Here is a 115,343-nt window from a genome sequence, read left to right as displayed (position 1 = left end):
CCTATGTTCCATACGCTAGGGAAAAAGGCTAACTTTTCTAATATAAATCCAGCTGCTGACATCAATGTTAAGAATGATAAAATGACACTTGGATTAAAAATCGGTAGACCATCCCCAATGCCCTCGACTACTTCGCCGAAAAACATAAACAAAATCGTTGCAAGTCCCGCGAAAATTAATACCACCAAATAAATTTGTTCGAGTGAATAGCCAAATAGCGTCAAGTTGTTCACCCCTTTTCATCATATTACCTACTATACGGATGCCCTAAGAAAAAAGTTTCATAATTTTTAAGATTATCAAAATTTTTAAAATTAAGAAGCAAGCATTTATCCCTTGTCATTCTTTTGCGTATTTTTATTTCTTCAACTTAAACCATGTTACAATAGAAAAGAATAAAGGCATCGAAGGAGATATTGCATGAAGCGATCAACAATTATTAATGTTTGTATTTTCATTTTTTTCACTTTACTATTCGTCAATGATTTTTTCCCTGCCACTCCGTTAGCAGAAATATTGTCGAAAAAAATTATTCTTGTTATATTAATTGTCCTAGTAGGTATAAATCTAGTGTCATCAAAAGGTACATATAAAAAGCTATCCAAAAAAGCATATGCTGGTTTAACACTTTATACAGTTGGTCTTTGGATTGTGCTCACATTATTAGGTGGCGAGTCCGAAATTGGCTTATCTTATAATAGCCCTATTTTCTATCTTATCGTGATTGTACTAGGGTTTGACTTATTACGAGTTTATCGCCAATGGAAGCGTGAAGAAGCAGAAAAAAATAATGCAAAATAAAAGCATGTTGCCAATTAGTGTTCATTGCTAATTGGCGACATGCCCTTTTTTGTATATAGCTAGTTTAAGATTCTAGTACATTTAAAATCGTATCGAGCTCATTGACGGCATGGTCTAACCGTTCCTTCGCCTCAATGTTTTGTTGCTTTAACTGACTGAACTCTAATAAATTTTTTTCATGCTTTAATTTAATAGAAGATAAGCGCTCAATGCGTGCTTCTACTTTGTCAATTGCTTGCTCACAAACGCTCATCCATAATTTTTCCGATTGCTGAATTTCTGTCGTGGATGGATTGTGCTGACGCATAATGCGTGCATATATTGCTTCTATTTGCTCAATCATTTCACTATAAAAATGACGTTCAACTCGCGTAGTTTGGAACGTTGGATGCTCTATATCTTTTGCATATGGCGTAATTTGACGTAATAGCTTTCCAGCATTTTCACCAAAACTATGCGATAAATTCAATACATTCATCAATTGCAATAATAAGCGAACTTCTTCAAGATTAATAAGCTGTGAATCGATATTTTCTTTGACTTTTAGCGACTCCATATAGCGGCGATCGAAATGTTCAATTTCCCCTTTATGTTGCTCTACTAAATGGGCACTCGCATTTTCTTTTAAACTTTTAATATATCGGATTGCATGACTTCTTAGCTCCTCCATTGAAAGCATGTTGTCATTATCTTGTTGTGGTTTTCCTCGTTGAACATACGCAAATGCATCCACTTTTCGGGGCCATTTTGCTTCTTGGTTTTTTTCTGAGACATTGTAGCGTATATAAATTCCGTGCATTCCATATCCTCCAAGTCCATTTAACAAGTATCTCTAAAGACAATAAATCGAATACCACTTTTTTTCAAGTAATTTACCTTCAAAATTTACGGATACATGTTTATTTTGCAGACCTTATTTCTTGAATCGTCTTCCCTTCTATAAAGGCATGTATTGATTTTATTTTACCAAAAGAATAAAAATTTGCCTTTTCATATACTTTAGCGACTTGCTCATTAATAGGCAATATCCAAAGATGTTCTAAGTTTCTTTTAACAGCTTCTTTTTGAATATGCTGCAATACATAACCAATTAATCCTCTTCCGCGATAGCTTTCTAATGTTGCAACACTTTCAACTCGACCTTGACGACCAGATATAAACAAATTGGCCGTACAGCAAGGAACACCATCCATTTTTAATAAATAGTACGTAAAATGCGGTGAACGGTACATGTTATCGAACGCCTTTTTTATTAAAGCAGGCTCACCAAATGTAGAAATACTCATTTCAACTTCTAGTGCTTCTTGTACATTTGTATCTGCCACACGTTCAATGCGAATCGCTGGATTATTCGGTAATATAACATTTTCGCCATTCCAACATTGGATATCATTCGTAAAAGACTCATATTGAAAACCATGTGATGATAATGCCTCCACACAGTGATGATTTTCCTCAACATTATATAAATACATTCTCGGAATCAAGCCTTTTGAGTGATAGAATTGTTTTATACTAGTTAAACATGTCTCTGCTTGCTCTACTCTCTTCCATATATGTGCATGGTTGGCGTCATAGTACATAGGCATTTCCTTATTGTAAAAAAATACTCCTTCAGGACATCGTTCCATTTCACTAAATTCATTGATATAGTCAATGTCTAACTGCATAATGTCTTCGAGCTTATGCATGTGCTGTTCCTCCTTCCAACCATTTTACATATAGAGCTTCTAGCTGTTGTTCCAATTTTTGACGTTGCTCTTTAGCAAGTGTTGGTTCTTTTAATTTAACCTCTACCTTTTCAATTTGTTCTTCAATCGGAATTTCCTTAACACTGTGTTCATTTGTCTTTGTGCTACTGTCCACTTTTACTTCTGGCACTTGCTCAACAAGAACATGCTTTGTTCTTGCCCATTCATAATCCCCTTCATATACATAAATCGTTTGTTGCTCAATCCATGCAATTTTTGTAAAGATTTTTTGTAAGAAGTAGCGGTCATGAGATACACCAACAATAGTACCTGTAAAGGATTCAAGGGTGTCTTCTAATACCTCTCTTGCTTCTATATCTAAATGGTTAGTCGGTTCATCTAAAATAAGTAAATTAATATCTTCATGCATTAATTGCGCGAGACGCAGACGCATCTTTTCCCCACCACTTAAGTCCTTCACTTTCTTAAAGACATCGTATCCATAAAACAGAAACTGTGCTAACAAATGACGCGCCTCTGCTTCTGATACGGATACACATTCTCGAAAGGCATCAATTAAACGAATGGCAGGATTTTCATGGTCAAATTGCTGCGATAAATATCCTATTTTTACACTACTACCTACTTTACACTCTCCTTGATTCGGTACAATCTCCCCTAACATCATTTTTAGCAAGGTTGATTTTCCACTACCATTATTGCCTATAATCGCGAGACGTTCGCCAAAATAGACCGATAGATGACTATTCTTAAATAATGGCTTATCAAATGCATGACTTATCGCCTTCATTTGTATCACTCGAGCCACTCAATTGCTTGCATATCTAAATGATTGGTTGGTTCATCTAAAAGTAAAATAGATGGGTTACTTAAAAGCATTTGACCTAGCATTACCTTTGTTTTTTCCCCACCGCTTATGCTTGCAAAGGGCACAGAAAGTAAAGACGTAATGTTAAGTCCATTTGCAATAGCAACTAATTGCGCATCGACTTCATAGCCCCCCTGTAGCATAAATTGTTCCTGAACTTGACCATATTGTTGTAACACTTTGTCCGTACCTTCCACTTGCATAGCCTGTTCCAGTGTGTTCATTTTTGCCTTCAACTTGTAGATGTCAGCAAATGCTTCCTCCAGTACTTCTTTGACAGTAAGCAAAGGATAGCTTGGAATTTGGTGTAAATAGCCGATAGTTGCTCCTTTACTTTTAATAATACGTCCAGCATCAGGTGTATCGAGCCCCGCTAACAATTGCAGTAAAGTTGTTTTTCCACTACCATTGACACCCACAATCGCTAAATGTTCCCCTTTTTTGATTTCCAGTTGTAGTCCTTCAAATAATACATTGCCACCGATGATTTTTTGTATTTGTTCAGCCTTTATTTGCATTGTTTTTTCCTCCATAAAACGTGCGAAAAAACATTTCTAGACAACAAAAAAGACTGCTCAATTAACAAGCAGTCTTTTTCTTCAATATATGTGTGAAAAAGAATGGTTAATTCGCTACGTTTAGTATTTGATTTTGCTTAAAAATAGACAGACCTATCCCGTTGTTAGCAAAATCGAAAGTTTGAACACGTGTAAAATAAATAGCTATATCAATTTCTATGTTTACACCTGTTCTCGTAGCGTTTATATTCATTCCTTTTCACCTCCGTTAGAATTAGTTAGGTATAGCATACCATATTCCATATAATTTGGGAATGTCTAAATTCCACAACTGGAACAACCATCATTACAAAATCCCACTATTTAACAATGGAATAATCTAAATGTCACTAATTATATTTAATTTTGAAATATACAAATAGCGTAAGTAATTATATACTAGTAAAAATACAATGTTTTCCTGAAATACATACAATTACAGCAAGTTACTTTGCAACACTTGCTGTCTATTTATGTGGACAAAAACGTGGAGGGAATCTATGAAAAATTTAACGATGCAAATGAAAATGAGCTTGTTGATTATAACAGTTATTTTATTTGTTTTAATTGCTGTTGGAATTGTCAATACAAGCGAAATGAAAACGACCATTGAAGCAGAAAATAAAGTACGCCTTAGTCAAATCTATGATTTAAGTGTTTATAATTTGGATCAAACATTACCTGGTGAATGGCATTTAAAAAATGGAGAGCTTTACAAAGGTGACGCTAAAATAGCAGAGGAAACTGCATTAATTGATAAATTAGGAGAGTTATCCCACGCAGCTATTACTATTTTTGCTCAAGATACACGAGTTAACACAAATATACTGGTTGATGGACAACGTGCGATTGGCACAACAGCCGATCCTAAAGTAACAGAAGCAGTGCTTACACAAGGAAACCTTTACAAAGGAGCAGCTGATGTAGTTGGCAAACCTTATTTTACACAGTATGGCCCAATTCAAAATGCGAACGGGGAAACGATAGGTATGATTTTCGCAGGTGTTCCCTCCTCTGAAATCAATGCTATCGAACAAAAAATGCTTCTCAAAATGGGGGTTGTTGCCATCATTGCGGCAATTATCGCTGTCATTGCCGGAACATTGCTCGTGCGTAATATTGTCAAGCCTTTAAAGCGTTTGAATACGCAGTTGGAAACCATTTCTGCTGGCGAAGGCGATTTAACTCAACAGTTAGTTGTTACAACGAAAGATGAAATCGGAGATCTTGCTAAATCCTTTAATGCAATGCTTGCAACACTCCGAAAAATGATGCAACAAGTTGATGAAACAGCCAATGAAGTCTCGGCATCATCTGCTGAGCTTTCTGCAACAGCAGGCTCTACAACAAGAACAACGGAACAACTAACAGCTAATATGCAAGAATTAGCGAGCGGTGCAAGCACCCAAAAACAAAGCGCCAATGAAAATGCAGAAGCCATGCAGGATATTGCAGGCGGTATTCAGCTTGTAACGGAAACAAATATGGAAGTTTCATCTCATGCTTCAGAAGCGTTTGATACGGCGAAATATGGCGAAAAAACAGCACATGCCATGCAAACTCAAATGCATGCTATGACAGAAGCCGTCTTACAAAGCGTCAATTCAATCGTAGCATTAGATAAACATGCCAATACAATTGGAGACATTGTAGAGGTTATTCATGCCATAGCCGATCAAACAAACTTACTTGCTTTAAATGCATCTATAGAAGCTGCACGTGCTGGAGAACATGGCAAAGGCTTTGCTGTTGTAGCAGAGGAAGTTCGTAAATTAGCCGAGCAATCTAAAACATCTGCCGCTCAAATTACCGAGACTATTCATACAATGCAACAATTAGCAAAAGAAGCAAGCGACTATATGCAACAAAGTGAAAAAGAAGCCGCTTCAAGTGTAGAAATAGTTCGTACAACAAATAGCGCATTTGAGAACATTACAACAAAAGTAGCGGTAGTCACACATAAAATTCAGGAAGTTTCTGGTATTGCAGAGGAGCTATATGCGCGTATAGAACAAGCCAATGCCTCTACCCAAATCATGGCTGAAATTGCGGTTGATGCACGCGAACAATCAAAGGTCGTGACCCAAATCGCCGAGACAAATCTTTACTCTATGGAAGACATTAATAACGCAGCTACAACACTTACAAAAAATGCCGAAACACTCCAAAACTTAATTCATCAGTTTAAATATTGAGGCCAAAAGATTGTTCATCGCTAACGCATGAGCAATCTTTTTTATTCTCTAATCATGAACTTTCACCTTTTTGACAAACACCTTTACTAATGGGACAAGAAAGACAGATACTATCAATACCCTAAATAGCTGAAAAGCGGTCACAATAGTTACATTTGCATGTACAGAAGCCGCTATAATGCCCATTTGATCGAGTCCTCCTGGTACAATACTTAAAAATCCTGTACGGAAATCAAGGCTATACAAATGTTTCATCACAAAAGATAAAACATAAGCAGAACCGATAAAAAGACTTGCTGACGCAAAAGCATAAAATACATGCTTCTTTGATAAATGTAAGTCTTCCTTTTTCAATAAAAGACCAATATAAATACCGATTACTAGCTGAGCTATATGCAGAAATGATAATGGCATCTTTGGCACAGCAACTTCCGCTATATTCAACCCCATTAATAAAAATACCGGTCCTAACATATAGCCTGTTGGAATTTTCACCTTTTGAGCAAGCCACCCTGCTAAGCCGCAAATAAGTAGTAAAGTTAGCAACTGCCAAGAAAAGACGCCATCGACCGTGACAAGATTTTCACCAGTGCCTGTCACCATTAATGGCACAAAGCCAACGATTAAAAGGACTCGCAATACCTGATAAAACGTAATGACAGCCATATTCATATTGCCTTGCTCCTCGGCAAATGCAATAATTTGTGTCATGCCTCCTGGTACACAGCATGTAAGCGCAGTGGAAAAATCTAAATCTGTACGCCTTGCAACTAAAAAGCTGATGGCAAAAAATAAAAGAGTAAAGATTATATTTAGTACAATTATACTGCCTAAAAACTGTTGTATATCCTGTATGGCTTCTTTAGTAAATGCAAATCCAATGGAATAGCCCGCCACAATTAAACCAATATTGCGGAAATAACGATGCCATCGCAACTGTATGTTTGTAAATAACTGCACGCAAAGTACAGCGGCAATAGCCCCTAACAACCACGGCATTGGTATATGTAAAAGTTGAAATAAAAGTGCTCCTAACAACCCTATACAGAGTGTTATGAACATCTGCTTATAAAATGTAAACATTGCTAGCAACCCCTCAAGAATGAATAGTTCTATTATGACGTGAACATCCCCAATTTACTACTCACGCCTTTTATCCGTGCCAGACACCAAAACAATTTTGAATATTCAGAAATCAATAAATGCAATGGAAATAATTGATGGTAGTTGCCGTTATTGTATAAATCTTACCTGTTAGTCATTAATTTTTACCACTTATTAAACAATTTACCTTCGCTAAAAATTTCTATGCTACATTAATATTAAGCTGATTCAGTACATAAATGCCCTTTTCTTTTACGGGAGATGAGGTAATACGATTACCAAAGGAGGCCTCCAATGAAAATTCATTTAACCATTAATAGTGCACTAGAAGAAACAGAGATTCATATACATGCAAAAGAATACAACGAACATATTGAAAAATTGATGAAGCAATTACAAGCAGTCCAAACAACCATGCTTGATGGCTATTTACAACAGGAAATTCATCTAATCAAAATCACAGATATTTATTCGATTTATGCTGAAGGGGCAAAAGTTTTTTTGCAGACCGAGGAGCAAGAATTTGAGTCCAAACGCAAGTTATATGAGCTAGAAGCCCAATTAGCAAAAGACTTTGCAAGAGTCAGCAAATCGACGCTCGTCAATATCAATAAAATTTCATCTATTCAAATGGGTAAAATTGGCGCAACAGAGTTACTACTTGAAAATGATGTATCCATTCATGTCAGCCGAAAATATTTAAAAGAATTAAAACGCCAATTAGGGATCGGGAGGGAATTATAATATGAAAATATTACGCATGATGATAATTGGACTACTGATTTCACTAAGCTCATCCTACATTTTAGTAACATTAAGTGTTATGTCGAATCATTCAACAATAGTAGGAGCAGAACTTTTCGAACAAATAATCATTGCCGCCATACTTGGTGTTGTAATAGGTTCACTATCCCTCATCTTTGAAATAGAACGGTTAGCATTTGCTATTCAGCTCATTGTGCATTTTATTGCCGTGACATGTTGCGTAATGATTGCTGGTTATTTTGGGCGTTGGTTCGAACATTCAAGCATACTGTATGTGATCGTAGCGGAAATTATCATTTACTTCATCGTATGGTGCATTTTATATGTCTTGCAAAAAAATGATATTGAAGAAATCAATCATGAAATCCAAAAAAGAAAGGAATAGACGAATATGACATTTGCCATTCAAGTTGACCACTTACAAAAGCACTATGGCGAGCATTTAGCCGTAAGAGGGATTTCTTTCAAGGTGGAGCAAGGCTCCCTCTTTGCATTTTTAGGTGCTAATGGTGCTGGTAAATCGACAACCATCGAAATTTTATGTACATTACTACAAAAATCTAGTGGTACCGTTACGATTAACGGCTATACACTGGATGATAAATCTCATAATGCCAAAATACGCAAATCTATCGGCGTTGTCTTTCAGCAAAGCCTCCTAGATGAACGATTAACCGTTCAAGAAAATATTCTGCACCGCGGCAAAACATATGGCTTATCGAAAGCACAGCTGACAAAAAATTATCAATTCGTCTCGACCTATTTACATTTAGATGATATAGAACTGCAAAAATACGGGACATTATCAGGCGGACAAAAAAGACGCGCAGATATCGCTCGGGCACTTATTCATCGGCCACAAATTTTATTTTTAGATGAGCCCACAACTGGTCTAGACCCCCAAACACGCCAATTTGTTTGGCAAGCAATCAAACAACTTCAGGCAGAAACAAATATGACCGTATTTTTAACAACACACTATATGGAAGAAGCTGCCGTGGCGCATCAGGTGATAGTGTTAAAACAAGGTCGTATTGTCGCTGAAGGAACACCTGATGCCTTAAAAACAAAATATGCCTACGACCAGATGGCACTTGTATTTCATGATCGTTCATTAGGGCTGAAGTGGCTGAAGGAAAATACCTTACCGTACACAGAAAAGCTAGGCATTTTCTATGTTCGCGTTAGCTCTACACTGACAGCACTTACACTTTTAAAAAGTGCCGAGCCCCTATTAGCCTCTTTTGAAGTCATGAAGGGCACAATGGATGATGTCTTTATTCATATCATGGCACAAGGAGATGGTACAAATGGAAGCAATGATTAGCTTAATACAGCGCAATAGTAAAGTTTTTAGAAGAGATAAAACACAAGTCTTTTTCTCCCTGCTTTCCGTCATTATTGTGATTGTTCTTTACGCAATTTTTCTCCAAAAAATGCAGGTGGATGCGATTGAGCAAGTAACAGAGGCTACTCCTAAGTTGATTACAATGGTCAATGAATGGCTTGTTGCTGGTCTATTATCAATGATGGCGGTTACAACAACCTTAGGTGCATTTGCCATTGCGGTGCGCGATATGGAGTCAAAAGCAACTGCAGATTTTCTCACAGCCCCTATTTCTCGCGCAACGATTCAAATGAGCTATGTATTGAACGCTTTTATCATCGGCTGTCTGTTCTCCTTCGTAGCTCTAATAGGCTGTGAGATTTTCATTGTGTCAACTGGCGGGGAGCTCCTTAGTTTTAGCGCCTTCATCAAAGTGCTTGGCATACTTTTATTATCCGTACTCCTTGCGAGCGTATTTAATATGTTTCTTGTACTATTTGTTAGCACGCAAAATGCCTTTTCTACTTTAAGTACAATCGTTGGTACAGTACTCGGGTTTTTATGTGGCGTTTATGTCCCTGTGGGCGTCCTCCCTAGCTTTGCCCAACAATTAATCATGTATTTTCCAATTAGTCATACTACATTACTATTGCGAAATGCCTTTATGGAAAGCTCGATTGCGAACGTATTTGATGGCGTTCCGACGGAGCATGTGGAAAGCTATAAGCTGAATTACGGTATTATTTATGAGCTTAATGGCCATGCTGTTAGCCTAACTACAAGTTATATAATTATTTTAATAACTATTGTTCTACTTGCTCTATTATCAATTATTATTTTCAAAAAGAAAAATCACTAGTTTCATTGAAAATACACATCGACGACAATGCGATGTGTATTTTTATTGCTTTTTAACAAACGTTTTGTTATTTTAAATATAAATAAGCAAACAAAAATTAAAATCGTTTGTTTTTAAGGGGGTTTCACAATGGATCTAAACCAATTGTTTTGGCAGGCTTCTATCGAAGATATTAAACAAGGCTACACGGATGAAGATACACACTACACTTGCCTTCTTTGTGGAGAGAAAATTGAAAAAGGGATAATATATCCACATGAAAATGTCCTGTATGAAGCAAAAAAATTTATGCAACATCATATTTTGGCAACACACCAATCCGTTTTTCACTACTTAAATGGATTAAATAAAAAAATGACAGGCTTAACGGACCATCAAAGTCACATTTTGCGGTTATTTTACGAGGGTAAAACCGATCAGGACATTAAAGAAGAGCTTGCCATTGGCAGTACCACAACGATTCGTCACCACCGTTTTGCCTTAAAAGAAAAAGAACGTCAGGCTAAAACATTCCTTGCCATGATGGAACTATTAAAAGAACAAGGTCAAAAGGAAGAACCATTTGTCCCTATTCACAAAACTGCCACGATGGTGGATGATCGCTATAATATCACCTTGGCCGAAGAACAACAGCTACTGGCTAAATACTTTCCTCATGGCATTGGGCAGGAGCTTGTCCGCTTTCCAAAACGAGAAAAGCATAAAATTGTTGTGCTCCGCGCCATTACAAAGCTTCTCGATGAGTCAACACACTATACAGAAAAGGAACTTAATGCAATTATCCAGCCGATGTATGAGGATTATGTACAAATTCGTCGCTATTTAATTCAATATGGATTTATGGATCGTCAGGATGATGGTAGTGCATATTGGGTAAAAAAATAAGAAAGTAGGGTTATGAATGGACCACAAAAAAGAATTAAAGGAACTTTATAAAGAAATGAAAATTGAAGCAGGCGTTTTTACCATGACGAACAAACACAATGGCAAAGTGTTTGTTGGTAGCTTCAATAACTTAAAGCGCCTAAATGGCTTTCAGTTTATGCTAAAGACAAATACGTATACAAATAAAGCGTTACAAGCAGATTACAATACATTTGGTACGGATGCCTTTCAGCTCGAAGTAGTGGAGTATTTGAAGCAGAAAGAAGAGGGATTTTTTGATGCCAAAAAAGAACTCGAAAAGCTTGAACAAAAATGGCTTGAAAAGCTACAACCTTATGGTGAACAAGGTTATAACTCTTGAGAATTATTTGCGTGACTGGCACTTAAATGCCTATTTCCTTTTGTGCTTTTTTTGTTAGCTTTTCGAATACGAGCTCATAGGAATGCTGAATTAAATTTTCAAGTAACTCGTTCGGAATATTGGCATCTAAATAAATAGAATTCCAGTGTGTTTTGTTCATATAGTAACCTGGAATAATGCCTTCATAGGTTTCTCTTAATTCTTCTGCACGACTAGGTGCACATTTTAACGTAATAATCGGTTTTCTCGTTGCATCTCCGCCCATCATGGCAAACATTTTGCCACCGATATGATAGCGATCAGCCTGCCATTCGTCCTTGTAATCATGCGTTGTGCCACGAAGTTTTAAACAATACGTATGAATAATATCTTTTTGCATATTTACTCCTTTCTTCAAGCTCAAAAATTTAAAAACACACGTTCGATTATAGTATAATCAATTACGTGTGTTTTTAAAATACATTTTTCCAAATGATTGAACTTTTCTATCATTTGGAACCGCGGTCAAACATACCAATCACTTCTGTTGTTTGCAAAATATTCACAAACGCTTTTGCATCTACTTCTTTTATTAGGCTTTTCACTTCAGCTAGCTGATAACGTGTAATGACGGTAATCAGCACTTTTCGCCCTTCTCCTGAATAGCCACCTTTCGCATCCATCATCGTAATCCCCCGATGCAGCCTAGCTAACAGTTGTTGTTTCACATCCTCACCGTTGCTAGTAATAATCATTAGCGTCAGTTTAATATTACTCGTATGGATGGTATCAACAACTTTTCCAGTGGCATATATCGAAACGAGCGTCAGCAAAGCGGCATCCCAACTAAAAACAAAACCTGAAATCGCTACTACGACCCCGTTCATAGCTGAAATAAGTACCCCCAATGGAAAATCCCTTTTGCGACTCAACAGCATCGCAATAATATCAAAGCCACCTGAGGAACCAGACGCACGAAAAATCAGACCTACACAAAGACCAACAATAACACCACCAAATAAGGAAGCTAAAATCGGTTCCTGTGTTGCCTTATAAATTGGAATAATTAACAAGGCGATAGACATCACTGCAACTGAAAGAATGGTATAAGCAATAAAACGTTTCCCTAACTTCATCACACCTAATATAAGTAAGGGCAAGTTTAATAAAAGATTTAACACACCTGTATTCAACGGCGTTACGATGCCAAGCATAATGGCAATCCCACTTAATCCACCACTTAAAATCTCATGCGGTATTAATAAAAAATTATAAGCAAATGCCATTAAAATGGATGCAAGCGTTATAATAACAATATTGCGCATAAACTCCCCTACCATTCTAAAACGAACAAATTTTAATCATCTTATCGTTAGAATACCCAATTTATTCGCCTGAAAAACCTCGGCTATTGTGGATTATTTTACTTCCATCATTACCTCGTTTTTTTCTGTTCTTCCTTGATCGGCTTTTCTTTGATTGGTTCTTCCGTTTCCGCTACTTTCATAATGCGGTCAAGCATGGTTGGATGCGTATAGCGGAACCATTTCACAAGAAGCGGTGGGTTCACTTCACTTAATCCTGATATGGTAAGCTTTTGGAATGCGGTTACAGCTGCCTGACGATCGTCCATCATTGATATGGCATATTGATCGGCTCGTGTTTCCTGATATCTTGATATAAAATTCGATAAAGGGCTCGAAGCAAATAATAAAAAGGATGTAATAAGTAAAAATAGTGGCAAAGAATTAATGTCACTTATTTTTGTAATTTTTAATGCATGTCCGTAACGGGCTATTACCCACCGCATAATTTTCGCTGTTATCCAAAGCCCGACTAAGGTCATTAATAAATAACCCGCAATGCCAAAATAAATATGTTTCTCAACATAATGCCCCATCTCATGCGCCATGATAAATAAAATTTCATTATCTGTTAAACGATTTAACGTCGTATCCCACAGCACAATCCTTGAATTACTACCAATACCCGTCACATAAGCATTTAATGCATTGGTCTTTTGTGCCATATTCACTTCATACACATGCTCTGCCGGAATATCAGCTTGTTCTGCTATTGCTAAAATCTTCGTTTCTAGTTCCTTGTTTTTTAGCGGATAAAAATCATTGTATAACGGATCAATCACAACGGGCTGAATAAACATTACAAAAATCGTAAAGGGAATCGTTAATATCCACGCATATAGCCACCATCTCTTGGCACTCTTTTTCATAAGCCAATAAAGAACAGATACGATAATAAAAGTCATGCCAAAGTTAACCCAAAAATCAATGACACCATCACGCATCCAAGACGGAAAAGCTTGAGTGCTAATGCCATAGCTTTTACTTAAATAGTAACGATAGTATTCAATTGGAAAAAGGACTACATACAGCAAAAACGATAATAAAAATAAATAGGCAGCATTTTGTAACAGCTTCCTTTTCGTTTGGGACGTCGAAACTTTTTCAAAATAGCGAGAAACACCCATTAACAAAATTACAATATAAGCAAGCCATTCAAATGGTGTTACTACAAAAAATAAAAAATTTCGTATTTTCGAATATTCCAGACTTAAGTTTAGTTCTTTTTCAGACATAAACATAACTGGGTCCGCAACGGAGCCTTGAAACGCTCGCGGTATTGTGCCACCACCACTATGAAATATATACCAATACATGCCCAGAACGTAGGCACCAAATATTAGTAGTGCCACAACTCCCATTTTTTTCGCTATGTTATTTCCCCCTTACTCCACACAAAGTTCGTCCTATAGTAAGTGTAAGCTAAATTAAAAAAGTTAGAACAAAGTTTATAGGTTTTATTTTCACGCTTTGACCAATTCACTCCATAGTCAACACGATATTTATTACCTACTAGGCTGTTCATTATCCATACTTACTTTAAAGCAGCTAATTAACCTAAAAAAATTCCGTGACGTCTCACGAAATTTTTTTATAATCCGTATTAACAATATTATTGCAGGTCCTCGTTCTTCGCGGGTATTCACTTTGTTCCGCGGGTAAAACCTCTTACTTCGCGGGTATTTCACTTTATTCCGCGGGTAAAACCTCTCATTTCGCGGGTATTTCACTTTGTTTCGCGGGTAAAACCTCTTACTTCGCGGGTATTTCACTTTGTTCCGCGGGTATTCTTATTGCTCCATTACAAAGGCTGTTTTTCCACGCTGATCCGCACTAAGATATCCTACTGCTACTAGCTGATCATGCCATACTTGTTCAATAACTGCAGCTTTTGTGGCGTCGTCTTCTTTAGTAGATAGTTCTATCATAACATCCCCTTGATAATGCCAAACCTCAATATCAGCCTCGTAGCCTGCAAAGCTTCCTTTATAGGTTGTTGCATTGGCAGGTCCATACACGATGGCTTGCGCTAACGTGTTGTTATACCATGTTGCCGAATCCCAATTTAAAATTTTCTTTGGAACATTATCTAAAATCATTTTTTTCGCAGCATTCACATCCACTGCATCGAAAGATACTTTAGTCGTTGCTTTTAATGATTCTTTGCGACTAATTGTAAATGTACGATTTCCACCCTTAATATCCATTTCAAACTTATAGTTAGATTCATCACCTGTAAAGCCATGGCTTTTTGTGATTGCTAGTGCTTCGTCAAGCGGTGTATTAAGAAATCTCTTTTTATACGTAATATCGATTTTCGTGCTATCTTTATAGACACGTAAACGGTTGTTATAGTCTGCATTTAAAAAATCTTTATTATTTGTATCGAAATAGTAAATCTTTACCTCATCTTTTTTCGTAGCTGCAAAAAGGCTTAAAATGGCTGATTCATTAAATAGATCCGTTCGCAAATTGTATTTAATCTCATGACTTGGTTCAATTGCCGCTTTCGCTTGTACTGTATTCAATAGGCCAAGTGTGCCCAGTACCATGGTCATTACGACCAATTTCAGTGCAATTCTTTTAAAATGATTCATCCTATATCCGCCTCTTTACCGATTAAAGTTAATAGTGTTGTTTCTTCATTTGTAAAATGGCTGTGAAAGTAAATGGTTTTCTCAGCATTTATGTGCTTGGACAGTGCAATAATATCCTTATAATCCGGATGTGTTTTGTAAAAAAACTGTTTTACTTGATGGGGTGCTAATGGTTGAATATAACAAGCTTTATTAAAGTATCCTGTAAAGATCACAATTGCTGATGGACTATTTTTGAGTAGTTGCGATATGGTTGCTTCATCTCGTTCTGGAACAAAATAAATAGCATTTTCCTCCACAGTCGTCTCTTGTAAGCATTCACTTCTGAATAACGGCAATATCGGAGTAGGTACGACATTTTCAGGTGCGTCATAGTAATCTTCAAACAAGGGGAAAAACGCATGATCCATATACACTTTTCTTGTACTATGCGCAAAAAGATAAATCGCAATATCAGCCGTTTTACCTGAAAAGGAAGAAGGGAAAATAATCGGTCTACTATCGTTCGTACAAATAAACTCCACTATTTGTTGCAATACTTCTTCATTCTTAATGGTCTTTTCAACATGCCCACTATCGATAAACGCGACGTTATACTTCCCACAATCCTCATATGGAAGATTCGCCTTTAATAGATAGGAATCCAAAACATAATCTCCCGAAAAAAATATCACCTCCCCCAAAAATCGAATGCTGTACCAAACACTTCCTATTAGATGCCCACTAAAGCCCCATTGAAAAGAAAGATGCTGACTAATATGTAACCAATGACCAATTGATCTTGGTGAAAAGGTTTTAATGTTTGGATAAGTGCGTTTTAATTGTTTTGCTGTCATCTCACTCATAATTAGTTGACCCTTGTAACCCCACTGTTCCAGTAAAGGAAGCGCGCCGACATGATCAATATGCGAATGAGAAATAAACACAGCATCAAGTTTTGCCATATGAGCGGGAGTTAAAGTGGGCATCGTTTTTTCTCGATTATTCATGACACCACAATCAAGTAATATCGCTCGTCCCTTCTTTTCGAGATAAAAGCAATTTCGTCCGTACTCTCCAACCCCTCCTAAAATCTCTACATTAAGCACGTACATGTCCTCCCCATCTTTGAAGCCAATTTAATAGGAACATAAAAACAACGGTCATCGCGACTGTAATAACTGCAACAGCCATTCCTATCCCAACATTGCCTTGTTCAAATTGGCTATAAATAAACGTTGCGCCTGTCTCAACTGAAGGAGGCAAAATAAGGAGACCCGCGACTAGTTCGCGCATTGAAATAATAAATGTCATCATCATACCAGCAAGTATTCCTTGCATTAGCAGTGGGATAATGATAGCTCGATACACGTCCCAACTATTGCGTCCAAAAATCGCAGCTGATTGGAAAATAGATTGATCTAACTGTGATAGTGAGGATTTTGTATATTGCACAGCGTATGGTAAGAACAGCACACAATAAGTCACAACGACCATCGCCTTTGTATTGTAAATAGTTGCTGGTAACCAAGGAGCATTCCAAAACATAATTAAGCCGACAACAAAGACGATACCAGGAATAATATTCGGCATTAGACTAAAGAAATCTAATAGTTGTTGCTTTTTCGTTTCTCCCTTTTTAATATAAAGGGCAATAAATAAACCAATTATCGCTGTAATAATAGCTGTAAATATAGAGAAAACTACGCTATTTAAAAATGCCGTTAAACCAGCGCTACCGCTAGTAAATACTGCCTGATAAGACGCTAAAGTGAAATTGCCTGCAGTTAAACCGTCTCCCCTTACTTTTTGTAGCGAGGTTACAATTATTGAAAAGTAAGGAATACCGATTGCAAACAATAAAACAAAACCTACATAAAACCATGATCCCAATTGGATAAACCATTTATCTTTTCTTTCACGAGCAGCGGGCGTTTTTCCTGAAAGTACGCTATATGTAAACTTTCGTCCGATAAGATTTTGGAAATACCAGATAATAAGACATACGGAAAGCAAAAATACAGAAAGCGATGTAGCCATTCGAATATCTACAGGCCACCTAGAAAGATAAGCGTGAATTTCTGTCGTAAAAACTTGAAAACCGATACGGCTTCCAAACGTAGCAGGCGTCCCAAATTCCGCTAGCGTTTTAATGAAAATTAACAATATCCCAAGAACATAGCTAGAAATCAGTAACGGCAGTATTACTTGTAGCCAGTTGCGCAAAGAGCTACGTCCGAAAATAAGTGCAGCATCCAAAAAGGAACCATTTATTCTAAGCAACGTATTTTTCAACATTAAATATAAAAAAGGAAATAGATGTAGACTCATAACCATGACCATGCCAAATAAGGAAAAAAAGGCATCAGACAACCAAGCTGTGCCTGGCACTAGTTGCTGTAAAAATCCATTATTTTGCATAAATAATATCCATCCCATGGAACCGATATAAGGGGGTGTCATAAAAGGAATCGTTAGGACAATATCTAGCCAATCATATTTTTGTAAAGTTGTTTTCGTGCGAATGAATGCCATAGGCAATGCTAATATCGTCGTTCCTAAAATAACCAATACACCTAATAATAAAGAGTTGCCCAAAGTCTGCCATAATCTTCCATTAGCAAACATGCTACTAAATTGTGAAACATCAACTATACCATCACGAACAAATGTATAATACATAATGGCTATTAATGGTGCGATTGCAAACGTTGCGACAATCGTCAATAACAAGCCAAAACTTCGTCTACTTTCCATTATCATGTTGCGTTATTCCTTTCACAGATCTTTATTTCCGAAAAATTCGCAATAGTCAGTATTACAAAGTTATGACTGACCAATAGCGAATTTTTCACACGCAGGATGAATGCATCATCTAGAAGGAAGCTTGCAACTTAACGAAAAATATCATTGAACTTCGTTAAAATATCAAGTTGCTTTGCTTCTGAACCTTCCCAGCTCACATTTAACTGCGGGATTTCATCCAATGCTGCGCGATCTTTTACAGCTATATCATGATTGCCAGGTAGTAGATAAGCATCTGCCACTAGTTTTTGTCCTTCATCTGAAAGCAAAAAATTCACATAGGCCTGCGCACCTTCCACATTTTTAGCATCTTTCATAATGCCTACTGCCCTCGGACTAACAACCGTTCCACTCTTCGGATAAACAATTTCTACTGGCTCCCCACTCGCTTTCGCTTTATACGCCATATAGTCAACACCTGAAATGGTTGCATTTTTATCACCTGTAATAACAGCATCCAATGCTTCCTTATTGGCTCCATTCACTTGTAGTCCATTGTTTTTCCATGCTTGGATTGTATCCCAAGCCGATTTTTCCGCTTCTGTATAACCGTAAATAAAATCAACAGCAGATCCAGACAAACTTGGATCAGGAATATTTATTTTACCTTGCCACTGTGCTTTAGCTAAATCTGTCCAATCGCTCGGAATGTCTTTTGTATTTTTCGTATTGTAGGCAATGCCTAATGCCGATGCGCTATAGCCATAGTAATAGCCTTCTGCATCTGACCAATCGGGGTTCATTTTACTAGCATTTTCAGCTTCTTTGTAACTTTGTAATTGGTTGGCTTCCTTTAATCCGTCCATTGATGCAATAGAAGCTAGCACAACGACATCTGCGACCGGATTATTTTTCTCTGCTTCTAAACGCGATAAAATTTTGCCCGTTGTCCCTTGGAACATCTCTACTTTTATGCCCGTTTTTTCTTCAAAAGCTTGTTGAATATTTGCTGCCAAGCCATCAGGACCAGCAGAATAGACGGTTAGTGTTTGCACTTCATTTGGCTTTGCACTGGCTGCATCATTCTTCACACTGTCAGTCGACTTAGTAGCGTTGCACCCTGCTAATGTTAATGCCACAAGAAAGCTCGCTGTTGCTAATAATTTGAAACGTTTTTTCACTGTAAACCCTCCAATTGATAGATTTGTTTAGTATCCACAAAAACTTCCAGTTGCTGTCCGTGTTCAAGCGGTACAGCTTCATAAAAGCTCCATTGCTTCCCTTCAACTTGCGCATGAACTAAATAGCGATCACCAACAAAAGTACTTTTCACAATCATTGCCTGTTTCACAATAGCACCAGGATAGTGTTGTCTCGATACTCCCTCTGGACGTACAATTCGATTCCCTTTACCGAACCAATTGACCTTCCCTATAAAATCCGCTACATAAGGTGTTGCCGGCGTATGGTAAATTTCCTCAGGTGACCCAACCTGGGCAATTTTGCCTGATTCCATCACAATTATTTGATCTGACATCGTCATGGCTTCTGTTTGATCATGTGTTACAAAAATAGCTTGGCAATCTAGTTCATGAATAATATGCATAATTTCATCCTGCATTTTTTCTCTAAGTACGGCATCCAACGCTGATAATGGTTCATCAAATAAAATTAACTTTGGATTCGTTGCCAGTGCCCTCGCCAGTGCAACCCGTTGTTGTTGACCTCCCGATAATTGTCCCGGCTTACGATTTTCATATCCTTCCATCTTCACTAACCGCATTACATACGCTACTTGCCCTGCTATTTCTTCTTTTGGCATCATTCCTTTTAAGCCGAATGCGATGTTTTGGAAAATGGTCATATGAGGCCATAATGCGAAATCTTGAAAGACCATGGCAATATTGCGTTTATTTGGTTTAACATTTTTGTGAAGCTTAGACGAATAAATGATTGTGTCATCGAATGCAATTTCACCATTTGTTGGCTTTTCAAGACCAGCTAGTATTTTCAATAAAGTCGTTTTCCCACAGCCCGATTGGCCTAAAATTGTAATGAACTTACTATCTAATTCCACATTAATGGGCCATAACACTTGTGCCTGTCCATATTTTTTCTCTAAGTTCGTTATTGAGATTTTCATGGTATCCTCCTCGTCTATCTCTACTATAGTTTCCAGATATTTAGAAAATATTAACCTACTATTAATATGTCGTTAAAAAAAATCTAATAAACTTAAGGAAATGCAATACTTTTTCGAATTTCCTTTAGGAGGCTAAAATGAATCATCTGAAATTACAGGCATTTTGTTTACTCGTCGATTTTAAAAAATTAGCTCCTGTCGCTAAAGCGCTAGGTATTACGCCGCCTACGGTATCCTTTCATATTCGCTCGATTGAAGAAGAGTACGGGGTACGTTTGTTTCGCACAAATGCGGGTGGCTATCGTTTAACAGAAGCTGGAGAGGGGCTCTATCACTACGCAAGACAAATCGTTCAACTACAAAACGATATGAATCGTTTCATTGAAAATTTATTAGCAGGCAATATTGGCTCCATTCGATTAGGTGCAAGTGCCGTACCTGCGCATATTTATATGCCTGAAATTATTAATCAAATTTCCACCGCATATCCTGACATCCGCATATCCTTAGAGGTAAAAACAGCACCTGAAATTGAAAAAATGGTAGCCCTGCAAGAACTAGATTTTGGTTTACTCATGGAAACGAAGCAAGAAAACCCAGCACTAATCTATGAGACAATTGGTGAAGATTCGCTTGTTTTAGCTCTAAGCCCTCGTCACGAACTGGCAGCAAAAAAGGACATCTCGCAATCCGATGTCCTTAAAAACAAAGTATTATTACATACTTCCTCCAGTTCAACTAATCATTTTATCGAAAAATGGTTGGACCCTTTCCAACCAGCATTTAATACAATTGAACTCGATTCTGTTAGTACGATTAAAAAAATGCTGACGTTTGGTAAAACCATTGCATTTCTTTCCGTTTCCCTTATTGCGGATGAACTACAATCTGGCTTATTAATCAAAAAAGATTTAAATAATATTACGCTCAAACGGAAAATCCAACTGGTTTACCCGCAATCTAGACTAGACAATCAGATTGATGTATTTGTCAAAAAAGCGATTTACGATTTAGCACAAAAAATCAAAACATAAACCCGCTACAAGCGATGAGTCTCACAGCTTCAGCCAACTGTGAGCTCTCCCTCATCTATCTGCACAAAACGACTTCCAATACATCCCAATAATCACTTACTCCCCTTTTCAACATATTTATTAAAAAAATTCAGTAATCTGACATCATTACATAGTAAGCATTCATAACATGGATAGAAGACATGTTGTACTCTAACGAAAGGAGGGATGACAAGTTGCTTACCGAGTTGCTTCATAGAGAAACTATCCAAATTACAAACGAAGTAGCCAACTGGCAGGATGCTATACGCTTTGCTGCTTCACCACTGTTACAGCAAAACAAAATAGAAAAGCGCTATATCCAAGCCATGATTGATTCCATCGAACAACACGGTCCCTATGTTGTACTTACACCTAAAGTAGCAATTCCACATGCGCGACCGTCTGATGGCGTAAACGAATTATCGATGAGCTTATTAGTTTTACAAAAGCCGGTATACTTTGGACCCGATAAAGCTGTGTATGTAATCATTATTTTAGCAGCTACGGAGCATTCAACACATTTACAGGCGTTAGTCGATTTAACACAAGTCTTACAAGAACCTAGCCAAATCGACAACATTATCGGATGCAAGCGTGCAGAATGCGTCATGGATAAAATAAAACAATATACAACAAAGGAGCGATTATAATGAAAATTTTAGTCGTTTGTGGAAATGGCTTAGGCAGCAGCTTCATGATGGAACTGAATGTAAAAAAGGCATTGCTAGAACTCGGCAAGGAAGCAGAGGTAACACATACGGATTTAACATCTGCAACTTCTGAAAAGGCTGATATTTATATTGGTGCAGGGGATATCATCGACCAACTAGATAATGGTGTGCGAAAAATTGTGCGTATCGTCAATATGATGAGTATCCCAGAAATCAAAGGAAAGCTTGCCCCACTATTGTAACGGACAATATGTTGCGCAGTTGTTGCTCTTACGTTTAGGTTTAATTTTCTCTTTACGCTTTTAAAATTGGATAGGATGAGGTGTTGGTATGTTAGATGTTATGATGAATGACATTTTAGGTACACCAGCAATACTAGTCGGCCTATTTGCTCTTGTCGGCTTACTAATCCAAAAGAAATCTGCTTCCACTGTTCTTTCAGGAACGTTAAAAACCATTATGGGCTTTGTCATTTTAGGTGCCGGTGCAGCCGTTTTAATTGGTTCTTTAACTCACTTTAGCAAAATGTTCGATCATGCCTTTCAGGTGCAAGGAGTTATCCCCAATAATGAAGCCATTGTAGCTGCTGCACAAACGACCTTTGGCACATCCACAGCCTTGATTATGGTATTCGGGATGGTAATGAATCTTTTGTTAGCGCGATTTACGCCTTTAAAATATATTTTTTTAACTGGTCATCATACATTATTTATGGCGTGTTTAATCGCAGCTTCCCTCTCTGTTGGGGGGATGAGTGGTGCTCCTCTTATTATTATCGGTTCTATAGTGTTAGGTTTATGTATGGTGATTTTCCCCGCCATTTTACAACCTACCGTGCGTCAAATAACAGGGAATAATGACTTTGCAGTTGGACATTTTGGCAGCATTGGCTACTATGTATCTGCTAAAATTGGTCAACTATTTGGCAACAAAGCCAAATCAACTGAAGCGATTGCAGTACCTAAATCACTTGGATTTTTAAGAGATACATCTGTTGCCATTTCCTTAACAATGAGCTTATTTTTCATTGTTGTCGCTTTATTCGCAGGCCGTTCTTATATTGAAGCGCAATTATCCGGGGGATCGAACTTCATTGTTTTCGCGATTATCCAAGCGATTACCTTTGCAGCGGGGGTCTATATTATCCTTGCAGGTGTTCGTATGCTGATTGCAGAAATTATTCCTGCATTTAAAGGGATTGCTGATAAACTCGTACCAAACGCTAAGCCTGCTTTAGATTGCCCGACAATTTTCCCATTTGCACCGAATGCTGTTATTATCGGCTTCCTCTTTAGCTTTTTAGCTGGCTTATTGTCCATGTTTGCCCTCCCACTGATTGGGCTTAAAGTTATTGTACCTGGCCTAGTGCCACATTTCTTTACAGGTGCTGCGGCAGGTATTTTCGGTAATGCAACGGGTGGTCGTATTGGCTCCATGGCAGGTGCATTTGCTAACGGGATAATCATTAGCTTTATCCCAGCTATCTTGCTTATCTTTATGGGGGATATCGGCTACGAAGGAACAACATTTGGTGATTCTGACTTTGGCATCGTAGGCATTATTATTATTAATATTTTAAAATTATTTGGTGCAGTGTAAGCATATCACTTCAAAAAACTCGTTCTGACATGCAGAACGAGTTTTTGAATTATCAGAATTGTTTGGGTGACTGGCACGACTATCTTTTTTACTTGGCACTGATTATAATTAGTTATGTCTTGTTATAACGAGTTATAAAAGGAGTAAAATAGTGAAAAACTTTTATCGTTTATTTGCGGCACTGGCTCTACTAGTGGGTTTATTAGTAGCTTGTGGTAACCAAGAAAATGAAGGGACTGCAAACGAACCTGTTGAATTAACGATTTCTGCGGCAGCTAGTTTACAGGATGCCCTAGAAGAACTTAAAACAACTTATGAAAAAGAACACGATTCGGTCAAAATCCTCTATAACTTTGGCGGCTCTGGTGCATTGCAACAACAAATTTTACAAGGTGCACCGGTGGATTTATTCTTTTCAGCGGCGGAAGATAAATTCGACGCCCTGGTAAAAAAAGAAATGATTGAACAACAGGGAACAGATCTTTTAGCTAATGAGTTAGTCTTAATCGTTCCTAAAAACAACGAAAAGCAAATCCATTCCTTTGACGGTTTACTTCAAGCAGGAAAAATTGCGCTTGGCACACCGGAAACAGTCCCTGCTGGGCAGTATGGCGTCGACACGTTAAAAAGCATGCAGCTTTGGGAATCACTTGCATCTAAAGTGGTATATACAAAAGATGTGCGTCAAGTACTTACTTATACTGAAAGCGAAAATGTAGATGCTGGAATCGTTTATAAAACAGATGCCCTCGTCTCCGATAAAGTCGATGTCGTTGCAACTGCCGATGATGCGACCCATGCACCGATTATTTATCCTGTAGGCGTCCTAAAAGCGAGTAAACATGGACAAGAGGCAAACGATTTTTATCAATTTTTACAAAGTGATGAGGCAATGAATATTTTTAAAAAGTATGGCTTTAAAGGAGCTCAATAAATGGGTACCGATTTTTGGTCTCCTCTTAGGCTTTCCATTGAAATTGCCTTTGTTGCTGGAATTACTGCTATTATAGTTGGTATTTTAATGGGTAAATTGATGGCAACCCGCCATTTTAAAGGTAAACTCTTGTTAGAAACAATCTTGCTTTTACCTTTAGTATTACCTCCTACTGTAGTTGGTTTTTTGCTCATCGTTATTTTTGGAAAAAATAGTGTATTAGGAAATCTTATTGTGTGGCTTTTTGATCAACCAATTATGTTCACATGGTGGGCTGCCGTTATCGCTTCTACGATTGTTGCCTTTCCATTAATGTATCAATCCGCTAAAACGGGCTTTGCCTCTATAGATAAAGATATTGAAGATGCAGCACGTGTTGATGGGGCGAATGAATGGCAAATCTTTGTTTGTGTATCTATTCCGCTCGCATTAAAGGCACTTGTATCTGGTGGAATTTTAAGCTTTACACGTGCTTTAGGCGAGTTTGGGGCGACCCTGATGTTTGCGGGGAACATTCCCGGAAAAACGCAAACAACACCGCTAGCGATTTATATGGCACTTGATTCGGGTAACATGACGCTTGCTTGGACATGGGTTTTGTGCATGATTGCTATTTCCTTTCTAATGCTTCTTAGTATCCATTTACTAAAAGTATAAAAGAGGAAAGGTGTTAATAAATTTTCGCTATATGGAGAACTTAGCTATTCTTGCTTTTGCAAAAATAAAAAATAGAAGTGTTCACTAGTACTTGGCAGCGGAGCGGGAAATCCTGCTCAGAACAGCACACAACGTAAGACGCAAACAACAATTGCATAGCAAAAAAGTGTTAGATTTCAGGTTCAATCTAACACTTTTTCTCTTTTGCCCCAGCTTCTTTTTCATTGTACGTTGGGAAAGCTACAGCCGATGCTCTCGTAGCGCTACACTCATAACTTAGTCTTTTATCATCCCCCGCTAATAGGTGGGATAAAGGCGATCGTATCACCCGATTTAACGATTGTCGTATCGGTTGCAAATTCTTCATTGACTGCGGTCATTATTTGTTGTAATGATAGCTGCGGATACTGCTTTTCTAACCACTCTTTTAACTGAGCAACTGTGACATCTGACAGCTCTACCTTGAGTTGTGATTCACCAACTTGTTCCTGTAAGTGCGCAAATAATAAGATGTTAATCACGCTTTCCTTTCCTCCTCCTGAATAACTGGTTTTCCTTGTGGATAGGGGATATTTTCTAATTGGTCACCAATCCATTCCGTCCCGTCCTCCCAATGCTCTTTTTTCCATATTGGAACAATTTGTTTAATGCGATCAATCGCATATTCATTTGCCATATACGCCACTTTACGATGTGGCGATGACACAGCAATAACAACAGCTATGTCTGAAATATCCAAGCGACCTACTCGATGGGTAATAGCCACTATCGCTTCTGGCCACTGCTCTTGTATTTCCTTTGCAATCTGTTCAAACATTTTTATCGCCATCGCGGGATAGGCTTGATATTCCAAATGCAATGTTTTTTTGCCATTTGTAATTTCACGCACTGTGCCGATAAATAGTGTAATGGCACCAGCATTTCGATTCATTACTTTTTGTCTAACTTGCTCAACATCAATCGGTTGATTGATAATTTCAAACAACGCTACCGTCATGGTCTTCCCTCATTTCTTTCAACAAAAATTCCATATATTTTCTTTCTTCATAAATTGAATACGCTGGGATTGTTAACGGTGGATCCAGTGGATAGCTCGGCCAGTAAATAACACAAATAATATTGGTTAGTTGCTGCAATAGCACTTGGTCCTGTGCTGTTCGGAGTAGTACAACTTTTGGATAATGTTCCTGTTTATATCCTTCAATCAGCACGATATCCATCGAAAAGGAAGCATAGATTGCTAGAATTTCAGCTAATCGCCAGCTATTTTGGTGAATACTCATACGTAAAGTACCCTCCCCTTCCACAGCAGTAACAATCGCACCTGCCTGCTCATGCCGACTACTATCTTTGGACGTTTCGATCATTGGCACACCACCATGTCCGTGATGCTTGATTGTTCCTACTCGTAGCCCTTCCAGTGAAGCTTGTTTAATTAATTGCTCTATCAATGTTGTCTTTCCACTATTTTGATAGCCAACTATCTGTAAGATTTTTCGATGTTGTCCCAAGGCCATTCACTTCCTTGTAAATCTTCTAACAATAAGACTGCTACGGACATGCCTTTTTCATAACCTCTAGAACCACCTGGTAAAACGATAAAAGCATTAGCTGTCGCCAACGAAGAAACGGCACTCGATTTATCAAAACCAGATGGCACAGCGACTAGCTGCCCTGTTTCATAATAAGCTGTCGCACGCACAAATCGTGTAAAGGGATTCGGTTTTGTAAAATCTGCCCCTAATATAGCCTGCTCTCTGCGTAAGTGAGGGTAAAGATGACGATAGGCAGTGCGAATAATTGGACGTACAAATAGTTCAAAACCAACATAGCAGGCTGAAGGATTACCTGAAAGGCCGAACAACAATTTATCATTGCGAGCTGCGACTGTTGTTACACTGCCTGGTCGCATTGCTACTTTATTAAATAATACCTTTGCCTCCAGCGCCTGATAAATGGCTGGTAAATAATCATAATCACCTACGGAAACGCCCCCCGTTGTAATTAAAATATCAACTTCCTGTAATGCTTTTTCCACGATTTTAATACATAACGCCAAATCATCGCTAAACTTACCAAAATATTTGACTTCTGCACCAGCACGTTCAATTTGTGCCATCATCATATAGGCATTACTATTCCGAATTTTGCCTGGTTGTAAACATTCACCGGGCTCTAGTAATTCGCTACCCGTGGCTATCACGCCAATGACCAATTTACGATAAACCGGTACTTGCTCGTAGCCAAACGTAGCGAGCAAAGCCATTACACCAGGATTAATATATTGACCTTTGTCAATAAGGATTGTACCCTTGTGTACCTCTTCCCCCTTATAGGAAATATTAGTCCCCGCTTCAAAAGAACGTTTAATCGACATATACTTTTGATGATTTTCTTCAAAAGTATTGGTTAACTCAAGCATTACCACCGCATCACAGCCTTGTGGTATAGGGGCTCCTGTCATAATGCGAACAGCTTGTCTTTCCTCCACTACACCATCATAGACATAGCCTGCACCAATCTCGCCAACGACCTGAAATCGAACTGGCTTTTGTGAACAAGCTCCTTGACTATCAATAGAACGAATAGCATAACCATCATACGGTGAACGATCAAAAGCGGGTACATCTTGGTCGGCTCGAATCGCTTCCGCTATAAAGCGACCATGAGCTTGTGTTAATGGCACGAGCTCATTTTTTGCTTGAAAGGCATAGTCCATTACACGATGAACAGCTTCTGCCACAGGAATTGGTTGTCTTTTTTCTAGCATTTAGTACACTCCTTTAACCTAATAACCGATAGTAAATCGTTTTAGCTTTTTGTATATCTTGTATACCATGAATCACAACTCGCCCATCTTGGAAAATAACGATTCGGTAATCGTCCGCTTGGCAAGAAAGCAAATATGGATTCATCTGAATTTCACCATAGGAACGAAGCTGATGTGCCAACTGCTCGAACTGATAGTAAATGGGCTTTGGTGGGCGAATTTGCACAGCGTCCCGTCCACAAAGTATTTGTAATTTCGTTTGATTTTCATAGGATAAATAAGGATATGTTGGCGCATTGCCGCAAGATGGACAATCAGCCTGTCTCATTTTATCGACATTGATTTCATAGTGTTGATTTTGCCAAACATCAAATGTTAAATAGCTTTTTCGTAGCGCTTTGTCATCTCCAACAAGCACTTTTAATACTTCAGCCACTTGATATGCGGCAACGATTTGAACCGTTGGGCTAATAATACCTACCGTATCACAAGTCATCCCTGTTTGGGGTATTGCTTTTAATAAGCAGTGCAAACAAGGTGTTTTGCCTGGCACAATCGTATAGGTTGCGCCATAACTACCGACACAAGAGCCGTACACCCAAGGAATTCGATACTTTTGTGCAAGGTCATTCATTAGAAAACGCACATCAAAATTATCAGTCGCATCAACCATTACATCTACATCTTTTAGCAATGGTAGCAAAGTCTCTATACATGCATCCATAATGGCAACATTGATTTTAACCTCTGTGTTAATTTCTTGCAGACGTTTTTTAGCTGCGATAACTTTTGGCATTTTTTCTTGGGCATCTTGCTCTGTATATAATTGTTGTCTTTGTAAATTACTCCACTCTACATAATCACGATCAATCAGTGTTAACTTGCCGATACCAGCACGTACAAGCGCTTCGGCACTAGCACTCCCCAATGCACCGACACCTATTAAAAGGGCATGTTTTTGTTGGATCGATACTTGCCCAGATTGTCCGATAGGGGTAAATAATTGTTGTCTCGAATATCTATTTTGCATACGTATGAGCCTTTCTTTCTATGAATATCGTTTGACCTTTTTATTTATAGCATTATAATAAAAGCAATGTTTTTCAGTAATTTTGAAGGAGGTCTTTACTGTGCATCCCACACATCATCAGCAACCCATTCAAGTTGCTCTTTTAACTGTCAGTGACACACGCACAAAGGCAAATGATCACGCTGGACAGCGTATTCAAACTTTACTTCAAGAAGCAACTTTCGAAGTAGTGGACTACCAACTCACAAAGGATGAACCACGGGATATCGCTCGTTATGTGAAACAATGGTCCAGTGACCCATGCATCAATACCATTATCGTTACAGGCGGAACAGGCTTTACACCAAGAGACCAAACTTACGATACCATTTTGCCTCTTTTCGAAAAGGAAATGATGGGATTTGGTGAGTTATTTCGAACACTTAGCTATGACGAAATTGGCCCAAGGGCAATGTTTAGTCGTGCCACTGCTGGGAGTATTCAACAAACAGCCATCTATGTTTTACCTGGTTCCACAAATGCGGTATCACTAGCTATGACGAAACTTATAGTACCCACTGTTCAACATTTTGTTGGTGAGTTGAATCGTCTATGAAAATTGCTGGTATTATATTAGCAGGTGGTCAATCCTCTCGATATGGTAAACCTAAAATGTTCGAGCTGTTTGCTGGGCAGCCTTTATACAAGCATAGTCTCATCGCTTTACAAAAAAATCAGCTATCCCCTATTATTATTGCTACAAACGCACAGTTACAACATCAGTTTGAGCAGGAAAACGTCCAATGGATTATCGACAAACAGCTACATCAAGGGCCACTTTTTGCTTTACATCATATCATGACAGCCTACCCTGATGTGGCATGGTTTTTTGTCGTGGCTAGCGATATGCCTTATATGAATGCTGATTTTATCAAAAAAATGGTCGATCAAATAAGTGACGATTATGATGCAATCGTTCCTATGCAGGCGCAAAAACATCAGTCATTAGCTGCATTATTTCGACGTACAGCTTTACCTAAAGCACAACAATTAACGAAACAAAACAAACGAAGTATGAAAGTACTGTTAGAGCAACTGCGAGTTTGTTACGTCCCCTTTGATGACGATGACACAACATTTATCAATATTAATGCACAGCAAGACTGGTCACAAACAAGGAAAAAGGAGTCGTATAATGAATAATTTTACACACTGGAACGCAGAAGGTCGTCCTAAAATGGTTGATATTTCAGAAAAAGAAATCACAACACGGACGGCCATTGCGCGTAGCACAATCATTTTATCCGATACTGTCTATGAAGCCATCCAACAAGGTGGCATCAAAAAAGGCGATCCAACACAAGTTGCCCAAATTGCAGGGATTATGGGGGCTAAAAAGACCGCTGATCTTATTCCCATGTGCCATCCCATCATGCTACAAGGCACGGATTTCCAATTTAACTATGAAAAAGTGGAGAAGGGCTATGAGCTGCATATTCAAGCTACTGTCAAATGCAGTGGGAAAACGGGTGTTGAAATGGAAGCCCTCACAGCCGTGACGATCGCTGCCTTAACTTTTTATGATATGTGTAAAGCAGTTGATAAAACGATGGTTATTAAAGATACCTATCTTGTTGAAAAAACGGGTGGAAAAAGCGGCACTTTTGTGCATAAATAAACAGAAAAATTCGGCATCACTTTGCCGATTTTTTCTGTTTTTTTTGCACTACCCTCCAATATGAGACATTTCAATTTTTGCATTTTTCCTTGTTGTTATCGTTTGTTCATTGCGTTCATCTGAGTAACGATCGTCTCTTGTTTCCCATACCTTCGATATGCACTCGCGGATAGCGGCATCATCTTGTCCTGATCGTAACAGCTCTCTTAAATCTGTTCCCTCTGTTGCAAATAAACAAGTATATAAGGTACCTTCTGCCGAAAGACGAGCACGTGAACAATTGGAACAGAAGGAATCTGTAACAGATGAAATCACCCCTATTTCCCCTTGTGCATCTTGATATTGATAACGTGATGCCACTTCCCCTTTGTAATTAGGTGCTACTTGCTGTAACGGAGAAAATTGATGGACTCGCGCAATAATATCCTGCTTCGACACAACATCCTGTAAGTTCCAACCATTCGAATTGCCTACATCCATATATTCAATAAAACGTAAAATATGCTGTTTTTCTTTAAAATATTGTGCCATTGTAACAATATCTTGGTCATTCTTTCCTTTTTGCACAACCATATTAATTTTCACTTGTAAACCTGCTTCCGCAGCCTTTTCAATGCCTTCTAACACCGTTAATACCTTACCTCGACGTCCGTTCATCTCCAAAAACCGTTCATCATTCAGTGAATCTAGACTAACTGAAATGCGAGTTAAGCCTGCTTGAGCCAATGCTGGTGCATATTTTTTTAATAAAGTGCCATTTGTTGTTAAAGCAATATCTTCTACACCTTCAATGCGGTGAATGCGTGCAATTAATGCTGGTAAATCACGACGAAGCAAGGGCTCTCCACCTGTAATTCGTATTTTTTTCACATTGAATGACGCAAATATTTTTACTAATCGTTCAATCTCATCAAAAGTTAATATTTTATTAGACGGTAAAAATGCATAATCTGGACCAAATACTTCAGCTGGCATACAATAGCGACAACGGAAATTACAGCGATCTGTTACAGATATTCTTAAGTCTCTTAAAGGTCTATTGAATTGGTCTTGTAGAACCGGCATTTAATCTCCTTCTTTCCGTGCATTCTGGGCTGGTAATAGGATGCGTTGAGGCTGTGTATAAATATTCAGAGCTTGTTGTCGGATAAAACCTACCGTTGTAATGCCAAGCTGCTCGGCTAATTGCAATGCCAACTCAGTTGGTGCTGATTTAGATAGCACGATTTCACAGCCTATTTTTGAGACCTTTAGTAAAATTTCTGACGATAGTCGTCCACTAAAGACGATAATTTTATCTTGCATACTGATATTGTTGCGCAGACAATAGCCGTAAATTTTATCTAATGCATTATGACGCCCAATATCCATGCGACTTAAGATAATGCCATTGACATTACATAGTGCAGCATTGTGCACACCACCCGTTTGCTTAAAAATGTCTGCACCTTCCTGCATATCATGCATTAAACGGAAGCAATCCTCGGTTGTGATTTGCACATGCACATCGTCCATTTTTTTCGCCACTAATGCATCATTCGTAAAAACAAATCCTTGTCGACTCATACCACAACAAGAGGTAATATAGCGTTTGTTTTGCGTCTGCTGGTAATAGGGATTAACATGTTTTGTTTTAATATGCACAAAGCCTTCTTTTTCTTGGTGCCAAATTTCCTCAATATCATCAAAGCTACGAATAACTCGTTCGGAAGCTAAGTAGCCAATAACCATATCTTCCACATACTCTGATGAACATACCATCGTGACAAATTCTTGCTGATTGATTTTGACAGTTACAGCGTATTCTGTGACGATTACATCATCTATTTCTTTTACTTGCTGTCCTTCAACGCGCATAATTTTCCTTGTGATTGCTCGTTCCATAAGGCATCCCCTTTAAACACTGATATTCTTTTCAAAAACGAAGACGGAAATTGCAAAATCCTCTTCAATTTTAATATCTGAAAATAAGTGGAGCAATTTGCTGCCCATCAATTCTTCCATACCCTCTGGTGGTGATTGGGCATATAAATCTTGAATCATAGTTGTCCTTGCAGCATGCACCATTTTTAGCCCTTCTGGTGTACTGGCAATAAATTTTTCCGTTGGTGTTATATTTCCATACAAAGTAGATACAGCCATATTCTCGACAAAAACTGTATGAATACGCTCTGGCCCTTTACCAAATACTTCTTTTCTTAATTTACGTATCATATCATTAAATTCATGTATTTTTTTAGACATAGCAACGATTCTCCCATCGTAATAAAACTTTTTTAGTCAATTTGATATGACGGTCACCCTTACAGTTTGTTAATGATATAGCAACTTGAAAAAAATTAAAAGAGAAAATACTTTTTTGATAATCATTATCATCTAATAATTTTTTATGATAAATATTGTTCATTTTGTAGAAAAAGGCTATAATTATTGTTATTCCAAATGGAATTTATCTATTTTGATCCTTATCTCACTATACTGGATAGTGGTTTTAATAGTTAAATTCTATTGTTATTAAACATAAAAGTAGATTGAGTTTTTAGCAAGACCTGCTAAGAATTTTATCCACCATGAATGATTAGCATGTCTTGGACATGTAATTTCATGGTGGATTTTTTTATTTTCATGAACCAAGACATGGATAACTTGTTATGAACTAGACATTTAACTATTTCTAGGTAGATTAAAGACCAAGTGGGAATTACAATGATAACAAGACAATCAATTCAATCACCGACTCAATTCGTCATTCCCTTTTTGTCTTAAGCCGTAATAAGTTGTCTAAAGAGTCTCAAAGTGCAAAAGGAGGAAGTTATCTTGACTCAAATTCATATTAATGGGGTACCGTATGATGTCAAAGAAGGAGCTACGATTCTTGATACGATTAACCAACATGACATTCCTCATCCACAGATTTGTCATGTGCCCGCTGTAGACCCAATCGAAACATGTGATACATGTATCGTGGAGGTGAATGGCCAATTAGTTCGTTCTTGCTCCACTAAGGCAATTGATGGCATGAATGTGTTATTAGCTTCTGACAAAGCAAAAGCGGCACAAACAGAAGCGATGGACCGTCTTCTCGAAAACCATTTACTGTACTGTACAGTGTGTGATAATAACAATGGAAATTGTACATTACACAATACAGCCGAATTAATGGAAATCGAGCATCAAAAATATCCGTACAAACCGAAAGTTGAACCACATGAAGTAGACATGTCACACCCTTTTTACCGCTATGATCCGAACCAATGTATTGCATGTGGGCAATGTGTAGAAGTTTGTCAAAATTTACAGGTAAACGAAACATTATCCCTCGATTGGGAAGCAGAAAGACCACGTGTAATTTGGGATAAAGGTGTTGCCATTAATGATTCTTCCTGTGTAAGCTGCGGTCAATGTGTTACCGTTTGTCCTTGTAATGCCTTAATGGAAAAGTCCATGCTTGGAGAGGCTGGATTTATGACGGGTTTGAAACAAGATATGTTAGATCCAATGATTCGTTTGATTAAAGAAGTTGAACCAGGATATAGCGGTATTTTTGCCGTTTCTGAAGTGGAAGCAGCCATGCGTAGTAAGCGCACAAAAAAAACAAAAACAGTTTGTACTTTCTGCGGTGTAGGTTGTTCATTCGAAGTTTGGACAAAAGACCGCAAAATTTTAAAAGTACAACCTTCAGATGGTCCGGTCAATGCAATCTCTACATGTGTAAAAGGAAAATTCGGTTGGGATTTCATCAATTCGGAAGAACGTATTACAAAACCACTTATTCGTAAAAATAATGAGTTTGTTGAATCTTCTTGGGATGAAGCGTTGGATTTAATTGCCACAAAACTCGGTGGTATTCAACAACAATATGGTCCTGGTTCTGTCGGTTTTATCTCTTCTTCTAAAATTACAAATGAAGAAAATTACTTAATACAAAAAATGGCGCGTCAATTATTTGCCACAAATGACGTCGATAATTGCTCCCGTTATTGTCAGTCTCCCGCTACGGACGGTTTATTACGTACAGTAGGTTTAGGCGGTGACGCTGGTACGATTCAAGATATTGCCAAAGCAGGCCTTGTCATTATTGTTGGTGCTAACCCAGCTGAAGGCCATCCTGTTTTAGCAACACGTGTGAAACGTGCACACAAATTACATGGTCAAAAATTAATCGTTGCCGATATTCGTAAACATGAAATGGCTGAGCGTTCAGACATCTTTATGCGTCCAAAACAAGGTACTGACCAAGTGTGGATTATGGCGGTTACCAAATATATCATCGATCAAGGATGGCATGACGAAGCCTTTATTCAAGACAATGTCCTGCATTTTGAAGATTTTAAACAAGTGCTTGCAACCTATACACTTGATTACGCTCAAAATATGACCGGAATTAGCAAGGAAACATTGATTGAAGTGGCTGAAATGATTCGTGATGCAGACGGCACTTGTGTTCTTTGGGGTATGGGTGTCACGCAAAATACGGGAGGCTCTTATACATCAGCCGCTATTTCGAATTTACTATTAGCAACGGGTAACTATCGTCGTCCTGGGGCTGGGGCTTACCCACTACGCGGTCACAATAATGTTCAAGGTGCCTGTGATATGGGGACATTACCAAATCTATTGCCAGGCTACCAAAAAGTGACCGATGATGAAGCAAGAGCAAAATTCGAAAAAGCTTATGGTGTCCCTATTCAATCTCAACCAGGTCGAAATAATATGCAAATGTTAGATGCTATTATGGAAGGTAAAATGAAAGCGATGTATTTAGTGGGCGAGGATATGGCACTTGTTGACTGTAATGCCAACCATGTAGATGAGGTACTTTCACAAATAGAATTTTTTGTTGTCCAAGATTGCTTCCTATCACGTACTGCCCAATATGCAGATGTGATTTTACCAGCAGCCCCTTCGCTTGAAAAAGAAGGCACATTCACGAATACAGAACGTCGCGTTCAGCGTCTCTATCAAGTTTTGCCAACACTCGGTGAGTCGAAAGCTGATTGGGAAATCCTCCAAGCAGTTGCACGTCGATTAGGAGCAGATTGGCAGTATAATCATCCAAGCGACATTTTCGATGAAATGACGAGTTTGTCTCCACTATTCTCACAAGCCAACTATGATGTCTTAGAAGGCTGGGGTAGCTTCTGTTGGGGTAGTCATGATGGAAAAGATACACCATTATTATATGAAGATGGTTTTAACTTCCCAGATAAAAAAGCTCGTTTTGCTTTACATGATTGGGTGCAACCAGTTGAATTTGAGGCACAATACGATTGTCATATTAATAACGGTCGTATGCTTGAGCACTTCCACGAAGGAAATCTAACAAATAAATCGAAAGGTATCCAATCAAAGGTACCAGAAATTTTCGTTGAAGTATCACCACAATTGGCGAAAGAACGAGGCATTGAAGATGGCGCCCTACTCCGTTTAGTATCTCCATATGGCGCATTAAAGCTCAATGCATTAGTAACAGATCGCGTGCAAGGGAATGAATTATTTTTACCTATGAACTCTGTTAGCAAAGATTCAGCTATTAACTTCTTAACTGGTCCTGCAGCAGATATTAATACATCAACACCCGCGTACAAACAAACAAAAGTTCGAGTAGAGGTGCTAAAAGCAAAAGGCAAGACGCCGCTGCCGCGCACTAACCCGCGCTATAAAAAGCGTCATCCTCAAAATGGTGTAGAGGTACAACGAAAATGGAATCGTCCTGGCTACGTTCACTTAACAACCCTAAACGAAAGAGAGTGAGAACATGGCTGAACCCATTACAAGTATAAAAAAACAACAAGTAACAGACGAACAGCTCAAGGAGCAAAAATTAGATAATCTTAAACAACTGCTTTCTGAGCAAGAAGAAGCTGTCCAACAAGTATTGCATATTATAGCTGAATTAAATGATATCGGTGCACTAGAAGCTGCAATGAAACTACTAGAAGCTAAAGAAGAAGTGGCTCATGTTGCACTTGGACAATTAACACGAAAGCCTGTAACCAATATCATTAATAATTTAATGGGTGTTGCGGGAGCATTGACAGAGCTAAATCCTGAAACAACGACTAAGCTGATTGAAGGCTTAAATTCAGGGGTAGAGGAAGCTAACAAAGCACTTGAATCCGATGACAAAGTTAGTGCCTTTAAACTAGTCAAAATGTTAAATGATCCAGATGTCAATCGCGCACTTAATTTTGGTGTGCATTTCTTAAAGGGACTTGGCAAAGGGTTAAAAGAATAAGGTGGTTCTAATATGTTAGTACAAGAAGATGTTATCAACGCATTACAACAAGTTCAAGATCCTGAGCTTCATCAGAGTATTGTCACATTAAATATGGTACGCAATATTCACATAAGCGGCACCCATCTATCACTGGATATTATGTTAACTACACCAGGCTGTCCGTTAAAAGCAAAAATTCAGCAAGATGTGGAGGAGGCACTACAAGCGATTGGTGCCTCCAGTGTTGCCGTTACCTTTGGTGTTATGACTGAACAGGAACGTCGTGCACTATCGACCCTTCTACAAGCGAAAAATAGTAACGAACAAGGGATGCCAAACATGTTGCAGCTTCATTCAGGTGTGCAGTTTATTGCTATCACAAGTGGTAAAGGTGGCGTTGGGAAGTCGACAGTGACCATTAATTTAGCGGTCGCTCTTGCTCGTCTTGGCAAACGTGTAGGTATACTAGATGCTGATATTTATGGCTTTAGTATCCCTGCTATGATGAACATTGAGCAAAAACCTACCATGCTTGACCAAATTGCGATTCCAGTTGAAAGTCAAGGGGTTAAATTGATGTCAATGGGCTTTTTCACCAATGGGAACCAACCTGTTATGTGGCGTGGACCAATGCTCAACAAATGGATTCGCAATTTCCTTGTCAACACTTTATGGGGAGAGTTGGATTTTCTGCTAATTGATTTACCACCAGGAACTGGGGATGTGGCGATTGATATGGCGGCGATGATTCCACAAGCACAAGAAATTATCGTAACAACACCGCATTTGGCTGCTTCTCACGTCGCATCCCGTGCAGGCTTAATGGCTCAACATACGAAACATTCTATTCTTGGTGTAGTTGAAAACATGGCTTATTTTGAAGGGGCAGATGGTCAAAAAAACTATCTATTTGGACAAGGTGGAGCCGAACAATTGGCAAAATTACTCCAAACTGAAGTGATTGCCCATATTCCTTTCGCCCAGCCTGAAGAAAATACAGGCTCCTCCATATACGATGAAGAAACAGTGATTGGCGAAATCTTTACACATCTAGCAGAAGATTTACTATTTCAATAAAACAACAATCCCTTGATTTGCTTAGTGACAAATCAAGGGATTTTCCTTGCTACAAATAACCCGCTTTTTTTAACACTTGTATGAAATAAAAACGATACGTATTTTGGACAAATGTATCTAAAGGTAACCCTACATGCACCTGATACTTTGTAAAAATAAAAGAAAAGCGTTTATCCCATTTTAAGCGTAATAACGCTCCTGCCTCTTCACCGTATTTCGCTGTAAATTCTCCAATCAAAGTCTCAATTATATTGTAACAATAGCTTTTTAAATGTGCCAATGCTTCAATATCTTGATCCCTTTGAAAGCGTATAATCCAATCCACTAATTGCTTATGCATGTTGTTTAACTGCCATCCTTCAATATAGAGTTTCTTCCTATTTAAATAACTACTACTTTTCGATACGAATAATTATCAGAATTGTTTGGGTGCCTGTCACTAAAACTAAATCGGGGTAGCAAATATTTGTTTTTCTTTTGGATCCCATAGAACAATGCCGACATCTTCTTTTTGATCGATAATACGAATCGTCACAGGCACATAGTCAAATAAAATAGTGTTTAGTTTTGTCCCTATAAACTGTAAAAGCCCAATCAGTTCTGTATCGTTTATTAGAGGGGCATGTACCTCTATTTTTATATCAGCTAACTTACCATTTTCATATCGCAACTTTCCAATTATTTTAGGATTTAAATGTTTGAAATTCTGTTGTATATCTTCCTTAAACTTCAATAATTGATTATATGTATCTTGATCCAAACTATATAACGCATCAGAAGGAAACGTATAGTCTTTTTTATCAATGTCATTCCATTTATCTATTTTCTCCTTTCCTTCTGCAATATAAGTATCAGCCAAAAACACACCTGGAATAATATCGTTTTTATTGGACTCTTGATACAACGTTAAATAGATTGGAACATTAGGTATTGTTGCATTTTTCCTTATATCTTTTATAATTCTTTCAGCCACTTCTTTACCATACTTAGCAACATCATTCACATCATCATCATTATTATCTACTTTCACTTGCCCTGTATAAATCAAGCCTTTATCATCAGACACGCGAATATCATAAAATTCATTTAACGATATAGCTAAAGACATTCCTTCGATTTTCCCACTTTTTTTGTTAATAAAATTTTGCTCTAACACATGTGATAAGATGAGCGGATTCTCTTTTTCATCTTCTAAAACATTACCCGTACTATTTTTGATAGCTGGATTTAACCCTAAACCTTCTTCCGTTTTTCTAGCTAACCATTGATTTATAATAGTTTTATCTAAATATTGTCCTTCTTGCATATAAAAACTATTTGGCGAAAAATGGTCAACTGATAAATTCATGAGTCCTTTTTCGATTTCATTGATATTTATTGAATTGTTCATGTGACTAACAATTAGCCCTCTTGATACGTTCTGTTTGGCAGGCTGTTGAATTTCATAGATTTCCTTTTTTTGAATTGAAGAAATATACATTTTTTCTTCTTTCGTATTTACATCGTCATTATCACTACAAGCAGCTAAAAAAAACAAAGGGGATAGCCAAATGAGCGCACTCTTTTTTATAACCATTTCATTTTGCTCCTTAATCATTGTCATTTCAGGCATTTCTCTACAAATAGGTCTATACCTAATATTACCATAAATTGTACGTAGATAGGTTAACGCCAGAAATAACCTTTACCTGATTAACTACCCTCTTATTCTATTTTTTACACCATACAAAAAACCCTGCTAATCTGTAAGATTAAGTACAAGTAATTGTACATTAATCCTTATTCAATAGTGTTTCTTTTAAAATGTTACACATTAAATGAAAATGCACATTACTAAATGCAAATTTTAGTGATGTGCTTTTTATTTTGCTTTAGATTCTTCGTAAGGATTACTTAAAAGGTTAAACACTTTACAAGGCTTATAGGAAAGATTAAAGTAGAAACATACGTTCGTACTGGAGGTTATTATTTGTATTGGTTTGAGTATTGCCCACAGCACATTGAAAGTAAGTATCAATTACTTGTATTTAAAGATAACCAACCTTTTTTTCCTTTGACTGATTATTACCATGATTGTTTAGGGAGAATTGATAAAAGCTCTGCAATATCATATTTGAATTGCTTACTTCCATTTTTTAAATGGTTAGATAAAGAGAGTAACTATCAAGGAAACAAAGTGCAATGGAATGATTCAGAAGAGAAAATACGTGTAGTGGTTGAATATTATTTAATGCATGAAATGAAATGTAAGATTCGTGATAAAGATACCTTTCGCTTTGTAAATTTGACTAACAAGAGTCCTAATACAATTAGTAGGTTTTTATCAGCCTTAAAATCATTCTATAAGTCAATGATTCGGTTAAAACAGTATCACTTTAGGAATCCGTTGATAGATGGTCAGGCTATCTTACACAGCTATAAAGAAGAAATAAAAGGTATTCGAGAAGATAAGCCAAGAATGCCTTCAATTGCAGGCACAGAAGAAGCCATTTCCCATCGGAGATTAACAGATTCCTATTTTAAAATTATTAATGAGGAGTGGCAACCACAAATTATTGATGATATAGATTTACCATATCAAGTATATCAAGCGGGGAAGAAAGTAAGTTGGTCGCTTCGTGAAATGGTGATAGCTCGTATGTTATTTGAAACGGGTGCAAGGGCATCAGAAATTATTGAATTAACAATTGGAGATTACCGCAAACGTAAAAGTCATCAAGAATTTATTACCTTCAATAAAGGGAGTCATGGTAAAAAAATTAAGTTTATTCGTGTTAGTAAAGATACGGTGAAAAGATTGTTCCACTATATAGATACTGAAAGAAAATCCTTAGACGAAAATCATTTAACTTTTGAACAGTTACCAGATGATGCCCCCATCTTTTTATCAGCAAACGGCACACCTCTGACTTATCACGCTTGGTACTATCATTGGAATCGAGCAGTGAAGATAAATGAGCTAAGTTTAAATCCGCATAAAGCAAGGCACTGGTTCGTTACTTCTCGATTACGAGAAATTTATAATGTCTCAAAAAGTGAATCAGAAATACAACAACGAAAAAATGAGTTGATTAAATATATGAAGTGGAAAAATCCAGATACGATGGCTGTCTATGAGCATCATTTTGATGAAAAGAAGCATCGAGAAGCACACGACAAAATGTTAGAGCAAATGCAGCAAAACGAACAGGACTATGTTAAGCAACAGCAATCTTCAAGGAAATCAAAACTAAATTTGAGAGTTATTGAATCATCAACTGTCGAAAACTTTGATGAAGATTTAAAAGAATTATTGGAAGGGTTGGAGTAATATTGACTGAAACAGCACAGTTAAGGCCAGAAACAGAATGGTACGATAAAATGCTTGGGCAAATGGATACTCGATTAATGTGCCTACAAAATAACAGAGGTGAATTTTTATTTGATAAATTAGACGAGCGGGTGCTTAAATATTTGCATAATAACTGCTTAACTTTTGAGTGGAAAAATCAATTATTGCTTATAGCATTAATTGATTTAGCTAATAATATAGACCATGTAAGTGTAATGAATAAATTAACTACCTTACACCCAAGATTCAAAGATATTTTTAAAGATTTTAACATGACTTCATTTTCAGATTTCGAGCCAAATGTTCATTTATATAAATATTTACAAGGTAATATTTGTGCCAATTCTTCTAACAATATGAAATTGGCATTACTAAAAGATTATAAATCATCTGAATACAATACTAAAAAGTGGATTTATAATAACCTTCCAACAGATGAACGAGAATATTTGCAAAAATTTTTATTACCACCCTTGTCATTTGATAGTAGAGATTTTTCCTTTAATAAATTAGCATTGGAACAAGCACAGAATACTCGCAAAGATGAAACAGATGCTATTGTTCCACATCTTTCAACAATACGTGCAGAAGCAAATTTACGATGGAATCAAATGAAAAGACTAAGAGATACTTTTCAGCAACAAATTAGGAATATAGAAGCAAATTCAATATCATTACCAATTGAATTTTCCTATGCAGAACCCAAAAGGATTGGGGAAGTATTTTATTTTCGCTTATGGGATAAACCCTCCTTTGTACTGAATCATCAAAAGGAATTTTCAGATGTTGTTATAAAGCAAGCAAAACAAAAAAAATCAACTTATTCTGATGAAAATAATTCTTATTTCCTTGAATTTATTCGTGCTGAATCAATAAAGAGTGAGTCGGAACCAGAAGGTCTTTGGTTTAATGAATTAATCGAGCATAATGTTTTAGGTCATTGGTCACAATACAGACCAGTTGAAGAACATGAGGAGATTTTAAAATTTTTGTCTTTGTGGGGATATGGATCTGAAAATGAGAAAAAACCTCTTCCGTTTTTCTCACAACATAAAGGTATAATTACACCTTCAACATTCGTTACTCTTCATCAGGATAAAGCAGAAGGTTTACTAATTGATGTAGAGCCATTTTATGCAGCTTGTACATTTGGTCTATTAGCCATCGATATTTTAACAACAACAGGTGCAAGAAAGAACGAATTACTTCAAATTAATAATACAAAAGAATGTATTAAGGTAAAGAAAATTAATAATAAGCTACACTATTCCTATAGTGCTATTCCTAAAGGAAGAGATTCATTAGAAGAATTTTATATAAGTAAACAAACGATGGAACATATTCAAATGGTATCAAGGATGTTAAAAGTACATTATGGTAGTGACAAAATTCCAAGCGTCCTGTACAGAGATGAAAGAAAGCATTTATTCTCCACACCTTTGCCTTATTATTTTCAATACGAAGGCAAAGCATTTAAAAAATTTGCTTTATACAGTTCCATTCGATTTTTACTTCATGGATTATTGTTTGAGATGCAGAACGGACAAGCTGTAACTCTAAAAACACACCTATTGCGTCATGCATTCGCTACAGAAGCTGTTCAACGGCAAAAAATACCGATTGATATCGTCGCAAAAATGTTGCATCAAAAGGATTTTAACGTAACAGAGTATTATTCAGCTCCTACACCTAGTCAAATCGCAGAATCCGTAAGTGAGTTACATGATGTTATTTCAAGCTATGTAGATGTTGATGATGTGTATTTAAGAAGTCCACAAGAGTTACAAAAAGAATTTGATACCTATGCTGAAAAAGTTGGTATATTCAATAAAGTATTGGGTGGTACGTGCGTTACAGACTACGTTTGCCCTACCAAAATGCAATGTTTAGGTTGCAAAGCAAAAATACCGGAACCAGACCAAGAGGATGAATTATTAGAGGTTATCCAATTATCAAAAGATATGGAAAAACGATTTAAACAAATGGGATTAGAGGTCGAAGTTCGAAAAGCAAAAGAGATGACAAAGCAAGCTAAAATTGAACTAAAAGAAATTGATTTAATTAAGCAGTATAGAAAGGAGCGTAGCTTTGAACCAATCACCAGAAGAAATCCATTCAGATAAATTCCAATGGCTTGATAAAGTACATCAGCAACGTAAGGAACGTTCTGTTTCTATTGGCATACAAACTATTGATTTTCTTGTTAAACAGGGGATTTCTGTAACCTATCATAATATTTCGGAGCATTCAAAAGCATTTGATGATAAAAAGAAAGGTATTCACATAAATACTATCAAACGAAATGAAGAACTATATGAGTATTACAAAAAGCATAGTAGAACTTATAAAGTTAAGAACACTCGTAAAAAGCCTGAGAAGCCTTCTACGTTTGATGAATCCACTTTAAGAAGGATTTCCCCTAATCGGGACTCAAATAACGCTAGAAAGAAATATATGCAACTTTCTAAGGCTGAATTGGTTAACCGTTTAATTGAAGTTGAACAATATGTTGCAGATAATCAACAACGTTGGGTTAGTAATCAATTCGAACAATTTAAATAAAAGGAATCTCTACCAAACTTTAAATCTGGTAGAGATTTTTTTACTTATGCTCTAAGTTATTTTCACTTTTAGTAATTCTTCTATCGTTTCTAGTAAATAACGTTTGGTTTTTTTGAAATTATTTTTACCATTAAACTTTAAGGTTTTATTTAACTCTTCATAAATATCATTAGGGTTATAAGAATGTGCTGCTTTATTTCTAATTCTATTTATGTTTCGAGTACGTTCGAACCATTTTTTATCGATTGTTTTATACGTTTCATACCATAATTCGTTAGCCCTATATGTTACCGTTTCAGAAAACAAATCTGACTTATGTATATATCCCTTCCACATTTCTTTTTCTTTTTCTTTTTTACTAATTTCTGGGTAATGCTTTTGGTAATATGTCTCCAATAACTCTAGGAACTTACGATATAAAGCCTCATCTTCTTTTTTTATAAACCTCCAAAATTTACCTGGTAGTTTTATTGCATTCTCATTTGGGTCAATAGGTAGAGCTTTTTGATTTTCTAACAGCTTTTCAAGTATTGACACTCTAGCAGAAAAACTTTTTGGTAGGACTTCTAACTTACAGTCATACTCGGTAGTGTTGAACTTATTTAGATTAAAAGCTTTACCAATTGCATCCAAAACAAAGAAATCTATCACTAGCCAAGTCTCTAAAATCATATATCTAATGTTATTTGATTTTTTTATTTCCGTAATACAATTACTAATTATTTCGGTAATCTCTAAATATTCTGCTTCATTACCTCTAAACAACATATTGTCAAAGACTTCTAATTCTTTATCATCCATTATTTATAGCTCCTTTTCTACTAAAGTTATTAATAGCTTAAAGAATAGTTCAAAAAACTATCTCTTTATGTAATTTGCCGAATTATAGTAAAAACCCTCTTATCTAGCCATGATTTATTTACATTTTAAAAAGGAGTCGACTAAAATTAGTCGACTCCTTTTGGTTAGATATTAAAATGTTAAACATCTTATATAACCATAAATATCATATGTTTTTTTATTATTTAGTTGACTTTTAATAAAAAATAAAACAGGGTTTTTAATGAATTCATACTCAAACATGTCTTGTTTTTTGGATTAACGACAACAATACTACCCCTACTACACAAATACAACCAATAAATAACAACAAAAATCCTATTGGAATTAAAAAGAACGGTTCCTCTAATGTACCATCAGGTGCAACACTACTCCCCTTTATCATAAAGATTAAAAAGCTGATGACTCCTAAAACAATTGGTGTTGAAGCTAACAAATATTTCTTCATTTCTTTGTCCCTCCATATAAATATTTTTGATTCAGTGTTTTAATTTAGCCACCAAATCTCTTGCTACCCTGTTGCTATCATAAACGAATTATTTAACCTAAGTCAATTATTTTTTATCGTAAAACGATAAATTTTTATTCTTTAGAATGTGCTTTTATTTTTGACTTTCAAAATTTAATATTATAAAATAACCAAAAATCTTATATAAATATGGAAGGGTGTATTTATGAACTATGAGGATTTAATGCAGCGAGAAGGTTATTTATTTTTAGATAAGATAACAGAGCCTGGAACAAACTCTTTAAGGATTTCGATTAATAGAGCTTCCATCAGTTCAAAAAGCGAGGATGTCAACATTCATGAATATCAATTACATGATGCCTATCCCATTGAAATGGATAAGACATTACCACAAATCCATATCGAATTCGATTCGTATGTAGCGTACACTGTTTTTGATGAGTCATTCCACTTTGTCAATAACGAAGATGAATTTCGAGGACATACCATACGCATCTTTACAAAATCCGCCTATTTAGATTTTGTATGTCAAACAACGATTGCACAGGAAATATATTCTTATAAAGAATTAATCCACTATCAAATTGTTTGTCTAGACCATATAGTAGATATTGTCTCCTTCGAACAACCTAGCATTTGGACAAGCGAAAAATAGATTTCAAAACAGACAATCCTCATATGTCTGTTTTTTTATTTCTATTCATTTCATTTATTTTAGATAATTTATGAAACAGCAATTCTATTATTTGGTATAAACACGCTATCATTTGCATATTCTATTAAATAGAAAACTAAAGGAGGACACTGTAGTGAGTAATGCCGAAAATGATAATCTCTTAGAAAATAAAACGATTACATCTCTTTCTACATCTCTCCTAGAAAATATTAAGACCATTCAAAACTCACTAGGTAATAGCAATGATATTATTATCCGTGAATTTTTGGTTGGCAAACCGTTGGAGATACCAATCGCTATTATGTATACGGATGGTCTAGCAGATAATACTTCGATTAACGACTTTGTTTTAGAATCTATTATTTCTAATTTTGAAGTGACATCTGAAACTACTTTGGAAGAAATTGCGATGCGATTAAAAGCTTATTGCATAACTGTTGGCAGTATAAAAGATATTGCGGACTTTTCATCATTGTTAAATGCTATTTTAAGTGGCGAAACTATTTTATTAATAGATGGGCTTGCTATCGGTATTTCAACAAGTACTAAACGAGTCAAAGATAGGGCGATAACAGAACCCGTTACAGAAGCAGTTATTAGAGGGCCTAGAGAATCATTCACCGAAACTTTACGAACGAATACAGCTTTAATTCGACGAAAAATAAAAAGCCCTAATCTATGGATAAAATCAAGAGTGATAGGTGAGGTTACACAAACCGAAATCGCCGTTATGTATATAAATGGCATAGCTAATGAAAAAATAGTGGATGAAGTACTGCATCGATTAGATCAAATTACGATTGATGGTATTTTAGAGAGTGGTTACATTGAACAATTAATTCAGGATACAAAGTTTACTTTATTTCCTACCATCTACAATTCCGAAAGACCAGATGTTATAGCTGGAGAATTATTAGAAGGAAAGATTGCTATTCTAGTGGATGGTACACCTTTTGTTTTAATTGTACCTGCCCTATTCACTTCCTTTTTACAATCAGCAGAAGATTATTATCAGAGCGCATTTGTTAGTTCATTCATTCGTCTTATCCGATTTTTAGGTATTAGTTTGGCATTGGTTGCTCCATCACTTTATATTTCTTTAACGACCTTTCATCAAGAAATGCTGCCAACATCGCTCCTAATTAGTATATATGCGCAGCGAGAAGGCGTTCCATTCCCTGCTTTTGTTGAAGCTTTAATTATGGAAATCGCCTTTGAAGTTTTAAGAGAAGCTGGTTTGAGGATGCCGAGAATGATTGGATCAGCCATTTCGATAGTTGGCACACTTATTATTGGACAAGCAGCCGTTGAGGCAGGCATTGTATCCGCAGCAATGGTCATTATTGTTGCTTTAACAGCCATTTGTAGTTTTCTGTTCCCAGCATATGGCCTTTCCAATTCAATTCGTATTTTACGCTTCCCATTAATGGGCTTGGCAGCGATGTTCGGACTGTTTGGCTTATTTGTTGGAATTATGCTATTAATCATTCATTTATGTAGCTTACGTTCTTTTGGCGTTCCATATATGAGCCCATATGCCCCTTTAATACCGAAGGATCAAAAAGATGCTTTAATTGTTTTACCGCGTGGTTCTTTACTAACACGTCCGCGACTAATTAGTCAAATGAATAATGTAAGAGGACGCAAAAATCGCTAATCACTATTTGGTTAAATGAGGGTACCTAATGAAGAAGACTATACTAATGATTTCATTAATCTTTCTAATTTCAATTCTTAGTGGTTGTTGGAGTAAACGTGAATTAAATGACTTGGCACTTGTGGCTGCTCTAGGTATAGACTTTATTGATGATGAATATGCCATTTCTGTACAAGTAATAGATCCTAGTCAAATCTCTTCAAAACAGTCGTCATCTAGACAAGCACCCGTAGTTACTTATCATGCAAAAGGAAAAACTGTCTTTGAAGCCATTCGAAAAATATTAGCCTTGTCTCCAAGAAAATTATATTTTGCACATGTACAATTAGTTGTACTTGGAGAGGATTTAGCTGTAGACGGTATACGAGATTCTATTGATTTTCTAGCAAGAGATCAGGAGATAAGAAACGATTTTACGATTATCGTTTCACAGCAAACAACGGCTAAAAATATTTTAAATGTCTTAACCCCAATAGAAAAAATACCAGCAAAAAAGATGTTAAATTCGCTTACAATTACGCAAGATGCATGGGGCTCTACTTCAGAAGTCGATGTTGAAGACTTAGTAACAAAATTAGGAGTAGGAAATCAATATTTTGTTCTATCAGCTATTGAAATTCAAGGGGATAAAAGTTTAGGCATTGACCAAACAAACGTAGAAAGAATTGAAACACCTGTAAAACTTAAGTTTACTGGCCTTGCCATATTTAAAGAAGATAAATTAATCGGTTATATGGATGAATACGACAGTAAAAGTTTTAATTACTTAAACGATAATATAAAATCAACTATTGAAATTATTGCATGCCCTTCTGAAGGTGTGTTAACAACTGAAATTACGCAATCCAAAACAACAACAAAGGGATTAATAAAGAACGGTTCACCTACCATCAACGTTAACATCGACATTGTCCAAAATGTTGCAGAAGTGAAATGTGACATTAATTTAACAGATTTGACCACGATTGATTGGATTAATCGTCAAACCGAGTTATCTATCAAAAAGAATATTGATGAAGCGCTGCATGTTCTCCAAGAAAAATATAACGCAGATGTTCTCGGTTTTGGTGAAGCGATTCATCGCGCAGACCCAAAAAAATGGAAAAAGATAAAAGAAGATTGGCATACCATTTATCCAAATGTTGAAGTAAATGTCAAGGTAAACGTCAATACACACGGTTCAGGAACGATGCAAAATTCAAAATTAAAGGAGTAAAAAACACTATGTTCATTGCCTTAGGCATATTAGTGATTACACTTGTAATTGTTTTAATCGAACGTCCTAAATTAAAAAAGGAAGGAAAAAAACTAGTTTGGACGTTCTCCATTCTTTTAGTCATAGGGACATCCTTAAATATTGCTATAAGTTATAATGCTATAAAGTCTAGCCCACTGGACCCAATTATGTATATTTTTCATCCAATTAGTGACTTCCTAAAAGAAGCATTACTAAATAAAAAATAACAAATAAGAGGCATTATTATGAAAAAACAATTGATAAGCTCCCGTCAATTCACAATCATTGTTATCCTTTATACAGTTGGAACAGGAGTACTAATAATACCAGCAAGTATTGCCTTAGAAGTACAGCAAGATGCTTGGATTGTAGCAATAATCGGTACTCTATTAAGTTTACTATTAATAAAGCTATTTATTATGTTATCACATAAAATGGCGAAACTTTCTCTTGTAGAAGTAACTGAAAAATTTCTAGGAAAATTTATCGGCAAAGTAGTTTCTATCGGATTTGTACTGTTAACACTTTTGTCATCCGGTGAGTTACTATATTTCATTGGTAATTTCCTACAAACAGAGGTGATGCCTGAAACACCTCCAGTCGTTTTTTCCATACTTTTTTGCTGTATAATTTTATTTGCAGCATATCAAGGGATTGAAGTATTTGCTCGTACTTTAGAAATTCTATTTCCTGCCTTTTTATTGATATTTATTATTTTTTTGTTCTTTGTTTCACCCCAAATAGAAATAAAACATGTGCAACCAGTTTTTGAAGTTTCCATTCAACCATTTATCTATAGCATTATACATTTCATGGGGCTATTTTCTTTTCCATTAATCGTGCTATTAATGATTTTTCCTTCGGTTATCAATAACCTACAATCAGGTAAAAAAGGATTTTATATAGGCACATTAGTTGGAGGATTTATTATTACTATCTTTATAGCTTTATCAATACTTGTATTAGGCGTTACCAATACCACTATCCGAACATTCCCTAGTTATACATTGGCACAAAAAATTTCTGTAGGAAAATTTTTGCAACGTATTGAAATTATTATGGCTTTTATGTGGATGGTCACAATATTTGTACGAGCGTTTATGTATTATTATGCTTCTTTAATTGGGATTAGCCAAATACTGAAACTAAAGGATCATCGACCATTAATTTTGCCACTTGGCATGATCTCAATAGCACTCTCTCAAATTGTTCATGCAAATATTATTCATTCCGATAAATACAACCAACAAACATGGCCACTTGCTATCGCTGTTTTTTCTATTTTTCTACCCATTATCTTGCTATTGATAGCGATGTTCAAAAGATCAAAAAATAAGAAAAAAATCGACCCAGCTATGAACGATGGTGAGACGCCTCCTAATGCATCATCATAAGGCTCAATTTAACACTAAAAGAAACGCAAAAAAATCGGTAGCCACGGATTTTTCCACTGGCAACCGTTTTTTTATATTCAGTATCTATTAATATCTTGCAGCTTCAGAAGAAGGATTTAAAATATCGTGTACTTGTTCTTCAGTTACATCATAATTGTAGAATTTAGTGTAGTAATGTTGAATTTCTTCAGTCATATTATAATTGAAAATTTCTGGATGATTGTGCTGTGCCATCCATTTTAACATAAGAGGTGCATCTCCATTTGGTGGATACCAGCGATAAATACCTAGTGGCACTTTGTACACTTGTTTGTTTTGTACTGCTTTTAACTGACTCCAATCTTGGCCTTGAATTGAATTATTGAACAAGTCTTTTGGCTGTGTTTCAGTAAAATTAGTAATGTAAATAATATCCGGATTCCACGTATATATTTGTTCCATATTAACGGCTTTAATGCCTTGAACATCTGCTTCTGCCACATCTATTCCACCTGTCGCTTTAATCCATCGATTGCCGTGCATATTCGAGCCAGCAACTGATATTTCTTTATCATTATGGTATTGAAGAATCATTACTGTAGGCTTATCTTCTTCTTTCACATTCGCTAACTTCTCGTTAATTTCTTGTTGATTATTTTTACCTTCTTGAATAATTTGGTCGGGTCGATCTGTCGTCCCTGTGATATCGCCCGTTAATGTTAACCAGCGATTTAAAATTTCTAATGGATCATCCGATTGTGCAGTAGCTTGTAACGCAACTGTCGGAATCCCTGCTTCTTCTAATTTATGAATGGATTTCTCATCCGATGCAATTTCAAAATAGACTTCTGGATTTATCTTCATCAATTCTTCAATATTCACATCGCCATTTTGAATAAAGGAAGTATCAGCTTTTAATACATGCGGTGAAATGTCTTTTAAGATGGAATGCGATGCTGCATTATATGAATTTGGATGCATACCAACAATTTCTTGTGTCGAATTCGTGGCAATATACCAAGTTGAGAAATAGGGTAAAATGCCTCCTACTACAACACGCGCAGGGTTCATTGGTACTGTTATTTGACGATTGAGCTCGTCCTTTATAATCGCTTCTTCTTTTGTTTCTACAATGTCATTAGATGCCGATTTATTTGCGTTATCCGACTGATTACAGCCGACTAATAACGCCGAAATCGCTAATGCTGATAATGGGTATTTCCAATTCATGTGTTTACACTCCTAAAACAATGTTAGTTTCGACTTAAATGATAATGATTATCACTATCATTTAATACTCTACCACACTAGTCGTAAGAGTCAACACCCTCAACACTATTTAATTCTTTAACATAAATATTTATTCAGCAAATAATTATAATAATTGTCGCTGTAATATCGGTAATACATGGCTTTAAAAAGAAAAGCCCTTCTGTATGATACAGAAGGGCTCCATGTAAACTTAGGGCATTAAACGCTATCCAATGCATATCTCAAAAAAAGTATTATCCACAAAAAGCTCTTTGCCTTACTTCTACAACTATTATTTAAAATTATATTGTGTAACAATTGGCTCACGGTTTAGTTGTTGATCTTTAAAATACTCATACAAGCTAATTCCTAAAAATGAGCCCGAGATATTGTAAACTTGATCATAATCATTATGCTCTAGCACCATTACCGCATTGTAACTACGTTGTGCAGAACGACAATGGACATAGACAGGTACGTCCTTTGGAATTTCATGCATACGCTCACGTAATTGACTTAAAGGAATGTTTTTTGCACCCTTGATTGCGCCATCTGCAAATTCATTAGGTTCACGTACATCAATGATGACAGCATCCGACTCAACTAATTGGCGTACTTCACTGACACGCACTTGCTTGAAACGGCCTGCCATAATATTTGTTGCGACAAGAGCCGCTAAATTAACAACATCTTTTGCAGTTGAAAACATTGGTGAATATGAAAGCTCTAGCTCTTTTAAATCCTCAATTGTTCCATTCATTGTCATTAACGTCGCAATGACATCGATTCGTTTATCTGCATTCCCCTTCCCAATCGCCTGTGCACCAACAATTCGTCCGGTTGGTACTTCATAAATTAATTTAAAATGAAGTGGATTACTTGTAGGCATCAGCCCAACTTTATCTGGCGCAATGATATACACGGCATCAACCGGTAACCCTATTTGCTTTGCTGTACGCTCGTTTAATCCTGTTGCTGCTGCCGCATAATCAAAAACTTGAATACTCGATGAGCCTATAACACCTTTATTAGCCGAAGTAATTCCATATATATGATCCGCAACTGCACGAGCTTGCTTTTGTGCAGGACCAGCTAATGCTAAACGAGTCTGTTTATTCATCAAGCGATGGTACACTTCAATGGCATCTCCAATAGCATAAATGCTCGGGTCATTCGTTTGATAATTTTGATTTACTTTAATGGCACCAGTTGCACCAATCTCTAGTCCTGCCTCTACTGCTAATGTTGTTTCTGGACGAACGCCAATCGCTAAAACAACAATGTCAGCATCCATTGTTTTTCCTGAATTTAATGTAATAGAATCTGTCGTAATTTCTGCTAAGCCATCCCCTACAATTAAGTTCACACCATGATCTAATAACTCTTTGTGTAAAATTTGAACCATATCTTCATCAAATGGTGTTAAAATTTGTGGGGCAAATTCCACTAAAGTAACACCGCGTCCAGCTAAGCGGAGGTTTTCAGCTACCTCTACACCAATAAATCCGCCACCAATAACTGCGATATTTTGAGCATCTTTTTTAACAATTGCTTGTTGTAATTGTTCAATATCTACTACATTTCGCACAGTGAACACATGTGGTAAATCCGTACCTTGAAGATTTGGAACAATCGGGCTAGCTCCTGGAGATAAAATTAATTCATCATATACTTCTGTTGATAGCTCTCCTGTTTGTGTACTTCTAATCGTTACTGACTTTTCATGACGATTAATCGCAATCACTTCACTATTTACACGTGCATCAATTTTATATTTTGATTCAAAGGACTCTGGTGTCATCATTAATAAACGCTTACTATCTTCCACAACACCGCTTAAATAAAATGGTAAAGAACAATTTGAAAACGATACATGAGGCCCTTTTTCAAACATGATAATTTCAGCTTGCTCGTCTAACCGTCTAATTCTCGCCGCAGCAGAAGCGCCTCCAGCAACTCCACCAATAATAATAATCTTCTTCATCAAAATCCCCTCCAAAAAATATGTAGAATACAATACATGTAATTGATTAGCACTTTCACAATACACTATATACCCATAGGGGTATATAGTCAACTAAAAATTTACCAAATTAAAGAAGCATTAGAAAAACTTTCGATTTTGCTTCACAAAAGCAACATCACAAATTTCGTCATGCACGTCATATAAAGTAACAACATATTGCTTCTTTCCATACTTTAAAACGCTAAATTTAGCGTCTCCCACAAACAGAAATACTCAAAGGGCGTAAAGCACTGGAAATGCTTCACGCCCTTAAAAGATTTATTGCTGCATCGCTCGGTATAAAAATGCTGCTAATTGTGCTCTGGTCACAGAAGCTTCAGGTCGGAACTTACCATTATCACCCAATGCTATCCCTGCCCGTTCTAGTGCCCCAATATACCCCGCACTCCAATGACTGCTATCTACATCCGTAAATGAACTTGTAGTTTGTGGTTGGAGCTGTAATGTATTCGCTAATATTTTCGCCAATTGGGCACGTGTAAGATTGTCAGTTGGATGAAAGGCCCCGTCTACCCCGTCTATAATACCCGCCTGCTGTAAGATCGTAATCTCATGATAATACGGATGATGCGGTGCTATATCTGAGAAAGCTATTGTTGGACGACTCGCCTCAAATGTATATGCACGTGTTAAGAGAACAGCTACGTGCTGGCGGCTTATCGTCTCATTTGGACGGAAAGTACCATCCTTATAGCCTGTAATTATCCCTTGCGTTGCCAATGCCTCAATTATTTCCTGTGCCCAATGGTTTTCAATATCTTGGAAAGTCACGATTGGCGGCAATGGCTGTGGTGTTTTGGGTGGCTTTGAATCTATCGCTTCTTCCACTGGTAAGGCTGTCCATTTTGCATAGAGCGTTAAACTTTCTTTCACCAGCATCCCTTTATCCCACGGTTTCGTTAATTCCTTGTCTTGATACCAACCAGCAAAACGGTAACCTTCTCTTGTCGGTATAGGTAAGTCGCTGACTGTTGTATTATAGGCAATCTCTATGTCCTTTAAAGATAACCCTCCATTTGTCTCGAGGGATATTTGAATGAACCTTGATGGATTAGCGTGAATTGTGCCTTCCGATGCGGATGGACCCGTGACATTACCTTCACTTGGTGTAGAAGGATTCAATGCCCACTGAGCATACAATATGACATCAGCTTTCCCCATTTGGAAGATTGCATTTTCAGTATAGGAAATTCCTTTTCCATCCGCTTGTGTATTCCAGCCTGCAAATGTATAGCCTGTTCTTACTAATTGTCCGCTATTTCCTTGAACTGTTACTGTTTTATTTTCTTCATACTGTATGCTATCCTGTGGAACAGTTCCACTAGTTGCGCCATTTGCATGATAGATTACGGTATACGCAGGCGTATTAGTTTTCGTCCACTGTGCATATAGAATTACATCTGCTGTACCGATTAGGAAAATATCATTTGCCCGATACGTCGTGCCTTGTCCATCTGCTTGTGTATTCCAGCCTGCAAATGTATAGCCTGTTCTTACTAATTGTCCGCTATTTCCTTGAACTGTTACTGTTTTATTTTCTTCATACTGTATGCTATCCTGTGGAACAGTTCCACTAGTTGCGCCATTTGCATGATAGGTAACGGTATACGCTGGCGTATTAGTTTTCGTCCACTGTGCATATAGAATTACATCTGCTGTACCGATTAGGAAAATATCATTTGCCCGATACGTCGTGCCTTGTCCATCTACTTGCGTATTCCAGCCTGCAAATATATAGCCATCTCTTACTAGATTGCCACTATTTCCTTGAACTGTTACCGTTTTGTTTTCTTCATACTGGGTACTGTCCTGTGGTACAATGCCACTTGTTGCGCCATTTGCATGATAGATTACGGTATACGCTGGTGTATTAGTTTTCGTCCACTGTGCATATAGAATTACATCTGCTGTACCGATTAGGAAAATATCATTTGCCCGATACGTCGTGCCTTGTCCATCTGCTTGTGTATTCCAGCCTGCAAATATATAGCCATCTCTTACTAGATTGCCGCTATTTCCTTGAACTGTTACTGTTTTGTTTTCTTGATATTGAGTATTGTCCTGTGGTACTTGACCTCCGACTGCATTATTGGGGTCATAGGTAACTTTATAGTATGGTGTTGCTTCATATACACCTAAATCAATGGCGGCTCCTTGAATGCGTTTTTTTCCTATTAAATCATGCGGTAAACTATTTGCAGTTGAATCTCCTACATCAATCGCAGGTCCTCCAAGCTTTAAATGATAATATCCGCTAATTGGGTTAAGAAATACATCTTCAAGCGTATAAATAGCTTGACTAATAGGTTTTTCATTAGCATCGTATAACTGACCTTTGTAGCCTAGCCCATTCGCGAATACATCTAGCAAACTATTTGTTACCTTACCTAAAAAATTACTCAATGGTACTGAATTGCCATTTCCAATAATTATACTATTGATAATTTTACTTTTTTCTGAACCGCCGACTATAGCTATTGGACCATTATCAGATATCGTCGCATTGATTATACTAACATCTCCATTGATATAATTGTAGATGGCACTCCCTATGCGATTTGTTGCATTATTAGAAGCAAAAAGTGCATTCATTAATGTTGGATGACTTGCCTCATTAAATAATGCGCCTCCCTGCATTGCTGTATTTGAATGAAATCCTACATCTATTATAGTTGGATGACTATCAAACTGATTGTATATTCCACCACCCCATGCATCCGCTATATTTCCATAAAATATTACATCCTTCAATATCGGATTACTCCGATTATTTTGTATACCAGCTCCATTGCCCCCTACTCCATAGCGTATTTTCGCATTATTTCTATAAAATTCAACTTTATTTAATTGGGGTGCACTTTCTGTATTAGCCATACCGCCCCCAGCATTCGCTTCATTTTCAATAAATAGAACATTTTGTAAAATAGCGTGACTGCTCATCTCATTGCGCATGCCCCCTCCAAACCATTCAGCTTTATTTTGCACAAATTTTACACTTGTTAAGGAAGGCAAACTTTTTCGATTATACATACCTCCTCCTTGTTGCAGTGCTATATTCCCGCTAAATGTCACATTTGTTAATATTGTGTCACTCCCACTGAAATTTGCCATTCCACCTCCATAATAGCCTGCTTCATTGTCTATAAATGTTGCAGATTCTATAGTAGTGTGACTTGCACCATTATAAATACCACCACCACTCTCTGTTACTTTATTTTGACTGAAGATTCCATTTGTTATAGTCGGAGTGCTCATATTTCCATTATAAATGCCGCCTCCTAAAACCGCTTTATTGTCATGAAATTCAACATTCATTAAGGTTGGAGAGCTGCCTAAATTATACATTCCCCCTCCGTATTGATTGGCATTATTTCCACTAAAAATAACATTCCTCAAAGTTGGATGATTTCCAGAATTAAACATACCTCCCCCATGTTGATGAAAAATGGAATAACCATCAGCTTGTCCTTTTGTAATCGTGACTCCATCAAGTATAGCCGTGGCGTTCAATTTTACGTCATAGTTATTGGGATGATAAAACACATGATAGGCCACTTCTCCGCTCGGAAGTTCACCACTTAATATCGTTTTATTTTGCGTTAAATCTCGATTATCTACGGTTTCTTCATCTTGTTCACCTTTAAACCCACCATAAATGGCTACACCATTTTTCATTCTAAAGTGTGCAGTACGAGCATCCCTCACATCATCTAATCTTGTCGGTGTATATATGCCTTGCGCTAGCCAAATTTGATCGCCAGGATTTGCCCGTTCTAAAGCCGACTGTAAATCTATAAAAGCGTTCTTCCAACTTGTACCATCACCTGTCCCACCAGCAACATTTGCCTTGACATAAATAATCTTACTTGCTGCTATTTGTGTGGTTTGAGGCACTGCAATACGAATCGTCTGCTTATAAATATCTGATTGTCCTGCTACTCTAAACCAAATGGAATGGTCACCTGCCTCTGTTACTATAAGTGGTGAGGTCGTATCAAATATTGTCCATGAATCTCCCGCATCTCTTGATAACTCTACTTGAAGATTTGCACGATCGGCAGTAATTACTGTTACTTGAATTGTGACAGGAGCTGAAGTAATATTCCCAGCTATGTATGGCTCTCCTCCTGTTGTTAAAGTAAGTTGAAGTGACTCATTCATCTCTGCTTGTACAGATATACCGCCCATTAAGGAATATGCGCTTAATAAAAATAAAGAAAAAATAGATATAACTTGTCGCCATATCTTTCTCATACCATCCCTCTTTTCGTTTAGTATATAGTAGAAATAAACACTAAATTCTTCTTATATTACTCGAAAGTAATATAAGGGTATACTATGATAATTTTAGTATAACAACAGCTCATTTCTAACATATTGAAGTTACTTTTTATTACTTACCCTCCGTTGGAACATATAAAGGAGTAAGTATAACGTATACATTCCGCAACCCTATAGCTATCGCCAATCTTTATTTCCACCTTCATAATATATTACTTAAAAGTAATATTCAACTATAAAAAAGAAAAAGTTAAATTTTCCTTTTTAACTCAATTTAAGAACACTATTTTTCTCTATTCAGCATTCCCTCTATAAGTAAATCGACAATATCCGTCGCTATTTCTTGTGGTTGTTTTTTTTGAGGCAGTAATTGAATGAATGTTAATCGTTCAATTATACCTATTAAGCACTCTGCCACTGTTTGCGTATCTAGATCTTTCCGAAAGTAACCTGCATCTACTTCAAAATCCAGATTGTCTTTTATTTGCTTGACCATTTGCGCTTTTATTTCATCAGCCTTTGTTGATAAATAAAACCCAATACGTGTTAAATTAGGGTTTTTAGAAAAAAACACCAATAATTCTTTGACGTTATATATAATACGCTCTTTTACTGTTGCTTGCTCCAATGCAGGCTGTAGGCGGCTTTTTTTGGCAAAATCAATCATGCGTAAGCGAAATAAATTTTCTAATTCTTCGAAAATAGCATCCTTATTTTTAAAATACAAATAAAAAGTGGGTTGACTTAATGAAGCAGCTTTAACAATTGAACTCACTTTTGTATCATGATATCCATGTTGTGCAAATTCATTTGCTGCGATTTCAAGAAGTAGTGCCCGACTTTCTTCACCACTAGCGCCTTTAGGTCTTCCTCTTTCTCCCATTCAAAACACTCCTACATAAAAATTACTACTAGTCCCACATATACATTTCATTATAATGTATAAGTAGTTACAATTTCTAAACGAACAATCCAAAATTTACTGATAATATACATGAAAGTGACCACTTAGGCAAATACTTTTTCATTCATTCAATTACTTTATTTTACGCTCCTTTATCGCACATCAACAGTGTGACACACTATTTGCAAAAGTATAACAAATCACCCCGTAAAAATTAGACATGAAATCTATCTTTTACGAGGTTGTCTTTTGGATGGCTCAACATCTTCTTTTTATTATTGAAATTTTAATATCTGCTCATTAATATTTGCCACACTTAATCCCCCGTGGTAACAAACTACGGATTCTATATCTAGGTCTATATATTTCTTTAATGATTGGCGAGCAACCTCTACATTTAAAGTAGTTGGAAGATGAACTCCCTGCAGTACACCGTTGACACTGTACATCGAATCCCCTGCAACAAGTGTTTTACTTTTTCTCAAATATAAACTAATATGACCTGAGGTATGCCCTGGCGTATGGATTACGCGAATTCCCCCACAATACGGCAGCTCTTGACCGTCATGTAACGTCTCATCTACTCTTCCCTTCGGTGGATTCGCAATATGCCCATCTTTCAGAAGTGGTAAATCCCCTTGAATATAAGGTTTATCTAACTTATGAGCATAAACTTTCATATTACTTCCATTGATTTGTAATATGTCAGGTAGGTTCCCTATATGATCTATATCCTGATGTGTCAAAATCACAACTTGTAGGTTGTCAAGCGCCACGCCTATCTTATCTATTGCTACAAGCAAATCTTCCATTTGTCCAGGAAATCCCGTATCTATTAAAACAGCCATGTCCTGATCCCATAAAAGAGTGGGATATATCATGTTCCCATTAAATTCAAGCTCCAAAACCTCTACTCCTTTAGAAACTTGCATAACTTTACCTCCTTTTAAATTAGACTTTCTTACATAAGAAAATCCTTTTGCTTAATTTTTAACATGCTGCAAAGTCCCTTTCTGCCAGAGTAACTTCTTCAATGTTTCGTAATTGACTAGAACCGTTCCAACAATAATCGTCAAAGTACCTATGCCAGTTAACCAAGATAGATATTCTTGATAAAAAATAACACCTAATACTACAGCGATTAAGGGAGAAATATACAGCCATGTAGAAGGAAAAATTGGATTTGTCCGTGAAACAAGCCAATAATAAATGCTATGCCCAATCATTGAGCCTACAATAATTAAATAAAGAAGGGAGCCCATTGAAGCGAGATTTAACAGATTGTTAAACTGAATGTTCTCGGTAAAAAACGATAAAATAATTAATAGCATCCCGCCGTACATCATTTGCACTGCATTTAAGGCAATTGGTGATGTCGTTTCAAATTTTTGGATAACATGTTTCGTATAAATTGTTCCTATTGCATAAAATAGCTCACCTACTATGATGGCGAAACAACCAACCATCCAGAAGGTACTTATTTCAATTGAAAAACTAGGTATAATCAACAGTGTGACACCAATAACCCCGACAGCACAACCTATCAATGCTTGTCGAGTTCCTTGTTGTTTCAATACTAATGTTTGAATAATTATAATTATCATCGGGCCCGTTGCAGATAAAACAGCGGCAATTCCTGATGTCACATACTGTTCTGCCCAGTATAATGCGGCAAACGTTCCAAAAGTTAAACATACCCCTGTAAAAAACATCTCTTTCCGCCACAATAACCGTATTGTCGTTTTTTCTCTCCAAACCATAAAACTAAATAGCAGCAACCCAGCAATGAAAAAACGAAGCCCAGCTGATAAAAATGGAGGTACCCCTGCATCAACACCCATTTTAATTGCTAAAAAAGTCGTACCAAAAATCAAACACATAAAAATATAATTAATCATCACCATATATATCTCCTCCTTTTTTCTATCATAAAAGAAGGAGCGTAGAACAGATTGAGAAAGATAGAACAGATTAACATCGTTCGTGGTACAATCTTTTTGAATAGGAGGAATCGACGTGGACAAAACGATTGAACATAAAGATTATCTTTTTAAGAAAGTATATGATTATGTACTACACCGTATAGAACGCAACGAATGGAAAGAACATGAAAAGATTCCCTCCGTCCGCCAATTAGCTTCTGAAATGAATGTTCATCGATTAACGGTATTAAAAGCCTATCAATTATTAAAAAAGCATGACAAAGTTTATGTAAAAGATAAAGCAGGCTATTTTGTCCAATCAATCGAAACAAAACATCTTGAAAATCTAAATCAGAACAATCCAATTGTTTCTGCATACTTACAAAAAAATCATTTATCTGAAATTCATCAGTCAGCTGTTTCCTACCAATTCTCGCAGGCGTTAATTGATCCCAATCTTTTACCTAATCATTATTTTTCAGATTACGTGAAGAAAGTGTTTGATCTTTATCCAAAAGTACTTGCAACTTACTCAACTGTGCAAGGTGATTTAGAACTACGTGAAACACTCACACAGTATTTTATCAACCAATATAAAACACATATTAGTGCAGATGAGTTACTCATTACTTCTGGCTCACAGCAAGCGATTCACCTTTTAGCCCAAACTTTTATTAAGCCTCGAGACGTCGTTTTATTTGAACGTCCAAGCTATAGTGCTGCGATTGATATTTTTAAAGCACAGGGAGCCCAGATTGTTACGGTTGATATTCAGCCAGAAGGGTATGATTTACAACAACTTGAATTATATATTCAACAATACAAACCACGACTATTTTATCTGAATCCGACATTTCATAATCCGACTGGTTATACTGTTCCTGTTGAGCAACGAAAAAAATTAGTAGAATTAGCTGAACAATATCGACTGTTATTAATCGAAGACGATGCTTATCATGACATATATTTTGATGAACCCCCTCCACCACCAATTTACACCTATGATAGTGCTGGGATAGTCATTTATATCCGCAGCTTTTGCAAATATATTTCACCTGGTTTAAGAATTGCGACTGTTATTTGTCAATCATCATTAATGAACGCACTGCTAACAGCCAAATCATTAGCGGATAATGGCTCACCACTGCTCAATCAAAAAATTTTTCTCCATTACTTTTCATCACTAAGATTGCAGCAACACTTGGAGAAAATTCGAATTGCACTTCAAATTCGAAAGGAAATCATGGAGGAAGAGCTAGCCATAACAGGTTGGCAATGGACTAGTCCAAAAGGCGGTTTGAATTTATGGGTACAGCTCCCAAATAATTTTCCAACTGAACTATTATTAAGCAAAAGTTTCGAACAAAATATTTCCTTTGTGCCAGGACAAGTTTGTGATCCATTAAAACAATTATCATCTTGGATTCGTTTAAGCTATTCTTACGCAAATGAAAAACAATTAAAAGAAGGGCTAAAAAGGTTTGTAGCAGTGGCACAATCACTTGCTAAGTGAGCTGTCATACAACAACAGAGAAAAAGTGTGAGATTGACCGCAATCAATCTCATACTTTTTTGCTATGTCGTTGATGTTCGCCAAAGGCTCCGTTACCGACAACTAGTTTTTCATTAGATTTTTTGCAAAAGCAAAATTTACGAACACTATTTCTCTGTTTCTTCAAACTTATTCATTTTGTCCCAGCCTCGATCTTTAGAAAAAGAAAGTACAAGTTATTTCTCGTATGTCATTTGTCTTTTTCTTCTCATATACCATACAGATTATTGATTATTTTTCTACTATTACTTGTATGACACGGCGCGTACTTGTTTGAATCGACGTATCATATTGTTCTACTTCCCCCGTAAAGTAATGTTTTAATTTATAACGACGAGCCCATCTTAAAATATTCTCCGCATTATATAAATGAGACATATCTTTTGGTCCACCCGTATTGTATAAAAGCTGTGCGTATTCATATACCTCAAACATAAATACACCGTTTAGTTTTAAAGAGTTCATAATTTTATCAAGCACTACTAATTGTAAGCTATGAGGAAAATGCCCAAAAACCATTATTGCTCCATCATAGTTTTCTTTAGGTAGTTTGTATTCTATTAATTCTACCCTTTTTGTGTCGATCGTTACGCCATTCATATTTGCCAGTAATTGAACTTTAGCTAGTCCTTGCGAAGTAGAATTATAAACCGTTACCTTATATCCTAGTTTTGCTAAAAATACTGCATTCGCTCCCTCATTTTCTTCATACGCAGCAATTTTGGCATGCTTAGGGAAATAATGTACAGAAGACTTAATAAATCGATTCGCTTCCGTTCCATACACATATAGTGGCGGACTCTCTTGTTCACGCCCCATGCTCATACCCTTCCCCCCCATTTATACGTAAAACGATTCCAGTATTTTAAACTGATGCTTTGATTACCATCATTATAAAAAACAATTGAGAAATTCTAATGAATTTTAGTAACAAAAAAGTAAATTTCATTTAAAGTCGATATTTGCTCTCAAAAAATAGCATCTATTGCGTGAAATCAAGAGAAATCGGACAAACCTTTTCTACGTTATACATACTATTTTGACAAACTAATGAAGTTTAGTTGCTTTGGATTTCACATATTACTCATCTGCGTTTCAAATCTATTTAGTATGATATCCGTTGAATGTCATTAAAAACAGAAAGGAAGCGTAACTATGAATTTTCCATCGGTCGATTATACTTGGTTTGGGAACGGCACTGTCATTGCTCTTATTGCCATTATTCATGTAATTATTAGCCATGGCGTGGCAATTGGAACCTCTGTTTTAGTTGTATCTACTGAGTATAGAGCCATGAAAAGAAAGAACGAAGCATTAGATCAAGTAGCAAAAACAATGTTGAAATGGGTATTAATCATTACTACAACTATGGGAGCAATGACTGGAGTAGGGATTTGGTTCTCAACAACCGTCATACAACCGGACTCCATTTCTTCTTTACTACGCATTTTCTTTTGGGCATGGGTTGTGGAATGGGGCGCATTTATCTCGGAAGTGATTATTCTTATCATCTATTACTATACTTGGGATAAATGGAAAGAGGGAGAACGTAAGCGAAAGCATATTATGTTGGGGGTCGCACTTAGTATTGCTTCATGGGTAACAATGGTAATCATTACAGGTGTTTTAGCCGCAAAATTAACGCCAGGACGTTGGATTGACACATTTTCATTTTGGAATGCCTTTCTCAACCCAACTTACTTCCCTTCACTCGGATTCCGGATGTTTTTAGCAATTATGCTAGCTATCTCATTAGTATCATTTTTCATTCGTTGGCGCATTAAAGATAAAGCGTTAAGAACAGAAGTCTTTCGAGTGTTTGCATTTTGGGGTGCTATCGCCTTACCACTAACTTTTATAACGGGATTATGGTATTTATGGGCCATCCCAACTGAAGCCTATAACATGATTGTTTGGTCGACAGGCATGTCTGAGGTCATTTTCAAAAGTCTCAATATTTTAGGTTTTAGTATCCTTCTTATTTTCTTAGTATGGCTCGTTAAAAGTCCAAAAAACGTTCCGTGGATGCTATCAATTGCAGTCATGTTTTCTTCAATCGGATTTATTGGGGAATTTGAAGTTGTAAGAGAGAGCGTTAGAAAGCCATACATTATTTATAATTATATGTACGCAAACGGAATGTTAGCAAAAGATGAAGAAACACTGAAAAAAGAAGGTTATCTAGCAAATGCAACATGGGCAAAAGAAAAAGAAGTAACTAACAACAATATGGTTGAAGCTGGCCGAGACGTTTTCGTTGGTCAATGTATTACTTGTCATACGATTGATGGATGGCGAGATACACGAGCATTAGTTACTAGAATGAAAGGTTGGGATAAGCAAGCCATTATGTCCTTTATTCCTAATATGCATTATGCACAAGTAGCAATGCCACCATTTATGGGGACAGAAGAAGAAATTGAAGCATTAGCTACTTATATTGTAACAGAATTGGAAAATGATAAAGAGGTGACCCCAAAATGAACCATCTAGTTTTTGCATTAATTTCTTCTGATAACCCTTTACCGATTCCAGCACCCATTAGTTTACTAGAAATTTTGATTGTCTTAACATTTATTCTTCATATTATTTTTGTGAATTTTACTATTTCATTGACTGCAGGTGCTGTTGGACTAGAAATTACGGGGATAATGAAAAAAAATAGTTTATTTGATAAAATGGCACAAATTTGTTCTTTTCATGCTTCAATACATAAGAGTATTGCAGTTGTGTTAGGTGTTGGTCCTTTATTAATTGTAAGTGTCTTATATACACAATATTTTTATTCTTCCACAATCTTAATAGGGAAGGCTTGGATGAGTTTATTAATTTTACTCATTGCTGCATTCCTTTTGTTATACATTTATAAGTTCACTTGGATTAAATTCCAAACAAAAAAATTATTGCATTTAAGTATTGGCTTATTAGCCATGTTAATTTTGTTTTTTGTCCCTCTTATTTTTATTGTCAATGTCACTTCCATGCTATATCCCGATCGTTGGGGAGAAGCAAATGGTTTTTTTGAAAGCTTATTTTACTACCCTCAAATTTGGCAACGTTACCTCCATTTTATGTTAGCGAGTTTAGCAACAGGTGGATTTTATATGTTTGTCTATTTTGCTTATTTGAAACGAAAGCAGAAGAAATTAGAGCAACATGAACAAGCATTAAAACTTTTTGGTGCCAAAGTAGGCTTTTGGATTACAATTACACAGTTAGTAACTGGTTTTTTATTATTATTTTCTTTTAATACGAATATTCGTATGCTTTATTTAGGAGAAGATTTATTGTTAACTTCTTTACTTATTATTTCTATTGTCTTAACAGTCATCCTTTGTATGCTACTCTATGCAGCAGGCTATAAGGATTCTGCTAATTCTTTTCTAGCCTCTATTTTAGTCTTCATGTTTGTTATTGGTATAATGGGCTGGATGCGTCATGAATTGAGAGAAGCCTATTTATCACCTTATCTCGATGAACATCCACGAACAGAAGAGCGACTAGAGTCTACGTTGAAATAGAAATATAGACCGCAAGGAACACCATAGACAAAGTCGATTTATTCGACTTTGTCTACTTATCCAATTAAACTTTTAAAGATTAGAAGCAGTTATGACGAAATTTAATCATCATAGTCACTTTGAAGGTATAGAATAGTACCTGTTATTGCATCTATCTCAATCTCGTATTCTATACGACCATTTTGTATTTCTATCTCATAAATAGCAATTCCATCATCATAGTCCAACTCAATCTTTGTAACATTACCTGAAACCTTTTCCTTTGCTATTGCAATTGCCTTGTCTTGAGATATGAATTGAGCTGATGAAGGTTTTGAAGGTATAGTATCGTTTATATATATTGTATCACTCGTTGAATTGAGTGTATAAACATTTAAAGCAACAGATGAAACATTAGTAATATTAGCGTAATTTAATCTATAAAAAAACGTTACCAATTGCTTTCTAGTCAACACATTTTCTGAGCCAAAATATTTTTGTATATTGATATTTTGATATTCATTATTTTGCCCTGTCGTTATTTTATTTTGTAATAAATATTGGATAGATTCATTCAAATTATTACTTCCATTGGCTAAATAAGCAATTGCTTGAGCAACAACACCTCTATTCACAGCCATATCTTTCAACTTAGTATCGTTATATCCGTTTAATGGAACCCCATATTTAGCTAATATATTATAATTTATTTCCGTTTCTGAAATGTTACCGTTGCTCTTATTATCTAGCTTAAAATAATTCACCAGTATTTTTGCGAACTGTCTTTCTGTCACCATATTATTCGGTCTAAAAGTCCCGTCTTTATAACCATTTATTAAACCCATTTTTCTAGCCCAATAAATAGACAAATTATTAGGATCATTGACGTCTACATCTATAAAGTAATTATTAACCTCACGTTCTGTAACCCGTATCTCACCTGTATTAGCATCAACATCCATTTCAACTTTTTCTGTATTCGTTAAAACAGTGATTTCGAAATGGGATTCATCATTATCAAAACTCGCTTCAATTACCTGCCCCCCAAATTTCTTAATAGCCATTTCTTTTGCTGTTTCTAGTGTAATGTTCAGCGTAGAAGCAGAAGCCTTCTCTTTTACAATGCCAATAAGACAAAACAAAGTAAAAAATAAAACAAGTACGGTTTGAATATTTTTCAAAATAAAGTCCTCCAAATATTATTTCTATACTATTTTTCATTGTAACTATGAATTAAAATTTCCAACTTACTGTTGTCATTTCTGGAACTTGATATTAAGTACAAACCATATAAATAGCGTCAGTTAGCTTAACCATTATGGTAATCTAGAAATATTTTAATATCCCTATCTATTTCAATTTATTAATTAGTTTTGATTGATATAAAGTAACAACCCCTTTAAGAGATACCCCCTGGATCTTTGGATGGTAGTATACGATCCACTTAGTCCAAAACTTGGATAATAAGAATAAATAAACCTTTTATACTAAGTATAATTCAGAACAAAAGTGAATTGAAGAATTAAATCATTACAATTTTTTAACAGGTATCCCTGAAAATTTTACATAAAACTACTAAATAACTTGACTAATTGCCCCCTTGATTTGTCATTAAATAATCTGTCTTCTAAATTTTCCGAAAGGACAATGCAATACTTACATTTCCATGTCTTGAGTGCTAAACTTCGATTATATTAAACCCTTAATATCATAAATTTACAAAACAACTCAATGATACCATATTTTAATAATTGATTACGTTTACTAAAGTAATAGATAATAAAGTAGATAAAATCTATTACAAAGGAAGAAAGTAATGAAAAATCTATTAAAAAAATATTTGATAATACCAGCTATGCTCACTACTTTATTAGCTACTCCGTTTAGTGCTAACGCCTCAGCGAGTGATATACATATGTCATATTTATATAGCGGAAATACAAGCTCTTTCATAAAAAATATAGATATGACTCAAGGTGCGTTAAATACGGCAACACCTAACTTTTTTAATTTAAATGCAGATGGTAGTTTAAGTGCTACGATTGATAAAAGTTTAGTCGATGCAATGCATAATAGAGGATTAAAAGTTGTGCCTTTCATTTCTAATCATTGGGATCGTAAATTGGCACAAATCGCAATGACAAACCGAGAAATATTGTCTACTCAAATCGTCAATTCTGTTGTGAAAAATAATTTAGATGGCGTTGATATTGATATAGAAAATTTAAACTATACAAATAAAGAAGAGTTTACAGATTTCATCCGATTATTACGTGAAAAAATGCCTAATAATAAAACAATATCCATAGCAGTCGCTGCAAATCCATATGGGTGGACAACTGGATGGCATGGTTCTTATGATTACATGAAACTAAGTGAGTATAGCGATTATTTAATGCTGATGGCGTATGATGAAAGCTATAATGGTGGTTCAGTTGGTCCTGTCGCAAGTTTATCATTTGTTGAAAATTCGATTAAATATTTATTAGATAAAGGGATTAATCCAAATAAAATAGTATTGGGCCTCCCTTTTTATGGACGAATTTGGAAGGATGATGTGGAAATAGGAGGCGACGGCATTGCTAATAATGCCGTAAAATCTATTGTGAATAGCCATAATGGAAAACTTTATTTTGATAATACTTCAAAATCAGCATTTGCCAAATTTACAGTAAAAAGCAGTGACTCTCCTACTTATATCGGTGGTAAAAAGCTAGTACCAGGAAATTACACGATATGGTACGAAAATGATTTATCTTTAAAATATAAGTTAAGACTTGTAGAGAAATATAATTTAAGAGGAACAGGTAGCTGGGAGTTAACTCAAGCGGATAATGGTATTTGGAAATTTTATTCTTCTTGGGCGAATGGGGAACATAACTTTATAGATACGGAAAATCATTGGGCAGAACAGGATGTTATGGCCCTTTACCGAAAAGGCTGGATTAACGGCAAAAACGAATACACTTACGATCCAAATGGTAATTTAACAAGAGCTCAGGCTACTGCTATCCTTATTAATGCCATCGGTTTAGACACAACAAACGAAACTGTACCTAATTATTTCAAGGATGTGCCAGCAAATCATTGGGCAAAACGTCCTATAGAAATTGCCTATAAGTATCATATTGTGAATGGCACAAATGAAAACATTTTCGATCCAAATGCCAATATCACAAGAGCACAATTAGCAGGGATATTATCGAGAGTATTAAATTATCCATTACCTACGGATGAGTCCAGTTTTTATGATGTTCCAAAAGATTTTTGGGCATATGCAGATATTTTAAAATTAAGTAGTAAAGGGATTATTAAGGGAAAAGAAGATGGAGGATTTTATCCATTTGATCATGTCACGAGAGGTCAAATGGCTGCGATGGTAAACCGTGCAAGTGCAGATTTAGAAAAGAATGCAGTAAAAAAATAAGTCCTTTCGCAATAGTTGTATAAACAAAACAAGCAGTTATAAAACGATTCAATGCAAAACCTTTAAACTAATCTTTAAAATGAAGGACAAGTAATTATGGTTTCTTACATCATAGCTTGTTTATCATGTTGCACATATAATAAAAATGTACATGACTAAATTTAATTTTAATAGTGTACATTTTTTTATTTTGCTTAGTATTTGTACTAAAGTTTACTAAAAGGTGTAACATTTACAATTAGCAAAGTTATCAAGATATTGATGATGCGTACTATAGAATAATTGGTGTTCACATATCACAACGCCCACAGCAGCTTTCATGAATTACAAAAAAAGGAGTGCCCCCAAAGCTTTTCTACTCTCCAGGACCTCATTTACTTATGAGTTCACCGTATTATTTCCCTTCCCAAATGCCACCGGACATTGGAAACATATTTGTCAGAAATGTATCGGCAGTATATTATGGAGAATTTTCAAGTTCATCTAATTTAGTTTATTACAATGAGTAATGAAAACATTTGTTTTAAAGCAAGACGTTCAATTACAATCCAATGACTAATGGCATTATTATAAATTTGACGAAAATAATTAGTTAAATTTTCTAGTTTAAATATAATTCTCATGACATGAACCTACTGTGTATTTTTATCACATGACTCCCACCTTTTATTTCCGAAACTAATCACCATCTAAAATTCCTCTCATATTCTATAATTAGACCTATTTTGAGGGGGAAACTATATGGGGATTGAACTTACTTCTCTCCATTGGATTTATGTTGTTTTTATTGTTCTAATTATTGGCTTTATGGTGAAACGTCGGGATACTACCCTCATTTGTATTCTTGGCATTTTCCTACTTGCGATTGTCGCTACAGGTGATCTCACTTCGTCTATTAGCGGGGTTTTTAACAGCTTTATTTATGCGATTACGGAGCTGTTATCGACCATTTTGATTATCTCCATTATTGTTGCGATGAGTCGTGTGTTAATAACTTCTGGTATTAATGAGGTCATGGTTGCACCATTTACAAAAATTATTAAAACACCGACACTCGCCTATTGGACGATTGGTATCCTAATGATGATTATTTCTTGGTTTTTCTGGCCCTCTCCTGCTGTAGCATTATTAGGAGCAGTGCTACTACCTGTAGCCATTCGAGCGGGTTTACCAGCGTTGGGCGTTGCCATGGCAATGAACTTATTTGGTCACGGAATTGCTTTATCTAGTGAAAAAGCACATTATTCTAAATGGTTAAATTCGAATAATAACACCATATTATAGAATAACGGGAGGTTTATTTGTGTATAGACCAGTTGAAAAATGTGACATACTTCAATCTAATAAGCCTAAAGCCTTGTATTTAAGAAAGTCTAAAAAGAAAAAAGGGAAAACTGAAGAAGAGACTTTAGAATCAAATATGCAACGATTATTAGAATTTTGTAAAAAAAACAAAATTGATGATTATGTAATTTATAATGATTTCGTTGCTAAATCGACTAAACTAGACCGTATAGAATATAGAAAAATGTTAAATGCTTGCTTACAAGGCGTACACGATACGATTGTGGTTTTAGAAGAATCTCGACTATATAGAACTGTATATGAACAGACAAATGTATATGAGGACTTAAAAGGCACTGACATAGTGATATTTTCTGATAGAGAAGGCATTATAAACCCTAATGATAGAACTCAATTCTTGGCTAATATTGTGCGTGGTGCAGTTAACGAACACGAATTACATAACTATGCCCACCGTATGAATCAAACAAAACTTCAAACAGCTAAAAATGGCTCATATGTAAATAAGATTCCATTTGGTTATATAAAAGAAAGAAATAATTTAATACCGCACCCCATTGAAAGTAAAGCGTTTAGATTGATTGTCGAAAAGATTATTGAGGGTTATACAATTAAAGAAGTGATAATCGAATTAAATTTAAGAGGATATACTACAAAGCAAGGAAAAAAATTCAAAGCTGCTACTACAATTACTCGACTCTTTGATAATAAAGTATATTTAGGAGAATCACATTATAATAGTAAAATGTTTGGTGAAGACGTTATTATACGTGATACACACGAACCTTTGATGACTATAGAAGAATATCAAAAAATTAAAAAGAAAATAGCTTCTCGTTCAAGAAATACACAAGGCATACGTTACACTAAAATAAATACACCTTTAGACAGGTTAATGTATTGTGGTATTTGTGGCCATCGTTTACCAATCCATAAATCATATGTAAATAAAGAAGGTGTCATATCTTATCAAATTAGTAATTGTAAAAATTCATATGGAGAGAACTTTGAGTATAAATGTCCTCATAAATCTGTGAGTTTAAATTATTTATTACCCCATTTCTATAAAGCAATTAATAATTATAAAGAGATTATTGGAGAAGAAATTTTAAATACCTCAATAGATAATAGAAATGATACAAAGCTTTCTATTTTGCAAGAAATAAAACTATTTAATAAGAAGATAAAAGAAAAAGAAGAAGAAATCAAAAATACTGATATGTATTTGATTAAAGGTATACTAAAGGAAACTAAATATGTGAATATAATGCCACAATTAGAAAATGAATTGCAGGAATTAAAAAGTTTACTTGTAGATAGTAATAAAAAACTAAAAACAGTGAGTGAGAAAAGTAGTGTTGATTTAAAGAAAAAAGCTTTAGATTTTTTACAAACAGTAGAAAATATTGAAACGGAAGAACAAAACAGACTATTTAGACTACTCTTCGAAAAAGTTGTTTTAATCAATACTGATGATAAATTTTCAATTGAAATAATAGAAAAAGACACCTCCCTTTAAGAGATCGTGTCTTATTTTTTTGATGCATATTTAATTAATGCTTGTGCTACTGCTTTATAATTTGGCTTCTTTGATTTATTGATAGTTATTTTAGGAACTCTTGTTTCTTTGTTGTTTTTCATTTTCATCACTCCTTTTAAATACAAAAGAGATAAATAAAATCCAAATTTTTAGATATCAAATTTCATACAATAAATTTTATGTATCTAAACTTTGTCCTATTACCAAAATCGGCGATACTGTTTGTAAAACAAATCTAAACGCACTATTATATGTAAAATCAGACCTCGCTTCCTCAAAATATTAGAATTTATATATAAATTTAAAAATCCCAAACCAATTAAGATTACAGCCTCTTAAATGATGTGGGATTTTAATAAATGCTAAAGACTAAAAAAACATGCTGTTGCATACCTCTATTAATAAGTACGATTCGTCATAAATAGAAGCTTAACGACTTTTTATTTGTTCAGTTGCTTTGAAGTTCCAATCTTCCCCACGATATGAATACGGGTAACTACCTAGATTATCTTCAATTTTACCCGTATCGATATTGTAGATAAAAGTGCCGATATTGGCATACACCCCATCCGAATAATGCCACTGATTTCTGGTAGGCTCGCCTGATGGAGCAGTAGTATTGCCAAATCTATACATGTAATCGTAAAACCCAACGTAATTCGCTTCTATTAACAGAGCATTTTGAATGGTTTTGTTGAAACCTCTAAATGTGCCTTTGTATACATTACCAATTGTTGAAGTACCGTTTCTGTTTAACATAGTACTTTCATTTCTTGAGTAATATCCGTTATAAGGCTTTGAAGCATATTGATATTCCCAACTAAGATTGATTGCTTGTCCGTTTACATAAACATCATAGGTGCCTGCTGTAATAGACGGAGGTGTGGGAGGTGCTTTTACTACAGTAACATTGTATGGTGATTGCGGAGTATATTTACCATCATAGGATTCTACTCTTATGTAGTAACTCTTATTTGATTCCAATTCTAACCATCTAGATTCGTTACCGCTACTTAAAAAACTACCCATACTACCCAAATTTTCGTTATAAATGTAAAAAGCATATTGAGCGTCGGACGGTACATTATTTAAACTAACATAATGTTTGCCTGCACTTGATGGCTTAAATAAGTACCAATCAGAGTCAAACATAAAGTCAATATTTGCATTAACATCCATTTTACCAGTGAAAAGTGATAAGTTGTCATTTGGGCTGTCGTTTTTCTCATACTGGTCATAAGTATTATTCACATTTGTTAAAAAAGTATAATTATTACTATTCGTTGTGCCATTTGGCTCTATACGGAAGAAATAATAACCTGCTTCCGCCATATAACCGATTGATTCGGACAATTGCCCATCATTTATCGAATAATCTACCAAAGAAAGTACACCTGTAGATTGATTTAGACTATAAACATATACATCAGAATCTTGGTTTGTAGCCTGTGATAAGTAAAAGTTAATCTTAGAAGTAGTTGGTGCATAAACATAATACCAATTTGGTACTCCGTCCCCGATAATGTTGTCGTTCAAAGGTTGGTCATAGTATGTTTCATCTAAGAATATAGCTTTATCAGGAGAATTGTTGCCAACAGCACGACTCGTGCCTGTAGTATCGTTGTTTTTAATCTCGTTTCCACCATTGAAAGTTGTTATACCCTTAACAGCGTTAATGTTTTCTAAAAAAGACTTTGACAGAACATAATCATTTGGAGCTGCATGGCGACTCATTGTTGATTTTGTAACAGGAGCAACATTAGTTGCTTCTATTGATAATTCGTTGTCTAATGCCATTACATCTTTCTCTTGAAAAGTGCTATCAACAACATTACTTAAATCAATACCAGTACTATCTATACCATTTAGCCCATTTTCTAAAGTTTGGTCAGTGTCGTTCGAAAGAGTAACTTCTTTGCTTGCATGCTCGCTTCCTTCTGCATTAGATAATAGAGCATCGTTTGAAGCATATGATACTGAACCAACGCTAAACAGCATGGTAACAGTTAGGCAAGAGATTAAAGAGCGTCTCATTTTCATTGATATTCCTTCTTTCTGATATAATTTTTACTCCAAGTACAAAATCAAATATGCGCTATAATACTTCATAAAAGTATCCTACAATTATTGGATCACCTACCCTTCCGTTATCACGAAATACTAGTACCATATGTAATTTATATTTATCCAAAATTGGCATGATACCTTTTATAATTACTATTATAATACCAAATTATACATAATTTGTATATAAAATAAAAGTTTGGTATTTTAGTGCCCCCTTATCTTTTTACTACTAAAGAAGGGTAGCTTTCTTTAAACCTAAGTTGAACACATACGCTTTATTACAGAAAAGTTATAATTTTATATGAAATTTTTAATATGTATTAATAGTTGACGTTGATTGTAGACTAGATGTTTGTATTAATGTTCTAAGTGACAAAGCCCCTTACTTATAAAGCTTAGAAAGAAACGTTTTCTAGTGATATTGTGATTCAAGGCGCTCCAAAGTTGACTGCAGATGCTGCGGGTATTCCAGTAGGGGATGTCGTTTCAGCCAGTATTCCGCTTGTTATGACGATGGGCCTTGTGACGACGATAGCTGCTTTTATCTTATTAAAACGTGATATGAAGCGAGGCACTCTTCAGTTAACAACTTCATCTGTAACGAATGATGGTATAGAACAAGTGACAGATGAACATTTGCTTACCCGTGGACAAAAACGATTTTTTGCGATACTTATTCCATTCACCTTTTTGCTCGATGTTATTGCCATGTCAGTATTAAAACTGCAAGGCGGTGACGCTACTGCTCTAATTGGTGGGACAGCTGTCTTTATATTGTTTGTGCTCTGTCTTGTTGCACATAAAAAACAAGGATTTGAGAAATCAACAGATTATTTAATTCAAGGATTCCAATTTGGATTTAAAGTATTTGGACCCGTTATCCCCATTGCAGCTTTCTTCTATCTTGGTGACTCCGGATTTACCCAAATTATTGGTGACTACCTCCCTTCCGCTTCTCATGGCATTGTCAATGATCTTGGTGTCGGCTTAGCCGCAGTTGTACCATTAACGAAAGAAATTGCGGTCGTGACCCTTGCAGTCGTAGGTGCCATTACAGGTTTAGACGGCTCGGGATTCTCTGGCATTTCGCTAGCTGGTTCAATAGGTAGCTTATTCGGCAATGCGATTGGAGGAGGTACAGCAACCCTAACCGCACTCGGACAAATCACGGGCATTTGGGTTGGTGGCGGTACACTGTCACCAATGGAAGACATATAAAAAATGGGCTTCTAATACAAGGTATCAATTTAAAGCAAAACGGAAAGAATTCGAAAAAAATAAAAAAACGGCTTGAAATGATCAAGCCGAAAATAAAAAGAGAGAGTTAAATTATTCGTAAATTTATTATGCTAATTTGTATATTTATTATAGTAATTTGTCTTTTAAAGCATCCGTTAAAGTTTGGGAAAAGTTTATACCTTGTTTCATACCTAAATCATTTAAATAGCTAGGAATAGTTAACGTTTTTTTAACTGGTGTTAAATCTAAAGCTTTCTTATGTGCTTCTATATCAATATCTACAAGTGTTACAATATCATTTTCTTTTGGTGTAAAAGAAACCGTATTCGGTTTATTTATTGGTTCATCAGCAAAAGCTATAGCATTACCTATATAATCCCTTGCATACTCAATAGCTTCAGCAATAGTTTCCCCTTGGGTAATCCCGTCAATATCAGGAATTGTCACTAAGTGAAAACCGTCTGCTGATAGGGGTGAAATAACCACAGGATAAACTACAACATTTTTCATTTTCTACCTTCTTTCGTTTCTATTTTTATTGGGCTTGAAAGCCAACCCTTTTACAGGTTGTGCTTTCTAATGAGCCCTTTTGCTAATTCTTCATTTACTTCTCTATGCCTAGGAATTTGTTCTTTCTTGCCTGTTGGTGACACCCATATATCATGTTTACCACCATGGGTCAAAAATTTCCATCCTTTAGCCGAGAAGCGTTTCTCTAACTCTCTCTTTTTCATTTTTTAACCCCTTTCCGCTATACGTGTATTATACGTATCAAAAAGAAAGGAGTCAATGAATTTATACGTATTGTTTACGTATAACTAAAATTTTATGCCGGCGATTATTTTTTATGTTCATCCCCATTTCACTATATGTAGCCGTTGTTATTGCTACGATTATGCTTGTTTTTTTAGATTTTGAAGGACGAGCAAGAAACGCAACACCATTTTCATTAATCGCTTTGCATAATTCAAATATTTTTGTGTTTATATTAATTACACAATTTAATGAACAATACCCTTTTATTATTCAAACAATCTGTTTCATGCTATTTAAAAATATGTATCCATTAAAGTATTCTCTATTGAAAACCAAACAAATTTTTTTGTTACAATTTTGTATTTTATATTTTCAGTTTTATGTTTTTTATTTAAAATATAGAATAATCAGAATATTAGAGGAGGCTTTATACAAATGAGGAAATTATTTTTTATGCTGACTTGTTTGGTTCTCTTATTCTTTTTCACGGCAAATATTGGCTTACCTGCATCCACTGTTTCTGCAGCTGAACAGAAAAACGATTTTTCCATTACCATTTTAAATGAAAGTACCATGCGTTTAGATTTGTTAAATGAAGACGCAAAAATTGAAAATGATGAAGCTGGGAATATAATGGTTACAAAAGGTGATTATACAGAAATACTCCCAACTCAAGCGATAGATAGTCATGGTAATGAGGTGCATTTAATTTATAAATCAGTTGCCAATGGACTGATTATAGAATTACATAACGATGAACAACATGTTCATACAACTAGATTGGCTCGTTCTAAATGGAAATGTACACTAGGTGTTCTTGGCGGGTATTATCTTGGTGCATTAAGTGGCTTAGGGGTAGGAGCTGGTGTCGGATCCGTTCTTCCTGTTATCGGAAATGCGGTAGGTGCTGCTGGAGGAGCTATTATAGGTGCAGCAGGCGGAGCAATGTCAGGTGCAGCGTCCTCTTGTTTTGATTAGTATATAGGAGGAAATTGTATGCTGGATTTAGATAAAGTTTTTTGTTTACCCATGATATTGGCCTATTATGTCTGCTTGATTTTGTGGATTTTATTGCTTTTAGCATTAGAATCAAGTTTACTTTGGGCTTTATTAAATCCGTTAAATTTTTGTTTAATTTTTAACATAGTGTTTGGTATTACTTATCAAATTAAAACGAAAAAAAGAATAAGCTAACAATAAAGCCCAGGCTCAACAATCGAGTACCTGGGCTTTAAAACGATACAAATATGCATTTTCTCACTATGTCAGCACGTTAATAAATCGGTTTTAAAATTCCAATAGGAAGCCACGTACATTGTTCATCTTTTGCTTCCAAGTCTTCTTTTACACATAGGTAAGCATTAATGGAATCACTTACTGAATAAACTATGCTTCCTTTTGGCATCGCTTTTTCCGTTTTGGAACCTTCTAATGGATAGGTTTTCGCTTCTGAGTCTTCCGTTACTTCATAACGAACACCGGCTTTTTTAAATTTTGTATCAAGAACTTTCATATCTGAACCAGGATAATGCTTTTCGCACTTTAAACCATTTCCAGTGTCCTCACAATATCGTAACATTTGATCACCATTCATATCTGATGTGGAAGTATCACGCCATTCCGTAAAGATTTTACCATATTCGCCACTGTTACGATTGATATTGATATACGTTACATTTGCATAGAAAGATGCGCGAATTTTCATCGGTATTTCTTTAAAAACTACTAGATTGGTTGCTTGTACTCGATATGGCCCCATTTGATAAAAGGTTTTGCCATCATATTTTTCAATTTCATACGTTCTAAAATAATTATTGCGTTTCACCACTAACGAATCAAATGTACCGTCTTCATTTTTCTTATAAATCTTAATGTCTTTGGTAAACGTCATTTTCCCCGTTTGATCTTTATATACTTCTGCGCCATCATATCTAATAGCCTCTGATTTTGTTGGATTCACAATCGCAAATACCACCGCTGCTAATAACACAATAAATAATTTTTTCATTATGCTCCTCCTACTCTGTTTTATATTACTTAGTTTATCTAATAATATCTTAATATTTTTTCAATAGAAATGGATGGTATTAAAAAAATACCAAATGTAATGGGGACTGACCCCGATATATAAGACAGTAATCAAAAAAGCATCACTCAACCAGTTGTCGGTATTGAACCGGCGACTGGTTGTTTAGTTTCGTTTGAATTCGGTTATTGTTATAATAGTTTATATAGTCTTTGACAGTTTGTTCTACGATGGCCGTCGTAGTACTGTTCAAATTGTCTAAGTAGAATGTTTCAGACTTTAACACAGAATGAAACGATTCGATTGGGGCATTATCAGCGGGCGTACCTTTACGGGACATGCTCATGGTAATGCCTTTTGCTTTTACGGCCTGTTGATAATCATACGATGTGTATACCGCCCCTTGGTCACTGTGCAACGTACACCCTTCGGGCAAATGGTGAAGTTGAGCTAATGTATCCAGCACAAAATCAGTATCTTGACAGTCTCCAATCGAATAGGCAATAATTTCACCATTATATAAATCTTGAATACTTGAAAGATACAACTGTTTTTGACCAAATGGCAAGTAAGTAATATCAGTTACGAGCTTCTGTAACGGTGCTGTGGCTTCAAAATCGCGATTTAATAAATTTGCTGCGATTGCATATGGTTGTCCTGTTCGTTTCCGTTTTTTCACTTTCACGCGACATTGCCAACCATATTTTTGCATGATACGTTGAACAACTTTATGATTGACGCACATTTCTTGACGTAAGAGTGCTGTAATTTTTCTGTAGCCATAGCGAAATTTATTTGCACGACAGAGTTCACCGATACGTCTCTCTATTGCTTGACGAGACCTTGCATCGGTAGATGCCTGTTTCCAACGATAGTAGGTAGATCGTGCAATCCCAAAGTGTTTACAAATGTCCTTTACAGACATCATGCTTCTTAGTGACGCAACTAACTGTACAGCTACTTCTCCAACCACTTCCTCTCCAACTCTGCGTACTTTTTTAGCACCTCAATTTGTTGCTTTAAATAACGGTTTTCCAATGCTAATTTCGTTTGTTCATTGTCCGGTTCAGGACCTTTATTAAAGATATATTGTTTGCCTACAGGTTGTTTCAAACGATTGACTTCACCATTTCTATACCAACGCACCCATGTTTCGACCTGTGTTTTATGGCGTATATTTAATTCCAATAGAATCTGTTTGACAGGTACCCCCGCTAATCGCATCTCAATCGCTTTCATTTTTACTTCATATGGATAACTCACTCTTGTTCCCATAGAAAAAACACCTCCAAATTGAAATTTAAGTATCTATACCCGAATTTCAATCGAAGATGCTTTTTTTATTTGTCTTTACCTATTGGGGTCAGTTCCATGTTTACACTAAAAACTTTAAATGTAATTTTGTTAAAACTTAACTATTAATATGTTATTATTTACACTGCTACCTATGTAAGACATGTTTTTTAGGTTATTTATTACTTTAAGCAATTAGTTTTACATTTTACAAAATTACTCTGATTTCTTTATATACTAATTTATTATCTCATGAAATCTGTAAAAATAGTAATTCTCATTTTTAATTTCTAATTTTATGGTAGATTAGTTAATAATGATAAAAATTGTTATTATATAAAAGAATGCTTAATTATGAAGATAACTTTTTCATTGAGTTTAAGGAGAAGATAAGATTATGAATTACAATAACCTTGTAGATAGTCTATTTTGTAGCAACTGTGAAAGTATTGATATTTTAAAAGGAAATATCAAATGTACCTCTATTGACTGCAGTTGTACAGAGAATTCTAACTTTGCTTCATTGTTAGACATGTTTGCTAATTTATGTTATTTAATAGAAGGTAGTAATTTTAAAGATTTTAATTCTGAAATGAATTTTATAGATCAAAGAGACATTAAAAACCACATAGTAGAAATAAACCAAATATGGAATAACCACCTTTCTACAAAACCATATTTCTCTAACGAATTTAAATATATAAACCCCGCGAGTTTATATATAATTAAAGGAGATTTAATAAAACAAAGAAATAATAAACTTTTATTAATTAGAATAGTTTTATGGATTAGAACTCTTGATAATCATTTTAGTATTTTATTCGATTATATTGAAAATGAAATAATTAAAGAATCTCATTTTTATACACATCGCGGAGTATTATTATTAAAATTAAAATCTAAAATCGCTAATTATATTTTTGAAATAAGGAAAAAGTTACCACATACTGACCCGAATAGATTAAAATTAAAATACTTTTTAAATAACTTGCACCTTACCAAGAAAGAATTCTCTAATAATTCTATTAATCACAAATACTTAGATTTTGGTACTTCGAAAAATTTCAAAAATAGTGATATTGGGGATTTAAAAATAGGTTTTTTATCAGGAAATTTTACTGTCGATGATTATGAATGGTGTATAGAAGATCAAAATGATTACAGTAAACTGTTTTATTTCAAAGGTATAAATAACGAAAATGAATATACGGAAAATATAATAAAAAGTATAAATGAGTTGCTTGAAAGTAACCCTCATTTTATTATACTACCTGAATTATCCGCACCTGTAGAGCTTCAAGAAAAGATTCAAGCTGAAATAGATAACTATTATTTTAATAAAATTATGAATAAAGAACCTGTAAATTTATTAATGGTCTTTCCTGGTAGTTTTCATTCTTGGAATAATAATAATACTTATATTTACAATGTCTCTAGGGTAATAAACAGTTCTGGAGAGCTAGTAGAAAAAATTTATAAACAGAATCAGTTTATTATTAAGAAAGACGAAAGTCACACAGGTATTTTAGAATCTTTTAAAATGCATGATGGTTACGAGAAAATTTCATTTATAAATAAAGATATAACAATTTTTGATACATCATTAGGAAGAATAGCTATTTTAATTTGTATTGATTTTATTATAGATGAAATTGCTGATGTTTTAGAAGATAGGCTTGTGGATATAATATTCGTAATGGCTATGACACATAAACCCGATAGCGGAAAATTCAAACGGAGATTTCAGGAGCTTTCAGAGAAAAACAAAGCGGTTGTAATCATAGGCAATAATAGTGAAAAAGAAGTTAAAAATTTAATAAATCTACCAGGAATAAAAAATCCATATATTACAAATAATTCTTCCGAAATAAAAAGTATAAAAGAATTATTTTAAAGGAGTTTAACACTAATGGATCGCAAAATCCTTATGGATACATTCACCATAATTAAATCTTTAAAAAAAGGCGACAATTTTGACACTGATTTTGATACACAAGTTAACATATTGTTATCTGCTATCTCTTCAAATTTAAATGCACAAAACATGGATAAAATAGAAGACATAAAAACAATATTAGATGATAAATTATCGTATCAAGAAATTAAAGATAAAAAGAGCTATTACTTGGGAAAATTAAGTGGTACTTCACAAATTATTGGACAAATAAAAAAAATTATTGACTTCGATTTATTTGTAAATGAATTAACAGATAATGAAGTTAATTTATTATTAGAGCTATACTACAAAAAGGAAATCCTTTTAAAATTAGAAACCAATGAAAGTAACGCATTAGAAGAATCAAGCAATTATTGGCATGAACTAGAAAATAAAGAATTAGTAATTTCAAATCAACTATCTAATTATAATTTACGCACTTTAAGTTATAAAGGGAGTGAAGTAATAAATTCATTACATAAAAAGAAGAGAAATAATTTAAATAATACAGAATTACTATTTGCTACTTATAAAAATGATAAACAGACTGAAAATAATAAATTATTTAATAAAAAATATAATAAATCAAAATTAGTAATTGATTGTAGTGAAAGTAAACCCTTTTTCATATCTAATTATAATGAAGATGATGTTGAAATTTAACCTAAAATTTTCATAATTATATTACTAATTGAGGGGAATGGATTAAATGGATAAAACTTTAGAGCAAAAACTCAAAGATTTTGACAAACTATTTAAAGAGGCATCCTGGAATACACAAATAAAAATATTGAATAGTTTAGGACTTATCGATTCTGAATATGGTGATGAAGATAATCTAGAAATAGACCGTGTTTTAGAAGAAGTGATATTCGATCTATCAGATTTTTATTTAAAAAACAACATGGATACTCTTCGAAAATTTATAGAGAATAATTTAGATGAATCCATTTTAAAAAATGCTTTTAAAAAATATTTAGATAATAAATGGGGTTTAAGAGAACATTCGTTAAAGGTATTAAATTTGGAGAACAATGAAATTCATTTTATCATTGAAGAAATAATTAATACAATGACAATTAAAAGAATACATCGATCTCCAAATATAATAATGAAAACTGTAAACAAAAATTTTAATAAAGAATATAATAAAGACACTATTTGGGATATTGTTACTTTTTTTGATTATTTAATTGAATTTTTCGTTGATAACAATCATACTTATAATTCATTTAAACGAATATTAAATAAAGAAACATTACTTTCACCTGAAATTATTGAGCTTTTCTTTAATTTGTTACAAAAATATCAATCTGATATCGAAAAAGCCTATATATTAGCTAAAATATCTGAAGGTTAAATTTACTAAAATGACTCTTCACATTATTATTAATTAAGTTATTTAAGAGCCAAGCACTCCTTTATGAACGCTTGGTTCTTTTTATTATTTATCGAGTAAAACTCTTCCATTAACAAAAGAATCCTCAGCTTAATTGCTTGTTTAGTGACAGCAATTTTTATTTACGTCTTTCCTGAATCGTGATGTACAAACCAATTAAACGGTCAGTTGTCATAGTACCACTTTGTAAATCCTTTAAATGTGAAGCTTGAATAATCCCATCCTTCACTGCTTTTGCAATAAAGTTTTCCGTCTCCGTTCTCATCGCTGGTGAACCTGGATTCCATATTGTATTTGCCACTTTAACTTCCTGCTTCTTGTCTTTTACAATTAATTGGACTTTCAATTTACTATTACTTGGCACAATTACTTGTCCTTCTAATTTGTAGCCTCTAGGCATCTTCCAATTGCGTTTCACTTCAAAATATGGACGGTCTATTCTGCGTACCCAATCACCGCCCCAGGTAATGCCTAACTTACGAGCTATAGCCCCGACTTTTGTTAATATATCTACATCATATAAGGGTTTAGGAGGAGCTACGGCAATGTCCCATGCTAAACGTGAAGTATGATTACTCTTCAACGTCCACGTCACTATTTTGCCTGGTCTTGTTCTACCCTGTGCATATAGATAATTTTGGCGTGCTTGTGAACGATATGTTTCGGTAATAAAGATGTCTTTTATCCCTTCTCTGTAGCACTCTTGAAATAACAATCTGCAAGCCGTTTGCGCCACTGGTAGTAATTCGACTAAATCTCGGCATGTTGTTGTGACACTCATTGTTTATCATCCTTTTTATCATCATTGTCGATTTGTAGCTGTTTAAAAGAGTTCGTAAAAAACTTCGGTACTTTCAACCCTAGCTTTCCAAGATTCTCAATCATACTGATTCCTTCCATACCAATTAGAAAAAAGAATCATGGCATTGCGCATAAAGTTGCCACTTTCGGTTGCCAAGTCCAGTTGTACTGCTGCAATGACCATCAAAATCATGGCCACTTTTTTAAACAGTCCGATTAAAGCTTTTCTGCTATCTACATTTTTCACAACAAAGGCAACCATAACGCCTAAAATATAATCAATCGCCATAAAAATAACGAATGCTTTGATTAAATGGTCAATGCCACCAAGACTGCCCCTACAAGATTGATTTTTGATGCTTGAATGCTAATTGTAGTGGATGTCTGATTAATTAACGAAGCTATTCTATTTCCGTTATAATCAGTTATACTTACCTTTTGACTGATTTGCCAAGATTGCTGCGTAATACTACTTTCAGCGCTGCCTATACGGTTATTTAAATTGCCAATGGAAACGTTTTGAGCACTTACAGTCGACTGTATTTGATTTGCACGTACATTAATAACCGCTACTTCATTTGTAATGCGATTATTAACCGTTTGACTAATGTTATCTGCTTTTACTTCAATAGCACCAATAGATCGATTTAACTGTGTCACTTCCAATGTGATTCTATCGTCCGTTTTGTCAAATATACTCTGAAACTCTTTCTTTGTTTCATCCATATTTGCAGTCAACTCTTGTTTCATTTCACCTAATTCTTCATTCGTATCGTCTAACTCCTTTTTCTGATCTACCATCACATCCTCTGCTGTTTTCGGTAAGCTATTACCAAATACCACACTTTGGGTGATTAATTTCCCTTCACGCAATACCTTTGTTTGTTGGAGAATCCGTGTCTGCATTTCGATATGCAATGGCTCATAAATCAACCATATGCGTTCCCCAATTTCACGTTCAACGAGTTCAGGAATCGTTGACTCAATCGCTAATTCTGGCACGTCTTTCAGCTGTAATTTTATATAATTGAGCAATGTTTCACGGTTTGTAAACGCTCATCTCTCACTGGTTCCGCTTCTAACGACCCAAACGTAGCAACGTTCGGTGACCGGTATTCGACTGTTAAACCATTCGCACCGTATCCTTTTATTATGGTCGCTAAGTTCATTGTATCCTCATTTAGCACTACACTTGAAATATTGTGTTTATAACGATATTGATAGTCGTAATCACCGCCAATTTCCTTTTTAAAATGAATTTTTTTATCAGGCAATAGTAAATATTCAACGTCATGATACTTGCATATTTTTTTAACTAATGACACGATATTACCTTTACCTAACGAGCGTATATAATTCGTCTTTTGTGCAATATCATCATCAATAATCACTGTCCAACCCGTACCATTTAACGCAAAGTGAATATGATTTTGTAGTGTATGCTGTCCACTAAATAGGGTATGTTGTTGTACTTTAGTCAAGTCGTAAAATACACTGACGGCCATTACTGTTTTACTACGAACAGTATTGCTATACTGCTTGACTCTAAAATCATACTCATCCACAGTAACTATGGACTCTAACGCCAATACATCATATCCAGGATTGTTTGTACCTTTATAACAAGAAAACGACACTGTAAAAGTGCCGTCTACTGATTGTTCCATATTAAAATCAGTCTCAATATGATCAAGTGGCTCAACCTGCGAACCATCTATTGACGTGACATAAATCAATACATATCACCTCTTTTAAGCATCTGCTAATTTAGTAATTTCCCGTTCTGCAATTTCTAACTCTACATAGCGTTGCAACACTTCTGGTTTCACATCTTTAACCGTACGAACTCCCCCCATAATACTCGTAGCATAAGCTTTCACCAATCTTTTTTGCACAAGAGTCAATCCTTCTAAATGTTTCTCCATTACTCGATTACCTCCATTTCTAATAACATGGTAAGAATCTTTACTTCTATATCTGCATCAGTTATTTCTTGCACTGACGGTTTTAAATTCTCCAATAACTGTTGTTCTTTATACTTAGCTAACTCTTCATGCGTTGCGCCTTCACCCCATTGAGTGCCATCCCATTTTGGTCGATAGAACGGTAAAGGTTGTGGTAAATCTGTCGTGACGTATTCACCAATTGGATCAATCAAATGACCCTTATCGTCAAATTCGCCTAAAAATACTTCCTCAATAAACCCGTCGCTATCCACTTGATAAACTTGCTTACGCACAAGGAATTCCTCCCTAATCTGTTCTAAATGAAAATGCCATAACGATCTTGTCAAATTGGGTATCACAATGGATAAAACCGGAGCGTTCTATGCTAATTGTCGTTACTATTGGTGGAACATTCACCGCTCTATGATTAAACTTGTACCCTATGGCAACTACTTCCTGCCGTCTATCCACATCACTGCGTGGTCTAAATCCAACTGGCAATACTGTACATACATTATGAGATTGGCTTCCGGAATTAATGATTTCCCCTTGTACATGCACGATGCCAAACTCGTCTTTGTAATAGATTAAAGGGGCCTTTCGTTGATGACTCCATCCAGCCTGAAGTGTACATTGGATGCTGTCTGGTAGCTTTTTGTTTGCCTTTTTTTCATTCAATTGATTTACTGTTGTCTGCAATGTCTGAATCTGCTGATTAAAATTTACTGCATGCTGTGTTTCTCCTGGCGGACCCGGTGGACCTTGTGGGCCCCTTTGACCTGGTGGACCTGCCGAGTCACAGGCTCTACACTAGTAGGCAATTTACGCTTACTCACTCTGATCGCCTCCCTCTGTTCCTACATTTTTCTTACTCATTTGATACGCATTAATTAAATTGACATTAATGTAATTTAACGATTGCGTACGTCTCTCTCCCCCCGCAACTGGAGGATAGCCAAGCAATGCTAACTTTTGATTATCCGTTAATAAGCCTTGTTCACCAGCGGTCTTCAATAAATCCATTTTCGCTTTTGTACTTAAATACATCAGTTCTTTTTGATAAAAGACAATCTCGTTCCCAACATCGAGCTCTCTCTGTGTAAAAATTGTTTTTGTAAAAGCTTGACCGAGACTAATGATAATCTGCTCTAACGTTTTTTCATAAAAAGCTTGATATTGTTCATCCGTAAAATCAGCTGACAAAATAGCAGCCGAAACACCGTAATGACGTAAAATTTTTTGGTCTAAAAACGCTAATGTATCCTTATCGATTAATTTAGGATTCACTTCCATTGGAATATAATCATTCTTTAAGTCCAGTGGCAAAACACCAGATTTAGAATCCAGAATTTTTTGTTCAAAACGTGCACGTTCTTTCTTTTCATCTTCTGTTTCTAGCATTGTATTGATTTTAATAATGCCTCGTATTTGTAGACTCGCCTTCATTCCCTTTTCAAGACCCTGCATCAACGAATCATTGATACTTAGTACTTTCAGCAAAGCTTGATTATCCGGTGTGCCGAGTGCCCCACCACCCATAATGTCATTGCTGCTGAATTTTTTTCTTAAATGAATGACATCGGAATAAGGTAGTACATATTTATCGCCGTTTCCAAACGCCATTTCAATAAAAAGCTGATTGGACATATCTTGTAAAAACGTCACAATCGTAGGATTTAACGGATAAAAGCCTGTATACTCTCTTGTGTGATTCCCTCGTCCATCATCCTTTAGGACATACATAGGATAAATAAACGCATTATAATTGGTGTACAACAACCAAATAATTTTCTCTAGAAAATCACGTGTTGTCATCAGTTCATTTGGCGCAAATTTAAACAGCCTGTTAATGCTGCCTCTCACTAGTTGCTGCATGCCATTGCTATCAATGCGTATATGTTTAGGCTGCAACTTACTACATTCTGTTGCAATGACATCTACACACATTTGGACAACATCCGATGCAAAAACATCTTGTCCAAATTGCGAAAAGATAGGAACGTAGCCATTTAACATCCTCGCTTGTTGCGTCTCTCTTCTATCATCAGAAGTCATCCACTTTTTAAAGAAGTCTTTCAAAGCCAGCATACTCACCTCCCTAATAACCGCATAAATTCAGCGCGATGTTCTATATAAATTTTATAGGCAATAATCATTGTGACGGCACCATCAATTTTCTTATGGTCCTGTCGCTCAACCTTCACCGGCATAATATCCATTTTGCTATTAAAATTTAAAGCTGTATTTTCTAAACACCATCGATCGATTGGATCATCGTCATAAACGATTAATTTACTTTTCAAATCACTTTCTACTAGCTTCATTGGCTCGGACAAACTAAAATCTTGGTTCACCCGTTCTAAATCAAAACCATAGTGCTCCATTTCTTTTACCCAATATATCGCCGACCACTTGTCATACCCTATCTTATATATCCGAATGCCGAAATCTCGATACATTCTCACAAACCACTTTGTCACCAAGCGGAAGTCATTTTCATTACCAGGAGAGACTTCTATGCGATCTTCTCGAATCCATTCCTCAAATCGCTTTTTCTCTTCTTTTGGTAAGTTTTCGAGTTTCGATTCTGGAATAAAGTAACGTCTAAGCATATATTTTTTCGGATTACCTGGACGCATCATCATAATTCTTGCACAGGTTAAGTCGCCCGTTTTGGATAAATCAACACCACCAATACCAAAGGCATTGCGAAACGCTTCAATATCGAATGTCTCTTCATTTTTTATGATGTCTGTTGTTAACCATGCTGTGGCATTATTTTGTTTAATATTAAAATCCTTTGACAATACGAACACGCGCATGGTTTTACTTGTTTTAGCTTCCTCAATCATTTTTTGTAAGAAGCTTCGTTTCTTAATAACACCGATACCAGGATTCGACTTTGACCATGAACGTTCATCTTGCCATACCTCTTGTTCATTATCTTGCGTATACATCCAAATCAACCAACGTGGACGTTCCAGTTCACCATTTAGTACCTTCCTCGCTTCACGTAAGCGTTCATCTAAATAGCCATCATTGATAATCCCCTCAGTCGTTAATTCAATATATAGTGGATCATCTTGCGTTGATAAAGCTTGCCGAATTGGCATAATGGACGTATTATCTTTTAACTCATGCACTTCATCTACGGCTCCAACTCGAATATTTTTCCCTTCTTTTGCCCCTGTCTTTGCCGATATTTTTTTGATGTGTCCTTTATTTTCATAGCTAAACTTTCCACGTTTTTTCGGCTTTTTAGGATTTCCAAAGAAAATGCCTTTTATATTGCTACGTGTAACCTTTTCAAGCGATCTACTTTCTTCTCGCATCGCATTAATGGCTTGAAACATTAAATCTGCCTGCTCATAGTCATTACTGGAACATAAAATCCGCGTCCCCATTTCACCACAAAAAAATTCAGCTAGTGAAATAGCTGAAATCAAAGGTGTTTTTCCGTTTTTACGAGCCACTAAATACAGTACATCTTGATGTAACCGAATCCATCTATCAATCTCATCATCATAGACTTTAAAAATATAGATGGCTTCAATAAATGCCTTTTGAAAAAGCTCTAATAAAAAAGGCTTTCCCGCAAATGGCGCTTCGAAATGCTTACATTTTGTTTCAATAAATTTTATTCTTTTCTGAGCATCTTTGAATTCAATTTTAATATGGTGATCTTCAAAATGAAGTAACAATCTATCAAGTTCCATCATCAGCTCTTTTCCTATAATTATTTCGCCTGCTTTACATTTCGCGATATATTGAAGCAAATAAGAGTGTTCCAAATATGGATAAATGTATTGGTTATTCATCTTCAAATTCACTCAAATCATTATCGTCATCCATAATATTTTTCGCTAGAACACCATTGAGCGTTTTTATAATAACAGCATAACTGTTCACATTTTTTAAATATTGTCTGGCCGCTTCTGTTGGCTTTTGCAAATGACGTTGTGATGGGTGTATTTGTATCATCCCTGTATCCTGTAGTAAACATTTCAACTGATAATTTTCAGCTTTCAGGAATGCAGCATCGTCAATTAATCCCTCAACAAGCTTCCGCTTCGAGGGTTCAACCTCTAGAAAAATATTAGTTAACTTCTCTTTTTCTTTCGTGAATACCTCATTTTTAGTCACAGCTCAATCACACTCAATCCGATTTCAAAATTTTTGCCGTGTATGGAATTTGTGTCCCCCCATCGGTCCCCCTGGGAACTATCGTTTGCATGTATAGGGGGGTATTACGTATGTTGTTCAAACCACTTGGCAATGTAGTTTGTCCAATCTGCTTTTCGATATTGTCTAGCAGCATCTTGTTGTAATCTCCCTATGCACTCTTCTTTACTGACGTCACAGAAAATTAGTTCCGCTCCAAGCTCTTCCGCTAATCGCTCACGTTTGTACTTATCCGCATATCCACCAATTACCCACGCATTATGCCACTTGCCATAACGTGTTTTGATATTATCAATGAGCGTGCTATGAATAGCGGTAACATTATTAAACAAGTTATCTGGCTTATCATAAGTTGGTAACATGGAGACTGCTGCATACAATGCATCCATATCAACTACGAGATCACCACGTTGCATGTGTTGGGTAACATATGTTGTCTTGCCCGACATTGGTGGACCATAGACCATATAAACCTTTTTCACTCCTTGATAACCAAAACGCCGATGTTCTTTGTTATGGCAATCAAAGCAGATCAATTCAATCAATTCAGGATTCAAACTAATCAGATGGTCATGAACATTCACTGGCGTTAACTCCACCTTATGATGGCCTATTAAATCTTTCGTTTTCGTCACACGTTTTCCGCAATGCTCACATGTTATGCCCCGTTCATTGATTAATCGAAGCCTTAGTTGTGTCCATGCTTGGGAGGCATAAAACGATTTTAATACTGCATACTTCGCCATTCTTACCACACCTTTGCTTCTGTCGCTTTAATTTCTACCTTCAATTTTTCTTCACGCAAACGCTTCAACTGGTCATCATTCAACAAATTCGTGCACTTTGATAAAATGGCGAGTGCTGCCATCTTATCGGCTAGCTTCACAGAAACACCATCCTTACTTTTCCTAACTTCCGTAATAATTGAGCCATCCACTTGTTCCGCTTCTTTCAAATCGACAAAGGAATAGACATGCATTTGTTCATCATAAATTGGTTTCCCTTCGCTATCTTCACCAACATGCTCTTTCGTTGTATACGTTTTTGTGCCAAAATCTACGAAATCAGTAATGTCAGCAAAGGCAATATCTATATACTTTTGCAACACTTGTCGAGCATCTAACATCACACTATCCGCTAATTGATTTTTCAAGCGAATAATTTCACTCCTTATACCTTCATTTACCATCATTCGATGAGCGTTTCGATTAGCGGTCACATAATCGCATTGGTACGCTTTCTGATAAGCTTTTGTGGCGTTCCAATACTTCACATAGTACATACAAAAAAGCAACTGCCTATCATTTAGACCGTTGCTTGGAATTAATTCATATTCAACTGTTTTTTGGGGACTGCCACGTACAGATTTTTTCTTACGCAAACTTGGCGGTTGTTCTTCATCCCAACGGTCTTCCTTTTTCCAGCGACGTATAGTACTTTCACTAACACCATACTTAACCGCTAATGCTTTTAACGTTACGTTGCCCTTATTTTTCAGGTAGTATTTCCACGCTTTATTTCGGTTTTTATTTCTAGCCATATTGCACCTGCACCACCTCCCACCCTACTTACAGGCGTTTTGAAGTGTTATTACTTCGATTGCTTTTCCTTATATTCTAGGTATTTCGCTTTTAGTGATTCCATGCGTAAAATACGCTTTTTGTTTAGCTTTTGCCATTTTTCAGATAACACCTCTTGTTCACGTGCATATTTCTCTGTAAGTTCATCTTCAACGAAAATGGTTTCTTCTCCTCCACAATGCGGGCAAAGAATATATGAACGGATTTGATTTTTCTTCATATGCTTACTATCTCGATGCAATGCTTCTTTTACATTGCCAGTGTAACCACAAGGGCATTCGAAGTTTTCCAATATCATCACCTCTCCACAATACTTATCATAATTTTAATTGAATTAATAGAAATGTAGAGCATAACTAAAAGAAAGCTTTGTTCAATATAGCTCTTTTTTTCTTTTTTGGTAAAATCATAAAAAGAGACTACCGATTTAGTAGTCTCCACTTTTTCATATGCAATTAGTCAACACTTTTTTACTCACAATTACTTTTTCCAGGGAATTTTTTATCCATTTCTGCTGCGCATTCTATCTGAATCAACGTAAGGGTTGTAATAACTCCCCAAATATTTGAATTAAATCCTAATTTAATTATTTTTTCTGCAGCTAATTTAAACTCTTTATCTGCAATTAAATTTGCTATAGTACTTGCTATAGCTATGTAACCATAACTAGAAGTTATACCATTAGTGATACATTTATTTTGGGCTGCTGTAAATTCTGCTGTTGGTCTCATTAAATGCCATCCACAAGCTGCAGCTCTAGTACCGATTTGAGGTTTTTCAGAAATATCGATTTGATTTGTAGTGACAAATAACCCCTCATCCTCAATTTGTTGCATAAACCCTTCATAATCATCGTACTTACTCAATACATTTTCAAAAACCTCTCTATTATACCCTAAGAAATAACCTTTTTCGTTAGTAACTACACCTGTCTCATAAATTAGCTCTAAGGAATCTTCCATTAATGCAATTTCTTCCTCTAAGTTCTCGCTTTCATCTAATGCAATTTCTTCTAAGTTCTCGCTTTCATCGTATTCTCTTGCATTAGTGTTTTCAGTAAATACCCCTAGAATAGAAAACATAGCGATTGCTACTACCATAATAATTTTAAATAATCCATCTTTGTTTTTCTTTGTCATATTATCCCTCCTAAGGAATATAATACCATTTCATTTTTTGTTTTTCAAGGGATAATTAAATAAGAAAAATAACGTAGAAATAATTATTGCAATAAAAATTTTTATTAACAAATTTAAATTTGTTTGTAGCTGCATAATAAGTAATAATGCTACAAAGAAAAAAACAGACGCCCAAAGCACTCTATTTTTTATTATATTTTTTTTACTACTCAACTAAAATCACCTCATTTTAATATAATATTTACTTAATTAATTATACACTAATATATGTAATATATGTATTTTAACAACTTGAATTAGTTCTTAATGCTACATTTTTGGTAATAAGTGTAATTATTACTTTTAAGCTAATTCCCATTTGGATTAGCAAAAAAGCCACACTTTGTTAAATGTGACTTCTTGTTTTCTTATTTTCGATAATGTCGACCTAGTTTCTTCTTCCCACCACACCATTTATCAATAATTTGGTCTGTTTCTAAGTTCAATAAATCCATTACAAATTTACCTTTTTTTATAATTCAAATGCATCGACACTAGTGGAACTCGTAATAAAGTTTCAGCTAATTTTCAGCATTATTTCCGTGCACTTTTGAAAAATTATCACAATATCAATTTACTACAGATTTTTGCGAACTTCGCTGGTGTTAGAAAGTTCACTTTTTGATAAAACGAATTTTATCCATAGACATCAACATTTCCAACTAATCTAATTACTCCCTCAGGGTTTTTCCTAAAGCAATTCTTATAATTTTTTATAAAATTCGGATCGTCTTTTACTTTATCTAGCCATTTTCTAGCTGCGTTAATAATTGAGAAACAGAAAATCCTTAAATCAATATTTAAAACCTTATTACCTTCACAATTATGCACTGTACCTTCGAATTCGGGGTCAGTAAAAACAATTCTGTCATAGGTCGATTTTTGATGCACTGTACTTCTTTGATGTAGAAAAGAGCATCTAAATTTGTAACAATCTTCTGCAGAAAGTCCAATTCCTTCATCAACATTGATTTGCAACCAAGTTTTATATTTTTGATTACTTGCTTCTCCATTTTCAGATTCTAAAGCACCACACATATCAGGAATAGCTAATGTCATTCCTATAGCAGTCTGATATAAACCATGCTCTATACATTTTTCAATTTCAGTTAATAAATTTTCCAAATAAATTCCACCTTCCCTATTATATATCCTTTTATAATACCTAGTTTATATAGGATTTTTAATTCTACTTAAAAAAGGGGAAATCTATTCAATAAAACATGTTCTATACCCATCCAATTCTTTCAGCAGTTTTATCAATCAAAATGTTACGTTTACGCAATACTTTGTGGCGTGAAATATACAGCCTGTCAGCTATATCCTCCCACTCGTAACAACCATCCTTGTCCCAATAACGCATATCTACAATGGTGCGCATATCCTCGTCCAAGTCCCTGTATAGGTCTTCCACAGTCTTTATGATGCGTTTTAAATTTTGATAGTAAGCATCGTTTGCAAGTACAGTAGCTTTTTTGGCTGTTGTATCGGAAATCGTATTACTACGTCCCCCAACCATCTCACCTTGTTCATTTTGTGGATGCAACAACTCCCATTCACGAAATTTTAATTTCTTTTTATACACTTCATAATCAATCCAATACTTTTCAATAGTTTGTACTTCACTGCGCGATAACGAAGTCATACTGCACCCCCTCCGCTTCTAGTTATGTAGATGGCACGTAGTTGCGTACCGGTTTCTTGTTGTGCATGCGGATAATCAACTTGTTTTTCATTTCATTTTGTTCTTGAAGTTCAATGGCCATTTTTGCGATACGGAAAAGATAGTGTATATCTTCTTCTAACAGAGAAGCGGTGATAAACCGCTCCTCGATTTCACTTATACGCTTTGGACACAACATATTCAGTATGTAGCCTCCTGCTCTTTTAATAGGGTAATGAGAGACATTCAAGCTCTCCATGTATTTCTTTTAGGCGCTTTTTGCTTCGTTCACGTTCAACTGGATCGTTAAATTTTATTGCGTGATAAAGCGAACGCAATTCGTAATCTTGTTCAAGCTTTAGTAAATGTCTTTCATGCTGTGCGTAATCAGGTTCTCTTACTATTTTCACTACAACTTTTCTATAAAGCATAAGCTTCACTCCTATTCTGAGTTAATCGTTTCCGTGTGCTCATTCTGTTTCAGCTTCTTTAAATAAGTCATTGTTCGTTGGTGGTGTAAAGCAACCTGTAAGTAATCACTTTCCTTCCTAGCACCACTTACAACAAACGCTATAATGTATGGCTGCTTTAGATTGGTATCACCACCAGCAATCGCATGAATAACACGTGAAGGCTTGTCCTGTTCTCTTTCTTGCAACCACTTACTCATCGTGTGCCTCTCGTAGTGCTAGGACTTCTTGCATGAGCAGCGAGTTAAGTTGTTGTGATCGTTGATAGTTTGCTGTCATTCTACTGTTTGTCATCACTAAATACTCATGCTCCAATAGATCCAATTTAGAAAGTGTTTCTTCGAGATTTCCTCGCATACTATCAGCTGTTTGTTCAAGATCCAGTATGGTTTGTTCATATTGTGCAACTTGTTGAAGCAATTCATCTCGCTCTTTTATCAACGATTTTTCACTTTTTTCAAGCCGAAACAGCTCATTAAATATTTTCTTCAAGTCAGACTCCGTTAACACCTCTTGAGGTTTTGTGACCGTTTCCTCGTTTTTAGGTAACAGCTTGTCTTTTTTAGAGAATGATTGGTTTGAATTCGTGCACACTTCATTCTCCTTTAGTAGTTTAGAAGGTGATGGTGTTTCATCGCTTGGTTTAATTAGCCCCTGTTCTCGTTTCCACTTAGTAAATGACTGATGATGATAGCCAAATTCTTTCATGATTTGCTTATCTGTTTTCCCTTTTGACTTTAAAGTTTGATAACGCTCTGCAGTTAATGTGCTTGCCATTTGCGCCTCCTTCTTTTGTCGGGAAAGGTTTTCTAATGCTTCGCCTATACCAAGTAACTTGCTGAATACCTCACAACCACTTTCCTTGCACTGAACTGTATTCCATATGCCCTTTCCCTCGTTTTCATATGCTTCTTTTAATTCACAAGTTTTACATGCTTCTGAAGTCTGTAACTGCTTTATACATAGCGCCAACCGTTGTTGCCGTATTTGCTTTTTAGTTAACAACCAATTCACCACACTTTTCGTTGGCCTAAACTAACTACTCTGTTGTGTATCCCGTTTGCCTAACATAGCTAACACCTTTTGCCGTTCCGCTTCAAAATACGCTGCTTCCTCAGGTGATAGGGATGTATCTCGCTGTTCCTTGTTGCGATTCTTAAACCATTCAGGCACAGGACCGATATGTCTTTCTTGCTGCTGCTCGACTTTACGTTGGTCGTTTTGTTGTTCATTTTTAATCTGCACAATAAGCTTGTCATACTGCTCTCGTAGTGTACTCATCGACTGGATATTGCCACTCCAAAAACTATTCTTTTGGCTCCAATTAATTACATAGGCTATCTGCTCCTTTGTACGTTGATCCTTATCCATCATGAGCCGTGCTACATCCGCCCATTTTTGTAACGCATCCTCTTTGCTCGGTCTAAACCGATACGCTGGATTATTCGCAAGGATGCCCTCGCACAATGTAAGTGCCAAACGGTAAGGGATGTCAGACTCCTGGTACACACGTACACGCTTTTTCGGAGAGGTATCTTTTTTATCTTTCTTTGCATTCTTAGCATTCTTATTGTTCTTTGCATTCTTGTTTTCGTTCTGGGTTCGTTCCACGTTCGTTTCGGGTTCGTTCTGCATTCGTTCTGGGTTCGTTTCAGATACCGTTCCAGGTTGGTTTTCTATAGGCGCTTCAAACCCCTGATACAGCTCGTATTTCAGCACTGTAAATACCGTTCCATGTTCCGTTTCATGTACAGCAATCATACCGTTATCAATCAGTTTCTTAACGGAACGCGAAACGGTACTTTTAGAAGGCGTTTTTAGCCCTCGTCCACCCTCTTTGTAACCTAAATCTTCCGCTAACTTCGAATACGAACGCACGTACTATCCCCTTTGCAAAACAATCCCTTTCATCTTGGTTTCTTGATGTGTTGCCTTAATCAAGAGGAGCATGAACAAACGGAAGGTCATGACATCACTCCAAATCTCATGTTCGGTTATCTTCCGATGTAACTTAATCCACCCATCCATGTTTCCTCCACTCCCTCTTAATATTTTTATATTTGTTCCACGTTCGTTCTGCGTTCGTTCCCTGTTCGTTCTAGGTTCGTTTCAGATACCGTTCCACGTTCATTTTCTACATCTATTCAAACCCTTGATATAACTGATATTCCAGCACCGTAAAACCGTTTCATGTTTCGTTCCACGAACTCCACTCATAACGTTTGTACATAACAGCATGTTTTATAAAGAAGCGGCTTGACGAATCGCTGCAACCGCTTCATAATTTAATTGAATTTGTTTTTTTGTATGTTGGTTAACCTGCCAGTTAACCAGCTTTTTTTATGACGTAAGTAAGCTAATGGCTCGCCGAATTGTTGCTTTTAAATTCGGATTGTTGGCATGGTTTTCAATACGTTTTAAATCTTTGATGACTTGCTCTTTTTCTTCTCTATCAACACTAGATTCATATTTTTTCAATACAATTTTCACACCATCTACGTAAATTTCTATCGGATCCTTCTCCTTAATACCTAATGTTACGACGAAGCTCCATTGGAATGACTACACGCCCTAATTCATCGACTTTACGAACAATACCTGTTGATTTCATCCTAAATTCCTCCTGGTTTGTGATTTTCCCACATGATTTACTGGTATTTTCCTGTCCATTTCCACACGCCCACCTCACTGTCATCCAAGTTTTATACAGTCTTGCTGACGCTTGCAAGACATAAATGAAATACCTGCTTTCACAACTTTATAATGTGTCCAGATATCACCAGCATCGCTTTTGATATTCTCTGCATGAAAGTCACCTAACTTCTCAATAGATTCTCTAGAATATAGATGAACGTCTACATGCGTATCATTGATACTACGAAAGTTATACTCTATTTTCAAAACATCTTCTGGCGCTATTCCGTATTGTTCCAAAATCTTTGGCAATTCTGCGATTTTTGATACTGCTTGAGCTAATTTCATTCCTGATCAATCCTTTCGTTTAGTTTTGCTGGATTCCCCACAAGCAATCATTACTGAGCCTGTCCCAAAAATTTTGTGACTGCGCTATTTCGCGCAATCATCTTTATAAACCGTAATACCACCCACAGTTAGATCCTTTAGTGTTACTTTCCTTCCATATTCCCGTGAAAGAATACTTTCAATGATCGGTAACAATTTGCGAACCTTTTCTTCCGTCATCTTTACGGCCTTCATATCCCACACTCCTTTTTTATCAGAATATGTCGAATGGGCTTGTCACTTTCGTTAAGACAAATTACAAATTAGATTAGCAGGTATGTGCTCCTTTCATTTTCTTCATCAATTCAGCTTGTTTCTCATCATCTGACATTGCTCGCCATTGTAAGTTAGTTGTGTTCATAGAAATCTCCTTTTGATTCTTACTAGAAGCCTGTAACAGCTTCAGCATTAGTTATGAATTTTAAATACATAAAATTTTACGAATATGTTTAATATGTTCCTGAGCCCTTGGACCATCTTTACGCCCTCGAATAATGTCGGATAAATAAGCGCTCGAAATACCGACCATTTTCGCAAGCTCTTTTTGGCTCATTTTACGTTTGAATAATTCTGATCTAATTTGTGCCCCTAAATCTTCTAACATCGCTGTACCTCCTTTAAAAACGTATTGCACTGCATCGATAAAATGGCTGTTGGTCTTGTTGGTACCCTAAATGAAATTACCGTCCCCATTGGATGTCTTTTCTGTTAAAATGATTATAGAAAGGAAGGTGATTGAAAATTTCGACATTAGAAAATGTGAAATTTTCTGTCGGTTTAACACAATTTATTGATTTCACCGTTAGGCAAACTATGCTGGCAAAGATGAACAAAATTAATGACATTAAAAATCAAGGCGAGTATCATCCAGTAAAAGATCATTGGAAGCAGTTACGAGAACGTATTAAATTGTGCTATGAGCAAAATCAATCTCTTGATCATTTAGATTCATTACTAACTGAAGTTCACGAACGAAAAATCAATTCCTATACCGAAGCCATCAAGGCATTTAAAAAATTTACACGTAACAAGAAAATTGAATGGTTTGATCCACCTAAATCCATGTGGACATCTACTAATGGCTTAGTAGTCCGTTCATCTCCCGAACTGGGTTTAGTGATTGACGGCGTACCCCACTTAATAAAATTATTTTTTAAAGGGAACACGGAAAAAATTAATGAACGAAATATTCAACCAATCCTAACTTTAATGTTAGAAGCACAATCGAAAGACCCTTATCCACCAAACATTGTATTTGCTGTGTTAAACGTGAAAACAGCTAAATTACATGTAGCCACGCAAGCAAACCCTAAAATCCTTCAAGCACTTCAACTCGAAGCACAAACTTTTGAAAATATTTGGAGAAGCTAATTAATTTAAACCTTCAATCAGTCTTCTGTTATGTACATTGACTCAAATCCCACTTTCATTATGACAACCTTCCATTAAGATAAACCATTCTTGTTTTTGTATCGTGGTACTTATTGTCCCACATCGTTTCAGAATATTTGTGACATTAACAGATAAAGTATAGTCTTAAACAAAGGATGCTCGTAATAAATTATGTTATATAAATGCTCTTTCGTTACAGGCATTTTAGTATCTAGTAACACTAAGTGTAGGAGTGACATAGCGATGAAATGCGTTATCTATGTTCGCGTTAGTACCGATGAACAGGCGAAGCATGGGTTTTCGATTGCTGCACAAATTGAAAAATTAGAGGCTTATTGTGTTTCACAAGGTTGGGACATTGTTGAGGCGCCTTACGTCGATGATGGCTATTCTGCTAAAGATTTAAATCGCCCCCATTTTCAAGCAATGTTACAGCGTATTCAACAAGGGGGCATTGATGTTTTACTTGTCTATAAGCTGGATCGTTTAACTCGCTCTGTGCCTGATTTGCATACGATTTTGGCTGAATTGGACCAATATGAATGTAAATTTAAATCGGCTACGGAAGTGTACGACACGACTAATGCAATGGGACGTTTGTTTATTACGTTGGTAGCGGCGATTGCGCAATGGGAGCGAGAAAATACCGCTGAACGGGTGCGTTTAGGCATGGAAAAGAAAGTGAAGTTGGGCTACTGGAAAGGTGGCACCCCTCCCTATGGCTATCAAGTAGTAAATGGTGCATTAATGATGGATGAAGAAGAGGCTCAAATTATCAGGGATATATTTACATTAGCAAAAACATTGGGGTTTTACACAATTGCCAAGCAATTAACGAGTAAAGGTGTCCCTACTCGAAAAGGCGGACAATGGCATGTCGATAGTGTGCGGGATATTGCCAATAATCCGACATACGCGGGTTATTTAATGTTTAGCTTAAATCCAAAAGACATAAAAAAACCACCGCGCGAACGGGTGCTATTTGAAGGTAATCATGAACGCATTATCAATCGAGATGAATTTTGGGCACTACAAGATTTGTTGGATAAGCGTAGAACATTAGGTGGCAAGCGCGAAACGAGCAATTACTATTTTTCCTCGCTTTTAAAATGTGCACGCTGTGGGCATTCGATGGCTGGTCATAAAGCAGGCAAGAAAAAAACATACCGATGTTCTGGTAAGAAAGCTGGTAAAGCTTGTACTAGTCATATGATTTTAGAAAGTAATTTAGTGCAAGCCATTTTTGCACAATGGGATGACTTGGTCGGTGGCCATTTTACAAGTAATGAGGGTGATGCTACCTTTCCAGCAGCACAATTGACTGCATTACAACAGGAATTAGCTGTTGTGCAAAAGCTTTTACACAAGAAAAAAACGATGTTTGAACATGATATTATTGGTATTGATGAGTTAATTCGAGACAGCGAAAAATTGCGTAACAAAGAAAAAGAAATTCAAGCAAGTTTAAAAAAGATACAGCTGCTGGACGATCGCCATCATGATGAAATCCGGGCGATTGTACGCAATATTGATACCCTATGGATCAATGCCGATGATACCGAACGTAAGCAATTAATGACCACCATCTTCGAACAAATAGTCGTTGATACAAAGGATGATTATAGGAGCAGTAAACAAGCTAGAGAAATAACCATTGTTATAGCTAAATAATATGTCTTTTATTGGTGGCGGTACACTTATTCCATGGGCGCTCATTCCAGCAGCTGCGATTTGCAATGTAAGTCCATTTGAGCTTGCAAGGCGCAATTTATTGCCTGTAGCGATTGGTCTTATTGTAACGACCATTGTGGCAATGTTTTTACTATAAATCTTATAGAAAATTTAAAGGCCATCTGCTATTATCGATTGTCGATTACTAGCAGATGGCTGAATTATTTTTTATGGTTAAGATTATTCTGATTGTGGAAGATAATCTTGATTGTTTATTGTTAGTTTAGAAGCGAAGAATAAAATTTCTTTATTTAATGCAAAATAAGGTTCTAGAATGTTGTAAAACGCTTCCCATTTTTCTTCAGCCTTTTCATTCTCAAGTTTCATGGCTTCTTCATACAGCTTTTTTAATTGCTCTTTATCTTCTTTACTAACTTCGAAGTCATAATCAGACATGTATTCTTCAAATGTTAACGGCTCGATGAATTGACTAAGAAGATCATGGAATTGATTCCATACCGTTTCAGACAACTCCATATTCTCATCATTTTCAGCTTTTTGAGCATCTTCATATAACGTTTTTAACTTCGCCATCGTTTCAGCAGGAATGTCTAATTCCATTCCTTCCATGTATTCTTCAAACGTTTGTGGTGGGTATAATTCATCAAGATATGGTTGAAGGATTGTATACAACTCTTCATATTTTACATTAGCTTTTTCTTCATCACCACTTTTTTCAAGCTTTACCCACTCTTCATAAATCGCTTGAAGCTGTTTTTTATCATTGTCTTTAATAGCTATATTTCCCTCACTAAACCCAAAGCCTTCTAAATATTGTTCAAAAGTCTCTGGCTGCCAATTAGCTAATATATAAGGTTTTGTAATTTTATACATTTCCTCATAAACTTTTTCGATTTCTTCATATTTCTTTTCAAGCTCTTCTTCAGTTACTTCTTTATCAACATCATCTGACGCTTCTTTTTCTAACTTCTTTATTTCGTTAAATAACTTTTCTAATTTCCCTAAATCTTCCTTAGTTACCTCTTTAGGAAGGTCTTTTTTATACACCTCAAATGTATAAAAGTCTGAATAATCATCTACTACTTTACCTTCTATAGAAATTTCTTGTCCTACTACTAAGTTCATTTTTTCAATTTGTTCATTAGAAAATTTACTAAAACTAATAAAGTAATTTTCACCATCTATTCCTTTTAAGTTTATGCCATCACCGAAGACTTCTTTAATAGTTCCAGATATTTTTTGTTCTATTTGAACATTAATATTACTATCCTTTGTTTCTAATGTTGTAGCTCCCGCTTGAAGTGGTGTCAGGACAGCCATCCCTAGTGTAAATGCTGAAGCAATCATCCAAGTTTTTTTAAATGGTTTTTTCATACTTTATTTCTCCTTAATTTAACAGATTGTTGTTACTAATATTTATACGCTTTTTCTACAGAAAATGTTTCATAAATTATCAAAAAAAGTTTATTAAATTAGATACTTCAAAATTAACTAGAATTCAGTATCTTTTATTACTATATACTTTTATGGTTATTATTACTATTTTTATATAATAAAAGTTTACCAATGTATTATTCGATGATAACTATGAGCAAAATTCCCACTAGATAAGAATCTATTTTGATTTTTAAATGGTACTCTAATACATGGTGTGAGTATCCATATGCTCATTAGTTTGTAAACGATTAGTGTTGTTATGACCAACCTAAAATAAAATTTTTTATCTCACTTCAAAATCCTGTTTCATTATAATTTGAATTGTTAAAAGTGCACTAACAAAAGCAGTTATTAACAGTAACATTCCATCAGCATGAATGAAATTAAAACCATAAACGATGCTCCCACAAATCACACAACTTACTGTATTTATAGCGAATAAAACGCCCCACACCACTTCTTTGAAGCGTTTATAAGCTCTATTGCCTGCTAAAAACTTGATGTATAAGAAACAAATCAAGCCTATACCCAACACTCGCAACAATGAGTTTACGAAGGACGTTGTTAAGTTAGTGGGTTCCTCCCAAGCCATATCTACAGCAATAACATTTGTGAAATTCACCAGATTGAAAGCACCAATGCAGAGAAAAACATAAAAGAACAAAATCCATTCGGCTACATACACCATTGGCACAACCAATTTTTTTAATACAGACGTACTTACCAACTATTATCCCTCCTTCCCTCCTCAAATTTGTTAATTTTAATATTAGAAGGAAAAATTATACAAAAGTTCTAGTAGCACTACACCACTAAGTTAAAAAGATTTCGATAGCCTAACTTCCTTTATAATTGTAAAAGAAATAGTGTACCCTTGATTGAATTGAAGGAGTTCTGATTTGTCGCGTCTCCTATTTTGCATTAATTTTTTATGCAAGTGTGTTATGTCAAATATGAGTGACATGTACCATAGCATACATAATGATTTAAAAATTCCGGTAGCATTTTACTGTACATTTGGGTAAAAATATAATATATTTTTTGATAATGTTCTCAAATTGATAACATTTGTTTTTTCTTGTCTACATATCATTTTTTCTTCAATTAGGAGGCTCGTTGATGCGTAATAAAGCAGAGGTTTTAATGCATCCTGTGAGAATGAAAATTTTACAAGCGCTGATGCATAATACAGACGAAGGCTTAAGTACGTTAGAGATGATTTCTGTTATTAAAGATGTACCGCAAGCTACTTTATATCGCCACATTCAAATATTAGTGGATGAAAGCATAATTAAAATTGTGAAGGAGCGAAAAGTACGTTCTGTAACGGAAAAATTTTATGCATTAAATGAAGATGCTGCAAAAATAAGTAAGGAGGATTGGTCAATACTCACGAAAAAGCAAAAACTCAATTATATTTCATACTATCAATTAGCTCTACTGTCCCAGTATCAAAATTATTTAAACTTATGTGAAGAAAATGAACATATCGTAGATTCTGCAACTTTTTCATTACTTGACTTATCCTTAACGAAAGAACAGTTTAACCACTTTCAAAATGATTTGAACGACTTATTAACGAAATACTATAATATGTCCGATTCCAGCAATGCAACGGAATTAAAAACAATCGCAGTAAATATTATTCCAAAATCGTAAGTAACAAAACAGGATTTAATTTGTAAGGAAATGGAGAAGATTTATGAAAAAAAGCAAGTCACTTGAAAATATACGAAAATTTATCATGATTATTATAGGGGCGATTATCGCTGCATACGGACTTGAAGCTGTATTAATACCAAACAATGTAATTGATGGTGGCGTTACAGGTCTTAGTATTATGGGTGCCCATTTATTTGAAATTCCATTAGGCGTGCTACTCTTTGTATTAAATATTCCGTTTATCTACATCGGCTACAAACAAGTAGGAAAAACATTTGCATTAATGAGTTGTGCTGGGATTGCAGCGTTATCGATTTCCACAGTACTTTTACATGATGTTAAAACCATTTTAGGACCAAATGATCCTTTATTAATCGTTTTATCTGGTGGTATGTTACTTGGAATTGGGATAGGAATTGTTTTACGTAATGGTGGTGCTTTAGATGGCTCTGAAGTATTAGCCGTGTTACTATCACGTAAAATACCGTTTTCAGTCGGAGATATTATATTATTTATTAATGCCTTTATTTTCTTAGGGGCAAGCTTTATTTTCGGATTAGAGAGTGCTTTATATTCCGCTTTAACGTACTATATTGCGAAAAACGTGATTGATATTATTCAAGTTGGTTTAGAAAAATCCAAAGACGTCCGTGTTGTCAGTGCAAAATCTGAGGAAATTGGGGACGCCATTCAAGCTCGTTTAGGACGTGGTGTTACTTATACACAAGGGCGCGGCGGATTTTCAAACGAACCAACTGAAATATTAAACTGTGTCATTAACCGTATGGAAGAAAATAAATTGGTATCCATTATTAAAGATATTGATAGCAGTGCGTTTGTCGTCATTTCTGATGTTTCAGAAGTGCGCGGTGGCAATTTCAAAAAACGTGATATTCACTAATCAAAAAAGTAAGCAAGTGCATCACTTGCTTACTTTTTTGTTGTTTTCCGTGGAATTGGTCAGACCCTTGATGCTACTAAAAAAAAGACTAGCATTTGACACACTCGATGCTTGATCTAAAGGCTCTTTCAAGACAATTTCAACTAAAAAAGCTATAATTATTATAATTCTTAGACATTTTGAAGGAGAACTTAATGGACTTATTTATAGCAAGTGATCGCCAATTGCCAATTCGTTATTATGTAAATGAAGCTATTTGGATTCGCCGCGGTTGTTTTTCACCACCTCAATTAACTTTGCCTTTTTTTGTGGAAGTAGAAATCAAAAATAACGATAATTTGCCGATTATAACGCAGTATATTCGAGAATTTCAATGTCAGTATAAGTATACTGAGATGCAAATTCTAATAAAGGACACCATTATATTTACTGAAATGCAAGAAATGCTCACTGAACAGCTAATAAGCAATCATCTGATTTCTATCCACCCACTGTTATTAAAGTAGACATATTTGTACTGCATTCAATAAACATAGGTTTCAAAGTGAATTTTGTAAGCTCATGGTCATTAAAGAAAAGGTCAACTTTTTTGAAATATCCATTTTGAAAAAAGGTCTTGTAACCAGTAAAGAGCTATTTGTTTTTAATTAACAAGATTTCTTTATGGCTGACTGCAATTGACTCTTCTATATTCGCCCTAGCATTCGTGCTTAGTTAAAACCTCGGTTTACCACCATTCTTGATTTGGGAAGCACGCCATTAATGTAAGAGGTTTTCTCACTTCTCCATTTAACAAACTACTATCTCGCTAGAAAGCCTTAAAACATCAAATAATCCTACTTTAAATAGGCATACATTTGCACTTAAAAGAATAGAAACCTAGTAGAGAGTTTAGTTCAAGAAAAATAAAGTGAGGTGTAGAAGCAATGCTAGAAATAAGTAATGCAAAAGAGTTGGTACTCGGAATTGTGCAACATGATCCATTGTTTGTCGTACTACAACATACACCATTAGTAGAAACACTTTATGGTGATGCCTATTTAACACATATCCATGAAAAAGAATATTATAGCATTTCAGAAGTTGCAGGTTGGTTTGAAATAACAGATGCTATGCTGCGTTATTATATCAAACCTTTTGATCAGTATATTTTTGATAGCGCCTCTAATCATCAAACTACTAATATTCGCTTAGACCTCCCTGCTATTTTACGGCTTCGCATGATTCTACTTTTGAAGGATGAATACCGTGTTAAAGGTCTAAAACTACTGCTAGGTATTGATGACAGCCATCAGCAGATTAAACATCAAATTACTGCCACTACTCTTGATTTTACGGATAATTTAGCCCATAAAGTCGATGTATTAGGTAGTGTCCTTCAGCAAATGATACAAACTGGTTTATTTCATATGGAACCAGATGAAAAACAAGGGACATTGCACATTACCATTAATCAAGATTTTTTAGCGCAAAATCTACAAGAGCTCTCTTCCGAATCAAGCCGCCAAATAGAGGAAATTCAAAATGAAACAGCCGAATTGAAGCATTTAAATGAGCATCTTCAAAAGCAAATGGTGGAGTTACAAGAAGGTAGTGTCAAAGATATCGTCAAAAAAATCCGTGAGCGTCATATTGAAAACGAAATCGTTTCAACTCTTCGCACGGAGGCACTACAGCAATACTCTTTGGAGAATAAGTCAGGGTTTTTCGCCAAAATTTTCAAATCCTCGCAAATTGAAATGGAAAAAGAGCAGTTTGTTGTTGGCTATATTTCGCAACATTTAGAAGAACGCTTAGAAACAGCACTAAATAAATATTACAGTACCTGATTCTTTTACGTGCCTGTCACTCAAACAATTCTGAAAATTTAGGGTGACTGGCACAAATCACTAATAAAAAAGGTGTGTACGAATGAATACATTAATGGAAGTACAAAAGATTTCTAAACAATTTAAAACAAAGAAAATTTTAGATAACATTTCATTTTCCATCTATGGAGAGGAGATTTTAGCACTTGTAGGGAAGAATGGTTCTGGTAAAAGTACGCTACTAAAAATTATTGGCGGTATCGTCGATTCAGATAGTGGCGCAGTTATCAAACATGTACAATCTTTAAAAATTGGGTACGTCCCCGAAATTACTCCTCAACATGTACTCTTTACGCCTGAAGAGTATCTTTTTCATATGGGTAAAATAAGTGGCATACCTCGGAAGCCTTTACAGCAAAAAATAGATCAATTGCTTGAGATATTCAATATGCAGGAGGCTCGTTCGACACGAATGACTCATTTCTCAAAAGGAATGAAGCAAAAGATTATGATTATGCAGGCAATGCTTGATGAAACACATCTTCTAATTTTGGATGAACCTTTATCTGGACTTGATCCTCGTGCCCAAAATGAATTAGAAAAAATCCTTTTGTCTTTAAAAGAGAAAGGATATAGTATTATATTAACCTGTCACGAAACCAAATTATTGGAAAACCTGGTGGATCGGATTTTATTAATTGAAGGCAGCCAAGTGAAACAACTGGAATCATTTTCAGAAGCTTCTAACCAAAACAATCAAATAGTGTTTGAGTTTCCCAACCACAAATCACTTGAGTCAATACTTTCCTTTATCCAAATCAAACAAATGCGCACATTAAGTAATGGCAATCAAGAGCTTACAATAACTGTAAAAAGAAAGGATACGGACAAAGCCCTTTTGACTTTACTTCAACACGAAGCTTCCATTAAACAGCTCATGCCTCTAAATTCAAAGAAAGAACAATTTTATACCCATTTCTAGGAGGTTTATTAAATACATGATGAGTTTATTACACTATCAATTCAGTAACTATATAAGGACTTACAAATACCTTCCACCTTTTTTCATTTTCATCTTATGTACGGTAGTCAATTATGCATTTGTACCAAATCCAATATTGGACAGTTACTCATTTACTTCGACTCTTCTCTTTTTACTTATGGGATGGTTTACAGTAACAATATTTCATGCGGAGGACGAAGGACAAAAAGTCATTACTATACTACATGCTAAAGGGCAAAATGTGTATTTTGTTACGCTTTATTTGATTTGTATCGTAATTGGCTTTTGTCTAAGCTGTGTGTCAGTGTTGTACCCTATAACAATTGGTGCATTTGGTGAAAGACCAAGTTTATCGCATATCATATTGGGCTTCCTAGCTCATTTTAGTCTTTCTATGCTAGCTATTGCACTCTCTGCCATTTTCACAAGGGAACTAGTCAAAAATAGACAAAATTCTTGGTGGGGTGTACTTAGTATCTTAATTATTTCTTTAGCTATTGCCTCGTTAAAAAGCGTTATTTTACTAGTAAAGGGTCTTATATGGCTCTTACCCCCTGTATATCTTTCTTTAGAAATGATGAGTTCAGATGATAGCATCAACGTAATACCAGCCGTTTTTTATTGGCAATTTATTTGGATTTTTATTTATAGCATACTGGTAATATGGTTATACTTTTTTATGTTGAATCGAAAAAGGAAAATGTAAGAAGTGCCTGGCACCCATACAATTGTGAAAATTTCGAGTGCCCGGCACCTAAAGATTTAATCAAGTAATTCTTTTAACTGGTTAATTTCAGTAATTGTTAGCTCTGTTAGTTCTGCGATTGTTTCAATATTGGTTTCTCTCTTCAATAACTTTAACGCAATGTCCTTCTGCACCTTTTTTTCTCCGTGTTTAATGCCTTGTTCTATTCCCTGTGCTATCCCCTGCTCTATTCCTTGTTCTATCCCCTGCTCTATTCCTTGTTCTATTCCTTGTTCTATTCCTTGTTCTATTCCTTTCAATAGCCCTTCTTGCTCAGCTATATATTTTGTATCTTCTAGCTTCGCCGCCTCATCAAGGATATATTTCAAACGAGATTGATATGCATAATAATCTTCAGGGGATTGACTTAAATCTTGCCAAACATTCATAGCATTGAATAACTCCTCATCCTTCATCGCAAGCTCCTCCAATTCTAAATAAATTTCTTCATAGACTTTCGCTTTACGTCCATCAACCATTCCCAGTAGCATTAACCATCTATCCAGGACATTTTTAAAAGAATCCAATTGTTTTGCATACCATTGCTGTATAAATCGATTAATATCGATAAAATGTATTTCAAGTACATCATCCATTTTCAAATTATCTTGATTATCATAGAGTCGAAAAATAGAATGATAATTTTTTGTGTGTTCAAATAATGTAAAATTACAAATATTTATAGTAATTGTCGGTCGTAATTTATGATACCCCATCCCTTTACGAAGTTGCGAAGTATAAATTCTTGACCAATAGTACAGTGTTCGTTTCATCATATCGTATTGATTGGTTAATTGAATTTCAACATTAATAAATAAATCATCTTGTGTTTTCACTAAAATATCCAAGCGAGATTGCTTATCATCTACATGTTCACTACCAAATTCTTGACTTATAAAAGTAACTTCTTTAATAGCGTTTCTCCCTGTACGATTTAATAAAGCATTCAGGAATACTATAGTAATAGCCTTATTCTTATCCGTACCAAATAATTGTTTAAAAGCATAATCTACTTTTAAATCTATAAATTTTTCAAGTGGGATTTTACGAAAAGTCTTTACACTCATGCGCATTACTCCAATTGATTTACCACAATTATAACATTTTTTTGATTTAGAAAAAAACGAAAAAGGTGCCTGACACTTGAACGATTCTGAATATTCAGAGTGACCGGTACTAGGCACAAACAATTCAGAATATTCCGGGTGTCAGGCACCCTTAACTAATGGTTGGATTGCATGTTTAAATTGGCTATCTTCTCTTGTTGTTTTAACACAATCCATTTACCACATAACATCACAATCAGTCCTAGCAATACAATGCTGCCTGCAAAAATGAGTGCTGCCTTGTAGCTACTAAAAATGACAACAAGTTGTCCAGCTATAATTGGTCCGATGATTTGTCCAAACGCATAGAACGTTGTCAACAATGACACAACTGGACCGCTCTGTGTTGGAAATAGCTGTCTAGCATAGGCGGTTGTTAACGTAACAATACCGACGAATGTTAAACCAAATAAAAATGAAGACAATAGCACACTCCATACTGTTTGTGAAAATACCGGCAACAAAATCCCTAGCACTTGTAGTATGTAAGCCACAAATAAAATTTTTATTGCAGAAAACTTCTCTAATAGCACTGTCCAAACTGGAGCAGATGGAATAGCCGCTACACCAACAATGACCCAACTATAAGAAGAAAATGCTTGGAGCGATGGAATGTTGTGAATAATATCCACTAAAAATGTGCCTGTTATAATATAACCAAGCCCCTCAAACCCGTATGCCGCAATTAGCCAAGGCATAAAACCGCGCGACATTTTTGCACCTGCCGTTTTCGTTACTTTCACGCTATCATGAACTTGTAAATTTCTCCATAATAGAAACGTAATCACTAAAAATAGTGCAGATAAAATACCTAAGCCAATCCAAGCACCTTGCCAAGCAAAACGTGCTTCAATAAAAGGTACGAATAAACCTGAAATGGCAATACCAAGCCCTATACCACTAAATAAATAGCCTGACCACTTTGTGAGCGTTTGTTTGGCTAAATAATCCATAATGATACTAGAAGTTAAAACAAAGATAAGTCCCCCTGTAATCCCTGCAATTAATCGCAGAACAAGCCAAACACTATAAAGCTCAATTAGCCCCATAAGCACAACAGAAATGACATTTAATACTACACTCAACAGTAAAACATGTTTCCGCTGTCGGTAAATAAATCCCGCCCATAATGCCCCAATAAAATAACCAATATAATTACTAGATGCTAAAAAGCCTGCAACCTCAAATGAAAAGCCAGCATCTTCCCGCATAAACGGCAAAATCGGCGTAAATGCAAAACGGCTAATCCCCATCGCTACAACTAGTAAAAGTACTCCCCCAAATAAAATACCAATGTGTTGACGATTCATCGCATCCTCTCCCCCTTTGTTAATAAAAGGATACTGAATGCTCATTAATAAAGCAATTAAATTTATAAATTTTACCAATATTCAAAATAATAAAGGGAGGTATACAAAAAAGACCCAAGCATTAACACTTGAGTCGTCGATTAAGCGATTCATTTAATAATTAGCTTTTAAACTAATAACAAGTAATACTATAAGCAAAAAATACCAACACACCCATAATTAGGCTTAGTTTCTTACTAAGCATGTCCTTTCAATCCCCTCCTTTTGAGCATTTCCTGAAAATCTTATATATCCCCTACCTATTCCGAATTTCCCACAATTAACTATGATAATAATTCTCATTTATAGTTTATATAGAAATTATTAATTTGCCAAGCCTCATTTTTTCACTATATTCTACATCAGGCAAAAAGTAAAAATATTCGTTTTTTCGTAGACTTCACAGTTTTTTTATCCTATAATATTCCCTGCTGATAACAAAATACGAACATTGATGTGTAAACTATGTTTAAATATACGCAAATTTTTAAAGGGACTGCTTTTTCAAGTAAGTCTTCCAAAGAAGTACAAATTTTACAAGACTACCTGTTTTGTATTAACGCGGACGGAATAATCGAAAAAACGATTGCGCCAGAACATCCTGACTATCAAACAGTACTACATACATATAAAGGGAAAGAAAATTTCTACCAATTAACTGATGGCCAGTATTTCTTCCCTGGCTTTGTCGATTTGCATGTCCATGCACCACAATGGGCTCAAGCCGGTACTGCTCTAGATATCCCCCTATATGACTGGCTCAACACCTATACTTTCCCTATCGAATCGAAGTTCTCGGACTTAGCATTTGCGAAAGAGGTCTATGAAGATTTAGTAAGTACCCTTCTTGCCAATGGCACAACAACATCGTTGTACTTTGCAACAGTTCATAAGGAAGCAAGTCTATTATTAGCTGAAATCTGTGCTACAAAAGGACAACGTGGTCTTGTTGGGAAAGTTGTCATGGATGACCCTGAACAAAACCCTGCATTTTATCGAGATGCAAATACGGCAACAGCATTAGCGGATACAGAAGAGTTTATTTTAGCTGTTAAAGAATTAGCAAAATCTACCAAACAAGGCGTATATCCTGTTGTAACACCTCGCTTTATTCCAAGTTGTACAGATAGTGCTTTAAAAGGTTTAGGTGAATTGGCAGCTAAGTATGATACACATATTCAATCTCATTGTAGTGAAAGCGACTGGGAACATAGTTACGTGCAAGATCGCTTCAACAAAAATGATGCCTACGCTTTACATGATTTTGGTCTATTAGGTGATAAGTCTGTTATGGCACATTGTAATTTCTTAAACGATGAAGATGCCACACTATTTGCTGAAACTGGTACTGCTATCGGCCATTGTCCAATTTCAAATGCTTATTTTGCTAACAGTGTTATTCCAATTGCCCGCTTCCATGCAAAAGGTGTAGATATCGGTTTAGGCTCAGACATTTCAGGTGGCTTCTCACCTAGTCTTTTTGATAATGCAAGACAGGCGGTAATGTCATCTAGAATGTTGGAAGATGGTGTGAATACAGCACTTCCTGCAGACAAACGTGGCGTGCCAAATTCGCGCATTACTATCAACGAAGCATTCTATTTAGCAACAGCTGGCGGTGGTGAAAGTTTAAGTCTTCCAATTGGTCGCTTACAAGAAAACTATACATGGGATGTTCAAGTAATCGATACAAAAGTAGCATCTGCTAAACTACCAATCTTTGATAACAAAGAAGAACTGATCGATATCTTCCAAAAAATCATGTATCTTGTACGTCCTGAAAATATTCGAGAAGTATGGGTGCAAGGCATTAAAGTGCACGAAAGAACAGAATAATCTAACGCGAACAGTGGTCTCCCCCTTCTCTGTAGCAACAGGTGAAGGTCACTAAGTCGTTTTATTTATAAACTTAACATTTTGAGGTGGGCATCTAAGTGGAAACGCAAAAAAACAATTTAGCAAACAGCAATACCGCACATTTAACCGTTTTACCCGATGACAAAGTACCATTCGGTCAATCCGCTCTTCTAGGTTTACAGCATTTAATGGCCATGGACGTCTATGTAGTTCCTTTCCTAATTGCAATGTTAATAGGCATGCAATCAGGACAAGCAAGTGCTTTAATACAATCAACATTTATCGCAGCAGGGATTGCGACGATTGTCCAAAGTCATTTCTGCATGAAGCTTCCAATCGCACAAGGACCCTCGTATGTACCATTAGGAGCGATAGTTGGTATCTATGCCGCAAGTGGCAGTGGCGAACTTGGTTGGAGCGCTGTACTGGGTGCAAGTCTAATCGGGGCCATTTTTGTCATCATTTTAGGCTATACAGGTATTTTCAACAAAATTGTTAAAACATTTATTCCCCCAATTGTAGGCGGTACAATTATTTTCGTCGTTGGCTTATCGCTTATGCCCGTTGGTTTAAGTAGTAATATTTTTGAAGGCGCTGGTGCTACGATTAGCCAAAACATATACTTGGCGCTGATTTCAGCTACCGTATTAATTGTCTGCGTAATGCTAGGCTCTGTATTCCGTCAAAAAGGTCGAGTATTTCGTATTGCCTCCGTTATTATCGCGTTGCTTATCGGTTGTGTCGCTGCAAATATTATGGGTATTTTAGATTTATCGGCTGTTGGAAAAGCAAATTGGTTTAGCTTACCGCAATTGCCTTTTGTAGATTACGGCTTTACATTTAACTTTTCAGCTATTTTAACAATGGTGATTATCTATATTGTCTTAATGGCTGAAACGACGGGTACATGGTTTGCTGTAAGTAATGTAATTGATAAACCATTGACAGATAGACAAATTAATCGTGGGGTAATTGGTGAGGGTATTGGCTGTTTCATCGCCTCATTACTAGGTTCTACACCGGTAACTGGCTATTCAACAAATGCAGGGGTTATTTCCATCACAGGTATTGCAAGCCGTCGTATCTTTATCGTTGCAGGTTTTTGGTTTATTTTGTTCGGGTTTTCCGGTAAATTGGCTGCCTTAATCTCTGCCATTCCTTCAGCAGTGATCGGTGGCGTCTTTGTCATCGTCTGTGGCATTATCGCCATTAGCGGGTTGCAAGTAATGAAAAATGAACATATTGGCGAAAAAGAAATGTACGTCATCGCTGTTCCAGTTATTTTAACATTAGCGTTAACACTATTACCAAAAGATTTTTTATATGCTTTACCTACAACGGTTCAATATTTATTCGGCTCTCCAATAGCAACAGCTGCGCTCGTTGCCATTATGTTAAATAAAGTATTACCAAATGTTAAATAGGTAAGGTTTGGAGACTGTAGATACACTCAAAGGGGGTTTATCTACAGTCTTTTTGTCTTAAGTAAATCCTATAATATAAAGGCAAAAAAGTACAAACTTTATAGGAAGGATAAAGATATTGGCAAAACAATAAAAGTCATTACAAATAGTTACAAATAAAAAAGCCATAACACCTCAAGCACTTGAGGTATTTTGGCTTTTTATGTTGTCTCTTTTGTCATTTTCTCAAATTCACATAAATCAATCCATTTTTGAATTGACGCTATGACTTCCTGAAATGCTAAGCCATTTGGCGTTAATGCATATTCTACCTTTTTTATCGATGAATCAATGTATTTTTTTTCAATTAGTCCTGCATTCACAAGCTCATTTAAGCGTTCTGTTAGTAAACGATCAGAAATGCCGGGTATTGTGGCATGAATTTCATGATACCTTTTTGGACCAGGCAACAAAGTATAAATAATCATTCCCATCCAACGTTTCCCTATAAACTCTATTGCCTGATGATAGCTACTACATATATGTGAACAGTTTGATTGTGTCATCTCATAACCTCCTGTCTGTAATTCCTTATTCTATTGTAGCACACAAAATATTTTTTATTTGACGAATAAACTTACTAATGGTAAGATTCTAATCATCAACTTACCATTAGTAAGTTTTAAGGAGGACATTATGTCGACAACTAAAACACAATCCAATCTATATACAATTATGGAAGAGCGTAAATCCGTTCGCGTCTATGATCCCGCTTTTAAAATTCCACAAGTAGAGCTTGAAGCAATTATTCAAGAAGCCACTAGCGCTCCGTCATCTAGTAACTTGCAACCATGGAGATTCCTAGTCATTCAAGACGAAGCTGTAAAAACAGAACTACGTGCTATTGCCAATAACCAAGAACAAGTTGAAACATCTTCTGCCATTATTGCAGTGTTAGGCAATGCCGAAATGTATAAGCAAGTTGAACAAATTTACACGCAAAATGTAGCAGAAGGGCATATGGGTGAAGCACAGAAAGATTTAATGATTACGAATACTCTACGTACTTACCCAGCTGCACCACTTGAAGTCAGAAAAAATATTGCTACATTTGATGCAGGTCTTATTTCCATGCAACTGATGCTGATTGCGAAAGAAAAAGGGTATGATACGGTGACAATGGGCGGATTTGATAAAGAGAAATTTGCTAAGCGTTTTGAATTACCAGAGCATATTTTCCCTGTTGTTCTTATTGCAATCGGGAAAGCTGCAGCACCTGCTTATGGTTCATCACGTTTACCATTAAAAGACATTGCTCGTTTTATTTAAATAAGTAATAATCTGTTGGCTAACAGGTTAGAGAAAGTGTTAGATTGACTGCCATCAATCTAACACTTTTTTGCTCATTTCATCATGCGTTTATTCGATCTAAGCAAGAGTTGTCCCTTTAACAACCCTTCTTTTTAGTAATGTCCCAACCTTTGCGTGTTTTCCTATAATCCCTATATAAGTTGTTGCAAAATTCTCATTTTATTTTGCTATACTAGAAAAAGAAAGTAGGGATGATTATGATTTATGATGTCATTATTGTGGGCGCTGGTTCAATGGGAATGGCGGCTGGTTATTATTTAGCGAAGGCAGGAAAAAACGTCCTTATGCTCGATGCT

General features: G+C 35.7%; 118 protein-coding genes and 5 pseudogenes (2 of these 123 running past the window's edge). 53 read left to right on the top strand and 70 right to left on the bottom strand.

Features of this window, described 5'->3' with window-relative positions; all coding sequences use genetic code 11:
• Window positions 1–224, bottom strand: partial view of an NfeD family protein gene (locus tag MHH88_RS07380; RefSeq protein ID WP_069511822.1) — the 5' portion only. Its footprint begins 307 nt before the window's first position; the window shows 224 of its 531 coding nt (coding positions 1–224); its start codon is at window positions 222–224; its stop codon lies off the left edge, out of view.
• 196 nt (window positions 225–420) lie between these two features.
• Between MHH88_RS07380 and MHH88_RS07375 the strand changes: the two genes are divergently transcribed.
• Window positions 421–801, top strand: coding sequence for a hypothetical protein (locus tag MHH88_RS07375; RefSeq protein WP_024362364.1), 381 nt, complete (start codon window positions 421–423; stop codon window positions 799–801).
• Between the two features lie 64 nt (window positions 802–865).
• On the opposite strand, the gene MHH88_RS07370 is transcribed toward MHH88_RS07375, so the two are convergent.
• The 4 genes and pseudogenes from MHH88_RS07370 to MHH88_RS07355 form a co-directional block, all read right to left on the bottom strand.
• The gene (locus MHH88_RS07370) at window positions 866–1,600 is read right to left on the bottom strand and encodes a hypothetical protein (protein WP_069511825.1); all 735 of its coding nucleotides are present in this window, start codon (window positions 1,598–1,600) and stop codon (window positions 866–868) included.
• Between the two features lie 100 nt (window positions 1,601–1,700).
• On the bottom strand, window positions 1,701–2,492 hold the full coding sequence (locus MHH88_RS07365) for a GNAT family N-acetyltransferase (protein WP_339262176.1): 792 nt from the start codon (window positions 2,490–2,492) through the stop codon (window positions 1,701–1,703).
• Window positions 2,485–3,899, bottom strand: a pseudogene (locus MHH88_RS07360) (ABC-F family ATP-binding cassette domain-containing protein). Before MHH88_RS07360 ends, MHH88_RS07365 begins: the two are co-directional and overlap by 8 nt.
• Before the next feature lie 106 nt (window positions 3,900–4,005).
• The gene (locus MHH88_RS07355) at window positions 4,006–4,152 is read right to left on the bottom strand and encodes an RAxF-45 family protein (RefSeq protein WP_339262174.1); all 147 of its coding nucleotides are present in this window, start codon (window positions 4,150–4,152) and stop codon (window positions 4,006–4,008) included.
• 286 nt (window positions 4,153–4,438) lie between these two features.
• Here MHH88_RS07355 and MHH88_RS07350 point away from each other — a divergent pair, with 286 nt between their 5' ends.
• Window positions 4,439–6,133, top strand: coding sequence for a methyl-accepting chemotaxis protein (locus tag MHH88_RS07350; RefSeq protein ID WP_339262172.1), 1,695 nt, complete (start codon window positions 4,439–4,441; stop codon window positions 6,131–6,133).
• Window positions 6,134–6,181: 48 nt separating this feature from the next.
• Here MHH88_RS07350 and MHH88_RS07345 read toward each other — a convergent pair whose 3' ends face one another.
• Window positions 6,182–7,216 carry an AbrB family transcriptional regulator gene (locus MHH88_RS07345; protein ID WP_069511833.1) on the bottom strand — a complete coding sequence of 345 codons (1,035 nt, stop codon included), beginning with the start codon at window positions 7,214–7,216 and terminating at the stop codon, window positions 6,182–6,184.
• A gap of 315 nt (window positions 7,217–7,531) precedes the next feature.
• Between MHH88_RS07345 and MHH88_RS07340 the strand changes: the two genes are divergently transcribed.
• The 6 genes from MHH88_RS07340 to MHH88_RS07315 all read left to right on the top strand — a co-directional run bounded on the left by MHH88_RS07340 (window position 7,532) and on the right by MHH88_RS07315 (window position 11,434).
• The gene (locus MHH88_RS07340; protein WP_103977138.1) at window positions 7,532–7,981 is read left to right on the top strand and encodes a LytTR family DNA-binding domain-containing protein; all 450 of its coding nucleotides are present in this window, start codon (window positions 7,532–7,534) and stop codon (window positions 7,979–7,981) included.
• Between the two features lies 1 nt (window position 7,982).
• A complete protein-coding gene (locus tag MHH88_RS07335) occupies window positions 7,983–8,387 on the top strand; it encodes a DUF3021 domain-containing protein (RefSeq protein WP_069511835.1) in 405 nt (134 codons plus the stop codon).
• 6 nt (window positions 8,388–8,393) lie between these two features.
• Window positions 8,394–9,329, top strand: a complete 936-nt coding sequence (locus MHH88_RS07330) for an ABC transporter ATP-binding protein (protein ID WP_339262168.1) — start codon at window positions 8,394–8,396, stop codon at window positions 9,327–9,329.
• Window positions 9,313–10,188 carry an ABC transporter permease gene (locus MHH88_RS07325; protein ID WP_103977140.1) on the top strand — a complete coding sequence of 292 codons (876 nt, stop codon included), beginning with the start codon at window positions 9,313–9,315 and terminating at the stop codon, window positions 10,186–10,188. The genes MHH88_RS07330 and MHH88_RS07325 overlap by 17 nt, the downstream gene beginning before the upstream one ends.
• 129 nt (window positions 10,189–10,317) lie before the next feature.
• Window positions 10,318–11,073, top strand: coding sequence for a DUF2087 domain-containing protein (locus tag MHH88_RS07320; protein ID WP_339262165.1), 756 nt, complete (start codon window positions 10,318–10,320; stop codon window positions 11,071–11,073).
• Between the two features lie 16 nt (window positions 11,074–11,089).
• Complete coding sequence (locus MHH88_RS07315) at window positions 11,090–11,434, top strand: GIY-YIG nuclease family protein (RefSeq protein WP_339262164.1); 345 nt, start codon at window positions 11,090–11,092, stop codon at window positions 11,432–11,434.
• 22 nt (window positions 11,435–11,456) lie between these two features.
• Here the strand turns inward: MHH88_RS07315 and MHH88_RS07310 are convergent, their stop codons facing one another.
• The 8 genes from MHH88_RS07310 to MHH88_RS07275 form a co-directional block, all read right to left on the bottom strand.
• Window positions 11,457–11,813: an MmcQ/YjbR family DNA-binding protein gene (locus tag MHH88_RS07310; protein WP_069511844.1), complete on the bottom strand. Its 357-nt coding sequence runs from the start codon at window positions 11,811–11,813 to the stop codon at window positions 11,457–11,459.
• 109 nt (window positions 11,814–11,922) lie between these two features.
• Window positions 11,923–12,738 (bottom strand): YitT family protein, encoded by an 816-nt coding sequence (locus MHH88_RS07305; protein WP_339262163.1) that lies wholly within the window; start codon window positions 12,736–12,738, stop codon window positions 11,923–11,925.
• Window positions 12,739–12,848: 110 nt separating this feature from the next.
• The gene (locus MHH88_RS07300; protein WP_069511848.1) at window positions 12,849–14,150 is read right to left on the bottom strand and encodes a M48 family metallopeptidase; all 1,302 of its coding nucleotides are present in this window, start codon (window positions 14,148–14,150) and stop codon (window positions 12,849–12,851) included.
• A 417-nt stretch (window positions 14,151–14,567) separates the two neighbouring features.
• Complete coding sequence (locus tag MHH88_RS07295) at window positions 14,568–15,374, bottom strand: hypothetical protein (protein ID WP_339262162.1); 807 nt, start codon at window positions 15,372–15,374, stop codon at window positions 14,568–14,570.
• Complete coding sequence (locus MHH88_RS07290) at window positions 15,371–16,462, bottom strand: MBL fold metallo-hydrolase (RefSeq protein ID WP_339262160.1); 1,092 nt, start codon at window positions 16,460–16,462, stop codon at window positions 15,371–15,373. Before MHH88_RS07290 ends, MHH88_RS07295 begins: the two co-directional genes overlap by 4 nt.
• Window positions 16,455–18,116: an iron ABC transporter permease gene (locus tag MHH88_RS07285; protein WP_339262158.1), complete on the bottom strand. Its 1,662-nt coding sequence runs from the start codon at window positions 18,114–18,116 to the stop codon at window positions 16,455–16,457. Before MHH88_RS07285 ends, MHH88_RS07290 begins: the two co-directional genes overlap by 8 nt.
• A gap of 131 nt (window positions 18,117–18,247) precedes the next feature.
• Window positions 18,248–19,279: an ABC transporter substrate-binding protein gene (locus tag MHH88_RS07280; RefSeq protein WP_339262156.1), complete on the bottom strand. Its 1,032-nt coding sequence runs from the start codon at window positions 19,277–19,279 to the stop codon at window positions 18,248–18,250.
• Window positions 19,276–20,241: an ABC transporter ATP-binding protein gene (locus MHH88_RS07275; protein ID WP_339262154.1), complete on the bottom strand. Its 966-nt coding sequence runs from the start codon at window positions 20,239–20,241 to the stop codon at window positions 19,276–19,278. The genes MHH88_RS07280 and MHH88_RS07275 overlap by 4 nt, the downstream gene beginning before the upstream one ends.
• Window positions 20,242–20,378: 137 nt before the next feature.
• Here MHH88_RS07275 and MHH88_RS07270 point away from each other — a divergent pair, with 137 nt between their 5' ends.
• From MHH88_RS07270 to modB, 6 genes are all read left to right on the top strand, one after another.
• A complete protein-coding gene (locus MHH88_RS07270) occupies window positions 20,379–21,275 on the top strand; it encodes a LysR family transcriptional regulator (protein WP_339262152.1) in 897 nt (298 codons plus the stop codon).
• A 215-nt stretch (window positions 21,276–21,490) separates the two neighbouring features.
• Entirely contained in the window at window positions 21,491–21,946 is a 456-nt protein-coding gene (locus tag MHH88_RS07265; RefSeq protein ID WP_339262150.1) for a PTS sugar transporter subunit IIA, read from the top strand.
• Complete coding sequence (locus MHH88_RS07260) at window positions 21,946–22,209, top strand: PTS sugar transporter subunit IIB (RefSeq protein WP_069511863.1); 264 nt, start codon at window positions 21,946–21,948, stop codon at window positions 22,207–22,209. Before MHH88_RS07265 ends, MHH88_RS07260 begins: the two co-directional genes overlap by 1 nt.
• A gap of 88 nt (window positions 22,210–22,297) precedes the next feature.
• Window positions 22,298–23,566: a PTS ascorbate transporter subunit IIC gene (locus MHH88_RS07255; RefSeq protein WP_339262148.1), complete on the top strand. Its 1,269-nt coding sequence runs from the start codon at window positions 22,298–22,300 to the stop codon at window positions 23,564–23,566.
• 151 nt (window positions 23,567–23,717) lie between these two features.
• Entirely contained in the window at window positions 23,718–24,500 is a 783-nt protein-coding gene (modA, locus tag MHH88_RS07250) for a molybdate ABC transporter substrate-binding protein (RefSeq protein WP_339262146.1), read from the top strand.
• Window positions 24,501–25,157 (top strand): molybdate ABC transporter permease subunit, encoded by a 657-nt coding sequence (modB, locus tag MHH88_RS07245; protein ID WP_339262144.1) that lies wholly within the window; start codon window positions 24,501–24,503, stop codon window positions 25,155–25,157.
• A 287-nt stretch (window positions 25,158–25,444) separates the two neighbouring features.
• Here the strand turns inward: modB and moaD are convergent, their stop codons facing one another.
• The 5 genes from moaD to MHH88_RS07220 are packed head-to-tail and all read right to left on the bottom strand — an operon-like array spanning window position 25,445 to window position 28,957.
• Entirely contained in the window at window positions 25,445–25,678 is a 234-nt protein-coding gene (gene moaD, locus MHH88_RS07240) for a molybdopterin converting factor subunit 1 (protein WP_339262142.1), read from the bottom strand.
• Window positions 25,675–26,154: a molybdenum cofactor biosynthesis protein MoaE gene (locus MHH88_RS07235; RefSeq protein WP_339262140.1), complete on the bottom strand. Its 480-nt coding sequence runs from the start codon at window positions 26,152–26,154 to the stop codon at window positions 25,675–25,677. Before MHH88_RS07235 ends, moaD begins: the two co-directional genes overlap by 4 nt.
• Complete coding sequence (gene mobB, locus MHH88_RS07230) at window positions 26,135–26,674, bottom strand: molybdopterin-guanine dinucleotide biosynthesis protein B (protein WP_339262138.1); 540 nt, start codon at window positions 26,672–26,674, stop codon at window positions 26,135–26,137. The genes MHH88_RS07235 and mobB overlap by 20 nt, the downstream gene beginning before the upstream one ends.
• Window positions 26,638–27,927 (bottom strand): gephyrin-like molybdotransferase Glp, encoded by a 1,290-nt coding sequence (gene glp / locus MHH88_RS07225; protein WP_339262136.1) that lies wholly within the window; start codon window positions 27,925–27,927, stop codon window positions 26,638–26,640. The genes mobB and glp overlap by 37 nt, the downstream gene beginning before the upstream one ends.
• A 13-nt stretch (window positions 27,928–27,940) precedes the next feature.
• Window positions 27,941–28,957 (bottom strand): thiazole biosynthesis adenylyltransferase ThiF, encoded by a 1,017-nt coding sequence (locus tag MHH88_RS07220; RefSeq protein ID WP_339262135.1) that lies wholly within the window; start codon window positions 28,955–28,957, stop codon window positions 27,941–27,943.
• A 100-nt stretch (window positions 28,958–29,057) separates the two neighbouring features.
• Between MHH88_RS07220 and MHH88_RS07215 the strand changes: the two genes are divergently transcribed.
• The 3 genes from MHH88_RS07215 to moaC are packed head-to-tail and all read left to right on the top strand — an operon-like array spanning window position 29,058 to window position 30,614.
• Complete coding sequence (locus tag MHH88_RS07215) at window positions 29,058–29,552, top strand: molybdenum cofactor biosynthesis protein B (RefSeq protein WP_339262134.1); 495 nt, start codon at window positions 29,058–29,060, stop codon at window positions 29,550–29,552.
• A complete protein-coding gene (locus MHH88_RS07210; RefSeq protein ID WP_339262133.1) occupies window positions 29,549–30,139 on the top strand; it encodes a molybdenum cofactor guanylyltransferase in 591 nt (196 codons plus the stop codon). Before MHH88_RS07215 ends, MHH88_RS07210 begins: the two co-directional genes overlap by 4 nt.
• Window positions 30,132–30,614: a cyclic pyranopterin monophosphate synthase MoaC gene (gene moaC, locus MHH88_RS07205; RefSeq protein WP_339262132.1), complete on the top strand. Its 483-nt coding sequence runs from the start codon at window positions 30,132–30,134 to the stop codon at window positions 30,612–30,614. Before MHH88_RS07210 ends, moaC begins: the two co-directional genes overlap by 8 nt.
• A 48-nt stretch (window positions 30,615–30,662) precedes the next feature.
• Here the strand turns inward: moaC and moaA are convergent, their stop codons facing one another.
• From moaA to MHH88_RS07190, 3 genes are read right to left on the bottom strand one after another with little or no spacing between them, the layout of a single operon-like run.
• The gene (gene moaA / locus MHH88_RS07200; RefSeq protein ID WP_339262131.1) at window positions 30,663–31,679 is read right to left on the bottom strand and encodes a GTP 3',8-cyclase MoaA; all 1,017 of its coding nucleotides are present in this window, start codon (window positions 31,677–31,679) and stop codon (window positions 30,663–30,665) included.
• Window positions 31,680–32,498 (bottom strand): formate dehydrogenase accessory sulfurtransferase FdhD, encoded by an 819-nt coding sequence (gene fdhD / locus MHH88_RS07195; RefSeq protein WP_339262129.1) that lies wholly within the window; start codon window positions 32,496–32,498, stop codon window positions 31,680–31,682.
• A 12-nt stretch (window positions 32,499–32,510) separates the two neighbouring features.
• Entirely contained in the window at window positions 32,511–32,858 is a 348-nt protein-coding gene (locus MHH88_RS07190) for a DUF2294 domain-containing protein (protein ID WP_025219003.1), read from the bottom strand.
• Window positions 32,859–33,431: 573 nt separating this feature from the next.
• Here MHH88_RS07190 and fdhF point away from each other — a divergent pair.
• The 3 genes from fdhF to MHH88_RS07175 are packed head-to-tail and all read left to right on the top strand — an operon-like array spanning window position 33,432 to window position 37,911.
• A complete protein-coding gene (gene fdhF, locus MHH88_RS07185) occupies window positions 33,432–36,368 on the top strand; it encodes a formate dehydrogenase subunit alpha (RefSeq protein WP_339262128.1) in 2,937 nt (978 codons plus the stop codon).
• A 4-nt stretch (window positions 36,369–36,372) separates the two neighbouring features.
• The gene (locus tag MHH88_RS07180) at window positions 36,373–36,852 is read left to right on the top strand and encodes a DUF1641 domain-containing protein (protein ID WP_069511894.1); all 480 of its coding nucleotides are present in this window, start codon (window positions 36,373–36,375) and stop codon (window positions 36,850–36,852) included.
• A gap of 12 nt (window positions 36,853–36,864) precedes the next feature.
• Window positions 36,865–37,911 carry an Mrp/NBP35 family ATP-binding protein gene (locus MHH88_RS07175; RefSeq protein WP_339262127.1) on the top strand — a complete coding sequence of 349 codons (1,047 nt, stop codon included), beginning with the start codon at window positions 36,865–36,867 and terminating at the stop codon, window positions 37,909–37,911.
• A gap of 49 nt (window positions 37,912–37,960) precedes the next feature.
• On the opposite strand, the gene MHH88_RS07170 is transcribed toward MHH88_RS07175, so the two are convergent.
• Both MHH88_RS07170 and MHH88_RS07165 read right to left on the bottom strand, forming a co-directional pair.
• A complete protein-coding gene (locus MHH88_RS07170) occupies window positions 37,961–38,251 on the bottom strand; it encodes a hypothetical protein (protein ID WP_339262126.1) in 291 nt (96 codons plus the stop codon).
• A gap of 105 nt (window positions 38,252–38,356) precedes the next feature.
• Window positions 38,357–39,514 (bottom strand): CamS family sex pheromone protein, encoded by a 1,158-nt coding sequence (locus MHH88_RS07165; protein ID WP_339262125.1) that lies wholly within the window; start codon window positions 39,512–39,514, stop codon window positions 38,357–38,359.
• A 366-nt stretch (window positions 39,515–39,880) separates the two neighbouring features.
• Here MHH88_RS07165 and MHH88_RS07160 point away from each other — a divergent pair, with 366 nt between their 5' ends.
• From MHH88_RS07160 to MHH88_RS07150, 3 genes are read left to right on the top strand one after another with little or no spacing between them, the layout of a single operon-like run.
• The gene (locus MHH88_RS07160; protein ID WP_339262124.1) at window positions 39,881–41,221 is read left to right on the top strand and encodes a site-specific integrase; all 1,341 of its coding nucleotides are present in this window, start codon (window positions 39,881–39,883) and stop codon (window positions 41,219–41,221) included.
• Window positions 41,222–41,223: 2 nt separating this feature from the next.
• The gene (locus MHH88_RS07155; RefSeq protein WP_339262123.1) at window positions 41,224–43,365 is read left to right on the top strand and encodes a site-specific integrase; all 2,142 of its coding nucleotides are present in this window, start codon (window positions 41,224–41,226) and stop codon (window positions 43,363–43,365) included.
• The gene (locus MHH88_RS07150) at window positions 43,331–43,804 is read left to right on the top strand and encodes a hypothetical protein (RefSeq protein WP_339262122.1); all 474 of its coding nucleotides are present in this window, start codon (window positions 43,331–43,333) and stop codon (window positions 43,802–43,804) included. Before MHH88_RS07155 ends, MHH88_RS07150 begins: the two co-directional genes overlap by 35 nt.
• Window positions 43,805–43,855: 51 nt before the next feature.
• Here MHH88_RS07150 and MHH88_RS07145 read toward each other — a convergent pair whose 3' ends face one another.
• Window positions 43,856–44,605, bottom strand: a complete 750-nt coding sequence (locus MHH88_RS07145) for a hypothetical protein (protein WP_339262121.1) — start codon at window positions 44,603–44,605, stop codon at window positions 43,856–43,858.
• A 274-nt stretch (window positions 44,606–44,879) separates the two neighbouring features.
• Window positions 44,880–45,092 (bottom strand): DUF3955 domain-containing protein, encoded by a 213-nt coding sequence (locus tag MHH88_RS07140; RefSeq protein WP_069511900.1) that lies wholly within the window; start codon window positions 45,090–45,092, stop codon window positions 44,880–44,882.
• Window positions 45,093–45,318: 226 nt separating this feature from the next.
• Between MHH88_RS07140 and MHH88_RS07135 the strand changes: the two genes are divergently transcribed.
• The 5 genes from MHH88_RS07135 to MHH88_RS07115 all read left to right on the top strand — a co-directional run bounded on the left by MHH88_RS07135 (window position 45,319) and on the right by MHH88_RS07115 (window position 50,077).
• Window positions 45,319–45,768, top strand: coding sequence for a hypothetical protein (locus tag MHH88_RS07135; RefSeq protein ID WP_339262118.1), 450 nt, complete (start codon window positions 45,319–45,321; stop codon window positions 45,766–45,768).
• 154 nt (window positions 45,769–45,922) lie between these two features.
• A complete protein-coding gene (locus tag MHH88_RS07130; protein ID WP_339262117.1) occupies window positions 45,923–47,446 on the top strand; it encodes a spore germination protein in 1,524 nt (507 codons plus the stop codon).
• Between the two features lie 28 nt (window positions 47,447–47,474).
• Complete coding sequence (locus MHH88_RS07125; RefSeq protein WP_339262115.1) at window positions 47,475–48,662, top strand: Ger(x)C family spore germination protein; 1,188 nt, start codon at window positions 47,475–47,477, stop codon at window positions 48,660–48,662.
• 8 nt (window positions 48,663–48,670) lie between these two features.
• Window positions 48,671–48,910, top strand: a complete 240-nt coding sequence (locus MHH88_RS07120) for a hypothetical protein (RefSeq protein ID WP_339262113.1) — start codon at window positions 48,671–48,673, stop codon at window positions 48,908–48,910.
• 18 nt (window positions 48,911–48,928) lie between these two features.
• Window positions 48,929–50,077, top strand: a complete 1,149-nt coding sequence (locus MHH88_RS07115) for an endospore germination permease (protein WP_339262111.1) — start codon at window positions 48,929–48,931, stop codon at window positions 50,075–50,077.
• A gap of 87 nt (window positions 50,078–50,164) precedes the next feature.
• Here MHH88_RS07115 and MHH88_RS07110 read toward each other — a convergent pair whose 3' ends face one another.
• The 6 genes from MHH88_RS07110 to MHH88_RS07085 form a co-directional block, all read right to left on the bottom strand.
• Window positions 50,165–51,286, bottom strand: a complete 1,122-nt coding sequence (locus MHH88_RS07110; RefSeq protein ID WP_339262109.1) for an ABC transporter substrate-binding protein — start codon at window positions 51,284–51,286, stop codon at window positions 50,165–50,167.
• Between the two features lie 313 nt (window positions 51,287–51,599).
• The gene (locus tag MHH88_RS07105; RefSeq protein WP_339262107.1) at window positions 51,600–53,294 is read right to left on the bottom strand and encodes an FAD-dependent oxidoreductase; all 1,695 of its coding nucleotides are present in this window, start codon (window positions 53,292–53,294) and stop codon (window positions 51,600–51,602) included.
• Window positions 53,295–53,591: 297 nt separating this feature from the next.
• Complete coding sequence (locus MHH88_RS07100) at window positions 53,592–57,587, bottom strand: InlB B-repeat-containing protein (protein ID WP_339262106.1); 3,996 nt, start codon at window positions 57,585–57,587, stop codon at window positions 53,592–53,594.
• 310 nt (window positions 57,588–57,897) lie between these two features.
• Entirely contained in the window at window positions 57,898–58,497 is a 600-nt protein-coding gene (locus MHH88_RS07095; RefSeq protein ID WP_024362414.1) for a TetR/AcrR family transcriptional regulator, read from the bottom strand.
• 296 nt (window positions 58,498–58,793) lie between these two features.
• On the bottom strand, window positions 58,794–59,450 hold the full coding sequence (locus MHH88_RS07090; protein ID WP_339262104.1) for an MBL fold metallo-hydrolase: 657 nt from the start codon (window positions 59,448–59,450) through the stop codon (window positions 58,794–58,796).
• Between the two features lie 51 nt (window positions 59,451–59,501).
• Complete coding sequence (locus MHH88_RS07085; RefSeq protein WP_339262102.1) at window positions 59,502–60,422, bottom strand: EamA family transporter; 921 nt, start codon at window positions 60,420–60,422, stop codon at window positions 59,502–59,504.
• Between the two features lie 112 nt (window positions 60,423–60,534).
• On the opposite strand from MHH88_RS07085, the gene MHH88_RS07080 reads away from it, so the two are divergent.
• A complete protein-coding gene (locus MHH88_RS07080; protein WP_339262100.1) occupies window positions 60,535–61,953 on the top strand; it encodes a PLP-dependent aminotransferase family protein in 1,419 nt (472 codons plus the stop codon).
• Between the two features lie 270 nt (window positions 61,954–62,223).
• Here the strand turns inward: MHH88_RS07080 and MHH88_RS07075 are convergent, their stop codons facing one another.
• Window positions 62,224–62,817: a class I SAM-dependent methyltransferase gene (locus tag MHH88_RS07075; RefSeq protein WP_339262098.1), complete on the bottom strand. Its 594-nt coding sequence runs from the start codon at window positions 62,815–62,817 to the stop codon at window positions 62,224–62,226.
• A 330-nt stretch (window positions 62,818–63,147) separates the two neighbouring features.
• Between MHH88_RS07075 and MHH88_RS07070 the strand changes: the two genes are divergently transcribed.
• Both MHH88_RS07070 and MHH88_RS07065 read left to right on the top strand, forming a co-directional pair.
• Window positions 63,148–64,476 carry a c-type cytochrome gene (locus MHH88_RS07070; protein ID WP_339262096.1) on the top strand — a complete coding sequence of 443 codons (1,329 nt, stop codon included), beginning with the start codon at window positions 63,148–63,150 and terminating at the stop codon, window positions 64,474–64,476.
• Entirely contained in the window at window positions 64,473–65,513 is a 1,041-nt protein-coding gene (locus MHH88_RS07065) for a cytochrome ubiquinol oxidase subunit I (RefSeq protein ID WP_339262094.1), read from the top strand. Before MHH88_RS07070 ends, MHH88_RS07065 begins: the two co-directional genes overlap by 4 nt.
• Before the next feature lie 101 nt (window positions 65,514–65,614).
• Here the strand turns inward: MHH88_RS07065 and MHH88_RS07060 are convergent, their stop codons facing one another.
• Window positions 65,615–66,673 (bottom strand): PepSY domain-containing protein, encoded by a 1,059-nt coding sequence (locus MHH88_RS07060; protein WP_339262092.1) that lies wholly within the window; start codon window positions 66,671–66,673, stop codon window positions 65,615–65,617.
• A gap of 785 nt (window positions 66,674–67,458) precedes the next feature.
• Here MHH88_RS07060 and MHH88_RS07055 point away from each other — a divergent pair.
• The 3 genes and pseudogenes from MHH88_RS07055 to MHH88_RS07045 all read left to right on the top strand — a co-directional run bounded on the left by MHH88_RS07055 (window position 67,459) and on the right by MHH88_RS07045 (window position 71,743).
• On the top strand, window positions 67,459–68,919 hold the full coding sequence (locus tag MHH88_RS07055) for a glycosyl hydrolase family 18 protein (RefSeq protein WP_339262090.1): 1,461 nt from the start codon (window positions 67,459–67,461) through the stop codon (window positions 68,917–68,919).
• 741 nt (window positions 68,920–69,660) lie between these two features.
• Window positions 69,661–70,146 (top strand): annotated as a pseudogene (locus MHH88_RS07050) (hypothetical protein); the annotation flags it as partial.
• 76 nt (window positions 70,147–70,222) lie between these two features.
• Window positions 70,223–71,743 carry a recombinase family protein gene (locus MHH88_RS07045; RefSeq protein WP_339262088.1) on the top strand — a complete coding sequence of 507 codons (1,521 nt, stop codon included), beginning with the start codon at window positions 70,223–70,225 and terminating at the stop codon, window positions 71,741–71,743.
• A gap of 450 nt (window positions 71,744–72,193) precedes the next feature.
• Here the strand turns inward: MHH88_RS07045 and MHH88_RS07040 are convergent, their stop codons facing one another.
• Entirely contained in the window at window positions 72,194–73,804 is a 1,611-nt protein-coding gene (locus MHH88_RS07040; RefSeq protein ID WP_339262086.1) for a hypothetical protein, read from the bottom strand.
• 438 nt (window positions 73,805–74,242) lie between these two features.
• Here MHH88_RS07040 and MHH88_RS07035 point away from each other — a divergent pair.
• Window positions 74,243–75,049, top strand: a pseudogene (locus MHH88_RS07035) (hypothetical protein); the annotation flags it as partial.
• Window positions 75,050–75,196: 147 nt separating this feature from the next.
• Here MHH88_RS07035 and MHH88_RS07030 read toward each other — a convergent pair.
• Together MHH88_RS07030 and MHH88_RS07025 are read right to left on the bottom strand one after the other, a co-directional pair.
• Complete coding sequence (locus tag MHH88_RS07030; protein ID WP_108029660.1) at window positions 75,197–75,580, bottom strand: type II toxin-antitoxin system HicB family antitoxin; 384 nt, start codon at window positions 75,578–75,580, stop codon at window positions 75,197–75,199.
• Between the two features lie 50 nt (window positions 75,581–75,630).
• Complete coding sequence (locus MHH88_RS07025) at window positions 75,631–75,804, bottom strand: type II toxin-antitoxin system HicA family toxin (protein WP_339262084.1); 174 nt, start codon at window positions 75,802–75,804, stop codon at window positions 75,631–75,633.
• Between the two features lie 457 nt (window positions 75,805–76,261).
• On the opposite strand from MHH88_RS07025, the gene MHH88_RS07020 reads away from it, so the two are divergent.
• Window positions 76,262–76,804, top strand: a complete 543-nt coding sequence (locus MHH88_RS07020) for a hypothetical protein (RefSeq protein ID WP_339262082.1) — start codon at window positions 76,262–76,264, stop codon at window positions 76,802–76,804.
• Between the two features lie 18 nt (window positions 76,805–76,822).
• The gene (locus MHH88_RS07015; protein ID WP_339262080.1) at window positions 76,823–77,020 is read left to right on the top strand and encodes a hypothetical protein; all 198 of its coding nucleotides are present in this window, start codon (window positions 76,823–76,825) and stop codon (window positions 77,018–77,020) included.
• Between the two features lie 79 nt (window positions 77,021–77,099).
• Here the strand turns inward: MHH88_RS07015 and MHH88_RS07010 are convergent, their stop codons facing one another.
• Both MHH88_RS07010 and MHH88_RS07005 read right to left on the bottom strand, forming a co-directional pair.
• Window positions 77,100–77,834 (bottom strand): hypothetical protein, encoded by a 735-nt coding sequence (locus MHH88_RS07010; protein WP_339262078.1) that lies wholly within the window; start codon window positions 77,832–77,834, stop codon window positions 77,100–77,102.
• Between the two features lie 142 nt (window positions 77,835–77,976).
• Window positions 77,977–79,127 (bottom strand): IS3 family transposase gene (locus MHH88_RS07005; protein WP_339259661.1). Its coding sequence is split into 2 segments (ribosomal slippage): window positions 77,977–78,854 and window positions 78,854–79,127, totalling 1,152 coding nucleotides; the frame shifts between segments, so codons are not numbered across the junction.
• 415 nt (window positions 79,128–79,542) lie between these two features.
• On the opposite strand from MHH88_RS07005, the gene MHH88_RS07000 reads away from it, so the two are divergent.
• Genes MHH88_RS07000 through MHH88_RS06990 form a run of 3 tightly spaced genes read left to right on the top strand, consistent with a single transcriptional unit; the run spans window position 79,543 to window position 82,441 of the window.
• On the top strand, window positions 79,543–81,039 hold the full coding sequence (locus tag MHH88_RS07000) for a nitrilase-related carbon-nitrogen hydrolase (RefSeq protein ID WP_339262076.1): 1,497 nt from the start codon (window positions 79,543–79,545) through the stop codon (window positions 81,037–81,039).
• A 15-nt stretch (window positions 81,040–81,054) separates the two neighbouring features.
• Window positions 81,055–81,744, top strand: coding sequence for a hypothetical protein (locus tag MHH88_RS06995; RefSeq protein ID WP_339262074.1), 690 nt, complete (start codon window positions 81,055–81,057; stop codon window positions 81,742–81,744).
• Window positions 81,745–81,790: 46 nt separating this feature from the next.
• A complete protein-coding gene (locus tag MHH88_RS06990) occupies window positions 81,791–82,441 on the top strand; it encodes a hypothetical protein (protein WP_339262072.1) in 651 nt (216 codons plus the stop codon).
• A 157-nt stretch (window positions 82,442–82,598) separates the two neighbouring features.
• On the opposite strand, the gene MHH88_RS06985 is transcribed toward MHH88_RS06990, so the two are convergent.
• From MHH88_RS06985 to MHH88_RS06860, 26 genes and pseudogenes are all read right to left on the bottom strand, one after another.
• Window positions 82,599–83,261, bottom strand: coding sequence for a M15 family metallopeptidase (locus MHH88_RS06985; RefSeq protein ID WP_339262070.1), 663 nt, complete (start codon window positions 83,259–83,261; stop codon window positions 82,599–82,601).
• Window positions 83,258–83,365 (bottom strand): hypothetical protein, encoded by a 108-nt coding sequence (locus tag MHH88_RS06980; protein ID WP_339262069.1) that lies wholly within the window; start codon window positions 83,363–83,365, stop codon window positions 83,258–83,260. Before MHH88_RS06980 ends, MHH88_RS06985 begins: the two co-directional genes overlap by 4 nt.
• On the bottom strand, window positions 83,358–83,570 hold the full coding sequence (locus MHH88_RS06975; RefSeq protein WP_339262068.1) for a phage holin family protein: 213 nt from the start codon (window positions 83,568–83,570) through the stop codon (window positions 83,358–83,360). Before MHH88_RS06975 ends, MHH88_RS06980 begins: the two co-directional genes overlap by 8 nt.
• Before the next feature lie 20 nt (window positions 83,571–83,590).
• Window positions 83,591–85,017: pseudogene (locus MHH88_RS06970) on the bottom strand (phage tail protein).
• A gap of 15 nt (window positions 85,018–85,032) precedes the next feature.
• Window positions 85,033–85,206 carry a hypothetical protein gene (locus MHH88_RS06965; RefSeq protein ID WP_339262067.1) on the bottom strand — a complete coding sequence of 58 codons (174 nt, stop codon included), beginning with the start codon at window positions 85,204–85,206 and terminating at the stop codon, window positions 85,033–85,035.
• Window positions 85,206–85,520 carry a hypothetical protein gene (locus MHH88_RS06960; protein WP_339262066.1) on the bottom strand — a complete coding sequence of 105 codons (315 nt, stop codon included), beginning with the start codon at window positions 85,518–85,520 and terminating at the stop codon, window positions 85,206–85,208. Before MHH88_RS06960 ends, MHH88_RS06965 begins: the two co-directional genes overlap by 1 nt.
• A 13-nt stretch (window positions 85,521–85,533) precedes the next feature.
• On the bottom strand, window positions 85,534–85,926 hold the full coding sequence (locus MHH88_RS06955) for a hypothetical protein (protein WP_339262064.1): 393 nt from the start codon (window positions 85,924–85,926) through the stop codon (window positions 85,534–85,536).
• A 129-nt stretch (window positions 85,927–86,055) separates the two neighbouring features.
• Window positions 86,056–87,315 (bottom strand): phage portal protein, encoded by a 1,260-nt coding sequence (locus MHH88_RS06950; protein ID WP_339262062.1) that lies wholly within the window; start codon window positions 87,313–87,315, stop codon window positions 86,056–86,058.
• A 2-nt stretch (window positions 87,316–87,317) separates the two neighbouring features.
• A complete protein-coding gene (locus MHH88_RS06945; RefSeq protein ID WP_339262060.1) occupies window positions 87,318–88,946 on the bottom strand; it encodes a terminase TerL endonuclease subunit in 1,629 nt (542 codons plus the stop codon).
• Between the two features lie 91 nt (window positions 88,947–89,037).
• Window positions 89,038–89,370: a hypothetical protein gene (locus MHH88_RS06940; RefSeq protein WP_339262058.1), complete on the bottom strand. Its 333-nt coding sequence runs from the start codon at window positions 89,368–89,370 to the stop codon at window positions 89,038–89,040.
• A 104-nt stretch (window positions 89,371–89,474) separates the two neighbouring features.
• Window positions 89,475–90,155 carry an AAA family ATPase gene (locus MHH88_RS06935; protein WP_339262056.1) on the bottom strand — a complete coding sequence of 227 codons (681 nt, stop codon included), beginning with the start codon at window positions 90,153–90,155 and terminating at the stop codon, window positions 89,475–89,477.
• A gap of 2 nt (window positions 90,156–90,157) precedes the next feature.
• Window positions 90,158–90,949, bottom strand: a complete 792-nt coding sequence (locus MHH88_RS06930; RefSeq protein ID WP_339262054.1) for a terminase small subunit — start codon at window positions 90,947–90,949, stop codon at window positions 90,158–90,160.
• Window positions 90,950–90,999: 50 nt separating this feature from the next.
• Entirely contained in the window at window positions 91,000–91,281 is a 282-nt protein-coding gene (locus MHH88_RS06925; protein WP_339262052.1) for a hypothetical protein, read from the bottom strand.
• A 178-nt stretch (window positions 91,282–91,459) separates the two neighbouring features.
• Window positions 91,460–92,128, bottom strand: coding sequence for a hypothetical protein (locus tag MHH88_RS06920; protein WP_339262050.1), 669 nt, complete (start codon window positions 92,126–92,128; stop codon window positions 91,460–91,462).
• 675 nt (window positions 92,129–92,803) lie between these two features.
• Entirely contained in the window at window positions 92,804–93,292 is a 489-nt protein-coding gene (locus MHH88_RS06915) for a hypothetical protein (protein WP_339262048.1), read from the bottom strand.
• Between the two features lie 103 nt (window positions 93,293–93,395).
• Complete coding sequence (locus MHH88_RS06910; protein WP_339262046.1) at window positions 93,396–93,812, bottom strand: transcriptional regulator; 417 nt, start codon at window positions 93,810–93,812, stop codon at window positions 93,396–93,398.
• A 22-nt stretch (window positions 93,813–93,834) separates the two neighbouring features.
• A complete protein-coding gene (locus tag MHH88_RS06905) occupies window positions 93,835–94,029 on the bottom strand; it encodes a hypothetical protein (protein ID WP_339262044.1) in 195 nt (64 codons plus the stop codon).
• 25 nt (window positions 94,030–94,054) lie between these two features.
• Complete coding sequence (locus tag MHH88_RS06900) at window positions 94,055–94,261, bottom strand: hypothetical protein (protein ID WP_339262042.1); 207 nt, start codon at window positions 94,259–94,261, stop codon at window positions 94,055–94,057.
• Window positions 94,262–94,272: 11 nt separating this feature from the next.
• Window positions 94,273–94,500: a hypothetical protein gene (locus MHH88_RS06895; protein WP_339262040.1), complete on the bottom strand. Its 228-nt coding sequence runs from the start codon at window positions 94,498–94,500 to the stop codon at window positions 94,273–94,275.
• Window positions 94,493–95,314, bottom strand: a complete 822-nt coding sequence (locus MHH88_RS06890; protein ID WP_339262038.1) for a hypothetical protein — start codon at window positions 95,312–95,314, stop codon at window positions 94,493–94,495. Before MHH88_RS06890 ends, MHH88_RS06895 begins: the two co-directional genes overlap by 8 nt.
• Window positions 95,315–95,335: 21 nt before the next feature.
• Entirely contained in the window at window positions 95,336–96,178 is an 843-nt protein-coding gene (locus MHH88_RS06885) for a hypothetical protein (RefSeq protein WP_339262037.1), read from the bottom strand.
• Window positions 96,179–96,640: 462 nt separating this feature from the next.
• Window positions 96,641–96,790 (bottom strand): hypothetical protein, encoded by a 150-nt coding sequence (locus MHH88_RS06880; RefSeq protein ID WP_339263160.1) that lies wholly within the window; start codon window positions 96,788–96,790, stop codon window positions 96,641–96,643.
• Window positions 96,764–96,911: pseudogene (locus MHH88_RS06875) on the bottom strand (AbrB/MazE/SpoVT family DNA-binding domain-containing protein); the annotation flags it as partial. The gene MHH88_RS06880 and the pseudogene MHH88_RS06875, both read right to left, overlap by 27 nt.
• Window positions 96,912–96,991: 80 nt before the next feature.
• Complete coding sequence (locus MHH88_RS06870) at window positions 96,992–97,282, bottom strand: hypothetical protein (protein ID WP_339262035.1); 291 nt, start codon at window positions 97,280–97,282, stop codon at window positions 96,992–96,994.
• Window positions 97,283–97,366: 84 nt separating this feature from the next.
• Window positions 97,367–97,516 carry a hypothetical protein gene (locus tag MHH88_RS06865; protein WP_339262033.1) on the bottom strand — a complete coding sequence of 50 codons (150 nt, stop codon included), beginning with the start codon at window positions 97,514–97,516 and terminating at the stop codon, window positions 97,367–97,369.
• A gap of 226 nt (window positions 97,517–97,742) precedes the next feature.
• On the bottom strand, window positions 97,743–97,925 hold the full coding sequence (locus tag MHH88_RS06860; RefSeq protein ID WP_339262031.1) for a helix-turn-helix transcriptional regulator: 183 nt from the start codon (window positions 97,923–97,925) through the stop codon (window positions 97,743–97,745).
• Between the two features lie 131 nt (window positions 97,926–98,056).
• Here MHH88_RS06860 and MHH88_RS06855 point away from each other — a divergent pair, with 131 nt between their 5' ends.
• From MHH88_RS06855 to MHH88_RS06845, 3 genes are all read left to right on the top strand, one after another.
• Window positions 98,057–98,692, top strand: coding sequence for a hypothetical protein (locus MHH88_RS06855; protein WP_339262029.1), 636 nt, complete (start codon window positions 98,057–98,059; stop codon window positions 98,690–98,692).
• Between the two features lie 264 nt (window positions 98,693–98,956).
• Window positions 98,957–100,384 carry a recombinase family protein gene (locus MHH88_RS06850; protein WP_339262027.1) on the top strand — a complete coding sequence of 476 codons (1,428 nt, stop codon included), beginning with the start codon at window positions 98,957–98,959 and terminating at the stop codon, window positions 100,382–100,384.
• Window position 100,385: 1 nt separating this feature from the next.
• Window positions 100,386–100,541: a hypothetical protein gene (locus MHH88_RS06845; RefSeq protein WP_339263158.1), complete on the top strand. Its 156-nt coding sequence runs from the start codon at window positions 100,386–100,388 to the stop codon at window positions 100,539–100,541.
• 83 nt (window positions 100,542–100,624) lie between these two features.
• Here MHH88_RS06845 and MHH88_RS06840 read toward each other — a convergent pair whose 3' ends face one another.
• Window positions 100,625–101,779, bottom strand: a complete 1,155-nt coding sequence (locus MHH88_RS06840; protein ID WP_339262026.1) for a hypothetical protein — start codon at window positions 101,777–101,779, stop codon at window positions 100,625–100,627.
• 346 nt (window positions 101,780–102,125) lie between these two features.
• The gene (locus MHH88_RS06835) at window positions 102,126–102,569 is read right to left on the bottom strand and encodes a hypothetical protein (protein WP_339262024.1); all 444 of its coding nucleotides are present in this window, start codon (window positions 102,567–102,569) and stop codon (window positions 102,126–102,128) included.
• 392 nt (window positions 102,570–102,961) lie between these two features.
• On the opposite strand from MHH88_RS06835, the gene MHH88_RS06830 reads away from it, so the two are divergent.
• The 6 genes from MHH88_RS06830 to MHH88_RS06805 all read left to right on the top strand — a co-directional run bounded on the left by MHH88_RS06830 (window position 102,962) and on the right by MHH88_RS06805 (window position 107,922).
• The gene (locus MHH88_RS06830) at window positions 102,962–103,501 is read left to right on the top strand and encodes a helix-turn-helix domain-containing protein (RefSeq protein WP_339262022.1); all 540 of its coding nucleotides are present in this window, start codon (window positions 102,962–102,964) and stop codon (window positions 103,499–103,501) included.
• Window positions 103,502–103,544: 43 nt separating this feature from the next.
• Window positions 103,545–104,405 (top strand): YitT family protein, encoded by an 861-nt coding sequence (locus tag MHH88_RS06825; RefSeq protein WP_107895238.1) that lies wholly within the window; start codon window positions 103,545–103,547, stop codon window positions 104,403–104,405.
• Window positions 104,406–104,599: 194 nt separating this feature from the next.
• Window positions 104,600–104,911 carry a hypothetical protein gene (locus MHH88_RS06820; protein WP_069511972.1) on the top strand — a complete coding sequence of 104 codons (312 nt, stop codon included), beginning with the start codon at window positions 104,600–104,602 and terminating at the stop codon, window positions 104,909–104,911.
• A 420-nt stretch (window positions 104,912–105,331) separates the two neighbouring features.
• Window positions 105,332–106,234 carry a hypothetical protein gene (locus tag MHH88_RS06815; RefSeq protein ID WP_339262020.1) on the top strand — a complete coding sequence of 301 codons (903 nt, stop codon included), beginning with the start codon at window positions 105,332–105,334 and terminating at the stop codon, window positions 106,232–106,234.
• 82 nt (window positions 106,235–106,316) lie between these two features.
• Window positions 106,317–107,195 (top strand): ABC transporter ATP-binding protein, encoded by an 879-nt coding sequence (locus MHH88_RS06810; RefSeq protein WP_339262018.1) that lies wholly within the window; start codon window positions 106,317–106,319, stop codon window positions 107,193–107,195.
• A 16-nt stretch (window positions 107,196–107,211) separates the two neighbouring features.
• On the top strand, window positions 107,212–107,922 hold the full coding sequence (locus tag MHH88_RS06805; protein WP_339262016.1) for an ABC transporter permease: 711 nt from the start codon (window positions 107,212–107,214) through the stop codon (window positions 107,920–107,922).
• Window positions 107,923–107,978: 56 nt separating this feature from the next.
• Here the strand turns inward: MHH88_RS06805 and MHH88_RS06800 are convergent, their stop codons facing one another.
• The gene (locus tag MHH88_RS06800) at window positions 107,979–109,028 is read right to left on the bottom strand and encodes an Rpn family recombination-promoting nuclease/putative transposase (protein WP_339262014.1); all 1,050 of its coding nucleotides are present in this window, start codon (window positions 109,026–109,028) and stop codon (window positions 107,979–107,981) included.
• A 155-nt stretch (window positions 109,029–109,183) separates the two neighbouring features.
• Entirely contained in the window at window positions 109,184–110,377 is a 1,194-nt protein-coding gene (locus MHH88_RS06795; RefSeq protein ID WP_339262012.1) for a YbfB/YjiJ family MFS transporter, read from the bottom strand.
• Between the two features lie 504 nt (window positions 110,378–110,881).
• Between MHH88_RS06795 and guaD the strand changes: the two genes are divergently transcribed.
• Both guaD and MHH88_RS06785 read left to right on the top strand, forming a co-directional pair.
• Window positions 110,882–112,252, top strand: a complete 1,371-nt coding sequence (gene guaD / locus MHH88_RS06790) for a guanine deaminase (protein ID WP_339262010.1) — start codon at window positions 110,882–110,884, stop codon at window positions 112,250–112,252.
• 98 nt (window positions 112,253–112,350) lie between these two features.
• The gene (locus MHH88_RS06785; RefSeq protein ID WP_339262008.1) at window positions 112,351–113,697 is read left to right on the top strand and encodes a solute carrier family 23 protein; all 1,347 of its coding nucleotides are present in this window, start codon (window positions 112,351–112,353) and stop codon (window positions 113,695–113,697) included.
• 200 nt (window positions 113,698–113,897) lie between these two features.
• Here MHH88_RS06785 and MHH88_RS06780 read toward each other — a convergent pair whose 3' ends face one another.
• Window positions 113,898–114,242 (bottom strand): helix-turn-helix domain-containing protein, encoded by a 345-nt coding sequence (locus MHH88_RS06780; RefSeq protein ID WP_024361405.1) that lies wholly within the window; start codon window positions 114,240–114,242, stop codon window positions 113,898–113,900.
• A 130-nt stretch (window positions 114,243–114,372) separates the two neighbouring features.
• Here MHH88_RS06780 and MHH88_RS06775 point away from each other — a divergent pair, with 130 nt between their 5' ends.
• Both MHH88_RS06775 and solA read left to right on the top strand, forming a co-directional pair.
• Entirely contained in the window at window positions 114,373–115,005 is a 633-nt protein-coding gene (locus MHH88_RS06775) for a nitroreductase family protein (RefSeq protein WP_339262006.1), read from the top strand.
• A gap of 239 nt (window positions 115,006–115,244) precedes the next feature.
• Window positions 115,245–115,343: the 5' end (the start) of an N-methyl-L-tryptophan oxidase gene (gene solA / locus MHH88_RS06770; RefSeq protein ID WP_339262004.1), read on the top strand. It continues 1,020 nt past the right edge of the window; only the first 99 of its 1,119 coding nucleotides appear in the window; its start codon is at window positions 115,245–115,247; the stop codon falls past the right edge of the window.

Origin of the sequence: Lysinibacillus sp. FSL K6-3209 (assembly GCF_037976175.1) — a bacterium.
In the GTDB taxonomy this organism is placed as follows: Bacteria; Bacillota; Bacilli; order Bacillales_A; family Planococcaceae; genus Lysinibacillus; species Lysinibacillus sphaericus_D.
Note: the sequence above shows the minus strand (reverse complement) of the source record. Positions and strands in the feature narration are given on the sequence as shown.

Excerpts from the sequence above, each read along its gene's own strand:
- MHH88_RS07375 (WP_024362364.1), top strand. The coding sequence starts at position 421 with ATGAAGCGATCAACAATTATTAATGTTTGTATTTTCATTTTTTTCACT.
- MHH88_RS07370 (WP_069511825.1), bottom strand. The coding sequence starts at position 1,600 with ATGCACGGAATTTATATACGCTACAATGTCTCAGAAAAAAACCAAGAA.
- MHH88_RS07365 (WP_339262176.1), bottom strand. The coding sequence starts at position 2,492 with ATGCATAAGCTCGAAGACATTATGCAGTTAGACATTGACTATATCAAT.
- MHH88_RS07355 (WP_339262174.1), bottom strand. The coding sequence starts at position 4,152 with ATGAATATAAACGCTACGAGAACAGGTGTAAACATAGAAATTGATATA.
- MHH88_RS07350 (WP_339262172.1), top strand. The coding sequence starts at position 4,439 with ATGAAAAATTTAACGATGCAAATGAAAATGAGCTTGTTGATTATAACA.
- MHH88_RS07345 (WP_069511833.1), bottom strand. The coding sequence starts at position 7,216 with ATGTTTACATTTTATAAGCAGATGTTCATAACACTCTGTATAGGGTTG.
- MHH88_RS07340 (WP_103977138.1), top strand. The coding sequence starts at position 7,532 with ATGAAAATTCATTTAACCATTAATAGTGCACTAGAAGAAACAGAGATT.
- MHH88_RS07335 (WP_069511835.1), top strand. The coding sequence starts at position 7,983 with ATGAAAATATTACGCATGATGATAATTGGACTACTGATTTCACTAAGC.
- MHH88_RS07330 (WP_339262168.1), top strand. The coding sequence starts at position 8,394 with ATGACATTTGCCATTCAAGTTGACCACTTACAAAAGCACTATGGCGAG.
- MHH88_RS07325 (WP_103977140.1), top strand. The coding sequence starts at position 9,313 with ATGGAAGCAATGATTAGCTTAATACAGCGCAATAGTAAAGTTTTTAGA.
- MHH88_RS07320 (WP_339262165.1), top strand. The coding sequence starts at position 10,318 with ATGGATCTAAACCAATTGTTTTGGCAGGCTTCTATCGAAGATATTAAA.
- MHH88_RS07315 (WP_339262164.1), top strand. The coding sequence starts at position 11,090 with ATGGACCACAAAAAAGAATTAAAGGAACTTTATAAAGAAATGAAAATT.
- MHH88_RS07310 (WP_069511844.1), bottom strand. The coding sequence starts at position 11,813 with ATGCAAAAAGATATTATTCATACGTATTGTTTAAAACTTCGTGGCACA.
- MHH88_RS07305 (WP_339262163.1), bottom strand. The coding sequence starts at position 12,738 with ATGCGCAATATTGTTATTATAACGCTTGCATCCATTTTAATGGCATTT.
- MHH88_RS07295 (WP_339262162.1), bottom strand. The coding sequence starts at position 15,374 with ATGAATCATTTTAAAAGAATTGCACTGAAATTGGTCGTAATGACCATG.
- MHH88_RS07285 (WP_339262158.1), bottom strand. The coding sequence starts at position 18,116 with ATGATAATGGAAAGTAGACGAAGTTTTGGCTTGTTATTGACGATTGTC.
- MHH88_RS07275 (WP_339262154.1), bottom strand. The coding sequence starts at position 20,241 with ATGAAAATCTCAATAACGAACTTAGAGAAAAAATATGGACAGGCACAA.
- MHH88_RS07270 (WP_339262152.1), top strand. The coding sequence starts at position 20,379 with ATGAATCATCTGAAATTACAGGCATTTTGTTTACTCGTCGATTTTAAA.
- MHH88_RS07260 (WP_069511863.1), top strand. The coding sequence starts at position 21,946 with ATGAAAATTTTAGTCGTTTGTGGAAATGGCTTAGGCAGCAGCTTCATG.
- MHH88_RS07255 (WP_339262148.1), top strand. The coding sequence starts at position 22,298 with ATGTTAGATGTTATGATGAATGACATTTTAGGTACACCAGCAATACTA.
- modB (WP_339262144.1), top strand. The coding sequence starts at position 24,501 with ATGGGTACCGATTTTTGGTCTCCTCTTAGGCTTTCCATTGAAATTGCC.
- MHH88_RS07235 (WP_339262140.1), bottom strand. The coding sequence starts at position 26,154 with ATGACGGTAGCGTTGTTTGAAATTATCAATCAACCGATTGATGTTGAG.
- mobB (WP_339262138.1), bottom strand. The coding sequence starts at position 26,674 with ATGGCCTTGGGACAACATCGAAAAATCTTACAGATAGTTGGCTATCAA.
- glp (WP_339262136.1), bottom strand. The coding sequence starts at position 27,927 with ATGCTAGAAAAAAGACAACCAATTCCTGTGGCAGAAGCTGTTCATCGT.
- MHH88_RS07220 (WP_339262135.1), bottom strand. The coding sequence starts at position 28,957 with ATGCAAAATAGATATTCGAGACAACAATTATTTACCCCTATCGGACAA.
- MHH88_RS07210 (WP_339262133.1), top strand. The coding sequence starts at position 29,549 with ATGAAAATTGCTGGTATTATATTAGCAGGTGGTCAATCCTCTCGATAT.
- moaC (WP_339262132.1), top strand. The coding sequence starts at position 30,132 with ATGAATAATTTTACACACTGGAACGCAGAAGGTCGTCCTAAAATGGTT.
- moaA (WP_339262131.1), bottom strand. The coding sequence starts at position 31,679 with ATGCCGGTTCTACAAGACCAATTCAATAGACCTTTAAGAGACTTAAGA.
- fdhD (WP_339262129.1), bottom strand. The coding sequence starts at position 32,498 with ATGGAACGAGCAATCACAAGGAAAATTATGCGCGTTGAAGGACAGCAA.
- MHH88_RS07190 (WP_025219003.1), bottom strand. The coding sequence starts at position 32,858 with ATGTCTAAAAAAATACATGAATTTAATGATATGATACGTAAATTAAGA.
- MHH88_RS07180 (WP_069511894.1), top strand. The coding sequence starts at position 36,373 with ATGGCTGAACCCATTACAAGTATAAAAAAACAACAAGTAACAGACGAA.
- MHH88_RS07175 (WP_339262127.1), top strand. The coding sequence starts at position 36,865 with ATGTTAGTACAAGAAGATGTTATCAACGCATTACAACAAGTTCAAGAT.
- MHH88_RS07170 (WP_339262126.1), bottom strand. The coding sequence starts at position 38,251 with ATGCATAAGCAATTAGTGGATTGGATTATACGCTTTCAAAGGGATCAA.
- MHH88_RS07165 (WP_339262125.1), bottom strand. The coding sequence starts at position 39,514 with ATGACAATGATTAAGGAGCAAAATGAAATGGTTATAAAAAAGAGTGCG.
- MHH88_RS07145 (WP_339262121.1), bottom strand. The coding sequence starts at position 44,605 with ATGGATGATAAAGAATTAGAAGTCTTTGACAATATGTTGTTTAGAGGT.
- MHH88_RS07140 (WP_069511900.1), bottom strand. The coding sequence starts at position 45,092 with ATGAAGAAATATTTGTTAGCTTCAACACCAATTGTTTTAGGAGTCATC.
- MHH88_RS07135 (WP_339262118.1), top strand. The coding sequence starts at position 45,319 with ATGAACTATGAGGATTTAATGCAGCGAGAAGGTTATTTATTTTTAGAT.
- MHH88_RS07125 (WP_339262115.1), top strand. The coding sequence starts at position 47,475 with ATGAAGAAGACTATACTAATGATTTCATTAATCTTTCTAATTTCAATT.
- MHH88_RS07120 (WP_339262113.1), top strand. The coding sequence starts at position 48,671 with ATGTTCATTGCCTTAGGCATATTAGTGATTACACTTGTAATTGTTTTA.
- MHH88_RS07115 (WP_339262111.1), top strand. The coding sequence starts at position 48,929 with ATGAAAAAACAATTGATAAGCTCCCGTCAATTCACAATCATTGTTATC.
- MHH88_RS07110 (WP_339262109.1), bottom strand. The coding sequence starts at position 51,286 with ATGAATTGGAAATACCCATTATCAGCATTAGCGATTTCGGCGTTATTA.
- MHH88_RS07100 (WP_339262106.1), bottom strand. The coding sequence starts at position 57,587 with ATGAGAAAGATATGGCGACAAGTTATATCTATTTTTTCTTTATTTTTA.
- MHH88_RS07095 (WP_024362414.1), bottom strand. The coding sequence starts at position 58,497 with ATGGGAGAAAGAGGAAGACCTAAAGGCGCTAGTGGTGAAGAAAGTCGG.
- MHH88_RS07090 (WP_339262104.1), bottom strand. The coding sequence starts at position 59,450 with ATGCAAGTTTCTAAAGGAGTAGAGGTTTTGGAGCTTGAATTTAATGGG.
- MHH88_RS07085 (WP_339262102.1), bottom strand. The coding sequence starts at position 60,422 with ATGGTGATGATTAATTATATTTTTATGTGTTTGATTTTTGGTACGACT.
- MHH88_RS07075 (WP_339262098.1), bottom strand. The coding sequence starts at position 62,817 with ATGAGCATGGGGCGTGAACAAGAGAGTCCGCCACTATATGTGTATGGA.
- MHH88_RS07070 (WP_339262096.1), top strand. The coding sequence starts at position 63,148 with ATGAATTTTCCATCGGTCGATTATACTTGGTTTGGGAACGGCACTGTC.
- MHH88_RS07065 (WP_339262094.1), top strand. The coding sequence starts at position 64,473 with ATGAACCATCTAGTTTTTGCATTAATTTCTTCTGATAACCCTTTACCG.
- MHH88_RS07055 (WP_339262090.1), top strand. The coding sequence starts at position 67,459 with ATGACTCAAGGTGCGTTAAATACGGCAACACCTAACTTTTTTAATTTA.
- MHH88_RS07040 (WP_339262086.1), bottom strand. The coding sequence starts at position 73,804 with ATGAAAATGAGACGCTCTTTAATCTCTTGCCTAACTGTTACCATGCTG.
- MHH88_RS07030 (WP_108029660.1), bottom strand. The coding sequence starts at position 75,580 with ATGAAAAATGTTGTAGTTTATCCTGTGGTTATTTCACCCCTATCAGCA.
- MHH88_RS07025 (WP_339262084.1), bottom strand. The coding sequence starts at position 75,804 with ATGAAAAAGAGAGAGTTAGAGAAACGCTTCTCGGCTAAAGGATGGAAA.
- MHH88_RS07020 (WP_339262082.1), top strand. The coding sequence starts at position 76,262 with ATGAGGAAATTATTTTTTATGCTGACTTGTTTGGTTCTCTTATTCTTT.
- MHH88_RS07015 (WP_339262080.1), top strand. The coding sequence starts at position 76,823 with ATGCTGGATTTAGATAAAGTTTTTTGTTTACCCATGATATTGGCCTAT.
- MHH88_RS07010 (WP_339262078.1), bottom strand. The coding sequence starts at position 77,834 with ATGAAAAAATTATTTATTGTGTTATTAGCAGCGGTGGTATTTGCGATT.
- MHH88_RS07000 (WP_339262076.1), top strand. The coding sequence starts at position 79,543 with ATGAATTACAATAACCTTGTAGATAGTCTATTTTGTAGCAACTGTGAA.
- MHH88_RS06995 (WP_339262074.1), top strand. The coding sequence starts at position 81,055 with ATGGATCGCAAAATCCTTATGGATACATTCACCATAATTAAATCTTTA.
- MHH88_RS06990 (WP_339262072.1), top strand. The coding sequence starts at position 81,791 with ATGGATAAAACTTTAGAGCAAAAACTCAAAGATTTTGACAAACTATTT.
- MHH88_RS06985 (WP_339262070.1), bottom strand. The coding sequence starts at position 83,261 with ATGAGTGTCACAACAACATGCCGAGATTTAGTCGAATTACTACCAGTG.
- MHH88_RS06980 (WP_339262069.1), bottom strand. The coding sequence starts at position 83,365 with ATGATTGAGAATCTTGGAAAGCTAGGGTTGAAAGTACCGAAGTTTTTT.
- MHH88_RS06975 (WP_339262068.1), bottom strand. The coding sequence starts at position 83,570 with ATGGCGATTGATTATATTTTAGGCGTTATGGTTGCCTTTGTTGTGAAA.
- MHH88_RS06965 (WP_339262067.1), bottom strand. The coding sequence starts at position 85,206 with ATGGAGAAACATTTAGAAGGATTGACTCTTGTGCAAAAAAGATTGGTG.
- MHH88_RS06950 (WP_339262062.1), bottom strand. The coding sequence starts at position 87,315 with ATGCTGGCTTTGAAAGACTTCTTTAAAAAGTGGATGACTTCTGATGAT.
- MHH88_RS06945 (WP_339262060.1), bottom strand. The coding sequence starts at position 88,946 with ATGATGGAACTTGATAGATTGTTACTTCATTTTGAAGATCACCATATT.
- MHH88_RS06935 (WP_339262056.1), bottom strand. The coding sequence starts at position 90,155 with ATGGCGAAGTATGCAGTATTAAAATCGTTTTATGCCTCCCAAGCATGG.
- MHH88_RS06930 (WP_339262054.1), bottom strand. The coding sequence starts at position 90,949 with ATGGCTAGAAATAAAAACCGAAATAAAGCGTGGAAATACTACCTGAAA.
- MHH88_RS06920 (WP_339262050.1), bottom strand. The coding sequence starts at position 92,128 with ATGACAAAGAAAAACAAAGATGGATTATTTAAAATTATTATGGTAGTA.
- MHH88_RS06910 (WP_339262046.1), bottom strand. The coding sequence starts at position 93,812 with ATGACTTCGTTATCGCGCAGTGAAGTACAAACTATTGAAAAGTATTGG.
- MHH88_RS06905 (WP_339262044.1), bottom strand. The coding sequence starts at position 94,029 with ATGTTGTGTCCAAAGCGTATAAGTGAAATCGAGGAGCGGTTTATCACC.
- MHH88_RS06900 (WP_339262042.1), bottom strand. The coding sequence starts at position 94,261 with ATGCTTTATAGAAAAGTTGTAGTGAAAATAGTAAGAGAACCTGATTAC.
- MHH88_RS06895 (WP_339262040.1), bottom strand. The coding sequence starts at position 94,500 with ATGAGTAAGTGGTTGCAAGAAAGAGAACAGGACAAGCCTTCACGTGTT.
- MHH88_RS06870 (WP_339262035.1), bottom strand. The coding sequence starts at position 97,282 with ATGAAATTAGCTCAAGCAGTATCAAAAATCGCAGAATTGCCAAAGATT.
- MHH88_RS06865 (WP_339262033.1), bottom strand. The coding sequence starts at position 97,516 with ATGAAGGCCGTAAAGATGACGGAAGAAAAGGTTCGCAAATTGTTACCG.
- MHH88_RS06860 (WP_339262031.1), bottom strand. The coding sequence starts at position 97,925 with ATGTTAGAAGATTTAGGGGCACAAATTAGATCAGAATTATTCAAACGT.
- MHH88_RS06850 (WP_339262027.1), top strand. The coding sequence starts at position 98,957 with ATGAAATGCGTTATCTATGTTCGCGTTAGTACCGATGAACAGGCGAAG.
- MHH88_RS06845 (WP_339263158.1), top strand. The coding sequence starts at position 100,386 with ATGTCTTTTATTGGTGGCGGTACACTTATTCCATGGGCGCTCATTCCA.
- MHH88_RS06840 (WP_339262026.1), bottom strand. The coding sequence starts at position 101,779 with ATGAAAAAACCATTTAAAAAAACTTGGATGATTGCTTCAGCATTTACA.
- MHH88_RS06830 (WP_339262022.1), top strand. The coding sequence starts at position 102,962 with ATGCGTAATAAAGCAGAGGTTTTAATGCATCCTGTGAGAATGAAAATT.
- MHH88_RS06825 (WP_107895238.1), top strand. The coding sequence starts at position 103,545 with ATGAAAAAAAGCAAGTCACTTGAAAATATACGAAAATTTATCATGATT.
- MHH88_RS06820 (WP_069511972.1), top strand. The coding sequence starts at position 104,600 with ATGGACTTATTTATAGCAAGTGATCGCCAATTGCCAATTCGTTATTAT.
- MHH88_RS06815 (WP_339262020.1), top strand. The coding sequence starts at position 105,332 with ATGCTAGAAATAAGTAATGCAAAAGAGTTGGTACTCGGAATTGTGCAA.
- MHH88_RS06810 (WP_339262018.1), top strand. The coding sequence starts at position 106,317 with ATGAATACATTAATGGAAGTACAAAAGATTTCTAAACAATTTAAAACA.
- MHH88_RS06805 (WP_339262016.1), top strand. The coding sequence starts at position 107,212 with ATGATGAGTTTATTACACTATCAATTCAGTAACTATATAAGGACTTAC.
- MHH88_RS06800 (WP_339262014.1), bottom strand. The coding sequence starts at position 109,028 with ATGAGTGTAAAGACTTTTCGTAAAATCCCACTTGAAAAATTTATAGAT.
- MHH88_RS06795 (WP_339262012.1), bottom strand. The coding sequence starts at position 110,377 with ATGAATCGTCAACACATTGGTATTTTATTTGGGGGAGTACTTTTACTA.
- guaD (WP_339262010.1), top strand. The coding sequence starts at position 110,882 with ATGTTTAAATATACGCAAATTTTTAAAGGGACTGCTTTTTCAAGTAAG.
- MHH88_RS06780 (WP_024361405.1), bottom strand. The coding sequence starts at position 114,242 with ATGACACAATCAAACTGTTCACATATATGTAGTAGCTATCATCAGGCA.
- MHH88_RS06775 (WP_339262006.1), top strand. The coding sequence starts at position 114,373 with ATGTCGACAACTAAAACACAATCCAATCTATATACAATTATGGAAGAG.